Here is a 97,517-nt window from a genome sequence, read left to right on the forward strand (position 1 = left end):
GCCAGTCCGGGGTATAAATCAAATTGGCACTGGCTTATCAAGCACCCTGTTGAGTTCTCAAAGAACAACCACACACCGCCCGGAAACCCCACACCGTGGAGCCCCCGACCCGGGGCATTTCGTTCGCATCCCCAGCGCTTTCGCGCCGGGCACTTCTACTACGTTACCTCACCGTCTCCACCGTGTCAAACCGTTTGTCCCGGTCTGTCATGGTTCGTGCGGGTTGGCCCCGACGAACGCGCGCAGCGGTAGCCGCTGCGTGTGATCATCGGATTTGGCAGACCGGCCGCTCCGCGGTCTCCCGCGAGCTCGCCCGGTTCCCTGCCGGCGTCGAACCTTACCCGGTCGGCTCCGCTCCGCCAAATCCGCCTCGCGGCAGATCCGGTGGGCCCCGCCCGGCCCGGCTCGTCCAGGAGCTGACTCCCGTCCGGTCCGGCACCAGTCTGGCTCGGTGCTCCAGGTTCTTGCCCTGTTTGCCCCGTTCCGCGCTGGCAGAGAGAAAGTTACGCGTCTGCGGGTTTGAACGTCAAATCCGGGGGCGGCGTCCCCCGTCACATCATTACCGCCCGACTATCTGGCCTGCTCAGCGGTGATGCGGTGACCCGACGCGCGCTTCTTGTGCGGTCGCGTCACCCGCGGACACGGGTTACAGCGAACCGAGCGCCGCGGATATTCCGGCGACGACCCCGAAGCCTGTCCCTCAGTCGATCGACCGGTCGGCGCGCCGGCCGGCCCGCCAGGCGCGGATGCCGAGCACGCCGACGGTGGTGCCGATGGCCAGCGACGCCGCGATCAGCAGGGCATGGATCCACAGGAAGCCCGTGGCGGGGAACTCGCCGACCGTGCCGGTGGACCAGGACCGTGGGTCCTTCCAGATGGCGACCGCGAACCTCGGCCAGATCACCCAGGTCCAGATCCCCACCCCGGTGAGGAAGAGCGCCCAGCCGCGCGACAGCACCATGGCTGCCGAGTATGCCAGCGCCGCCCTACGTGCTGGTCAGGCGCCGGGGAGTTGCCGGAAGGTGATCGAGTGACGCAGGGCCGGCACCGGCGGGATGCTGTGCTGCCAGCTCGACCGCGCCGCGCCGGCGAGCACGTACGCCGACCGTGGCGCCAGTTCCACCTCGTACACCCTGCGCTCCTCGCCGGTGCCCCGCTGGAAGCGCAACAGGCAGGCGGAGCCCAGCGAGAGCCCGACCACGGTCGGCCCGAAGGCGGGGGCGTCGCGGTGCCAGCCGATGATCGATCCCGGCGGATACCGGGTGACCAGGGCCTGGGCGAGCGAGGTCGGCGGGACACCGGCGAACGCGGCGCAGCGCTCCCGGACTCCCGCCAGTTCCAGCGGCAGCGCGTCGCCGGAGGTGAGCTGGAACGAGCCGTAGTCGTAGTCGAAGCCGAACTGCCGGACGGTCCGGCGGGCGATCTGCCCGTGCATGCGGACCTCCCGGAAGTCGAACGCGGCGAGTGCGGTGAGCAGCGACCGCTCCTCGTCGGGGCCGATCAGGTCCGGCTGGTACGTCAGGCCCGCGGGTCGCTCGTGGATGCCCCGCATTCGTCCCATCAGCCCGACGGTAACGGCAGGATGCCGCCGGCGCGGACGCATCCGGAGTCCGGTTGCCGCATCTTCGGCATCTCGGCCACCGGGACACGCCGCGTTGTTTCCCGCCGGTACGGGTGGGGCACTGCTGTCGGGACCGGCGCAGACCGTCATCGGAGGTGACCCGTGCAGCCGTCGACGTTCAACCCCTGGACCTGGCGCGACCCGTCCGCCCTCGCCGGCGGGTATGCCCCGGCCAGCCCGGACGCCGCACCGCCGGAGAGGCCGGAGGGCACCGGCGACGGACCGGACGCGCCCGGCCCCGGCACCCCCGTCGACCTGGTCGGCTACCGGGTGGAGGCCGTCGACGGGCGGATCGGCTCGATCGACGAGGCCAGCGACGACACCGACGACCGCTGGCTGGTGGTGGACACCGGGCCGTGGATCTTCGGCCGCAAGGTGCTGCTGCCGGTCGGCACGGTGACGCGGGTGGACCACCTCGACCGCACGGTGCACGTGGACCGCACCCGGGAGCAGGTCAAGGAGTCGCCGCCGTTCGACCCGGACGGCTACCGGAAGCCCGACTACCGGGACCGGGTGGGCGACTACTACCGGGAGACCTACCGGCGGGGTTGACCGCCGGCAGGGGTCACCCGCGCACGGACGGACCGGTTACGGTGGGAGACATGGTCCGGCCGATCAGCTACGCGCCGGAGGTCGTCGACCCGGTCGACGGCCTTCCGCTCGGCGTCGTGACCACCTTCCCCACCAGCTCCGGCGACGGCCGCGAGCGGATGACCGACCTCCTTCGTGCCGGCGGACTGCGGTTCCGCGACGGCGGGCGATGGCGGTCGGCTCACTGAGCCGACCCCGACCGATCCCGGGACGACCCTCCCGGTCGGCGCGCGACCGCGCGCACCTTCGTCCGTCACGCACGAAAGGCGTACCACCGTGTCTGTTCCACGAATGCTCACCGGGGACCGCCCCACCGGGCGGCTGCACCTCGGCCACTACGTCGGCAGCATCGCCAACCGGGTGCGGCTGCACCAGCGCTACGAGAGCTTCTTCATCATCGCCGACCTGCACATGCTCACCACGCGCAACACCCGCGAGGACATCGAGCGGGTCGCGGTCAACGCCCGGGAGATGGTCACGGACGTGCTGTCCGCCGGCGTCGATCCGGCGCGGGCGGTCTTCTACCTCCAGTCGGCCATCCCTGAGGTCGGCGACCTGAACACCCTCTTCCAGAACCTGGTCACGGTGCCCCGCCTGGAGCGGGTGCCGTCGCTGAAGGACATGGCCCGCGACGCAGGCAAGGAGGAGATGCCGTACGGCCTGCTCGGCTACCCGGTCCTCCAGGCGGCCGACATCCTCTGCGTCAAGGGGCAGGTCGTCCCGGTGGGGAAGGACAACGCGGCGCACGTCGAGGTGACGCGGGAGATCGCCCGCCGGTTCAACCACCTCTACGGCGAGGTGTTCCCCGTGCCGGAGATGATCGCGTCCGAGACGCCGACCCTGGTCGGCACGGACGGCCGGGCGAAGATGAGCAAGAGCCTGGGCAACGCCATCGCGCTCTCCGACGACGCGGCGACCGTCCGCCGCAAGGTGATGGGGATGTACACCGACCCGAACCGGGTCCGCGCCGACGTGCCGGGCACCGTCGAGGGCAACCCGGTCTTCGCCTACCACGACATCTTCAACCCGGACCGGGGGCAGGTCGACGACCTCAAGGAGCGGTACCGGGCCGGGCGCGTCGGCGACGTGGAGGTCAAGGAGAAGCTGGCCGCCGCGCTCAACCGGTTCCTGGACCCGATCCGCGAGCGGCGGGCGCGGTTCGAGGCCGACCCGGGCCTCGTCGACGAGCTGATCGTCGAGGGCACCGAACGGACCCGGCGCGAGGTGCGGCAGACGCTCGTCGAGGCCCGCCGGGCGATGGGGCTGACGAGCGCGTACACCCAGGTGCGGCGGCGGGCCGAGCGGCGCCGCAAGGCCGCGGCCACGCCGGCCTGATCGGTCGTACGCGCGGCGACCGGCCCGGAACCGGACCCTTTGGTTCCGGGCCGGCGGCCCACCTCGAATTGGGATGAATGGCCGGCCGCCCCTGGGGCATGTGGAGCACCATGGGCGGCGTGCGACATGAGGCGGTGATGCCGGTCGTCGACGGGCTGGACCAGCTCGTCGACCTGCTGCGGAGGGCCGACCCCGGCGAGGAGCTGTACGTGCGGTGGTCCCGGGGCCCCGGCGCGGACCTGGGCGGGGGGCGCGGGTCCGGGCAGTCCAGCAAGGACGCGTTGACCGGCATCGACCTGCCCGGCCTCTCCGCGAACCCGCTCGCGGTCGAGTCGTGGTGGGGCGACCGGCCGCTGCGGCTGTGGGTGGCCCGGCGCCTCTACGACTACTGCCACCTGCGCGAGCTGCGCGGCCCCGGCGTACGGCCCTGGGTGCTGGTCGGGGAACAGTGCGGCCGGGGGCCGGACAACGAGCCGCTGGTGCACTGCCACCGGCCGGTCGCCTGGGTGTCGGAGCGGGCGCTGTGGGAGGCGGACCGGGCGGTCGAGGCGCAGGCGTCGTCGGAGTGGGGGCCGCTGCACCGGGCGGACTGAACCGCCCCGCGCGGGCGAGCGGAAATCGTCCGTTCGGCGGCGCGTGCGTCGATGGTCCCGCGGATAGGCTGCGCGCATCTGTGCGCAGCCCCATCCAGGAGGAACTTCTTTGGGCCGCAGTCTTCCGGCAGGTGCCCTGGCGACCACCCTCGCCCTCGGCCTGCTGACCGTGCCGGCCGCGCCGGCCGCCGCCGACACCGGCACCGCACCTCGCGAGCTCGCCGTCGTCCCGCCGGCGGACGCGACCGTTCCCGCCTACGAGGCGGTGTTCTTCGCCGGCCGCACCGGCTTCCTGCACCGGCACAACAACTCTCCCGACTACCTGTGGACGCGGTACGACACCGGTGCGACCGTCCGGGTCGAGGACCTGGCCGGCGTCCAGCCCTCGGCACTCAAGCCGGCCGGCGGCGACAGCGTCTTCACCACCGCCCAGGTGCCCGCGCGGCCGGCGCCGGGCAAGGTCAGCGTGCTCGACCTCGCCGACCGGAGCTGGCAGCAGTGGGAGATCCCCGCCGACCACATCGTGTGGGGCGTCTACGGCCAGCGGATGCTGCTGCGCAAGCCGCCGCTCACCGGCGTGACGTTGGAGCTGCGAAGCCCCAACGGTGACGGCACGTGGACGACGACGCCGGTGACCGGCATCCCGGCGGACGCCACGCCCAGCGGGCTGCCGCCGGTCGGGGACGAGACCTCGGTGGTGGTCGGCTACCTGGCCGACGGCGGGCAGCGGATGGGGCTGCTCGACCTCGCCACCGCGACCGTGGCGCGGATCCCGAACGGCGTCCCGTCGGCCTTCTGGCGCCTCTCGGGCGACACCGTGGGCTGGATGTCGAGCAGCGGCCGGTACCACCTCTACTCCCGCCGCGGCCTGACCAGCGGCACGGACACCTCGGCCCGGCTGGTGACCGTCCCGCAGGACAGCCTCCTCCGTACCGCCGTCGTGGACGGCGGGCTGGTGATCAGCCAGAGCCAGACCAACGACACGGGCGAGTATTTTCCGGCGACCTACGTGCCGGTGCAGACCACCGCGCCCCGCCCCACGCTGCTGCCGAGGATCTCCTGGGGTCTCCAGGCGCTCGTGCAGGGACCGGACGGCACGGCCCTGGTCGTCGGCGGCTCGGGCCCCTCGGACTGGGCGGTGCGGCGGATCACCGGGCGGCCCGGTGAGACGCCGATCGTCACGCCGGTGCTCCCTGTGCGGGACCCGCTGGCGAACGCCGGGATCAGCTACCGCCAGGGCCTGGTCCGGCACGTCCAGTCCCAGGTGTCGCCGAAGACGGGCGCGACCGAGTACGTCGCCGCCAACCACCCCATCTTCCCCGATCCCCGATACACGTCCGGGGAGCGCGTCATGCTGCGTTCGGCCCCGGCGCCGTGCGCCACGGACGTGACGTGCGTACGCCTGGTCGACGGCACCAACTCCGGTGCCGCGTACCTGGTGTCCGGCACGATGGACACCGTCCTCACGGTGGACACGGCCGCGGGTGGGTACGACCAGACGCCGCTGCCCACCAGGAACGGGCGGCTCATCGACGCCGCGGGCCCGCTCGTCCTCGTGAGCGACGGCGCCTCGAACAACCAGCACGTCGTCAACATCACGTCGAACCAGGTGGTTCGGACCGCGCCGAAGACCGGGGCGGCGCTGTGGTTCGACACGCTGTGGACCGCGACGGCCACGGCCGGCCAGCTCGCGGCGGTCGACCTGTCGACCGGGAAGACCACGCGTACGGTCTCGACCGGCGCGGCGTGCGTGCCGACCGAGGTGCAGACCGGCGCCCGCTGGATCTACTGGGCCTGCGGTGCGACCGGTCCCGCCGGCGTCCACGACCTGGAGAACGACAGGAGCCTCACGGTGCCGTCCGGGCCGGCGCTGCTCGGCGACGGCTTCCTGGTCCGGCACGACACCGGCGCCCTGCGGATGACCGCCTTCCACGACGGCACCCTCCACGCCCCGGTGAAGCTCGCCGACCTGCCCGCCGGCACCCCCGCCGACGGTCGCGGCGTCACCTGGGCGGTGGACCGGCACGGCTCCGGCATCGCGTACGCCGACGCCGACCGGGCGGTGCACGTGGTCGACACCGGGGTGCCGGGCACCGCCCCCCGGTTCGGCAGCGTGATCGCGAACGACTTGGTGTATCCGCGTTCCGCCGGCCTGTCCTGGCAGGCGGACGTGCGACCCAGTCGTCCGCTCTGGAGCTGGGAACTCACGGTCACCCGCAAGTGGACGGGCGAGCTGGTGCACCGCGCCGGCGGTGGCAAGGCACGGACGTACGTCCACCTGCGGTGGGACGGCAGGCTGCCGTCGGGACAGCCGGCGCTCAACGGGGCCTACACCTGGACGTTGAAGGGCACGCCCACCGATACCGCCGCGCCGGTCACGGTGGGCTCGGGCGAGTTGGTCGTCCACTGCGGCAGCTTTCCCTTCCGTGGCTACCAGTGCAGCGGCGGACCGGGCCTGCTCGGCGTCAAGTCCACGGGCGACGGCCACTGGTACGGGACGCGACCCACGTCGCCTCGCGGCCAGCTCTACAGCAACGGGTACACGGAGAACTGGTGTCTCAGCTGCTCAGGGGCCGAGCGGACCTCGGCCCTGGTGCCGTTCGGCGACTACAACGGCGACGCGCATCCCGACCTGCTCGTCCGCGACGGCAACGGGTACCTGAAGGCGCACCTGGGCACCGGTCACCTGGGCTTCGGTGGCGCGCAGACGGTGAGCCTGGGTGGTGGCTGGATGATGTACCGGTCGATCCTCGCGCCGGGTGACGTGAACGGCGACGGCCACCACGACATCCTCGGCGTGGACAGCACCGGCAAGCTCTGGCTCTACACCACCACCGGTCGCGGGGGCATCAACCCTCGCGTCCAGGTGGGCTCGGGTTGGGGGATCTATCCGCGCGTGATCGGAGTCGGTGACGTCAACGGCGACGGCCACGGCGACCTGCTCGGCATCGACTCCACCGGCGTGATGTACCGCTACCACAGCAACGGCAACAAGGGCTGGAACGGCCGGGTCAAGGTCTTCGCCGGCTGGAACATCTACAACTCCGTCGTGGCCATCGGCGACCTCGACGAGGACGGCCGCAACGACCTCGTCGCCCGCGACGCGGGCGGCATCCTCTGGCGCTACTCCGGGCTCGACAACGGCTCCTTCGCCGCCCGCGTCCAGGCCGGCAGCGGCTGGAACATCTTCAAGATCATCGTCTGACGGACCGTCGACACCGACCGCCCCCGGACGCCCACGGCGACCGGGGGCGGTCCCGTCTCTGGGCACAAAGACCCGGTGCAACCCCCCGGGCCGCTCGCGCGTGTGCCTGTGACGGCTGACGCCAGCCGCAGAACGGGGATGAGAGGCGACGTGATGCCATGCTGGTCAAGCCGATGGTCGTGACGCCGGACGACGCCCGTGGCAGCGACTTCGACGAGTTCTACCGGGCCAGGTTCCAGCCGCTCACCCTCCAGTTGTACGCGTACGCCGGCGACCTCGCCGAGGCGCAGGACCTCGTGCAGGAAGCCTTCTGCCGGGCGTACGTCCGCTGGCAGAAGATCCGGGAGTACGACGACCCGGCCCAGTGGGTGCGGCAGGTGGCGTGGAACCTCGCCACGAGCCGCTTCCGGCGCCGCCGGACGGCGGCCAACTTCCTCCGCCGGCAACGCCTGACGGTCGTCGATGGCCCCGACCCCAACCGGGTCGCCCTGGTCAGGGCGCTCTCCACGCTGCCGCCCAAGCACCGCCGAGCCGTCGTGCTGCACCACATGGCCCAGCTCTCCGTCGCCGAGATCGCGGCCCAGGAGGGCGTCGCCGAGGGAACCGTCAAGTCCTGGCTGAGCCGCGGGCGTGCGGCGCTGGCCAGTCAACTCAGAGGAGACGTGTCATGACCGAGCACGACGACGTCCAGTTGATCGACGAGGCCTTCCACCAACTGTCCGCCAGCCTCGGTCCCGCCGTGCGTCCTCCTGGCGGCGTACGCGACCTGGTCGCCCGGCGTCGCCGGACGCGGGTCACCACGGCGACCGTCGCGGCGGGCCTGGTGGCCGTGCTGCCGGTGGCGGCGTTCATGGGCACCGGCCGTGGCCAGCCCGGTCGGGACCCGGCCCCCGTCGCGGCCAGCGTCGGCGCCACCACCGGCACGCCGAGCGCGCCGAGCGCGAGCGCCACGCCGTCGCCGAGCGCGTCCCCGTCGGCGCCGGTTCCGGCACGCGGTGGCGGCCCCGTCACGCTGGCGGAGCTGACCGCCGCGCCCGTCGCCGTACCCGAATGGCCGTGGAGCGGTTCGTCCGGCACCGCATGCGCCGACGGCCTCGTCCGGCTGGCGTCCTCGGCGAAGGTCGGCGGCGCCAGGGTGGGCGTCGTGCAACTGCACCAGGCCGACCTCGACGGGGACGCCGAGCTGGAGACCGCCGCCCTGCTGCGGTGCGGCCACGGCGCGGAGCAGGTGGTCGCGTTCGACCGGGACGCCGACGGCCGCGTCGCCACCCTCGGCCAGGTCGTCGCGACCACCGCCGACATGCCGGCCATCGTCGACATCGACGCCCGTCCGCGGGGCGGCGTCACGGCCACCGTCGCCGACTCCCGCACCGCGACGGACCGGCAGCGGCAGGAGCGGCAGTACGCCTGGGACGGCGAGCGATACGGGCAGGTGGGCGGCGCCACCAGCTTCCCGGTGCGGCAGCGCCCGGTCGACCTGGGCCTGACCGTGGCCGATCCCGTCGCCGGGCCCGTTTCGGGGCCGTGCGAGGATGCGATGCGCGACGTCTCCGTGACGTTCACCGTCAAGAACCACAGCAGGCAGCCCTCGGACCGGTTCCACCTGGAGTGGCGGGGCGGCGCGTTCCTGCCGAACGGCTCGTACGACGGCCCCTACTGGCTGGACACCCCCGGCCATCCCGCCCAGGACGGCGGGCACCGGGGACTGAAGCCCGGCGAGAGCGTGGACCTGACCTTCACGTTCAAGATCGACGCCTGCGTGACCGAGTGGGGATTCACCACGGACATCCACAGCGGCCGGCCGGATCCCGACACGGGCAACAACCACGTGCTGTGGTGGCTCCGGACCGGGTGACCGGTCTGGCGGGCACGGACAGTTGCGGCTAGGTTGCAGCTTCGAGCATCCTTCTGCCTTCGATCGGGGAGTTCGGCGGCGTGTCGCACATCGAGAAGATCACCGGGGACCTCCGTGCGCTGACGGCCGGCGTCGACAGGGCACAGGGGTTGGCGGCCGCCGCCGACAACCAGGCGCAGGAGGTGGCGTTGCGCGCCGCCGGCGCCGGCTTCGCCGCCGTGGCGGCCGGCATGGCACGGGTACGCGACGCCATCGCCGGAATCCGGGGCGGCCTGGGCGGCGTCGCCACCACGATCGGCGAGGCCACCCGGGCGACCGCGGCCGTCCCGCAGGAGGCCACCCCGGACGAGACGATCGCCGGGCTGACTCCCGTGGCGAGCGCGATCGACGGCATGCGCGACGCGACGACCGCCGCCATCGCCCAGCTCGACGAGGCCAAGCGACTCGTCACCACCGTCCTGCAGGGCGGTCAGCCGGGACCGCTGGTGCAGGGGTTGGAGAGCGTCAAGCAGGTGCTCGTGCTGATGGTCCAGCGCACCGGCGCCGCCAGGCAGTCCGTCGACACGGCGGTCGCCGCGGCGCGGCAGCTGGGGTCGTCGGGAAACTGAGCGGGGCCGGCGGCGCCACGCCGACCGGCCCGACGCCCACGGATCACACCTCCACCATGCCCACCGCGGGCGGCGCCACCCCCGCAGGTCCCGCCTCCACCGTCCCCCCGGCGGGCGGCGCCGCCCCTGGCCTCGTGCCGTGGACCAGGCGTCCCACCGGGGTCCCCGGCGGCGCGCCGACCGGCCCACGCACCCGGATCCCTGCGAACGAGCGGCCGCCGGAGCGGCGAGCACTGGAACTGGAGAACGACGGCGCCGACAAGATCGCCGACAAGGGCTATCTGGTCCATCAGAACCCGACGAAGCAGGAGGTCGCGGCGGCTCGACTCCGCACCGGTGACATCGTTGGTCCGGCGAAATCGCCGGATTACCTGATCGAGGGCCACATCTTCGATTGCTACTCTCCCTCTCCCACCACTTCGGCCCGAGCCGTCTGGAGCGCCGTCAAGAGGAAGATCGATGACGCTCAGACCCAACGGGTGGCGGTCAACCTCCAAGACTGGCGGGGCGACCTCACAGCCCTGCAGAAGCAGTTCCACGACTGGCCGGTGCCCGGACTGGAGGAACTGGTGGCGGTCACCCGGAGCGGCACTATCGTCCAGTTCCTGAGGCGAACCTGAGGAAGGCCGAACACATGTCCATCACCTATCGGCTGACGCTCGCCAGTGACATCCCGTTGGAGCAGATGGCCCGATTGGCCGCGCCGGGTGCGACCGAGACACCGACGCCCGCGGGCAACCGCCTGCTGAGCGCCGACCTCAACGACGAATGCGGTTTCGTCGTCAGCATCACGTCCGGCAGACACGGCTACTACGAGGCCGAGGACGACGGCGGCCCATGGGTGTGGGAGCCGGAGAGCTACGTCGACGTCGGCTTCCACATGCGCAAGGACACCCTGACCGACCAGGGAAGGCCCAACATGCTGCGGACCGTGGGTCGGATCCTGGCCGACCGGCCCGAGGACGCGGCGCTGGTCCTCAACGACAACTGGTTGATGCTGACCCGCGTCGGGGGCACCGTCCGCCGGCACAACGAGGCCGACTGGTACGACGAGGCGTACGACAGCTTCCTGCCCCGGTGACCCGGTCACCGGGGCAGGGCCGAGTCGCGCGGCCCGGAGGGACGGGCGTCGCCGTCCTACGATCCGGGGCGTGGCGAACTTCGATACCTCGGTGGCGGTCGAGACGATCTGGCAGCGCCAGGCCGCCTGGTCACGGGCGGCCGTCGAGGCCAAGCGCGCGATCACCCGAGCACGCCTGACCGTCGCCGCGCTCACCGCCGGCGCCGCCGTGTGCGGCACCCTCGCCAACCAGCTCGGGCAGACCCAGCGCGGCGCGGGCCGGGCGCTCGCGATCGTCGCGGCGGCGGCGCTGCTGCTGGTGCCGGTCGCGGCCCGGTGGGCCGGCCGCGACGCGGTACACGCGTGGACCCGTCTCCGCTCGGTCTCCGAGGCGCTGAAGGCCGACGCCTACCGCTACCTGGCCGGGGTCGCCCCGTTCGGCGGCGCGGACCGGGACGCCGTCCTGCTCGGGCGGCTCGACGCCCTCATGGGGGACGCCGGCGACCTGGTCGGCCGCACCCTCGACGCGGCTCCGGCCGCCCGGCCGCTGCCGGCCGTCTCCGACGTGGCGACGTACCTGACGGAGCGGTTGCAGCGACAGGTCGACGGCTACTACCTGCCGCGGGCCCGCCGGATGGGCCGGGTGGCGCAGCGGATCCGGTACGCCGCGACGGCGCTCACGGTCGCCGCCGCCGGAGTCTCCGCGACGGTCGGGGTGCTCGGCGACAACCTCGGGCTCACCGCCTGGATCGGCGTGGCGGCGACCGTCACCACGGCGCTCGTCGGCTACGGGTCCGCGCAGCAGTACGAGCACCACCAGATCGAGTACGCCCGCACCGCCGACCAGCTCACCCGGCTGCGGTTGTGCCGCGAGGCCGGGCAGGGCTGGACCGACGACGACGCGTTCGTCGCGGAGGCGGAACGGATCATCTCGCTGGCCAACGAGGGCTGGATGGCGAGAGTGATCGAGCAGGATGGCGTAGCGCAGCAGTGACATCACACGCTGTGCCATATAGCATCGTCGATAGTCGTCGTTGACCGTCGTTGTGGGCGGCCGTCCGTCCACTCCCGACTCAAATGGGGGAACCGACGTGGATCGCACCGTACTTCAACCCGATCCGACCCCGCCGCCACTGGACGACCTCCGGCGCACCCCGCTCGGCCGGATCTCCCTCGACCGGGCCCGGTCCGTCGCCGCCGCGACCACCCGGAGGGAGGACCGTCCGGCCCGTGTCGATGTCGCGGCCTTCATCTCTGCGATCTGAACCGGTCGGGGCGGGCGGCGAGCCGACCGGGAGCGTCACCCCCCTGACGCAGTACGTGCTCAAGCTGGTCAGCCGCTGTGACCTCGCCTGCGACCACTGCTACGTCTACGAACACCCCGACCAGTCCTGGCGACGCCAGCCGCGGATGATGGCGCCCGCGACGGTGGCTGCCGCCGCGGGGCGGATCGCCGAGCACGCAGCGGCCCACCGGCTCGACGTGGTGCGAGTCGTCCTGCACGGCGGTGAGCCGCTGCTCGCCGGCGCCGCACGACTCGACGCCACCGCCGCCGTCCTGCGAGGCGCCATCGACCCGGTGGCCCGGCTCGACCTGCGCATGCAGTCCAACGGGGTGCTGCTCACCCCGGCGGTCTGCGACGTGCTGCTCGCCCACGACATCAAGGTCGGGATCTCGCTGGACGGGGACCGGGCCGCCAACGACCGGCACCGCCGCCACGCCAACGGGGCGAGCAGCCACCGTCAGGTGCTGCGGGCCCTGTCGCTGCTGCGCAGTCCCGCCTACCGGGCCGCCTACGCCGGCATCCTCTGCACCGTCGACGTCGCCAACGACCCCATCCGGGTGTACGAGGCGCTGCTGGCCGAGGAGCCGCCGCACATCGACTTCCTGCTGCCGCACGCCAACTGGGACAACCCACCCGCCCGTCCCGACGGCCGCGCCACGCCGTACGCCGACTGGCTGCTGGCCGTCCACCGGCGCTGGCTGGCCGACGGGCGTCCCGTACCGATCCGCCTGCTGGAGTCCCTGCTCTCCACGGCGTCCGGGCACGCCAGCCACAGCGAGGCGGTCGGCCTCGGCCCGGCCGACCTGGTGGTCGTCGAGACCGACGGCACCTTCGAACAGGTCGACTCGCTCAAGTCGGCCTTCGACGGCGCGGCGGTCACCGGCCTGGACGTGTTCCGGCACCGGGTGGACGACGCCGCGGCCCATCCCGGCATCGCCGTCCGGCAGACGGGTCTGGCCGGGCTCTGCCCGACCTGCCGCGCGTGCCCGGTGGTCCGGCACTGCGGCGGCGGGCTCTACGCCCACCGTCACCGTGCGGGCAACGGCTTCGACAACCCGTCCGTCTACTGCCCCGACCTGCTGAAGCTCGTCCGGGTGGTGACGGCGGCCCCGCCCGTCGACGAGCCGGTCCGCCCGGCCGACTCGCTCAGCCCGCGCGTGCTCGACGACCTCGCCGCCGGAGCGGGGACGGCAGGCTCGGCGGAACAGCTCGCCGCGATCCACCTGGCGCTGGTGCGCGCCCTGCTGGTCACCCTCGGCGACCGGATCGACGGTGACCCGGTCGCCGCCGCCGGCTGGCGGCTGCTGGTCGACCTGGACGACGCGCACCCGAAGGCCGTCCGCACCGTGCTGACGCATCCGTTCGTGCGGCGCTGGGCCCGGCGGTGCCGGGACGGGGCGGCCGACCTGTCGTATCTGGCCTGCGTGGCGGCCGCCGCCGCGGTGCACGCCCGGATCCGGGCCGACCTGCCCGTGCCGGTGCGCGACGGGCGGGTCAGCCTGCCGACGCTCGGCGCGATCGCGGTGCACGCCGAGCGGGGCGTCGTCCGGCTCGCCACCGACGACGGCGACGTCCGGGTCGGCGGGCGGCGGTTCAATCCCGACACCGACCCGGCGCGGGAGGACGACCCGGACGGCTGGCTGCCGGTGCGTACGGTCCGCGTCGACGGGCACCGACTGCTGCTGGAGGACACCGACCCGCACCGGGACTGCTACGACATCCCGGTCGAGCCCAGGCTGACCGGCGCCGCCGCCGTGGGGTGGGTACGGCAGCTGGAGCGGGCGGTGCGACGCGTCGACGCCGAGGCCGCCGACTACGCGGCCGGGGTCCGCACCCTGTTGCGGGCCGTCGTGCCGCTGCGTCCCGACGGCACCGGCCGGTACCGCAGCGCCGCCGCCGGCGCGGCCTTCGGCGCGGTGGCCGTCACCCCGGTGCCCGACGACGCCACCCTCGCGGTGCTGCTGGTGCACGAGGTGCAGCACCTCAAGCTCAGCGCGACGCTGGACGTCTGCGACCTGTTCGACCGCGACGACACCCGGACGCTGACCGTGCCGTGGCGGGACGATCCCCGCCCGGTCGAGGGCGCGCTGCACGGCGTCTACGCCCATCTGGCGGTCGCCGACATGTGGCGGCGGCGGCCCGGCCCGGTCGCCGAGGGCCACTTCCGCCGCTACCGCGCCTGGACCGACGGGGCGATCGACGCCCTGCTCGGCCTCGGCGCCCTGACCCCCGACGGCGACCGGTTCGTCCGGCGGATGCGAGCGGCGGTGGACGGGTGGCCGTGACCGGCGGCCCCGCGCACCCGCCGAGCCTGCGCCAGGCCGACGCCGCACCGGGCCGGCGCCCCGCGCTCGGGCGCGGGGCGCTGGCCGCGGGCCTGCGCGCGCTGGGACTGCCGCCCGGAGCCACGGTGCTGGTGCACTGCGCCCTGTCCCGGGTCGGCTGGGTCGCGGGCGGCCCCACCACGCTGCTGGCGGCCCTGCGGGACGTGCTGGGGAGCCGGGGCACGGTGGTCGTACCGGCGCAGACGGCCGGCAACTCCGTCACGTCGCGGGTGTTCCGGGCGGCGACCGCCGGGCTGACCGGGGCCGAGGTCGCGGCGGTGGAGGCGGCGATCGCGCCGTTCGACCCGGAAAGCAGCCCGTCGGAGGGCATGGGGATCTTCGCCGAGCACGTACGCCGGCAACCGGGCGCGCTGCGGAGCCGGCACCCGCAGACCTCCTTCGCCGCCCTCGGGCCCGGGGCGGCCCGGCTGACCGCCGTCCACGACCTCGCTTGCCACCTCGGCGAGCGCTCGCCCCTCGGCGCGCTCTACGCCGCCGACGCCGCCGTGCTCCTGCTCGGCGTCGACTGGTCCGCCTGCACCGCGTTCCACCTGGCCGAGTACCGACGGCGCCGGCCGCCGGCCGAGCGCGCGTACCGGTGCTACGTGCGCGCCCCCGACGGGCGGCGGGTCCGGCGGGACTTCCGCGCCGCGGACCTCGACGACGGCGACTTCCCGCTGATCGGCCGGGCGTTGACCGAGGCCGGCGCGGTCCGGACCGGCCGGGTCGGCGGGGCCGAGTGCCGGCTGGTGGGACTCCGGGCGGCCGTCGACTTCGCCCGAGGATGGATGGATGAACACCGACCGTGACGGGCGGGGCAGCCAGGAGTTGGTGGCGGTCGATACTGTGGTCAGCCGGGACTCGCTGCGCCGGTCGGGAGCGGTAGGTGACAGAGGAGAAGTACTGGGAGGACGAGAGCGCCCCCGTGTTCTTCCTCAGCTACGCCCGCACCAAGAACCGGGTGGCGGCGCCGCCGCGGGACACCAACCAGAAGGTTTTCCAGCTCTTCGTCGACCTCTCCGACCACGTCGTGGAGCTGCTCGGGCTCGGCCCCGGCCGGACGGCCGGCTTCATGGACCGGATGCTCGACGGCGGGCAGGTGTGGACCGAGGACCTCGCCTTCGCGGCCGGCCACTGCCAGGTCTTCATCCCGCTGATCTCGCCGCAGTACCTCAACAGCGCCTGGTGCGCCCGGGAGTGGGACGCCTTCACCCGGCGGCCGATCCTCACCCGCCCGGGCGCCGAGCCCTCCGCGGGGGAGACGCCGGTGATCCCGGTCAACTGGTCCGTCGTGGACCGTCGACGCCTGCCGGAGGTCGTGTCGCGGCGGCAGATGTTCACCCCCACCCGGTTACCCTCGGACATCGCCCCGCAATACCACGACGAGGGCATCTACGGCCTGCTGAGCCTCGGCAAGAACGGCAAGGACGCCTACGACGCGGTGGTCTGGCGGCTGGCGCAGCGGATCGCGCGGGCGTACCAGACGCACTGGGTGCGGGCGCAGGTCCCGACCGACGTGCGGCAGTTGCGCGACACGTTCGAGGAGGTCGGGCATGACGTGGTCTGACCTCCCGCCGGCCCGCGCCGTCCCCCGCCGGGAGACCTACTTCTTCCTCAGCTACGCCCACTCGGTGCCGCTGTCGGCCACGCCCCGGCCGGACACCGACTACTGGGTGAGCCGGTTCTTCCAGGACCTGGCCGCGGCCGTGCGGCGCGGCGCCACGAGGACGGGCGACCGCGACGCCGGCTTCTTCGACGGTCTGGTCAGCCCGGGGGCGGACCTCCGGCAGACGCTCACCGAGGCGCTGAGCCTCACGCACGTCTTCGTGCCGCTGCACTCGCCCAACTACTTCCGCAACGCCTGGGCCCTCGGCGAGCGCGAGTCGTTCCGCAGCCGGCTCACCCGGCTGGCCCCGGCGCGCGCCGAGCGGCACCTCCTGCCGGTGCTGTGGCTGCCGCTGCCCTCCTGGGGCGACCGCCCGGAGACCACGCGGGCCCTCGACGTGGTCGCCGACGCCGGCGACCGCGCCGACTACGCCGAGAACGGCCTGCGCGCGCTGTGCAAGCTCAGCGCCTACCGCCGGCAGTACGAGAGCGTCCTCGCGGCGCTGGCGGAGCGGATCGTCGCGGTGACCGAGACCCAGCCGCTGCCGCGCTCCCGGGCCGCGGCGCTGGCCAGTCACCCGGTCACCGACAGCGACGGCCCGGCGCTGGTGGTCACCACCCTCACCGACCACGCGCGGTGGCGGCCCTACGCGGGCCAGCACGAGCTGGCGGTGGCCGACTACGTCGCCGCGACCGCCGAGCGGCTCGGCCTGCCCACCCGGGTCGTCGACCTGACGCAGGCCCGGGCCCTGGCGCCGGAGAACCCCACGGTCGTGCTGGTGGACGCCGCCGCCGGCGCGGCGGCCGCCCGGTCCGCGCTGGAGGGCCTGCCCCGCTGGGTCGTCCCGCTGGTGATCGCCGCCGAGCACGAGCGTGGCGAGCCGGTTCCGGAGTCGATCGCCGGTACGTTGCAGGACGCCGGCTTCCCCCGGGTACTGCCGGCGCGCGCGATCGAGGAGTTCGAGCGCTGCGCCCCGCTGCTGGTGATCGAGGCCCGCAAGCAGTTCCTCCGGCACGGCCCGGTGGACCCGCCGGAGGGTTCGGCCACCCCGAAGCCGAGCCTGCGGGCGGTGCAACCGTCCGACGTGCCGTCCGGATCCACCCCGACCGCCCCGCCGGTGCGGTCGTTCGACGTCACGCGAGGGAAGGACGAACGATGACGCCATCGCGCGAAGGCCAGGTCGTCACCTTCTACTCCTACAAGGGCGGCACGGGCCGCACCATGGCGCTCGCCAACACCGCGTGGATCCTCGCCGCGAACGGACAGCGGGTGCTCGTCGCCGACTGGGACCTGGAGTCCCCAGGCCTGCACCGGTTCTACGCCCCGTTCCTCGACCCGGAACAGGTGGCCACCACCGGCGGCGTGATGGACCTGATCCTGGACTACGAGTGGGAGAACGCCCGACGACGCAAGGAGGACGGCGCCGGGACCGCCCGCCCCGGGGACTGGCACCGCGAGTACGCCCGGGTCCACCGGTACGCGTTCTCGGTGGGTTGGGAGTTCCCCGGCGGCGGCAGCCTCGACCTGCTCCTGGCCGGCCGGCACAACCCCGACTACGCCACCAGCGTGACCGGCCTGAACTGGGACAACTTCTACAACCGGCTCGGTGGCGCGCAGTTCTTCGACGCGCTGCGCGAGGACATGAAGCGGCACTACGACTACGCCCTGATCGACAGCCGCACCGGCATCAGCGACGTCGCCGAGATCTGCACGATCCACCTGCCGGACATCCTCGTGGACTGCTTCACCCTCAGCGACCAGGGCATCGACGGCGCCGCGGCGGTGGCCGCCCGGGTGCGCGACTACGAGGGGCGCCGGGCGCGGCGGGTGCTGCCCGTGCCGATGCGGGTCGACGACGGGGAGAAGGGCAAGCGGGACGCCGGCCGGGCGCTCGCCATGCAGCGGTTCGCCGGCCTGCCCGGTGGCATGACCGACACCGAGCGGCAGCACTACTGGCTCACCGTCGAGGTGCCCTACCGGGCGTACTACGCGTACGAGGAGACGTTGGCGACCTTCGGCGACGAGCCGGGCGGCCGCACCACCCTGCTGTCCGCGTACGAGACGCTGACCAGCCACATCACCAACGGCAGGATCACCGGCCTGCCCCGGATCGACGACCAGTTGCGCCGCCGGACGGTGCAGCGCTTCGAGCGCAAGCCGGCCGTCGTCGACGAGCTGGTCGTGCTGCGGCACGTGCCGGAGGACCAGGTCTGGGCGGAGTGGGCGCAGGCGGTGCTGAACTCCGCCGACCTGCGGGTGGCGACGGCTCCGCTCGACGGCCCGGCGCCGGTGCCGCCGGGCACCGGCTTCCGGGAGGTCCGCCTGGTCTCCCGGGCCTACCAGTCGGCCCGGCGCGCCCTCGGCGAGCCGGACGGCGACCGTGGCGCGCCGACGTGGCTGGCCGTGTACGTCGACGACACCCCGCCCGTCCCGGACGTCCCGGTCGGCAGTTGGACCGCCGTGCACGATCTCACGGCCGAGGACGCCGCCGGGCACCTGCTGAAGCTGGTCGGGCGGACGGTGGGCGCGGCGGGCCTGCGCCCCGTCCGCTTCCCCGGGGTACGCGCCGCGGTGTTCAACGCGCCGGCCCGCAACGCGCGCTTCACCGGGCGCGAGGAGCTGCTGCGCCGGCTCCGGGAGGAGCTGAAGGCGTCCGGCGGGGGCGGCACCCCGGTCGCGCTGCGGGGCGGGCCCGGCCTCGGCAAGACCCAGCTCGCGATCGAGTACGCCCACCGGTTCCGGGGCGCGTACGACATCATCTGGTGGGTCGCCGCCGATCCGCCGCAGTTCGTCGACGTGCGCATGGTGGAGCTCAGCGAGGAGCTGGGCCTGCCGACGCAGACGACGATGCCGGAGACCAACCGCGCGCTGCGGCAGCGGCTGAGCCAGACCGAGCGCCGCGCCGACGGCACCGCGCCGCCGCACTGGCTGCTCATCTTCGACAACGCCGACCAGTACGAGCACGTCCGGCCGTACCTGCCCCAGGGCAACGGCCACGTGCTGGTCACCACCCGTAACCCCGACTGGGGCGACCTGGCGCGGGCGGTCGACGTGGACGCGTTCGAGCGGGCGGAGAGCGTGGCGCACCTGCGCGCCCGTCTGGGCGAACACCTGATGAGCGTCGCCGAGGCCGAGAAGGTCGCCGACGCCGTGGAGAACGTCCCGATCTTCGTCGCCACGGTCGGGGCGTGGCTCGCCGACACCCGCACGCCGGTCGAGGAGTACCTGGCCGGGCTCCGCCGCACCGGCCTGGAGACCGAGGTCTGGGACCTCCCGCTGCAACGGCTCAGGGAGGGCTCGCCGGGGGCGTACCGTCTCCTGCAGCTCGCGTCGGTGCTCGCCCCCGAGATCTCCCTCGACCTGCTCTACGGCGACCAGGTCGCCCGGGTCATCGCCCCGCACGACCCCGTGGTCGCCGCCCGCGTCGCCGACCGGGTGTCCGAACGCGACATCGCCGCGGCGCTGGTGCAGCGGATGAACAAGCTCGCGCTGATCAAGCTCGACCCGCACGCGCACCGGGTGCAGGTGCACCGGCTGTTGCAGGCGGCGCTGCGCGCCCGCATGTCCGACGACGAGCTGGTCACCGCCAAGCACGAGGTGCACCGCATCCTCGCCGGCTCCCGTCCGCCCGGGGAGGTGGAGGACCCGGCGAACCAGCAGCGGTTCCGCATCCTCTGGCCCCACCTCGACGGCTCCGACGCCATCTCCTGCGAGGACGACAACGTCCGGCAGCTGGTCATCGACCGGGTCCGCTACATCTACGTCAACGGCGGCTACGAGCAGGGCGAGCGGTACGCGCGGGAGACCGACGCCGTCTGGTCGGAGCTGTTGTCGAAGCTGCCGCCGGACGGGCCGGAGCACCGCAAGCTGCGCGTCCAGCTGCTGCACCTGCGGTTCAACCTGGCCAACCTGCTGCGCCGGCTCGGGCGGTTCGAGGAGGCCCACCGGCTGGACGAGGACACCCTGCGCCAGCAGGAGGAGCTGATCGGCGACAGCCACCCGTACACCCTGATGACCGCCGGTGGCTACGGCGCCGACCTGCGTACGCTCGGCCGCTACCGGGAGGCCCTGGAGCGTGACCTGCGCACGTACGCCGCGTCGGTCGAGGTCTTCGGCGAGGACCACCGCCGGACGCTGACCGCGGCGAACAACCTGGCCGCCTCCTACCGGCTGATGGGCATGTTCGACAAGGCCCTCGACGGCGACGGGGGCACCCACCGCCGGCTGCGGGTCGTCCTCGGCCCGGAGCACCCGAACACCCTGGCGTCCGCCAACAACCTCGCCCGCGACCTGCGGGAGACCGGCGACTACGAGGGTTCCGTGGCGCTGCTGCGGGAGGTGGTGGCCGGCTACCGAAGCCTCTTCGGCGACCACTCCCGGGACGTGCTCACCGCCCAGGCCAACCTGGCCGTGTCGCTGCGCAGCACCGGGGAGATCGAGGAGGCGGCCCACCTGCTCGACGAGACCTACCACCGGCTGCTGGCCACCCTCGGGCCGACCAGCCCCGACACCCTGTTCAGCTGGCTCAGTCGGACGGCGAACCTGATGCTGCAGGGGCAGAGCGCCCAGGCGCTGGCGGAGCTGGGCGAGGTGGAGCAGATGTTCGCCCGGGTGTTCGGCCCCGAGCACCCGTACTCCCTGGTCTGCCGGGTCAACCTGGGCGTGGCCCTGTGGGACGCCGGCGACACGGGCACCAGCCGGTCGCTGACCGAGGCCACGGCGGAGGCGCTGCTCGCCACGCTCGGCGACCGGCACCCGTTCGCCATGGGCGCGGCCAACAACGTCGCGGTCTTCACCATCCTCGCCGGCAACCCGGAGGAGGGGCGCGAGCGGCTGCGGGACGTGGTGGAGCGGCTGACCGAGGTGCTCGGGCCCGAGCATCCCGACACGCTGCGCAGCCGGGGCAACCTGGAGACCGCCAACCAGGCGGCCTCCGGCGGGCGGGTGAGCATCGGCCGGATGCGGATCGCCGACCGGCTCGCCAACCGGATCGGGCAGCACCACCCCAGCGTCGTGCTGCTGCGCGACGGGCGGTACGTGCGCCGGGTCCTCGACCCGCACCCCTATTGACCGGGCCGCGCGCCGATCAGCAGGTCGCCGCTCAGCGCACCGGCGGGATCGGTGAGCCAGCGCAGGATGCGCGGCAGCTCCTCGACCGCGTCGAAGTGCGCCGCGCCCGGCCGGATCTCCATCTCGGCGCCGGGGATCTGCGCGGCGAGCCAGCGGCCGTGGCTGACCGGGGCGAAGTTGTCGTCGGCGCCGTGCCACAGCCGCACCGGCGTCAGGGTGGTGTCGATCGCCTTGAGGTCGAACGCCCAGTTGCGGCGGAACGCCAGCACGTCGTCGATCCACCCGTACGGGCCGGAGCGGAGGGCCTCCTCGTAGGTGTCCGTGATCAGCCGGCGCAGCGCCGGGTCGTTGACCGCCCGGCGGTCCGCCGCGCTCATCTCCGTCCTCAGGTCCGCCAGCAGGAGCCGGGGGTCCGCGGCGGCCCGCTCGGCGCGCTGGCGGATCTCCGCCACCACGGCGGCGGTGTCGGGGGTGCCCACCCCGAAGCCGCGCACGTTGCCGGTGTTCATGCCCCCGACCCAGTCCAGCTCGATCGCGTTCCACGGGGCGAGGCTCACCAGCACCGCCACCCTGCTCACGCGGCCGCGCAGCTTCGCGTCGGCGGCGCAGGCGAGGGCGTGCGGGCCGCCTCCGGAGCGGCCGACGACGGCGAACCGCTCCACGCCCAGATGGTCGGCGATCGCCTCGACGTCGCGGGCGGCGTCGGCGACGTCCCGGTCCTCGCGGCGGTCGGAGTCGCCGTAGCCGGGGCGGTCGTAGGCGATCAGGCGCACGCCCATGCGGTAGAGGACGATGCTGCGGGGCTTCGGGCCACGGCGGCTGCCGGGTGTGCCGTGGAGCAGGAAGACGGGGAATCCGTCGGGCGCGCCGGTCACCTCGTACGCCACGCGTCTGTTGTCCTCGCGTGTGGCGAAGTCGGCCCCTGGCTCGCCGTCTCGGGTCACCCCATCCTGCCCTTCGGTGCCGCAACCAGCCAATACTCGCTACCCGGCATCGAGTGAAGGCGATATCTGGCGGCCTCACTCAGCAAATGAGCCTAATGGTCGGGCCGGTCGCGCCGCTATGGCGAGCTCCAACAACCGGCCGGATCTGTCGGAAACGACACCTACCGGCCCACGTCGGCTGGAACTTCCGGCTGGTGTCCGGCGGGTCGCCCCCGCCCACCGTCGCCGGCGCCGGCGCGACGGCCGGGACCGAGCCGGCGTGCCGCTCGCCGGCTCGGTACACCACGTGATCGCCGAACTAGCCCCGGTGCGGCTCGACCCGGGACCGGGCGTCGACGGGGGCCGGACGCCATCCGGCCCGGTGCAGCGCCACGCACAGCCCGCGCAGCGAGGCGGCCGTCGGATCCGCGTCGAAGCCGCATCCCCAGACGGCCCGGCCGTCGACCCGGCACCGCACGTACGCCAACGTGCCGGGCTCCCCGTCGAGGGTGAACGCCTGCTCGACGTGGTCGAGGACGACCGGCGCGGCGCCGGTCTGCGCGAGCGCCCGCGCGACGCCCGGCAGCAGCCCGTGGCCGGAGTCGCCGCCGACGACCACCGACCCGCCGCACACGGCCAGTTCCGCCTTTACCGCACCCGGCCCCGACTCAGCCGGCGACACCTCGTACGACACGAGTCGCACGTCGGGGGCGGTCGGCAGGAACTCGGCGCGGAAGGTCGCCCAGAGCTCCTCCGCGGTGACCTCCCGCCCCTCGTCGTCGGACACCGCCTGGGACAGCCCGGACATCTCGATCTGGAGGCTGCGCGGCAGGGTCAGCCCGTAGCGGGACCGCAGCAGGTACTCCACGCCGCCCTTGCCGGACTGGCTGTTCACCCTGATGATCGCCTCGTAGGAGCGCCCGATGTCCTTGGGGTCGATCGGCAGGTACGGCACGTCCCACCGGTGCTGGGACAACGCCGTGCCCCGCGCCGCCGCCTCCGCGGACAACGCCCGCAGGCCCTTGCTGATGGCGTCCTGGTGGGATCCGGAGAACGAGGTGTGGACGAGGTCGCCGGCGTACGGGTACCGCTCCGGCACCCGCATCCCGGTGCACTGCTCGACCTCGTGCCGGACGGCGTCGATGTCGGACAGGTCGATCTGCGGGTCGACGCCCTGGCTCATCAGGTTGAGGCCCAGCACGACCAGGCAGACGTTGCCGGTCCGTTCGCCGTTGCCGAACAGGCAGCCCTCGATCCGCTGGCCGCCGGCCAGCAGGCCCAGCTCGGCCGCGGCGACCCCGGTGCCGCGGTCGTTGTGCGGGTGCAGCGAGAGGCAGACGTGCTCCCGCCGGGGCAGGTTGCGGCTCATCCACTCCACCTGGTCGGCGAAGACGTGCGGTCCCGCGCACTCGACGGTCGCCGGCAGGTTGATGATGATCTCGCGGTCGTCACCGGGGTCCCAGACGTCCGTGACCTGCGCGCAGACGTCGAGCGCGAAGTCGAGCTCGGTCTGCGAGAACGACTCGGGCGAGTACTCGAACCCGATGCGGCCGGGATGCGCGTCGGCGAGTTCCCGGCACAGCCGCGCGTGGTCGACCGCCAGCCGCAGGACGCCCTCGCGGTCCGCCCGGAAGACGACCCGACGCTGCGTCGGCGACGTCGAGTTGTAGAGGTGCACGATGGCCTGCGGCGCGCCGGCGAGCGCGTCGAACGTACGCCGGATCAGCTCCGGCCGGGCCGGCACGATCGCCTGGATGAGGACGTCGTCCGGGATCTCGTCGTTCTCGATGATCGTGCGGGCGAACTCGAACTCGGTCCGGCTGGCCGCCGGGAACCCGATCTCGATCTCCTTGTAGCCCAGCGCGACGAGGAGCCGGAACAGTCGGGTCTTGCGCTCGACGTCCATCGGCTGCGGCAGCGCCTGGTTGCCGTCCCGCAGGTCCGTCGACAACCAGCGCGGCGCCGTGGTGATCCGCCTCGCCGGCCAGGACCGGTCGGCCAGATCCACGACGGCCGCGGGCGCGTACCGCCGGTACGGCATCCGGCTCGCCCGTTGTCTCACCTGTCCTACCGGAAAAGTCGCCTTTGCCATGGAGCCTCCCCCGTCCTAGCGAAAAGGTCTTCGGATCAGCGCGAAGCGGTCAGTCGAAGATGGGCCCCTGGGTGCGGGAGCGCTTCAGCTCGGAGAAGCCGGGTGTACCGGCGAGGAGGAGCAGCCCGTCCCACAGGCGGCCGGCGGCCTCGCCGCGCGGGGCGGGCGACACCACCGGGCCGAAGAACGCGACCCGGCCGTCCGCCCCGTCCACCTCGATGACCGGGGTCCCCGCGTCGGGGCCGGCCCGGCTCACCGCCTCCTCGTGCGACCGGCGGATCCGCCCGTCGAACTCGGTGCTCTCCATCGCCGCCGTGAGTGCGGGGTCGAGGCCGGCCGCCCGCAGCGCGTCGCCCACCGTCTCCGGCAGGACGTCCAGGCGGTGGCGCAGCCCCCGGTCGTGGAACCGGACGCCCAGCGCGGCGTACAACAGCGGCACCGCCTCGTCGTCGTACCGCTGCTCGGCGGCGGCCAACACCCGGAGCGGCTTGATCATCTCCCGCACCGTGTCCCGCTGCTCCGGCGTCAGGTCCTGGTCCTCGTAGAGGATCGCCTGGCTCATCAGGTCCCAGCACGGCTCGATCCCACGGACCTGCTGCACCTGCACCAGCCAGTGCGAGGAGATCCACGCCCAGGGGCAGAGCGGGTCGAACCAGAAGCCCACCTTCATGCCGATCCCCCTGCGCCGGTCCGACGGATGGTGCGCAGCGCGCCGGGCAGGCAGGCGAGGACGCCGACCAGGATGGCCGCCACCGGCAGCACCATCCCCAGCCGCAGCGCCTCCGCGTACCGGTCCGCCGGCGCGGCGCCCTCCGCCCAGGCGGACAACCGCTGTGCGAGCAGCAGGCCGACCAGCGTGACCGCCAGTACCGGCCCGAGCTGGCGGACGGTGTTCAGCAGGCCCGACGCGGCGCCGGCCAGGGCCGGCTGCACCTCGCGCATCGCCACCGAGGCCATCGGCGCGATCAGCAGCCCGTTGCCCAGCCCGATCACCATCATCGGGCCGAGGAACGTCAGCCAGGCCGCGTCGAGCCGCATCACCGCCGCCGCCCAGCCCATCCCGACGACGGTGAGCAGCAACCCGCCGAGCAGGACCACCCGGCCGTCGAGCCGGTCGGTGACCTTCCCGGCGAACGGCGCGAGCAGGGTGGAGACCAGCGCCGGGGGCGCCAGCGCCAGCCCCGCGGCCAGGGCGGAGAAGCCCAGCACCGACTGGAAGAACAGGGTCATCAGCAGCATGAAGCCGATGATCCCGAAGGAGACCGCCGCCGCCACGACGACCATCGCGGCGTACGAGCGGATGCCGAGCAGCACGAACGGCACCAGGGGTTCCCGGTCCTGCCGGCCGCGTTGCTGCCAGACGAACGCCACCCCGAGCACGACCGCCGCCGCGAGCATGAGCAGCGTCCACGGCGCCCAGTCGAACCGCTCGCCCTCCATCAGCGGGAAGGCCAGGCAGAACAGGGCCGCGGAGGCCAGCAGGATGCCGCCGACGTCGAGCCGGTGCCGGCGGTCGAAGCGCAGGTCCGGCACGGCCACGAGGGCCAGGGCCACCGCCGCGACGCCGATCGGCACGTTGACCAGGAAGATCCACCGCCAGTCCAGCGTGGTGACCAGCAGGCCGCCGACGGACGGGCCGGCGACGGCCGCCACCCCGCCGACCGCACCCCAGATCCCCATCGCGAGCCCCCGCCGGGCGGGCGGGAACAGGCTCACGATCATGGCCATCGTCTGCGGCAGCAGGAGCGCGGCGCCCAGACCCTGCAGGGCGCGCGCGGCGATCAGCTGGCCCGGGTCCTGGGCCAGCCCGCACAGCAGGCTGAACACCGTGAAGACGGTGATGCCCACGACGAACAGCCGACGCGGGCCGAACAGGTCGCCGAGCCGGCCGGCGGTGATCAGCAGCACGGCCACCACCAGCACGTACGCGTTGACCGACCACAGCACCGTCGGCAGCGACGCGCCGAAGTCCGCGCGGATGTCGGGGATGGCGATGTTGACGATCGACACGTCGAGCATCGTCAGGAAGAACCCGAGGGCCAGCACCACGAGGCTGACCCACGGATTCTCCCGCCATCCCCCACGGGCGGCGGTCTCCTGCTGCAGGGCTTCCGACGTCACTCACTGCCTCCAGATTGCGGGTGGCACCTTGTTGGTGCGTTCGACGCGACTCACCTTGTCGACCCGGCGTGCGGTGATCGCTCCCGGAACCTGCCTGTGCACCGCCGCCAGGTGGTAGAACTGCGCGGTCAGGTGAGCCCGCACGTCCTCGGCGTCGGCGCCCCCGGAATACTCCAGCGTCAGCGCCGTGGCCGCCCTCGGCGACTCGGTGTCGCGCGTCAGGACGAGCTGGGCCTCCTCGACGCCGGGCAGGGTCCGCGCGAACGACACCACCTCACCGACGCTGAACAGGGCACTGCGCAGGCTCACCGCGTCGTCCGCTCGTCCCAGGACCTGAAGTCCGTCGGGACGGCCGCATCGGCACTCGGCGGACGCCAGCCGGTCCCCGAGACGGTAACGCACCGCCGGCATCGTCCAGCCCGTGCCACGCCGGGTCAACAGCGCCCCCTCCTCCTCCAGTTCGAGCGTCTGGTCGGGCATGAGGTGGAGGGTCTGCAGGTCGCAGGCCGGGGTGTTGGTGGCGATGATGTACGTCTCCACCGAGCCGTAGTTGGCCCAGTACTCGGCCTCCGGGAACGCCTTCTGCACGACCCGGAGCTTGGCGTCGGTCCACGGCTCCGCCAGCCAGATGATGGTCCTGATCGGCAGCGTCTCGTTCGCCGCGATCAGGCCCTCGGCGAAGTCGGCCAGGGCGCTCGGGGTGCCGGTGAGCGCGTCGAGGCCGATCTCGCGGAACATCGGCACCCAGTTGCCCACGTCCTCGGGCGGGTAGGCGCCGGACGGCAGCACCGTGCACCGCGACCGCTCGGCGAGGGTGTGGATGTAGTAGTGCGACGCCCACAGCCGGCCGGGGTTGAAGAGGTTGAGCAGCACGTTGCCGGGCGCCAGCGGCCGCCACTCCCGCAGTACCCGCTCCACGGCCTGGTGATAGGGCACGTAGGTGAGCTTCGGCTTGCCGGTGGTGCCGCCGCTGGACATCAGCGCGCTGCCCGTCTCCCGGGCCAACTCCCGGGTGACCGCCACGATCTCCGCCGGGCCGCTCACCGCCAGGTCGGACAGGGCGGCGGCGTCCGGTGGCACCGGCGCGCCGCCGCGCCCGTCAAGGAAGCGCGCCTGGGCCAGCACGTCCTCCCAGGGCAGTTCGCCGATCGTCACGGTCATGCCGCACCTCCCTCGCCGGCGATCCACGCGGCGTGTGCCGCGACGTACGCGCGGAACCGGGACTCGATGACCGGCCGCTGGATCTTGGCGATCTCCTCGGTCGTGGCGTAGCCGACCGCGCCGTCCGGCTCCACCTCGGACAGCCAGAACTGCTTGCCGTCCCAGAGGAAGTCGGCCGCGAAGTACGGCATCCGCAGCTTCTCCGCGATGTAGTCGATCGAGCTCTCCAGCTCCTCCGGCAGTGGTGGGTACTCCAGCCGCCCGCCGTTGACCAGGTTCGCGGTCAGCGACTCGCCCTGCGGGATCCGGCGCAGCACGGTGTGCGCCCTGCCGTTGATGACGTACACCCGGAAGTCGTTGACGCCGGTGCCGAGGTAGGGCTGGACGACCAGGGCCGTGTCGGCGCCGCCGGCGAGGCCGATCAGCCCGCGCAGCTCGTGCTCGTTGTTGGCCAGGCAGACGCCCTGGCCCATGCCCCAGTACGCGGGCTTGACCAGCATGGGGAAGTCGAGCTTCTCCAGCACCGGCTCGTAGTGGCGGCTGATCGAGTCGCGGCCGGTGCCGATGCGCACGGTGGGCACCCGCGGGACGGGACAGTCCCGCAGGTAGAGCATCGTGGCCATCTTGTCCGTCGTGATGTACGACATGCGCGGCTGGATGGGCAGGTAGAAGCCGGCCTGCTCGAGGATCGAGTACGCGAAGAGCTGGTTGCAGACCTCCTGCACCTGGTGCGGCAGCGACCACAGCGAGGTCACCAGGATGGTGTCCTCCGGGGTGATCCGCTCGCCGTCGAGGAACACCCGGTGCTCGTCGCCGACGGCCTCGACCGCCAGCGCCTCCGCCTTGTGCAGGGACATGGCCAGGCCGCAGTCCTTGGCGATCTCCGTGTAGGTCGTCCAGATGGCAGCCGCCTCCGCCGCCCGCTGGCGCACCGTGCCGCGGTCGGGGTAGATCCAGCAGAGCCGGCGGGCCAGTTGGGTGGGGGCGGGCGTATCGGTGCTGGACGTCATGGTTGCTTCTCCTCACTGGTCAGGAAGCCGCGGACAGCGGCGGCGAACGCCGCCGGCTCCTCGAGGAAACACAGGTGGCCGGAGTGGTCGAGGAACTCCACGCGGGCGTCCGGGATGGTCTTGGCCAGCCAACTGCCGACCTCCGGCGGGTAGACCGCGCTGCGGCGCCCGTGGACGAGCAGGGTGGGCAGTCGCAGGGCGGCGACCCGGTCCCGCCAGTCCTGCGCGAGCACGTCGGAGAGGAGCCCGCCGACCGCGTCGGGGTGGGCGCGGCGGGCCTGCCGCACGAGGTCCGCGACGAGGGCCTCGTCCGGGGCGGGGCCGTCGACGGCGAAGGAACTGCGGACCAGGGTCTCGGCGAAGGCCCCGCAGTCGCTGCGCACGTCGCCGAGCAGCGCCGCGGCCCCCGCCTCGTCGAGGGAGCCGAACGCGGCGTACGGCCAGCCCTCCTCGGCGAGCAGCCAGGGCGTCTGCTCGACGCTGATCAACCGGCGGACCCGCCGGGTGCCGTACTCCGCCAGGTAGGTCCAGGCGACGGTCGCGCCCAGCGACCAGCCCAGCAGCGTCACGTCGTCGGAGCCGAGGCTCTCGATCACCTCGTGCAGCGCGACGGCGCAGTCGGACAGGGTGGGTGGCCGCGTCGGAGCGGGGGCGTCGCCGTGCCCCGGCAGGTCGACGGTCACCACCCGGTGGTCGCGGCCGAGCTCCGCCACCGTGGTGTCGAAGAAGTGCCGGCTGGCGGCGAGGCCCGGAACGAGGACGAGGTCCGGCCCGGCGCCGTGGAACTCGGCGCGCATCATCGGCTCACCAGGGCGAACCGGCGGCGCAGGGCCGGTTTGTCGATCTTGCCCACCGGCGTGTGCGGGATCTCGTCCACCAGGCGCACCGTCGCTGCCAGCCGATGCCCGGCCAGGACGGCGCTGACCTGCCCGACGGCGTCGTCCGGGTCGACGCCGTCTCCCGGGCGGACCACCACGAGCACCCGGTCGGTGAGCTCACCCGGATCGAGCGGCAGGCTCACCACCTGCGCGCCGGGGCTGGCCGCGCGGCACTCGGCGTCGAGCACGGGGGCCAGCACCGGCCCGTCCGGCGTGGACAGCACCTCGGAGACCCGGCCGACGATCCGGTACGCGCCGTCGCCGACCTCCTGCGCGACGTCGCCGGTCCAGAACTCCCCGTCGCGGAAGGTGCGCGCGTTCGCGGCGTCGGCGAAGAGGTAGCCCTCGCTCGTGCAGTCGGAGCGCAGCACCAGCTCGCCGATGTCGGCGTGCCCGTCCACCAGCGGCGCGAGCCGGGCGCCGACACCGCGTACGGGCGGCATGGCCCCGCTCGTCTGCAACTCGTCGGCCATGTTGCCCAGGGCGAGACCGAACTCGGTCGAGCCGTAGATCTGCCGGATGTGGATGCCCAGCGTGTCCGCGGCGGCGCGCACCACGTCGGGGCTGAGGTAGGCCCCGCCGCAGAGCGGACGCCGCAGCGCGGACAGGTCCACCTGCGCGTCGGCACCGGCCCGGACGAGCATCTCGTAGTGCGCGGGCAGTGCGCTCATCACGGTGGCCCGCTCCCGCTGGAGCCGGTCGAGGTACGCCCGCGGCGAGTCGTCCGGGTCGGCCAGCACCAGTCGGGCGCCGCTGAGCAGCGCGGCGAACACGTGCAGGTCGGTGGCGTGCGCGACGTCCAGTGGGTGCCGGCAGTAGTAGACGTCGTCGGCGGTCATGCCGGTGTCGGCCAGCCAGCGCCGACGCTCGGCGACGAACTTGTCCTGCCGCCACACCATCATCTTCGGGAAGCCGGTGGAGCCGGAGGTCCACAGCTGGCGGAACAGGCCGGCGTACGGCTCGTCCGGTGCCGGCGGCGCGTCGACGTCGAGGTCGTGCAGCGACACGACCGGCACGGTCCCCGGCGCGACGTGGTGCTCCCGGCCGGCGACGAGCAGCACCGGACGCGCCTGCCCGACGGCCCGTTCGGTGTCCGCGGCGGTGAAGTTGCGCATCAGCGGCACGTACCGGGCGCCGACCCGGGCGACGGCCAGGATCAGCGCGACGTAGCGGACGCTGTTGGGCAGCGCGGTCGCGACCGTGTCGCCGGCCCGGACTCCCCTGCCGTGCAGCCCGGCGGCGAGCCGCTCGACGAGCACGACCAGTTCCCGGTAGCGGAACTCGCTGCCGTCGACGTCGACGACGGCCACGCGCTCCGGCCGGCGCGCCGCGACGTCGGCCACCGCCTGGCAGAGCACCGCGGTCATGCCGCCACCCACGCCGCGTAGGTGCCGAAGCGCCAGTCCTTGGCCAGGCAGTCCACCTGCCCGAAACCGGCCTTGCGCAGCCACTCCAGCTGGTCCTCCAGGGTGGCGCAGATGTCCAGCTTCATCCGCTCGCGGCCCGCGGCCCACTCGTCGGGCGGGCACTCCGCGCGCTGCACGTGCGCCTCGTGCTGGAAGTCGTACATCGCCTCGACCTGCGGGTTGGGACCGGCCAGTTGCTCGACGTTGACGAACACGCCCCGCGGGGTGAGCACCTCGTGGATGCGATGGAAGAGGTCCTGCTTGTCCTCGTGGGTGAGGTGGTGGATCGCCAGGCCGGACACCACCGCGTCGAAGGGACCGGCCGGCAGCGGGTCCTTCATGTCGCACACCAGCACGGAGACCCGCGGGTTGCCGGCGAACCGCTCCCGCGCCTTGACGAGCATCGCGTCCGAGTGGTCGACCAGGGTCAGCTCGGCCTGCGGGAGCTGCTCCAGGATGGCGCCGCCCAGCAGCCCGGTGCCGGCGCCGAGGTCGAGGATGCGCGCCGTCGCCGGAACGGTCTCGACGACCGCGTGCACCGCGCTGGAGTAGATGAGGTCGAAGGAGGGGATGAGCTTGCGTCGCATCACGTCGAACGTGCCGGAGTTCCAGATCTCGTTCTTGTTGGCTGTCCTGGTCATCGCGTGGTCCCTCCGCTTCGTGAGCTGAACAGTTGGTCAAGGTCGGCCAGGTGGTGTCCGGCCACCCTGCGTCCGGGCGCCGCGCCTACCCCGTCGGTGTTCCGGTAGTGCACGCCGCCCCCGGTCCCGGGCGTCGATGTCGTCCCGCGCAGCCCGGCCCACGCCCGGAGGCCGCACTGGGCCGGGTCAGCACCAGAGCTTTCCGCGCAGGTAGTACGGCTCGGCGTCGGGTTCGGACGGCTCCGGCTCCTCCGCCGCGGCGATGTGCGACGCGATGAGGGCGGCGACGTCGGCGACCCGGCCGGGGCGCATGACTGAGTAGTGGGTGCCGTCGATCGGGTACGGGCAGGCGGCGCCCGGCAGGATCTCGTCGAGCGGCACCAGGCCGGGGAAGGCGTCGCGCCGGGTCTCCCGCGCCCGCAGCAGCAGGAGCCGCTCGTGCGGCGCACCGGGCCGGTGTCCCTCCAGGATCTCCGAGTTGCGGCGGTAGACGTCGAACAGCCGCCCCAGGTCCCCGACGTCGAGCGGCGCGGCGAGCAGGCCCGCCTGGACCAGGGCGTCCTGGAGGGCGGGCAGGGCCGCCGGCAGCTCGTCGACGGATACGTCCCCCGGCAGGTGGCCGCTGACGTCCTCGCCCTGCGCCAGGTCGGTGAAGAAGCCGGCGAGCCGCTGCCGGAGGGTCACGGCGGGGCCCTCCGGCCGGCCGGTGAACGAGTCGATCGCGGTCACCGACCGCACCGGCCGGCCCCGCTCCGCCAGCAACCCGGCGACGCGCGCCGACACGGTGCCGCCCATCGACCAGCCGACGAGGTGCACGTCCGCGCCCTCCGGCAGGACCTCGCGGAGCGCCTCGCCGTAGCGGGCGGCCAGCTCCGTCATGTCGGACGGCGGCTCCTCACCGGGTTGCAGGCCGACTGCCCGCAACCCGTACACGGTGGCGCCGGCGGTGACCGCCTGCCGGTCGAGCGCCTCGACCAACGGCTCGTAGCAGAGCACGTCGCCGCCCACCGGGTGCACCAGCACCAGGGTGCGGGCGTGATCGCCGTCCTTGATGCGCACGAGCGGCGTACCGCCGTGCGGGTGCTGCCCGGCCGCCCGCAGCTGGCTCGCCTGGTCGGCGACCGTGCGGCTGCGCATCAGCGACGCCAGGGGCAGGGTCCGGCCGAAGCTCGCCCTGATCCGGTGGAACAACCGGACCGCCAGCAGGGAGTTGCCGCCGAGGGCGAAGAAGTCGTCCGTGACACCGCGGACCTCCGGGCCGAGCAGTTCCTGCCACAGGCCGAGCAGCCGGGCCTCGTCCGCCGTGCGCGGCGCGACGACCGCCGGGCCCGTCCCGCGTACGACGGGACCGGCGGCAAGCCGCGCGACGAGTGCCTTGCGGTCGACCTTGCCGTTCGCCGTCAGCGGCACCTCGTCGACCACGGTGACCACGGCGGGCACCATGTACGACGGCAGCCCGGCGGCGAGGTGCGCCCGCAGCGCGGCCGGGTCCGCGGCGGCGCAGCCCGGGGCCGGGATGACGAACGCGGCCAGGTACGACTCGCCCCGCCCCGCGGCCACCACGGCGACCGCCTTGCGCACGTCCGGGTGCTCGGACAGCCGGACCTCGATCTCGCCGAGCTCGATGCGGTGCCCGCCGACCTTCACCTGGTCGTCCTGGCGGCCCAGGAACTCGAGGATGCCGCCGGGCCAGTACCGCGCCCGGTCCCCGGTGCGGTACCGCCGCTCGCCCGTCACCGGGTCGGTGGAGAAGGACGCCCGGGTCAGCTCGGGCGCGTTCCGGTAGCCGTCGGCCACCCCGGCTCCACCGATGTAGAGGTCGCCGGGCACCCATGCCGGCGCGTCGGCCAGCTGCCGGTCCAGCACGTGCATGGTCTGGTTGGCCAGCGGATAGCCGTACGGGACGCTGGACCAGCCCGGCGTCAGGTCCTCGGTCCAGAAGTAGTTGGACCAGATGGACGCCTCGGTCGCGCCGCCGGCGGCCATGACCCGCGCACCGGGGCACGCCTGCGCGATCCGGTCGAGCAGCGGCAACGGGACCCAGTCGCCGCTGAGCATGACGAGCCGCAGCGCGCGGAGCATCTCCGGCGCCCGGTCGGCCAGATATTCCAGCGTGACGGAGAACAGGGCGGGCACCGAGTTCCAGAGCGTGATGCCGTGCCGTCGGCACAGCTCGCCCCACCGCTCCGGATCGGGCACGTCGCTGTGGGCGGGCACGACCACCGTGCCGCCGGCGCCCAGGACGGCGAAGATGTCGAAGACCGACAGGTCGAACGCGAGCGAGGAGACGGCGAGCACCCGGTCGGCCGACGTCAGGGCCAGCCGCCTCGTCAGGTCCCGCAGCGTGTTCGTCGCCGCCCCGTGGGAGATCACCACGCCCTTCGGGGCTCCGGTGGAGCCGGAGGTGTAGATGACGTAGGCCGTCCGCCGCAGGTCGCCGCCCAGACCGTCCGGGTCGCCGCCGTCCGGACCGCGGCCGTCCGGGCCGGGGCCGTCGGAGGCGGCCGAGCCGTGCGTCGGCACCACGACGACGGGCAGCTCGGGGAGTCCGTCGAGGGGTGCGGCGTCGGTGCCGACGACGGCGGTCGCGCCGCTCTGTCGCAGCACCTCGCGGACCCGCGCCTCGGGCCAGGTCGGACCGACCGGGAGGTACGCGCCGCCCGCCCGGAGGACGCCCAGCACGGCCACGGGCTGCTGCCACGACTTGGGTACCCGCACGGCGACCAGGTCGGCGCGCCCCGGGTCCACGCCCACGCCCGCGTCCCGCAGCCGGGCCGCCAGGGCCGCCGACAGCCGGTCGAGTTCGCCGTAGGTCAGGCTCCGCTCGGCGTCGACGACCGCGACGGCGTCCGGCCGGCAGCGCATCTGGTCCACGACGGCCCCGTGCAGCTCGCCCTCCAGGCCCGGCGCCTCGGTGCGGTTGGCCCGCCGGCGGTCGGCGAGCTGCCGCACGGGCAGCGGCTGCGGGCCCGTCCCGGTCCAGGCGTCGGCGTTCGCGGCCAGCTGCCGCAACCGGTGCCGGTGGTACTCGGCGAGGTCGTCGACGAGGCCCGGCGGGTACGAGGACCGGTCGTGGTCGAAGTTGCAGACCAGCGCGCCGTCGAACTCGAAGACCTGGTGGTCGAGGAGCACCTCGGGGGTCGCGATGGCACTGTGCGCCAGCGTGGCGGCCGGCAGCGCGAGCCGGAAACCGTCGGAGACGCCGGGCACCAGGTCGAGGCCGCTGCTGAACACCACCGGCACGGGGTTGCCCACGCTGCCGTCGCGCCGGTTGAGCTCCCGGCCGACCGCGACCCCGGAGAACTCACCGGCGTCGAGGTCGTCGTACAGCTGTTTCTGCAGCGCCTGGCACCGCTCGACGAACGGGCCGGGCGTGTCGTCGTACGCCACCAGCAGGGTGGTGGCGGCGTTGCCCCACATTCGTTCCCGGCCCGGCGCGCCGGTCACCCGGTCCGAGGAGAGCACCGACACCGTGCCGGGCTGACCGCCGGACCAGCGCAGCAGGCACTCGACGTAGAGCGCGAAGAGCGCCAGGCCCGCCGACACCCCCTGCTCCGCGGCGTGGTGCCGGAACCGCTTCCAGTCGTCCCCGTCGAGCCGGTGCGCCACGCGGTGCAGCGGCACGTCGCGGTCGCGCTCGGCGGCCTGCGTGTCCAGGGCGCGCGGCAGATCGGGGGCGGGTGGCAGGCTCTCCAGACGGGACCGCCAGTACCGCTCGGCCGTCCGTCGCGCGGGAAGCGACCTGCGCTCCTCCTGCTCGACGAGGTAATCCGCGAAACTCTCCGTCTCGGGTGCGGGCCGGTAGGAGGGATCGGCGTAACAACGGGTCAGCTCGCCGAAGAACAGTTGGATCGTCGCCCCGTCGAAGACCGTCAGTCGTAGCGCCAGCTGCAGGTGCGTCCCGCCGCCGGGCAGTCGGAGGAATCGAAAGAGAAATGGTTGTCCCGCATCGTGCGGCGGCATGTCGGCGACTATTTCACGCCGCAATCGCTCCAGTTTCCCGGGCAGCTCGCCGGCCTCACACGCCGACAGGTCCAGCACGTCCACCAGCAATTCGGGCCGATCTTCCCCCACCGGCGCGAAATGTTGCGTGGCCTCCGGCGTGACGCGCGTACGAAGCACAGGGCGCACCCGACGCAACCGCGCGAGGGCATCCGCGAAACGGTCCGGATCCGGCGCCGCCGCCGCCGGGAACGCGTACTCCTGGATGTACAGCGCGGGGGAGGCGTGGCCGGCCACCCCCTGCTCGCCGATGAGATACGCCTGCTGGAGGTCGGTGAGGGGCAGACAGGTCGGGCGGTCGGTGATCGACTCTCCGAAACCGGGCCCACCCGCGACTCCGTCCTCGCCGAGCAGCGCGGCGAGTTCCGCGATACAAGCCTTGATTACCGCTTTCGAATGCTCATCGAGCGATCGCGAATGTGACTGCCCGCTCCGAATGTTTGACATATAAGCCGCTTCCCCCCGCGGGAACACAGGCATTCGGCAATCCCCCAATGATTTACATCCGACGCCACGTCCGGACAACAGCTCATCAGAACCGGATTTGCAATTCCCGACTGTAGATGACCAAGTCGACCCGAACAGTAAGGATGATCAGTGATGTGGATCACATCGAGATTCTCGGGCGCTACCGAGCGTCATGAAGTGAGCGATCAGTCAGCGATTCCGCAGGCCGGAGGGTAATTCCCCGTAATCTCTCCGTCACTGACGTACGCCGATGTCGTCGAAATGTCACCCACCCGGCAGGGACGTCGGCGGACCGGGGTGGCGGTGGAAGTTGCAGGTCATCCATAATGCGCGACCACGCCGCCGCGGTGCCCGAAGAGTGCTGACAGGGGAGGCATCGGGCCACATCATCGGATTAGAGGGCTTCGACGGCTTGCGTGCCGTTTCCCGCATCGGGTTGTGCGGCCGATTTCCTTTCCGCAACACCGTTGTGGCCAAGATCCTGAGAGCATGGATCGTCTGTGATGCCGGGTCGCGCCGTGACGACGTGCTCAGCTCGGCACCGGGACCGGGGCGGTGGTCGGAACCGGCCGATCCATCAGCCGCCAGGTGCGCCTGCGAACCAGGGGGTCGAGGGTGACCAGCAGGTACGCCGTACCTACGACGAGGATGCCGCCGGTGGCGCCGAGCGTGGATGCGAGCACGCCGCCGACGAGCCCGCCCAGCGGGATACCGGCCCAAGCCAGGCCGCCGACCGCGCCGAGGACACGCGCCCGCAGTCCGGCCGGGATGCGTTCGAACTCCGCGGCGGACAGCAGGGGGTTGATGGCCCCGATCAGAACCCCGCCGGCGAGCGCGACGCCCGCGATCACGGGCAGTCCGACCGGCAGCGCCAGGACGAAGATCCGCGGGACGGCGCCGAGCAGGAAGGCCACGGCGTACGTGCGCCACCGTGGCAGTCGTGCCCCGTACACCGACACGAGCAGCGACCCGACGAAGGCACCGGCGCTGAACGCGCCGAACACGAGCCCGACGGGTGCGGCGTCGTCAAAACGCTCGGCCGCCCACACCGGGATCAGCACCGCCGTCATCGCCTGGTCGAGCAGGTTAGTCAGCAGCACCATCGCGACGATCGCCCGGAGCAGCGGGTCACGCCGGACGAAGCGCAGCCCGGCCCCGAGGTCGGCGAGGTAGCCGCGGACACCGGTGCGCCGGCCCGCCTCGGCCGGGTCGGGTTCGGCCCGCCGGACCCGGACCAGTGCCGCCACCAGGGCGGCGGCGAGCAGGAAGCTGGCCGCGTCCAGCGCGATGACCACGGGAGCGCCGACCAGAGCGATCAGCACCGCGCCCAACGGCGCCCCGATCAGCGATCCGAGGCGATGAACGCTGTCAGCCAGCCCGGCGGCACGCTCGTTACTCCAGCCGGCGGCGGCCGCGACGTCGGGCACCATCGCGTACTTCGCGTTGTCCGACGGCCCGCGGAACAGCCCGACCATCCCGACCAGCACGAGCAGGACCGGAAAGGCGAGCAGGCCGGCGGCGTACAGCAGGGGCACCACGCCGAGCACGAGCCCGGCGGTCAGGTCACCGCCAACACTGGCCACCCGCGCCCCCAGGCGGTCGATCAGCGGTCCGCCGAGTACGCGCGCCGCGACGAGGGCGCCCATCTCCACGAACGCGGTGACGCCGGTCAGCAGGGCGTCGCCGGTGGTCTGCAACACGAACCAGGGCACCGCCACGACTGACATCCGGGTGCCGGCGACCGAGACCGCCTGGGCGACGAGCAACCCGTACGCGGACCGCTGACTCATGGTCGGTCCCCGTCCACGGCACCGGAGGGTTCGTCGGCCGCGGTACCGGACGATTCAGTACCCGCGGTGACGGGCCCGCTGTCGGACGCGGATCGCGCGGCCAACAGCGCGTCCAGTTGGCCGCGCCGGGGGAAGATCTGGAACTGCGTGGTCATCGCGACGCGTTCGGACCCGTCACCGGCCCGGTCCGCCGCCCGGTCCCGATACCGCACCAGCAGGGCCATCACGTCGTCGGCGAGCTGCTTGGCCTCGGCGGCGCTCAGACTGACCGTGAGGTCGCTCATGCTGGCCGCCCGTACCCACTCCTGCGGCCAGTCGGCCAGCTCGGTGATGGACCGCTCGACGTTCTCCGCGTACATCCGCGCGACCGTCCGCAGGTACGCCTCGCCGAGTTCACGCTCCGGCGCGTCCCGGTCGGGAGCGTCGAACCAGGTCGAGCGATGCACGGCGCGCCAGAAGCGTTCCCGGCCGCGGCCCAGTTCGGGTGCGTCGGTGACGAAGCCGTGAGCGGCCAGCGTGCGGAGGTGGTAGCTGGTAGCCGCGCTGGACTCGCCGAGTCGGGTGGCCAGCTGGGTGGCGGTCTGCGGCCCGTCATGGCGCAGCGAGCCGAGCAACCGCAGGCGCAGTGGGTGGGCTACCCCACGCAGCGTTCGTGCGTCGAGGACCACGTCCTGCGTGGAGTCGTAACCAGGCTTGTGTGGATCTCCGGTCATGATGCCAAGATAGCTATGCAAAGAATCCTTTGCAACGAGGCGCCCCAGTCACGATCAGGATGGGTCGTGGCGTCAACGGGTCACAGCCGCATTGGCGGGGCGGCCCGGGCGACGGCGGTCCGAACCTTCCTACAGGACCCCAGGAGGTTCGATAGGTACGTGGCGGCCCGCTATGACCGCTCGCCGAAGACCATGCGATGCCCGCGAGCCGTGTCCATGTACTCGCGGACCCGGTGGACCAATCCGTCCCGTAGCTCGAAGACGAAACAGTAGTCGTTGGCATAGTGGTTGCCGTTGGCCAATGTCGCCGTCATGGTTTCCTCCACGATCACGCGATCACCGTCGGCGTGGATCTCGTGGAAGGTGACGTTGACGTCGCGCACGAAGAAGCGGGGGAAGTCCTCGGCGAGGAAGTGCACGATCGCCTCCCTGCCGATCATGTGGCTGGGGGCCTCCAGCGCGACGGCGGTCGCGTTCCCCGCAGGGGCCAGCCACTCGGCGTCCTCGGTGAAAACCGCGGCGATCCGGTCCGCGTCGTGGGTGGCGAACGCCTTCCAGGCGTTCCGGACGATGTTGCGGCTGTCGTGCGGCATCCGGGTCATACGGGTGAGCGGGGACGTCATCGTTGAACGCGGCCGTGTGCCGCGAGGGTGGCGAGTGCGCGCAGTGTCACGGCGCCGCGCCACTCCACGCGCTGCCCCGGGGACCAGTCGAGCCAGTCGAACATCCAACCGCCGTCCTCGAGCTGCTCCTCCTCCAGCCGGTCCAGCTCTGCCTGGATGTGCTCCTCGGTGAACAGGGCCCGGCTGCGCAGGCTCGGGCGCGGTGAGAGCACGAGAGCGGTGAGGCGCTCGTCCTCGGTGCCACCAGGAACGGCAATCGTGCCATCGGCGCCGATCTTGGGCCGGAGCGACTCGATCGCCGCGCGGGCGCGGTGCTCGTCCGGTTCGTGATCGAGGAAGTCGAGGGCGAACTTGACCCAGTACGCGTCGAGCTCGTCGGGACGATCGATCCGGGACCAGCACCAGGACCTCGCGGCATCGAGCCAGGGGGTCCGCACGCCGGCCCGGGTCAGCACGGACACGAACCCGAACGTGATGAACGAACCCTCTGAGTTGGGCGTCATCCACGGTGCGTGCGGATGGCCGGCCGCACTGGGCAGGACGAAGGGCAGGGCCCCGTCGGCGCGGGCGTTGCGGGCCGCCCAACTCGCAGCCTGAGTGACCATGGGATCGTCCAGAGCGCCGACTTCGGCGAGCACCTCCAGGGCGTGCAGCGTGGCAGTCGGCTGGCTCGCGGGATCCCGGACGTCGGGTTCCAGGGCATGACCGAAGCCGTGGTCGGGGTTCTGATAGGCGCGCAACGCCGTGAGGACCGGTCCCACCGCAGCGTCGTGGAGCAGTACCGCGAGCCGGTGCCTGTCCAGAAGGCGAGCGGTGTTGTGGATGAACTGTTCTGCAGCAGTGATGTCGACGGGCACGGCGCCCACGCTAGGCGGACGCGCCGCCGAGTGCTTCCAGAAATCGGACGGGTGTCATGCCTGTGAGCCGCCTCACCTCGTCGTTCATGTGCGCCTGACTGGCATAGCCCGCCAAGAGCGCTCTGCCCGACAGGTCAGGCGCGTGCAGGCGCACGAACCGGCGGAGGCAGCTCGCCGCCGACCGTCAACCCATCGGTTGCGGCCGGGTCGGCATCGATGACCACAGCGGGCAGCCACGTCGTCGGTAGCGGCAGGTTCGGGCTCGGTGGTGGCGTCAGCGGGCCCAGAGGTGATCGGTGGCGTGATCCACCAGCCGCCGTGCCGCCGTGCGCGTTGCCTGACCGACGGCGACCTGGACGGTGATGCCGTCGGCCAGAGCGTGCAGCGCGTTGGCCGCCTCTGCTGGCTCGAGGTCGCCGCGGATCTCCCCGGTTCGCTGGCCGAACTGGATCAGCCAGGTGAGCAGCTCCAGGCTCTTGGCCTGGTGCTCGCGAAGCACGGCGGCCAGGTCGTCGCGCACGCTGGCCTGCGCGGCGAAGGTGAGCCACACCCGGGCGAGCACGCCGTCGTCGGTCTCGGCGAGCGTCATCTCCTGCAGGGTGGTGACGAGCAGGGTGCGCGCCGACTCCCGCGAGTCCGACGCGTCCAGGCGCTGCTGACCCTGCTCCGCCACGTGGGCGAGGACGTGCTCGAGCGCGAAGAGCAGCATCCCGTCCTTGGGGAAGCTGCGCTGGACGGCACCCATCGAGACACCGGCGCGGGCGGCCACCTCCCGGAGGGTGACGGCCTCGATCCCCCGCTCGGCGATCAGGTCGCAGACCGCCGTGGCGATCCGGCGGCGGCGAGCGTCGTGGTCGACGTGCCGGGGCATGGGCCTCCATGTCGGGTCAGCGCCGGTACGCCAGACCAGCGACGATCTTCGCGAGTGGCCGCGGGTCCTCCGGCCCCACGTGTGGCGCCGGCAGGCTGTGCACGTCGAACCGGTTCCCGGGTGTCGCCGCGTCGGCCTCCCGGATCATGCGGTCCTGGAGGGCGAGCGGCAGCGCCCGGTCGCGGGTGAACCGAATGTAGCTGCGCGGGACGCGCCCCCAGGTGTGCGCTTCGCCCCGCGCGTCGTCGGCGGGCACCGCCGCCGACTCGTCGGGTTCCATGCCGTTGAGCAGGGCGCGGAACGCGCCGTCATCGTACTCGGCGGCCAGCGCCGCTTTGGCCCCGGAGAGGAACGCCGGGTCGGCGGACCGCCAGTTCGTCCGCGTCACGCCGAGCCGTTGTGGATCGCCGACGCTGGGGATCAGGGGGATGAGTGTGGTCGCCCCCTCGGGGCTCAGGTAGCAGTCCACCACGCTGCGGAACCGGACGCAGCAGAAGGCCGAGAGGTAGACGAGCCGGCTGACCAGGTGGGGCACCTCGTTGGCGGCCCTGGTGATGGTGGCGCCGCCCATGCTCTGCCCGACGAGCATCACCGGCCCGTGGGCCGCGACGCGGCGCACCACGCCCACGACGTGCCGTACGTTGTCCGCCAGGGTGATACGGGCCAGTACCGGCGACCGCTCGACGGCGAACGTGGGGAGATCCTGCGGCGCCTGGTAGGAGGCCGGGAAGTGGCCTGACGCCCCGTGGCCGGGCAGGTCGACGGCGAGCGTTCGGAGGCCGGCAGCGGCCAGCTCGGCGGTCAGCGGGGCGTACGAGGCGCCGTTGCCGTTCGCGCCGTGTACGAGAACGACCGTCGGTGCCGCCCGCCGGTCCCAGGAGGCCGCCCCGGTGGTGGCTGCGACGGCGCCCAGGCCGCCGGTACGCAGCACCGTTCGGCGACTCCACGCGCCGCGCCTCAACGGGCCACCCGCCAGCGGAGGGCCGCCCAGACCAGCAGGACGGCACCAGCCGCGCCGACCAGGTAATCGGTCCATTCCGGTAGTCCGGCAGCTCGCAGCAGGCCGGCTACGCCGAAGCTGGTGCCGCGCAGGGCCTCGGTCAGCGCGGACCCGAAACCCTGCACGAGGAGCAGCACGCCAAGCAGCCAGCGCGCTTGCTGCGCTGCGCCGCCGTCCTTCTGTGATGGCGTCACGGTGGTTCCTTCCGGCTACTGATGCAATCGCATCGGAACGGTACCACGTACTGATGCACCTGCATCAGAACGACGGGCACGTGCCCGCACCGGACGGGCTTACGCTCGTTCATCGAGCGCGAGCGGTGCACTGTCGGCTGGAGCGGGCATTGCCGGCACCCGCGTACGGAGGCGGCGGCGACCGAGCCCGAGGCCATCGGGTTCGTGAAAACTCCTGATCGAGACCGCAGCGAGGGTGATGAGGCGGACGGCTCACCCAAGGCGCGGCCGCGAGGTGCCGACGATGGTCGGCGCTTGTCCCACACTTGCTGCGGCTGCTTGTGCGGCCCACATTCAGGACAGGGTTGCTGTCGGGACGCGACGACCGGGGCATTGGCTCCTGGGCAAGACGCGGTGGTGATGTCTACTGCTTCGCCTGTGTGAAGGTTGCGTCCCTCCGGGTGGTATCCCTGGTGACCTGCTTCGGCGTGCCTCGGGCACAGAGGTGGGTCATCGCGTGAGCCTCGGGTGGTAGGGCCCGCCCTACCACGAAGCATGGTTCGCCGTGTGTTGCCGACGCTGGTGATCCAGAACGCTGATGACCATGCACAACACGGTGGTCGTCGAACTGCTCGACGTGACGAAGACGTATCCGGGCGCCGGGGCGCGCGCCCTCGACGGGGTGTCGGTGGCGTTCGGCGCCGGCACGTTCAACGCGGTGATGGGGCCGTCCGGCTCCGGCAAGTCCACGCTGTTGCAGTGCGCCGCCGGCCTGGACCGGCCGGACAGCGGTCAGATCCGGCTGGCCGGCCAGGAGATCGGCCGGCTGCGCGAGCCGAAGCTGACCGAGGTCCGCCGCCAGGTCGTCGGTTTCGTGTTCCAGTCGTACAACCTGCTGGACTCGCTGTCGCTGTGGCACAACGTGCTGCTGCCGCAGCAACTGGCCGGGGTGCGGCCGGATCGGGCGTGGTCGCGTGAGGTCATGCGCCGGGTCGGGCTCGCCGGGCGGGAGAACGACCGGCCGGCGCAGCTGTCCGGCGGGCAGCGGCAGCGGGTCGCGCTGGCCCGGGCGCTCGCCGCCCGACCTGAGGTGATCTTCGCGGACGAGCCAACCGGCGCGCTGGACCTGGCGGCCGGCCGTGAGGTGCTCGGTCTGCTGCGGGAGGCGGTCGACGACCTCGGGACCACGATCGTCATGGTCACGCACGACCCGGCGGCAGCGGCGTGGGGCGACCGGGTGGTGTTCCTCGCGGACGGTCGCATCGTCACCGAGTTGGCCAGTCCGTCGGCCGAGAAGGTCGCGGCGCAGATGACGGCGGTGAGCGCCCGATGATGCGACTGGCGATCGGCAGCCTGCGCCGCCACCTCGGCGCCTACACCGGTACGTTCGTCGCGGCGTTCCTCGCCGTGGCCCTGCTGGCCGGGGGCGGGCTGTTGCTGTTCTCGGTGCTCACCGCGACGCCTCCGGCCGACCGGTTCGCCGCCACCACGCTCGTGGTCTCCGGCGAGCGCGCGATCAGCCTGGAGACCGCGACGGTCAAAAAGAAGAAGGAGGGCAAGTCCAAGACCAAGCGCAAGGTCAAGAGCGAGCGGCTGACCGGGGCCGGCACGGTGCCGGTCGACCTGACCGGCAAGATCGCGTCCGTGCCGGGAGTGGCCCGGGTCGTCGCGGACACCGCCTTCCCGGTGCAGGTCGCCGGTCGCGACGGCCGGCCGCTGCGGGGAACCGATGACGCGCCGGTGATCGGGCACGGTTGGGCGTCGGCGGTGCTCACCCCGTACGCGATGAAGAGCGGCCGGGCACCCGGCCGGGGTGAGGTGGTCATCGATGCCGATTTGGCCGCAACCGATGGGTTGACGGTCGGCGGCGAGCTGCGGCTCACGACCCGGACCGGCGCCCGGACGGTACGGGTCAGCGGCATCGCCGCACCGGAAGGCCGCGACGGCCTGCCCGCTCAGGGTGCGCTGTTCCTGCACGACTCCGACGTCGCCGCCGTCTCCGGACTGGCCGGGCCGACCGCAATCGGGGTCTTCGGGGCGCCGGGCGCGGACCTGGCCGCGCTGCGACGACAGGTGCGGGCCGCCGCCGGTGACGCGGACGTGTACACGGGCGCCGATCGTGTTCGCGCGGACCTGCCCGGAGCGTTGCCGGACTACATCGGCCCGATCTCCATCTTCGGATTCGTCATCGGCATCACCGCCTTCGCCGCGGTGTTCGTGCTCACCGGCACGGTCACCCTCAGCGTCCGTCAGCGGCTGCGTGAGCTGGCGTTGCTGCGCACGGTCGGTGCGACGCCGAAACAGCTGCGCCGGATGCTGGGCCTGGAGAGCGTCGTTCTCGCCGCGGTCGCGGCGGTGCCGGGCGCACCGCTGGGTGTGCTGTTCGCCCAGGCCGTCGCCGCCCGGTTCCAGACGCTCGGCGCGGTGCCCGCACAGTTCACCGTACGGATCAACGTACCGGTGCTGTTACTGGCGGCCCTGGCCGGTGTGCTGGTCACGTTCGTCGGTGCCCGCACCGCCGCGCGTCGGGCGGTGCGCATCGCCCCGACCCAGGCTCTCACAGAGACCGCCACCGCACCGACCGGTGGCGTCGTGATCCGTACGCTCGCCGCGCTGACCGCGGCCGCCGGCGCCGTCGCGGTGCTCACCTTCGTGCCGCTGGACGGCCCGCTCGGCATGGGCATGAGCTTCGTGTCGTCGGTCCTGTTGCTGTGCGCGGTCGCCGCGCTCGGTCCGATCCTGGTGCGCCTGGTCACGCTGGTCGTGTCCCGCCTGTTCGGGTTGGCCGGGCTGATCGCCCGGGTCGAGCACCGGCGGGTGGCCGCGGTCGCCGTGCCGCTCGTGCTCATGTTCGCGATCAACGCCACGATGCTGCTCAACAGCGACCTGCTGGGCCGGCTGACCGCGCAGGAGCAGGTGGCCCGCAACGCGCCGGCGACGGCGCAGCTCACCGTGGCCGGTGGCCTGCCGCTGGCGACGGCGCAGCGGCTGGCGACGGTGCCGGGCGTGACCGGTGCGGCGGCGGTGCTGCCGACACGGGTCATCGTCGAGCAGGGCGGCAAACCGGAGGACTACGCGGCGCAGGGTCTGCTGGTCACCGGCAGCGACCCGGCTCTGGACCTGGACGTACGCGCCGGTGCGCCGGCTGCCGACGGGCTCGCCGCCAGCGAGCTGCTGGCCCGGCAGTACGGCTGGCGGGTCGGGGACGTCGTCCCCCTGTGGTTGCCGGACGGTCACCGGACCGAGCTGCGCCTGTCCATGGTGTACGCGAGGGCGCGCGGCTTCGGCGACCTGGTGCTTCCGGCCGGCCTGGTGGCGGCACACGATCCGCGGGGCCTGGTGAGCTCGATCGGCATGCGCTATTCCGCCGGCACCGACGAGCGGCTCCGCGCCGAGGTGTCGGGGCTGCGGATCACCCCGACCGCCGCGGCGGCGGCGCCCGGTGATGCCGCCAACCAGCAGGGCGCCTGGGAACTCATGGTGCTCATCTCGCTCGGCTTCACCGCGATCGCCGTGATCAACACGTTCGCGATCGCCGCCACCGCACGCCGCCGCGAGTACTCCGACCTGCGTCTGGTCGGCGCGACGGCCCGGCAGCTGCACCGCCTCGCCACCGCGGAGGCAGCGTTGACCGTGCTCGTGGGGCTGCTCCTCGGCGCCACGGTGACCGGCATCGTCGTCGGCGCGTTCAGCACCGCCCAGGACGGCGTGCTGCGGTTGATCGTCGACCCGGGGACGTACGCGGCGATGGCCGGCGGTGTCGCTCTGCTCGGCCTGCTCGCCGGTGCCCTGCCGACCCGGCTGATGGTGCGCCGCCGTGGCCTGGCGCTGGACATCTGAGATGCCGGCGTGCGGATACGATCAGCGGCGATGCGGAAGTCGATCATGAGTACCGGAGCAGCGCTGGGCTACCTCGTCACGGGCCCGTTCGCCGGCGTACTGGGCTTCGCGTGGACCCTCGCCGCCGCGATCGTCGTCACGCTGGTGTCGATCACGCACCTCGGCGGCCCCGCTTTCCTCGGGGCCGCCCGGGTGACCCGGATCCTCGCCGGGTTCGAGCGGCGGCGGGCCGGCTGGGTGCTCGGCGCACCGGTCCCGACGCCGTACGTCCCGGCCGCCGGCGACACCATGGGCCGGAAGGTCGGCGCGGTCGCCGCGCAGCCGGCCACCTGGTGCGATCTGGCCTGGCTGACCCTGCTGCTGCCGATCGGCCTCGCCACCGGGATCGCCGGGCTGGTCGTGGCGGTCGTCGATCTCGCCGCGGTCGTCGCGCCGGCATGGGCCTGGGCGGTGCCGAACCCGCACGCCCCGTTCCCGATGAAGTGGCTCATGACGACCACCCCAGGCCGGTTCACGCTCACCGTGATCGGGTTGGCGCTGATGCCCGTCGCCGTCTGGCTGATCCGCGTCCTCGCCGCCGGCCCGGCCCGGCTGGCCGGCATGCTGCTCGCCCCGGGCGAATACCGCCGCCTGGTCGAGCAGACGCAGCACCTGGCCCAGACGCGGCAGCGCGTCGTCGACGCCCAAGCTGCCGAGCTGCGCCGCATCGAGCGGGACCTGCACGACGGCGCTCAGGCCCGCATGGTCGCGGCCGGCATGACCCTGGCCCTGGCCTCCCGGAAGCTGCGCACCAACGGCGATGCCGGAGCGGACGTCGACCTCGCCCGCCGACAGCTCGACGACGCGCTGACCGAGCTGCGCCGCCTGGTCCGCGGCATCCATCCCCCCATCCTCACCGACCGCGGCCTGCACGCGGCGCTCGCCGCGCTCGCCGGGGACAGCCCGTTCGTCGTGGAACTGCACGGCGACCCAGACCAGCGGTATCCGGCGGCGGTCGAGTCGGCCGCGTACTTCGTCGTCGCCGAAGGGCTGACCAACGCCGCCAAACACGCCGAGGCCACCGCCGGCGTCATCGACATCGTCCGCCGTGACCACACCGTCCACGTCACCGTGACCGACAACGGCCGCGGCGGCGCCGACCCGGCCGGTGCCGGAATCGACGGCCTGCGCCGCCGGGTCGAGGCACTCGACGGCACCCTCACCCTGGCCAGCCCGCTCGGCGGGCCGACCGTCCTGCACGCGGAGCTGCCATGCGCATCGTGATCGCCGAAGACCTGCTGCTGTTGCGCGAAGGCATGATCCGGCTGTTGACCGACACCGGCCACACCGTCGTGGCCGCGGTCGACACCGCCGACGCCCTCCTGCACGCGGTGGAGGAGCACCGGCCGGACCTCTCCATCGTCGACGTGCGGCTGCCGCCCGGGTTCCGCGACGAGGGCATCAAGGCCGCCCTGCGACTGCGCGCCGCCGACCCGCAGGCCAGAATCCTCATCGTCTCGCAGTACGTGGAACGCGCCTACGCCGCGGACCTGCTCGCCGACGGCCGCGGCGGCGTCGGATACCTGCTCAAGGACCGCGTCACCGCGCTCGACGACTTCCTCGACGCAGTCGAGCGCGTCGCCGCCGGCGGCACTGCCATGGACCCCGAAGTCGTCCGGCAGCTGTTCACCCGCAGCAACCGCCACCATGGCCTCGACGCGCTCACTGCACGCGAGCGGGAGGTCCTCGGCCTCATGGCGCAGGGCCTGTCCAACTCCGCCATCTGCGCGACGCTCGTGCTGGCGGCGGTGTCGGTCGAGAAGCACATCACCAACATCCTCGCCAAACTCGACCTGCCGCCGGCCGACGACGCCCACCGCCGCGTCCGAGCGGTCCTGGCGTACCTCAACAGCTGAGCCTGCGTACGCTGATCCAGCCCACACCTCTGTCACGCCCAGCGGGTCACCCGGACGGTGGACCCGTACGGGCTGGTCCTCAGGGCGGGCCACTGGCATCTCGTGGCCCGCAGCGCGTGGTCGTCGCCGCACGGGGCGATCCTGCGCCGGTTGCTCGCCTGCCGAGCAGGGTGAGTCCTGGACCGGTTCTCGTCGTCTGAGAAGACGGATGCGGTCGGCCGGAGAGTCAACTACGGTTGTCGGCGTGTGAGATTCGGCATTGCCCTTCTGTGACGCGGCGTTGGGCGCGACGCCCTTAGCGGCCCTTGGCTGAGCCTTCCGGCGAGACGCACCGTCGGGCACGGCTCGCTTGCTGTGCTGCTCACATGCCGGCCCGATGTCGCCGACGGTGCTCGCCTCTTGCCTTTTCCTGCCCTGTCAGTCCCGTCGACGGGTCCGACAGGTTTCCATGCATCCCGGACGCCCCGGCGGAGCCCGCGCGGAGGCCCGGGCAAACGACTACGCGACCGGTGGGAACCGTCACCCCAGAGGTGCCCGCGCAACACGCCTGTGCCGGGCTCCACCAGCGGTCCCCGCCCGAGAAAGGACTCATATGCCGCACTCCGAAGGTCCCGCCGCACGTCAGCAGCGGGCGGACGCCCTGATGGACGAACACCTCGTGCCGGCCCCCGACAGCTTTGACGGTGAGCAGTACGACCGCGAGGAGCGGGCCGCGCTGCGCCGGGTCGCCGGACTGTCCACCGAACTCGCCGACGTCACCGAGGTCGAATACCGCAAGCTGCGCCTGGAGCGCGTCGTACTCGTCGGAGTCTGGACGTCCGGCAGCGTCGACGACGCCGAGGCCTCACTCGCCGAACTGGCCGCGCTGGCGGAAACGGCGGGCGCTCTGGTGTGCGACGGGGTCATCCAGAGACGGCAGAAGCCCGACCCGGCGACCTACATCGGATCGGGCAAGGCCAAAGAGCTGCGGGAGATCGTCGAGGAGGCCGGCGCCGACACGGTCGTCTGCGACGGCGAACTCAGCCCGAGCCAGCTGGTCCACCTGGAGGACGTCGTACGCGTCAAGGTCGTGGACCGCACCGCGCTGATCCTGGACATCTTCGCGCAGCACGCGAAGTCCCGCGAGGGCAAGGCCCAGGTGGCGCTGGCCCAGATGCAGTACATGCTGCCCAGGCTGCGCGGCTGGGGTCAGTCGATGTCCCGGCAGATGGGCGGCGGCGGTGGGGGCGGCATGGCGACCCGCGGACCCGGCGAGACGAAGATCGAGACCGACCGGCGGCAGATCCACGAACGGATGGCCAAACTCCGCCGCGAGATCGCCCAGTTGAAGATCGGACGGGATGTCAAGCGCGAGGAACGGCGGCGCAACAGGGTGCTGTCGGTCGCGCTCGCGGGATACACCAACGCCGGCAAGTCCTCCCTGTTGAACCGGCTCACCGGCGCCGGAGTGCTGGTGCAGAACGCGCTGTTCGCCACCCTGGACACGACCGTGCGCCGCGCGGAGACCCCGAGCGGCCGTCCCTACACCATCGCCGACACCGTCGGCTTCGTACGGCACCTTCCGCACCACCTCGTCGAGGCGTTCCGCTCGACCATCGACGAGGTGGCGGACGCGCACCTGGTGCTGCACGTGGTGGACGGCTCGCACCCGGAACCAGAGGCGCAACTCGCCTCCGTCCGGGAGGTCCTGGCGGAGGTCGGCGCGGGCGAGATCAGGGAGGTCGTGGTCGTCAACAAGGCGGACGCCGCCGACCCGGACGTGCTGTCCCGGCTGCTGGCCGCGGAACCGGGCTCGATCGCGGTCTCCGCGCGCACCGGAGACGGCATCGAGGCACTGCGGGACCTCATCGACGTCCTGCTGCCGCGTCCCGAGGTGGAGATCGAGGCCATGGTGCCCTACACCCAGGGCGGCCTGGTTTCCCGGGCCCACAGAGAGGGCGAAGTGCTGTCCGCCGAGCACACCGAGCAGGGCATTCTGCTCAAGGCGAGGGTGGGGCCGGAGCTGGCGGCCGCTCTGCGGGCCTATCCCCAGCCGTGAACGAGGCGGGAGGGCCGCAAGACGGATCGGCCCTCCCGCCCGGCTCCGGCCGGACCGGTTGCCGGTGCGGCTTCCTACTATCTACGATGGCCCTATGGGTTCCCTGTGATCGGTACGTGTGGTCCTCGAGGGTGTGGGACGTCGAGCGTGGCTCCGTCACCGCACCCGACCGCGCACGCCTGAGAAACGGACGCGCTGCGATTTCTTCGTCATGCGCTAGTTCCGCCGGACGGGACCGCTCCTGACGGTGCGGGTTCTCGATCTGCCTTCTCCAACGGTCTGCTGTGCGCGGCGACATCGGTCAACCCAGATCAGGAGGACTCCTGCGTGTCGACAGCGCAACTCGCTCTGCATGACATCACCAAGCGTTACCAGGACCACGTCGTACTCGACCGGATCGGCTTCACCATCAAGCCGGGTGAAAAGGTAGGTGTCATCGGGGACAACGGATCCGGCAAGTCCACGCTGATCAAGCTCCTCGCCGGACGGGAACAGCCGGACAACGGTGCGCTGACGGTGGTCGCGCCCGGTGGCGTCGGCTATCTGGCCCAGACACTGGAGCTGCCGCTGGACGCCACGGTCCAGGACGCCGTCGATCTGGCCCTGGCCGACCTGCGGGAGCTGGAGGAGGGCATGCGCCGGACCGAGGCCGAACTGGCCGAACGGCCCTACCAGGCGGGCCAGGACGCCGAACTCACCGGCCTCCTGAAGAGCTACGCCGCGCTCGTGGACCGGTACCAGGCCCGTGGCGGCTACGAGGCCGACTCCCGCGTGGAGATCGCGCTGCACGGGCTCGGGCTGCCCGGGCTGGAGCGCGGCCGACGGCTGGGCACCCTCTCCGGCGGCGAGCGGTCGCGCCTCGCTCTGGCCGCCACGCTGGCCGCGGAACCCGAGCTGCTGCTGCTGGACGAGCCGACCAACGACCTGGACGACCGGGCGGTGGACTGGCTGGAGGAACACCTGCGCAAGCACCGCGGCACGGTGGTGGCGGTCACCCACGACCGGCTCTTCCTCGACCGGATCACCACCACGATCCTGGAGATCGACTCCGGCAAGGTGATGCGCTACGGCAACGGCTACGAGGGCTACCTGGCGGCCAAGGCGGCGGAACGGCAGCGCAGGCTGCTGGAGTACGAGCAGTGGCGCGCCGAACTAGACCGCAGCCGCGAACTGATCGCGTCCAACGCGGCGCGCCTGGACGCCATCCCGCGCAAGCTGCCCTTCGCCGTCTTCGGCGCCGGACAGTTCCGGATGCGTGGGCGGGGCCACGGGGCGATGGTGCGGATCCGCAACGCCAAGGAACGGGTCGCGCGGCTGACCGAGAACCCGGTCGCGCCGCCGCCCGAGCCGCTCACCTTCACAGCGGAGATCACCACCGAGGCCACGCAGCCACAGGAGACGGTGGCCGAACTCACCGGCGTCCGGGTCGGCGACCGGCTCAGCATCGACTCCCTGCGCCTCGGGCCCGGTGAACGGCTGCTGATCACCGGTCCCAACGGGGCGGGCAAGACGACGCTGCTGCGGGTGCTCTCCGGGGAGCTGGCACCCGACAGCGGATCGGTGCGGGTGTCGGGCCGGGTGGGACACCTGCGGCAGGAACAGACACCGTGGCAGAAGGGAATGACGGTGCTTCAGGCGTTCAGCAGCGGACGGGTCGGCGACATCGGCGAGCACACCGAGGCGCTGCTCTCCCTCGGGCTGTTCAGCCCGGACGACCTTCGGCAGCGTGTGCAGGACCTGTCGTACGGGCAGCGGCGCCGCATCGAACTCGCCCGGCTGGTGACCGAGCCGGTCGACCTGCTGCTGCTGGACGAACCCACCAACCATCTCTCGCCCGCGCTCGTCGAGGAACTGGAGGAGGCGCTGACCGGCTATCAGGGCACGGTCGTCGTCGTCACCCACGACCGGCGCATGCGGTCCCGCTTCAACGGCGCCCATCTGACGCTGCGGGACGGGCACGTCGCCGAGTTCACCACCGCCTGATCGCCGAAGCGGTTCTGGGAGGGACGGCACACCAGGGCCGTCCCTCCGGACGGTCAGAGGCGGACCGGCAGGCTCTTCAGAGGGCGCCCGGAAAGGGCTGCCGTTCCAAGGCTGGCCGTGGGTACCAGGGAGGGCTCGGCCGGACGCGGTTCAACGCTTCGGCCAGCTTGAAGATGTTCTCCTTGCCCGACACCCTCTTGAACGCGTTGACCAACTGCTCGGTGGCACTCGTCGACCGTCCGGGCGGCGGGTGACGTGGCTGACCGAAGGCGCTGTCAGGGGGCGGGGACGGTCGGGCGGTGGACGGCCGCCACAGCGCCGAGGCCCACCACCGCGGTGAGCCCCACTGCCGCCAGGAGGGTCGGACGGTCCGGTTGCAGGAGTGCCTGGCCCCGCAGTGCCTGCCAGACCAACAGCACGACCAGCCCGCCGTAGCCGATCGCGCCTACGGTGATCAACCGGATCCGCGCCGCCGATGGGACGAGTCGCGGGTACCGGCGGGCGAGAATCATCAGCAGCCAGGCCAGCAGCGGCAGAGCCTGGAGCGCGTGGATACCGACGAAGTGGGCGACGCGCAGGTCGCCGCCGGTTGCCGCCCAGCCGGTGAGCGGCATCGACGGGCCGCCGTCCGGCACGCCGACGGCATGGGCGCCGCTGACCGTGAGCACGCCACCGGTATCGGCGATGTGCTGCTGCTCAGCGGTGGGCTGCGCCATCATGACGCCCACGAGCATGCCGGCCAGGGACACGAACAGGCCGAACCGCATCGCCCATATCGCGGCTCGGTCGACGTGCGACTGGGCGGACACCACCACGGCGACCACGAACGTCGACAGCCAGATCACCAGGGCCAGCTGACCCATCAGGTCGTACGCCGCCGTGTCGTACGGTGTCGCGACGTTGAAGTGGCTGGCCCGACCGCGCGCGGCCTGCGACACGATGACGCCCATCTCGGCGGCCGTGGCGACGGCGGCGACGGCCGCGATCCACCACGCAACCCAGCGTCCCCGCCGGACGAAGCGGAGCATCCAGGCGAGCGTTGCGCCGTACATCGCGAACGACACCGCGAACTTGAGCGGCTTCAACCAGGTCGGACTGCCATTCACGCTCCGGCTGTCGACGACGAGCCCGACGAGGGAGACCAGCGCGAGGACCGTCATGAACCCGGTGAGCAATATCAGGGGACGGTGCCACCGCACCGAGGTCGTGGGACGCGCGAGCAGCGCCTGGTTCGTCATGGGTCCAAGGTCGCAGTGCGGGGCGCCGGAAACGACACGGTCAACCATGCATTCGCGGTAGGGCTGTCCCTACCCGGGCAGCCAAGCGCCGCATCAACCATCGTCGCTACCTCGATCGGTGGGCGGCAATTCGGCTGGAAGCGTGGATACCGGGTGCAAGCTTCGGGCGGGCCAGATCTATCTGGCCCGCAGCATCAGTCCGATGAGCACGATCGCCGCGCCGGCCAGGGCGATCGCCGGAGCCGGGCCCAACGCCTCGGCGCCGAGGCCCATGACCAGCGGGCCGATGCCCTGGAGCGTCATCATGCCGGTGGACAGCAGCGTGAACGCCTGGCCGCGGGCGTCGGGCGGCACCGCGTCGAGGAACGGACGCTGGAGGCCCACCAGGTAGGCGAGGCCGGAACCGGAGATCGCCAGCAGCACCAGCGCGACCGGCAGCGGGGGCCGGGCAACGAGGACCGGGAGCGGCGCGCCGAGCAGCGCGATCAGTAGAGGCACGGTCCGCTCGCGGACCGCGGGGCGGACCAGCCGACTCATCACGGCGTCGCCGATCAGCATGCCGAGCGGCATGGCGGCCAGGAGCACCCCCGCCGCACCGGGCGGCCAGCCGCGCGTGGACGCATACGGGACCAGGAGCGCCTCGCTTCCGGTGGAGAAGGCGGGCGGCAGCCACTGCGCCAGCAGCAGCCGGCGCACGGCCCGGTCAGCGATCAGCCGGCTGGCGCCCGCCCAGCCGTCCCGGATCGGCCGGCTCGGCGGTGCCGGGGACGCCGCCCGAGCGGGGCGCAGCCGGAACACGAGCGCGGCGAGCAGGTGTCCGGCGCACGCGGCCAGGAACGCCCGCTGCGGTCCGAGCGCGCCCACCACCAGGCCGCCGGCCGCCAGCCCGACCAGTTGGGCGCCCGACGACGACATGCTGACCGCGGCGCGGCCCAGCACGTAAGCGTCGCCGGTCAGCGTGTCGGCGATCAGCCGGCCGGTCGCGCCGTTGCAGAGCGGCGCCGCGACGCCGACGGCGGCGACAAGGGCCAGCGCCCATCCCACCGGCGGGTGCACCAGGGCGAGCGTCGCGGCGATCACCGCCTCAAGCAGGTATCCCCCGAGGATCAGCCGGTGCGGCCGGACCCGGTCGGCGACCGCCCCGAGGAAGATGCCGCCGAGTGCCTGTGGCAGGAAGCCCGCGCCGAACGCAAGCGCGCCGAGCAGCGACGAGCCCGTGTCGCGATAGACCATCACCGACAGCGTCGCGATCTGGACCGTGGAGGCGGCCATCCACACCGTCCGCGCGAGGAACACCGCGCGGAAGCGCGGCTCGGCGAACACCTCGCGGAAGGTGGCGGGCTGGGTCGTGATCATGTGTCGAGCCTGGGACGCCCGCCAGCGGTATCCGAATGTTTCGCGCAGGAGTGTAACGTCGGGTGGGTGATCCGGTTCCTCGCCGGAGCGGACGACCTGCTGCGAAGCCGGTTCGCGCTGTCGCCGATCTTCGAGCTGAACAACCTGCTTCAGGACCTCGCCGGACAACACCTGAGCCGCCGGCTGCCCGCGGCCTGGTACACCCGGTTACGGCCCCGCTTCGAGCGACTGCGTGCCGAAACCGCCATCGACGCTGTCCTCGCGCTGTCGACGCCACGGCACGGCGCCAACTTCGTGGTCCAGCCACCGACCCGGGGGCTGGCGCAGACCATCGACGACGATCTGGCCGCGCTGCGCGCCACCCCACCGGCCGACGCCCGCCGGGAGATCAGCTACTGCCTGGACATGCGGCCGGCCACCGAAAGCCGGACGCGGGAGATGCTCGCCGGCCGCGGCGTGGTCGCCCGCATCGCCGACACGCTGGAGCGGGCGTGGCACGACCTACTCGCCGCCGACTGGCTCCAGCTGCGGATGCTCTGCGAGCGAGACGTCGTGCACCGGGCCGGCGAGCTGGGCCGGCACGGCTGGGCGGCCGCGCTCAGCGGCCTGCACCCGTCGGTGCGCTGGCGTGACGGGGCCATTGAGGTCCTGCGCCACGAGGAGCACAACGTGCCGCTCGGCGGCGCCGGACTGCTGCTCGTGCCAGCCGCGTTCGTCTGGCCGCGGATCGCCGCGCACGTCGACGACCCGTGGCCGCGCACGCTGATCTACCCGGCCCGGGGCATCGCCGCGCTGCTCGATCCGGACGTGCACCGCACGCCGCCAGCGGCGCTGACCCGGCTGCTCGGCCGGTCCCGCGCCCGGCTGCTGCTGGCGCTCGCCGAGCCGGCCAGTACCAGCCAGCTGGCGCACACGCTCGGCATGACGCTCGGTGCCGTCGGCAACCACCTCACGGTGCTCCGCGAGGCGGGCCTACTCGACCGGGCGCGCTCCGGCCGCTCCGTCCTCTACCGACGCACGCCCCTCGGCGACGCGCTGGCCACCGACTGAGAGGTCACCGCCACAGGTCGACGGCGTTCGACAGCCAGCCCAGCTTGCGGGTCGCGGATCGCGTAGATACGGCTAACGGGGCCTCCTCGACCCGCAGATCACGTGGCGACGGCGCCGGGCTGATCACCTGGGAAGTCAGCGTCGATTCCACCAGCGCTCGCGCCCATCAGCACGCCGCTGGCGCCCGCTCTCGGCCGGAGTCGCACCTCGAGTCGCCTGGTGGGTCGAGGACGAGCCGGCCGAGCACGCGTTGGGCCGGTCGCTGGATGGGTCGACCGCGAAGCTGCACCTGGCCTGTGAACAGGGCCGCAAGCCGTTGTCGACGGTGCTGACCGCCGGACAGCGTTGGACAGCCCCAGTTCGTGCCGGCCCTGCAAGGGATCCGGGTTCCCCGCCCGGGCGGCGGCCGGCCCAGGACCCGGCCGGACCGGGTCCTGGCCGACATGACGTACAGCTCCAGGGGCGACCGGCAGCACCTGGCCCGGCGGGGCATCGCCGCGACCATCCCGATCAAGGCCGACCAAGCTGTGAATCGCTTCGCGACGAAGCCTGCCCTGGCCCGGCAGATGATCGCCGCCGCGGTGGATGCCGGTGCCCGCCGGGTGGGTGGCCGGCGACGATGGTCACCTCGGCCGGTGCCGCTGCACACCCTCGTGCGTGTCGCCGGGTCCCGCTGGAGCATCGAGGAGCTGTTCCAGACCGGCAAGGGCCAGGTCGGACTGGCCCACTACCAGGTCCGTGGCTGGACCGGCTGGCACCGTTTCATCACCCTGGCCATGCTCGCCCTGGCCGTCCTCGCCGCTGAGCAGCCTGACACCTGCCCGGAGATCATCGCGCTGACCGTCGCCGAGATCCGCCGACTCCTCAACGCCTTCGTCCTCGCCGTGGCGCTACCACCCGCACACACCCTGCACTGGTCAACCTGGCGACGATCATCCCAAGCCCGAGCCCGACGATCCCACTACCAGCGCAGACAGGCCAAGTGACGTTGGGAGTACCACCACAGATGACGAGCGGTTCTCCGGAGAGTTGATGCCCGGCAGCTTTGTGTGCAGCCGGGCATCAGGCATGAGCGATGGGCTACTGGCTCGTGTCTCGTGCTGCTCGAGAAGCGGCGGACATGAGCGGCTCCGCGCTCGACTGGCTTCCTGCCTTTCGTGTTTCGCCGGGGATGAGGAGTGCGACGGCGAAACCGATGGCGATGACGACGGTGATGCCGGTCATCGCGGTCGTCAATGTCGCTCCGCTAAGCGCCGAGGTGAAATTGATGAGGACGGCGAGGCCGATCGCTCCGCCGAGTTGCTGACCAGCGGTGGCCATGCCACTGGCCGTTCCCTGCTCGGCCTCGGGGGTGCCGGTGGTGGCGGTGGCGAACATCGTGGTGAACACGATGCCCTGCCCAAGGCTGAAGAACGCCGCGGGGACGAACACGGTGATCCAGCTTGTGTTTTCGCCGACGAGGAGCCCGAAGGCGCCAACCCCAACAAGACCGATGACCTGTCCCGTGGCCATCGCCGTACGGAGGCCGGCCTTGGTGGCGAGGCGTCCGCCGATGTTGGTGCCGATGAGCACGCCCACGCATGGGATGACGAAGGCGAGTCCGGTGATGAGCGGGCTCAGGCCGCGGGTCTGCTGGAAGTACAGCGTCAGGAAGTAGGCGGTGGCACCGAACCCGGCCATGAACAGGAATGTCGATCCGGTACCGGTGGCCAGATGCCGGTTGGTGAAGCGGCGGATGTCAAGCAGCGGGTCGCGAGTGCGGCCCTCGACGATCAGCAATGCAACGGCAGCGACGATGCCGGCGGCAAGGGCGCTCAGCGTCGCGGGCGCACCCCACCCGTTTTCTGCGGCGAAGGTGAAGCCCATCACGACCAGGATCGCCGCCGCTGTGGTGAGGATCGCGCCGGGGATGTCGAGGCGACGGAGTGCGGGGCGTGCCTCATCGAGCGGCACCGCGCGCAGCGCGAGGACGAGGACGACCAAGACGAGGGGGATGTTGATCGCGAAGACCGACCGCCACCCGAGCGCGTCGGTGAGTACCCCGCCGAGGATGGAGCCGAGCACCATGCCGGAGGAACCGGCAGCGCCCCAGATACCCAGAGCTCTGTTGCGGGCCGCGCCCTCTGCGAACCCGACGCTCAGCAGTGCCAGCGTCGACGGTGCCAGTGCCGCACCGCCGAGCCCTTGGATGCCGCGGCCGAGGATGAGCATCCACTCCCAGACAGCGACCGCTCCCAGGACCGAGCCGATGGCGAACAGGGCGAGGCCGGCGAAGAACATGCGTCGTCTGCCGATCGCGTCGGTGAGTCTGCCGCACAGCAGCAGGAACCCGCCGAAGGCGATCGCGTAGGCGCTGACGACCCACTGCAGCGTCTCGGGTGAGAACCCGAGGCCGGCGATCTCGGGCAGCGCGACGAAGACGATGTTGTAATCCAGGCCGATCAGCAGTTGTGCTGTGGCCAGCGCGGCCAGAAGCAGCGCCCCGGTGGCGCTGCGCTGTCGTGGAGTAGTCATGGACATCCCTCAAGTAGTCCGAATTATGATATTCCGAGCTGAGACTATATGCACTGAACTAGAACTATCACAACTCGGAACACTTGAGGTACCCTGGTGTCATGAGTGCTTCGGTGGGTGGCGTGGAGTTGTGCGGGCTTGTTGCGCGCCTGAACCAGCGCCTGGACGCGCACATCCGAGGTGTCGCAGACGCGCTGGGGATCACGGCATCGCAGGCGATCGCGCTGCGCGAGATGTCGGAGCCGATCACGCTGACCGAGCTCGCCGATCGCATGAGCTGCGAGGCGTCGAACGCCGGCTACGTGATCGATCGCATGGAGAAACAAGGGCTGGTGCGGCGGCAGCCTCACCCCACGGATCGCCGAGCGAAGATCCTCACCCTCACCGAGGACGGGCAAGGATGCCGCAGCAACGTGCTCGACGCCCTCTCACGCAAAGCGCCGATCGATGCCCTCTCCCATGACGAGCAGCGCGCTCTCGCGGAGCTCCTGCGCAAGGCCACGTCCTGACGAGAAGCCGAAAGACGCAGGAGGGCTTGACCCCTGATCCTGGAGGGTTCATGCGGCCGGGGCCAACGTAGCTGGCGTTGGTCGGGTGCGTTTTGTAGGTGATCGGTGAATGCTGCCCGAGCCGGGAGTGGCGGCGAACGGTGTTGTAGCGGTGCATCCAGCGGAACGCGGTCGGCCGCCGCCTGCGCGGTGTTCATGCGGCGGGCGGCGAATTCGCCGCCCGCCGCATGTCTCAACGACCCCGCGATTGAGGGCGGCGATCTCGCGGAACGCGCCTACCGCCCCGCAACGAGGGTCAATTGCCGGTGCACTGCTGCGCGCAGGTCGTCAGCCGACAGTCGATCAGGGTAGGTGACGGCCTGCAGCGTCAGCCCGTCCACGAATACGTGCAGGTGCTGAGCCCACTGCTCGAGACCGGTATCGGGTAGTTCGTCTCCGATCGTCTCCGGCACCGGGAGGCCTCGGCACAAGGCGACCGCGAGGCGGCATATCTGCCGCGTTCCGGTCCACCCCACGCTTCGCAGTTCTTCGAACGTTTCGTCGACACGCGACCGTGCGAGGCAGGCCAGCCACACGTCCGCCTCCACCCTGCGTTCATCATCCATCGGCAGCATGGCCTCCAGCAGCAGCCGAGCGCGGTCCGCGGCGTCGCCATCGGATCGAAGATTCGCGCGAACGCGGGCGCTGACGTTGCTGCCGACGGCAAGGGCAGCGAAACGCAGCAGCCCCTGCTGGTTGTCGAAGTAGTGCCGGAGCCCACCCATGGACAAGCCGGCCTGCTCAGCGACCCGCCGCACCGTGGCACCCTCGATCCCGTGGCGACCGATGACCGCCCACACCGCGCGGGCAAGTTCCGCGCGGCGTTGGTCATGGTCGACAATCTTGGGCACCCTGTCGTTATAGCACGCTTGTGCGGTACTGTTACCGTACAGATGTGCGGAATAAAACTCGGTGTCTCGGCACCGTCGTTCTCGTCGCCGGATTGACAACGATCGCCACCTGCGCGGTGGCGCTCCTGCTGACCGGTGACGGGGAGGTGCGGTACTCGGCCGACCACGGTGACACCATCCCCGTCTGGCACCGGTGGGTGCCGGCCCTCGTCGGTATCGCCCTCATCCGGCTCATGCCCCCACGACCCAGCCGCCTCACCGCCCCTGAGACGGCACTCCGCCAGGCCGGCATCCTGTGGATCGAGGCGCTGGTCTTGCTGGCAACAGCCATGCTGTTCGTGGTAGGGCTGCGACTCGCGGGTGGCGGCGAACCGACCCACACCCTGCTCAAGCTGTCGCTACTCCTCGGGGTACCCGCGGTCCTGTTTCTGACGGTGCGGCGCCGCAGTCCAGGCCGAGAGAACGGCGCTCGCGGTAGCGTCATCGGACCGTGGCGCCGCTGGGAGCCGGCTGTTCCCGTGGCGGCGTGGCTCGTCTTGGCGTACGCCAGCCCACTCGCCGTTCCGGCCAGAGGCCTTCCCGGCGGCTCCGACGCCGTGACGCTGATAGCGACCGTAGTCATCGTCTTCGCCGTCAACAGCCTGCTGGAGGAGGTCTTCTACCGGCGCTGGCTACAGACCCGCTGGGAGGCTCTGCTCGGCGCATGGCCCGGCATCGTCGTCGCGTCCCTGCTGTGGGCGGTCTGGCACATCGGAATTCAAGGCGGCGGCTCCCTACCCATCGACCTCGCATCGATCGTGGCCAGCCACAGCGTTCAAGGTGTGTTCCTCGGCTACCTATGGAGCCGGTACCGCGTGATGTGGCCCATTCTGAGCGTCCACGGCGCCATGAACGCAGCGCCGATAGCCATCGCTCTGCTGTAGCTGCAGGCGACCATCCTGGCGGCCTGATCGTCCGGAACGACATCACGCCGCAGACAATCCCGGGGACAGAGGTGACAACTACGGCTGAAGCTCGCAGCAGGCGCTGTTCCCTCGGGCCATAGCGCTCGCTCACCGCACCCTCACGTTGCGCACGGCGGGGGCCCGATCCCGGCCCGCAAGATTGCCCAGCAGCGCGATCCATCGAAGCTGTCGACTGACTCAGTTGTCGTCATCCTCGTCGCCGGCTAGACCGGACCGGACGCCCCCGGAACCCCAGGAACCGGGCGGGACAGCGGGATGCTCGTCGGACGAGCAGCCACCGAGCAGCCACAGGTCCACAGGGGATATACAAGCGAAGGGCCTGACCCGCGTTCCCGCAGGTCAGGCCCTTCCGATCTTGCGCGCCCGAAGGGACTCGAACCCCTAACCTTCTGATCCGTAGTCAGATGCTCTATCCGTTGAGCTACGGGCGCTTGGTGCTCAGCCAGTCTACACACCCGGCTTTCGCGCGGAGACTCCGGGATTCGAACCCGGGAGGGGCTTTAAGACCCCAACCGCATTAGCAGTGCGGCGCCATAGACCAGACTAGGCGAAGTCTCCCCGGTGACCTCTGCAGACCACCGCGCCCGAGGATACATGGCCGCACCGATCGGGAGCAAAGCGACTTCCCCCGGCACGCCCGACCGTCCGGCGAGCCGAGGTTCCCGGAGCGCGGCCGGCGCCCTCCCCGGCCTCGCACTTCCCGGCTGTGCCCGCACGTGATCGGGACTACGCTCCATCGATATGCAGGAGCAGCCGCCGCGCGAGCCGACCCGTCGAGAGCCTGCTGAGGGGGCGCGGCGACGCTCCCCGAAGCCGACCTTCACGCCGCCTCCCGCACCCCCGGAGCCGCCTCGGCGGACGGAGGATCCGGAGGAGCGCCCCCGACGCGCGAAGCCGGCCCCGGCGGTGCTCTTCCAGCCGCCCGCGGCCGACCCGCCGCTGCCCCGCCAACCCGGCCGGGCGGCTTCGCCGACACCGGGCGGCCGGGCCGGCCAGGCGGACGGGAAGGATCAGCGTGATGTCCCGCACAGGCACGACGCGGACCCTGTGACCACCGGGGGCAGCGCGCCGGGGGCGCGGGCCGACGCCCCGCCGGCCGGGACGACCGGCCCTGGAAGCCGGAGCGCGGCGGCACCGACGACGGCGCAGGTCCCGGACGGGGCGGCACCGACGACGGCGCAGGCTCCGGGCGCGGCGGACGAAGAGCCCCCCGCGCCCGCCACTGAGCCGCCGCGCCGCAGCACCCCCGCGAAGCGAGCCCCGACGAAGAAGGGCACGGCGGCGAAGAAGACCGCCGCGAAGAAAGCCACCGTCGGCACCGCTGTCCCCGACGGGGAGGCCGGCGCAGCGCAGGCCACGCCCGCGCGGAAGACGACGGTCACCCGGCCCCAACAGGTCACCCCGCACGGCACCGCCGCTGACCAGGCCGCCCCCGGGGAGGGCGCTCCCACGAAGAAGACCACGGCGAGGAAGACGTCGGCGGGAAAGAGTGCGCCGGCCGGGCAACCGACGAAGGCGGTGGCCCCGGCAGCGTCCGAGACGAAGGCCACACCTGCCGCGACCAGGGCGGCACCCGCCCGGAAGGCGGCGACGGCCGGAAAGGCCGCCACTCCCACAGCCACCACCACCCCCGCGGCCGACACAGCGAGCCCGGTCCCGGAGACCGAGGCGAGCACCGCCGACGTGAGCGCGAACGCCGCGGAGCCGGGCACCCCGGCCGTGGGCGCGAGCAGCACAGCGCCGAGCATCGCGCCCCCCGCCACCGGCGCCCGGGTCGTGAGCGCGGGCGCCGGAGCGCCGAGCACCCGAGCGGGTACCGAGGGGCCGAGCACTTCGCAGCAGTCCGTCGAGCGCGGCGGGCGTGAGTTGGCCGGTACGCCAGGGTTGTCCCTGCGGGAGGTCGCCCAGCGGGTGCTCGATCATCCCGGGTTCGCTCCGGAACTGCTGGCCCTGGCCGCCGTGCAGGCGATCGGGCCGCGCGCCCGTGACTGGGCGCAGCGGCTGCGCGACGCGTACCCCGATGCGGGTGCCGACGGGCTGGCTCGGCTCGCGACCCGGCGGTTCGTCCGGCAGGCCGGGGCGGGCGGGGCGACGGCCGCGCTGGCGGGGCTGTTCGCGCCGCTGGCCGAGCTGGCGGCGGTGCTGTGGACGCAGGCCAGCCTGGTGCTGCACCTGGCGGCGGCGTACGGCCGGGACCCGCTGCACCCGGACCGGGCGGTGGAGCTGCTGGTGCTGACCCGGGTGCACCCGGATGCCGAGAGCGCACGGGCGGCGCTGGCTGCGGCCCGGGCGGCGGACGGGCCGGGCGAGGCGCCGTGGCCACGGGCGGCGGAGGCCGCGTGGCGGTTGGCCGCGCCGCTGGCCGCCCAGGCGGGTGGCTGGCTGGCGCTGCGGGCGGCGTCCCGGCTGCTGCCGGGTGCGGCGGCGCTCGCGGCGGCGGCGGGCAACGCGGCGGCGGCCGAGCGGCTCGCCGCGCGCGCGATCTCCGCCTACCGGCGGCCCACGCTTGGCCGGACGAAGCACCCGGGGTGAGGAACGCAGGGCGTCGATAGATCTTGGTAGGAAACCGCCCCTGGAGGGGCCACTTCTCACCAAGATCTATCGCCGGAGGAGAGGAAGAGGCAGCGCGGGGAAGCAGGGCGGCGGCGGAGAGGCGGCGAAGCAGGGGCCGGGCTCACAGCCAGTCGAACCACTCCCTCGGCAGCAGGGCGTAGCCGACGAAGGCGAACACGTCGAGCAGCGTGTGCGCGACGACCAGCGGCATGACCCGGCGGGTGCGCAGGTAGAACAGGCTGAACACGACGCCCATCACCACGTTGCCGACGAACGCGCCGAAGCCCTGGTAGAGGTGGTAGGAACCGCGCAGCACGGCGCTCGTCGCGACGATCGCGACGAGCCGCCACCGGAGCTGCCGCAGCCGGGTGACCAGGTAGCCGACCACGATCACCTCCTCCAGCACCGAGTTCTGCACGGCGGCCAGGATCAGCACCGGCACCGTCCACCAGAGCTCGGGCAGCGCGGCCGGCACCAGCGTGGCGTTGACGCCGAGCTGGGCCGCCGCCCAGAACAGCGCCAGGCCGGGCAGGCCGATCAGCGCGGCCAGGCCGGCGCCCCGGGCCAGGTCCTGACCGGGCCGCCGGGCGTCCAGGCCGAGCGTCCGCGCCGGGTCGCCGGGGTCCCGTGCGAGCAGGTGTACGGCGAGCAGCACCGGCAGCAGCGCGAAGCCGATCCCGAGCAGCTGGTACGTGAGGTCCAGCCACGGCCGGGGCGACACGGAGGTGTTGAGCGAGGCGGTCTGCTTCGACAGCGGCCCGTCGGCGGTCAGCTTCGCGACGATCGACACCGTCGCGTAGACGGCGGACTGGCCGAGGGAGAGGCCGAGCACCAGCAGCGTCTCGGTGCCGAGCATCCGGCGGGTCGCCGGGCGGTCCAGCTCAACGGTCACCGCACCACTGTGCCCGACGCCGACGGTCGGCGGCAGCGCCCGAGCGGGCCTCACGAGCCGATCGCACATTCTGTGCGACCGCCGCGCACGCTCCGTGGACATTCTATGGGCGCCCGATCCGCCGTCAGGAGAAGGAGCGCGCCCGTGGACGACTTCGCACGGCTGCTGAAGGAGAGCTGGACCCTGGTCGAGGAGCACCGGGAGCGGCTGAGCGGTCACTTCTACGCCCGGCTCTTCCTGCTCGACCCCGAGCTGCGCAAGCTCTTCCCGGTGCAGATGGCCGGGCAGGGCGACCGGATCCTGGAGGCGATCGTCACCGCCAGCCAGACGGTCGGCGACCCGGAGAGCTTCGACGAGTACCTGCGCTCGCTGGGTCGGGACCACCGGAAGTACCACGTCGAGGCGACGCACTACGAGACCATGGGCGTCGCGCTGCTGGACGCGCTGCGCAGCACCGCCGGCGACGGCTGGAACCTGGAGTACGACCAGGCGTGGCGGGACGCGTACGCGGCGATCTCGGAGAAGATGCTGGCCGGCGCGGCGGCCGACGACAACCCGCCGTTCTGGCACGCGGAGGTGCTGACCCACGAGCGGTACGGCACGGACACGGCGGTGCTGACCTGCCGCGCGTTGCAGCATCCGCTGCCCTGGAAGGCCGGCCAGTACGTCAGCGTCGAGGTGCCCCGCCACCACCCCCGGGTGTGGCGCACCTACTCGGTGGCGAACGCCCCGAACGACGACAACCTGCTGGAGTTCCACGTCCGTACGCCCCCGGGGGCCGGCTGGGTGTCGGGGGCGCTGGTCCGCCGGGTGAAGCCGGGTGACCTGCTCCGGGTCGCGGCACCGATGGGGTCGATGACGCTGGACCGCTCCTCGGAGCGCGACGTCCTCTGCGTGGCGGGCGGGGTCGGGCTCGCCCCGATCAAGGCGCTGGTGGAGGAGTTGGCGAGCTACAACCGGACCCGGTGGGTGCACGTCTTCTACGGCGCCCGTACGGAGGCGGACCTGTACGGCCTGGCCGGGCTCCGGGAGCTGGTGGCGGCGCACCCGTGGCTGTCGGTCACCGCGGCGTGCAGCGAGGACCCGGACTTCGACGGCGAACTGGGCGACATCTCCGACGTGGTCAGCCGCTACGGGCCGTGGACGGCGCACGACTGCTACGTCTCGGGTTCGGCCCGGATGGTCCGGGCCACGCTGCGCGTCCTCGCCGAGGACGACGTGCCGCCGCAGAACACCCGCTACGACACCTTCGGCAACCTCTAGAAGCGTTCCTCCCCCCAAACCGGGGCGCGTGCCCCTGCCCCCTGGGGCACGCGCCCCGGTCCCCGACGGGCGGACCGGCACCGCCCTGCCCGACCACGTCCGCCCGGCCGTCCCTCCCACCCGGGCGGACGTGGTCGCGCCCCGGAGGCCGCCGGCGCAGGGGGCGCCCGTCCGGCGAGGCGGGTCGTGCATCCGCACCAGCGCGGAGGGTCAGTAGCGCCAGGGGTGGCCGGTCTCGCGGTACTCCTCGACCGGCACCAGCGGCACGCCGGGCGCCATCCGGTCCACGTAGAGCCGGCCCTCCAGGTGATCGATCTCGTGCGCGACGAGCCGGGCCATGCCGAACTCGAACGAGGTGATGATGCGGCTGCCGTCGTACTGTGCGTGCTCCACGTCGATCCGGAGCGGCCGGGGCACCAGCCCACGGTGGTCGAAGAAGGAGAGGCAGCCCTCGTACTGCTCGTCCGTGTCGGGGGAGGCGTCGACCACCCGGGGGTTGAGCAGCACGACCGGCTCGGCAGACCGGTCGGGAGGCCGGACCACCGCCGCGGCCCGGCCGAGGCCGAGCTGCGGGGCGGCGATGCCCACGCCCTTGCTGAACGGGTGCAGCTCGTCGAGGCGGACCAGGGCGGCCGAGAGGCGGTCGACCACCTCCCGGGCCACCTGCTCCTCGCGGGGCAGGTCGAACGGGCGCGCCGGCTGGCGGAGCAGGTCGGTGCCGCGCTGCACGATGCCGATGCCGCGCATCCGGTCGCTGGGCCGGACCCGCCCGGCCTCCTCCGGTTCGGCGTCCGGCCGGGCGCGGAACCGCCACTGCAACCGGTAGCGCGCGTTGAGCGGCGGGTCGTCGGTGGCCCAGTCGAAGATCACCCGGTCGCCGTCGTCGCGGCGGGTCACCGGGGTGCGCAGCGGGCCCTCCTCCGCCGAGAGCGAGGTCTCCGCGCCCCAGACCTGCGGGTCGAGGGCCACCGGGAGGTCCAGGCGTACGGCCATCTGCCGGGTGGGCAGCCGGACGGCCCGCTGGAACCAGGGGCCCCACTTGTCGTGTCCGACGCAGTACGCGTACTCGATGGTGGCCCGGTCCCCGGGGTAGAGCGGGAAGCGCCGGTCGGCGTTCTCGAAGAGCAGCCAGATCTCCTTGAAGGCGTCCCGGTCGTGCTTGGCCCGCCAGTGCATCGCCTCCCGCTCGCCCCCGTCCTCCCGGTATGCCTGCAGCCGCAGCTCGGCGAAGGTGAGCGGGTGCTCCCGGTGGTGCCGGTTGGACCGCCCGGGGTCGTTGGGGTACCGGTCGACGGCGACCCGCACGAGGTAGCGGGTGACGGGCTCGGTGCCGGCGTTGTAGAGCTCCCGCCGGATGACGCACCGGTACGCGTCGTCGAGGTGGGTGAGGGTGGCGAGTTCCCGCTCGACGATGAGCCCGGTGCCGGGCGGCATCCACTGCCCGGGCAGGGGCGGATCGCGGTGGGCCCGTTCGGCGCGGGCGTGGCGCAGCTCGTCGTACTCCTTGAAGCGCTGCCAGATCGCGCCGCTGGCCTCGAGTACGGCCTCCGCTCGGCGCGCGAAGTCCTCGGTGGGCCGGTGCCGCCGCCCTTCGACGTGGCTCACGTACGAGGGGTCGAATCCCATCAGGGTGGCGAGTTGCTTCTTGGACAGCCCCCGCCCCGTGCGGTGCCGGGCTAGTTCGGCAGCGAAGGAGTCGGCAGCCCGATCGAGCGGTGAGGTCGTCATCAGCTTCCTCGTGGCCGGGAGTATCAAGTTTCACGTTCTGTGGCCGCGCGCACACAACAAGTGCCGCCTTGCCGACACGAACCTTGACAGAAAGCGACGCCTGTCGATACTGCGCCGCGTTTCCCGTCCCGACCCCCGGGTAGTCACCCGTACTGCCGGAGTGACCCTCGCCTCGGGTATCCGACACAGGTGAGGCTTCCCTCAGCCGCCGGACTGTGGTTAGGCTAGCCTTAGCTCAGTAGGGGCGCTTCGGACGGGGGATGAGTCGGATGACAGCGGTGATGCCGGGGCGCGAGATCGCCACCGCGCCGCTGGCCCCGGTCAGGACCGCCCTGCGGGCCATGTTCGGCACCGACGACGTGCCCGGCCTCGCACCCGGCCTGCTGGTGACCGACGAGTTCGGCTGGAGCCCGGCCAGCACGCTGGTCGACGGCACCCGGCTGCCGGAGTTCCTGCACTCGGCCACCCTGCGCTGGGGCGGCACCCCGCACGCCTGCGCCGCGCTGGCCTGGAAGTCGTACAGCTACTGGACGGCGCTGCCCGTGGTGCTCGGCTGGGCCTCCGCGCGGCGGGTGCCGCTGCTCGACCCGGCCGACGTCCTGATCCACTTCGAGGACCACCGCCCGCTGCTCACCATGGGCCTGCGCCGCTCGACCACGGTCGCGGTGCTGCCCAGCGATCCGCTGGCGCTCTCCGGGCTGCCCGAGGTGCGGGTCGTCGCCGACGAGGCGGAGCTGCTCCGGGCGCTGCGCGCCTCGCTGCTCGACGCCCACCTGGCGCCGATGATCGCGGCGATCCAGGCCGAGGTCCGGATCGGCGCACGGACCCTGCTCGGGTCGGTCGCCTCCGGCATCGCCCACGGCATCCTTCGGGCCGCCGACGGCCTGCCCGGCTCGTCGGTCGAGACGATCGAGACCCTGCTCGGCGCGCTCGACCTCGCCGACCTGGTCGAGCTGGTGCCCGGCCCGACGGGCGAGCCGACCGTGCAGCGCCGCACCTGCTGCCTCGCCTTCACCCTCCCCAAGCCCAAGATCTGCCAGGGCTGCTGCGTCCGCCAGCCCTGACGCACCGGTCGCGCTAGTCGGTGAGCGGGCGCACGTCCCAGAGCCAGACCCCGCCGGTGTACGTGGGGCGGACGCCCGTCAGCTCGGTCATGCCCCGGCGCAGCGCGTCGGCCTGCCGGTGCGACCCGAGGACCACCGCGCCCGCCCGCCAGTACCGCAGATCCCCGACCGCGTCGACCCGCGCCTGCGGGGTGATCGGCGGCACCGCACCGGTCCGCCGGATCTCGGCGAAGAACTCGCTCGTCGGCCGGGGCGGGGCGGAGAACAGGGCGACCCGGTCCCGCCCGGGGCGGGTGTCCGGGCCGAGGAAGTAGCCGCGGGCGATGGGCATGTCCAGGCCGGTCCGCGCCGACCAGCGCAACGGCTCGGCGTAGTGCGTGTCGGGCAGCGGGAGGGTCACGATGCTCCGCCCGCCGGCCACGTACGGCCGCCAGGCGCCGGAGGTGACGAAGGCGGGGACGGGGTCGAGGCGGGTGGTGGGCAGCGGGGTGGGCAGGATCGGCAGCAGCGCCATGGCGAGCACGGTGGCGGTGGCGAAGCGGATCTGCGGGCGGGCCCGCGGGTGTCGGGCGGCCAGGACGCGCACGTGTTCCGCCCCGTAGGCGAGCAGCACCCCGACGATCGGGGTGATCGCCAGCGCCCACCGAGTGGGCACCACCGAGTGCAGGATCGGCAGGCCCTCCAGCGCCGCCCAGGGGCCGGGCACCCCGGTCCCCCTGCCATTGAGCTGGACCTCCCGCCCGAGGGAGAGCAGGCCGAAGAGCAGCGCGAGCACGGCCAGCCCGCGCACCACGACGTGCCGGCGCAGCCACCAGAGCAGGGCGACGACGAGCACCACCAGCGGCCAGCCGAAGAAGGCGTTCTCCTCGGTCGGGTTCTTCGCCAGCCCTTGGGCGGTGCGCGCGTCGCCGGCCAGGGACTCCCGGGAGAACGCCACGAACGACGCCAGGTCCGTGGAGTAGCCGCGGATCAGCCAGGACAGACCGTGGTACGCCCCCGGCCCGAAGAACTGGACGTAGAGCGGGTACGCCAACAGGATCAACGCCACCACGGCCGCCGTGCCGAGGCCGGCGAGGAACGGCCGCGCCCGGCGGCGCAGTTCGGGCCGCCCGAGGGCGAGCGCCCCGACGACCACGCCCAGCCCGATCGCGGTCATCAGCAGCACTTCGAGGTTGATGAAGGCCTGCCAGACGATCACCAGCGCGAGCAGCACCCCGTTGCGCGGCCAGCGCCCCGGCTCGGCGAGCCGCAGGGTCCGCCAGATGATCAGGGGCACCACGAACTGCGAGACGATGTTGGGGTGCGCGTTCGCGTGCGACACCATCGCCGGGGCGTACGCGCAGAACGCCGCGCCGAGCCAGGCCGGTCCCCGGGAGCCGACGACCACCCGGGAGAGCAGGAAGTACCAGGCCGTCGCCGTGGCGATCATGCCCAACGTGAGGAAGAGCAGAAATGACGCCCGGGTACCGAGCAGCAGCGTCACGGGCGTCATTGGCAGAGATACGGATAGAACGGACGTATTGGCCATCAGATTGACGCCGTCCGGGACGTTCATCCGGTCCGACGTGAAGGGATAAGCAAAATCGGTCACCACGCGCGCGCCGTGCGCCATCATCCACTCGAACTGGGACTGGTCCGTACGGTTGTCCCGGATGCCGTGCGACGGGCGCAGCCAGAGCCGGGCGGTCACCCAGAAGCCGAGCGCGGCGAAGCTCGCCACGGCGGCGAGGTCCGCCCGCCACCCCCGCCACGGCCATAACCCCCGGTCGGACCCGCCCTCCGACGCCCCGGGTGCGGGCGCGCCGGCGGGGAGGTCCGATTCAGGAGTAGTCATAACGATTCGTAGAGTAGTCAGGCTATGGCGCCACCGTGACATGTTTCGGGGTACTGCCGTACCATGTGCCGGGTTCGCCGACCGCCGATCACGTGCCCACCCCCGACCGCAATTCGGCCACCAAGGTGCCCCGATTCTTCTGCCCTCAGCGCGGATGATTCACTCTGTCGGTCCAGGCGCGGGTCGAGTTTCATATCGTGAGGAATCGACGCATGGCAGAAATCACTGGGGATCAGCGCGTGCAGTCCGAGGTCCTGGAAGGCCTCGCGACCGCTGTCAACCACCGGCGCTGGTTCGTCGAGCTGGCCGTGCCGTACCTCGGTGACAACCCGATCGAGATCGGCAGCGGGCTCGGCGACTACGCGCTGGAGTGGGCGGAGCGGCTGCCCCGCTTCACCGCCACCGAGGCGGACCCGGACCGGCTCGTCTCGTTGAAGGAGCGACTGGCCGACCAGCCCCGCATCGAGGTCCGGCAGATGCTGCTGCCGCACTCGGAGCGGGGCGACTACAGCGCCGCGGTGTCGTACAACGTGCTGGAGCACATCGAGGACCACGTGGGCGCGCTGCGCAGCATGCGCGACCTGGTCCGGCCGGGCGGCAACGTCATCATCATCGTGCCGGCGTTCCAGTTCGCGATGAGCCCGGCGGACATCGCCACCGGCCACGTGCGCCGCTACACCAAGAAGACCCTGGCCGACGCGATGACCGCGGCCGGCCTGACCGTGGAGAAGATCCACTACGCGAACGCGCTCGGCCTGATCGGCTACTTCATGGCGACCAAGGTCTTCCGGCTGATGCCGAAGGAGGGCCCGATGGTCAAGGTCTACGACACCCTCGTGCTCCCCGCCACCAAGGCGGCCGAGCAGCGCGTCCGCCCGCCGTTCGGCCAGTCCGTCTTCGCCGTGGCCCGCGTCCCCTCCTGACCCGTCCCCGCCCCGCGATCTCGCACTGCCGGCCCTCGTGCCGCGGCTTTCGCCCCCTGTGCCGGGGCAGCGCGTGCGAGATCGCGGGGCGGGAGAGCGGGGTCAGTCCTTGAGTTGGTAGGTGGGGCGGATCACGGCGCGGGCCAGGGTGTGGAAGGCCAGGTTGAAGCCGACGTAGGCGGGGGTGGCCTCGGGGGTGACGTCGAGGCGCTCCACGTCGAGGGCGTGCACGGCGAAGACGTAGCGGTGCGGGCGGTCGCCGGGCGGCGGGGCGGCGCCGCCGTAGCCCTGATCGCCGTAGTCGTTGCGGACCGTGAAGCCGCCGCCGAGATCCTCCGCCCCCGCTCCCCGCGGCAGTCGCGTCACGCTCGCCGGCAGGTTGACCACGACCCAGTGCCAGAACCCGCTGCCCGTCGGCGCGTCCGGGTCGAAGCACGTCACCACGAAGCCCTTGGTCTCGGCCGGGAAGCCGGACCAGGCCAGCTGCGGCGAGATGTTGTCGCCCCCGACGCTGCCATGGGCGTACGCGGCGTCCATCGGCTCGCCGTTCTGCACGTCGTCACTGGTCAGGGTGAACGACGACACGGTCGGCAGCAGCTCGTACGGGTCCGGGGCGATCGGTCGTTCCAGGGTCATCGGGACGGGTCCTTCCGGTGAGCGGGATTGTCCTCCGCCCTTCATACCCCGCGAACGCCCGTGCTCGAACCGGAAGGGCCCGGCGGCCCGACGACTTCGGACGGGGTCGAGACGTGGCGTGCCGGTGCGCCAGAATGCCTCCCCATGGGCCTTGATCTCTACGTCGGACCGCTGACCCGCTACCACCTCGGTGACTGGCTGACCATCACCCAGCAGATCGGCGCGCGCGAGGGGTACGACGTGCGCGTCCTCCGGGCGCACGAGGAGGAGGACGGGGAGACCGACCCGGACATGGTCCAGAGCGCCGTACGAGAGTGGCAACAGTGGCTCGGGGAGGCGCTCGGCGGCCCCGTGGACTGGCCGGAGGACCCGTCCCAGCCGTACTGGACCGACAAGCCCGACTGGGACGGGTTCGGCGCCGTCCTGCTGCTCGCCGCGTACGACGAGCGTCCGGACCTGTGTCCGAGCCCCCGGGACAAGCAGGACAGCGCGCGCGAGTTCGCCGACGCTCCCGCGTACCAGGCGGCCTCGGCACAGCCCGAGCGCTACCTCAGTCTGCTGTCCGGGGTGGAGTGGTGGTTGCCGCTCGCCGAGGATCCGCTCGTGTTCGAGGCATCCCGACCGACGGGGCAGCCGACCCGGATGGGTTCGACCGATCGGCTGGTCGCGGAGCTGCGCCTGCTGGACGAACGAGCCGGTGTCCTCGCCGGGTACGACCCGGCCGAGCTGCGGCGAGGGCTGTTCACCGACGACCCGACACTGGTGGAGGTCGCACGGTTCGGCCTCGCGGTGATGCTCGATCTCGCCGAGACCGCGACCAAGCACCGTCAGCCCCTTCTCCTGGACTACTGACCGCACCACCCAACCGCCACACCACGACGCCCCTTGGCCAGCGTTCAGGAAGGTCAGGGGCGTTGTGGTGGTCGGCGGCGGATGTGGGGGTCGAACCCATCAGGGACGTGGCTGCCCCTACCCCCGGCGGAATCCGAGGGTCACGGCCCGAGGACGACGTTCGCGAGCGGCTCGCCCGCCGCGTACCGCCGGACCTGGTCGACCAGCAGCCGGCGGGCCCGGGGCGCCAACGCGGCGGTCAGGCCGCCGACGTGCGGGCTGATCAGGACGTTCGGCGCCGACCACAGCGGGTGGTCGGCGGGCAGCGGCTCGGGTTCGGTGACGTCCAGGGCGGCGTGCAGCCGGCCCGCGCCGAGCTCGGCGAGCAGCGCCTCGGTGTCCACCACCCGCCCCCGTGACACGTTCACCAGCAGGGCGCCGTCGGCCATCCCGGCGAGGAAGTCCTTGTCCACCAGGCCCTCGGTCTCCGGGGTCAGCGGCGTGGCCAGGATGACCACATCCGCTCGTGGCAGCATCTCCGGAAGCTCGGAGACCGGCCGTACGCCGGGGCGGGCGCTCCGTGCCACCCGGCTGATCTCCACCTCGAACCCGGCGAGCCGGCGCTCGATCGCGGCGCCGATCGAGCCGTAACCGACGATCAGCACGTGGGCGTCAGCCAGCCCGGTCGACCAACCCGAGACCCAGCGGCCCTCGCTCCCCGCCCGGACGAAGTCCGGCAGCCGGCGCCGGGCGGCGAGGGTGAGCGCCACGGCCAGCTCGGCGGTGGCCGCGTCGTGCACGCCCCGGCCGTTGGCCAGAGTCACGCCGGGCCGCAGGTACGGCAGGACATGGTCGTAACCGGCGGTCACCGTCTGCACCACCCTGAGCCGGGGCATCCGGGCGATCGGCTCGCAGAAGCGCGGATCGATGATCCCGTACGGGACCGCGTAGAACTCGACGTCGTCCAGGTCTTCGGGCAGGGGTTGAGTGCCGTCGTACAGCGCGACGTCCAGATCGCCAAGCTCGGCCACTGCGTCGGGGTGAGGGATCAAATAGCGCACGGCGACAATCATGCTGGATCGGGCCGAGCCGGCCACGCCGCGTGCCAACCTTGATCGGGGGCGAGGGCCGGGGTCAGCGATCAGGCGCTGCGCGGTAGCGGCACACCGGCCCACGGAACGGGCAGCGGGTGCCGCCGCAGCAGCGTGTCGAGCACGTCGCCGATCGTGTGCCGGGACAACTCGCCGGCGACGGCCCGGGCCACGCGGTCGTAGATGTCGTCCAGGACCGGCGCGATGCCGTACCCCACCGGACAGTCCTGGCGGGGCTGATGCGGGTGCAGCGCGAACACCGCCCCCGGCTCGACGACGGCGTACACGTCGGCAAGGGTGATGCCGGCGGCTGGCGCCCCCAGCGACCACCCGCCACCGGGACCGACGTCGGTGGTGACCAGCCCTGCATCGCGCAGTGGGCCGAGGGCGCGGCGGACGGCGGCCGGATTGCTGTCCAGGCTGGCGGCGATCTGGTCACTGGTCAGCCCGGTGTGTCCGTGCCGTTCTGCCAGCGCGAGCCAGCACAGGGCATGAACGGCCACGGTGAGACGACTGTTGCCGGCCATGGCGTCTCCGTCCGGGGTTGCGCTTCTGGTCCCCATCACGATAATACGTAACACTTCCTGTTACAGATAAGGGGCTGACGTGCGATCCTCCGACTTCGCGAGCTGTGCCGTGGTGGAGATGCGGCGCTACGCGCTGCGACCCGGCCACTTCGACGAGCTGCAACGGGTCTTCCAGCCATGGTTCGTCGCGGGCCAGGAGCAGGCCGGGATGCGGCTGGGCGGGCAGTTCCGGGATCGGGACGACCCCGACCGGTTCGTCTGGTTCCGCGGCTTCGCCTCGATGGACCAGCGCCGCGAGGCGCTGGAGTCCTTCTACTTCGGGCCGGTGTGGCAGGCGCACCGCGACGCGGCCAACGCCACAATGATCGACAGCGATGACGTGCTCCTGCTGCGCTCGACCGAGCCGGCGCACCGTCCGGGGAGGCCGGTGGCCCCCGGGCAGCCGGGACCGACGGCTGACCCGACCTGGGCGGTCGCCCAGGTGTGGTCGCTGCCGGCCGACGCCGGCCCGGAGGCGTGGCTGGCCACCGCCGGGCACGCGGTTCTCCAGCGGGTTCTCGGCGTACCGGTGGCCATGTGGCGCACCGAGCCGGCGCAGAACACGTTCCCGCGACTACCGGTGCGCGACGGCCGCTTCGTGGTGTCGCTGGCGGTGTTCGAAGACGGGGAGCAGTGGTCCCGGGCCGCGGCCCGGCTCGACGACGACCCCGACTGGCGCCGGATCACCGACCGCCTGTCGGCTGCCGGGGTGACGAGCGAGGTGAATCACCTGCAGCCGACGGCCACCTCCAGCCACCCGGCGCCGGTGGCTGCACCGGCCGAGCAGGCGTAGTCCGGCCGGGCGGGCGCACGGCACGACCAGTGAGCCGGAGCGGGAGCCACTGAGAGCGGACAAACCACCCGAGCAGACGCCACACCGTCCCTTGGCCAGCGCAAGCGCCGGCCAAGGGACGGTGCTGCCGCCCAGGGAGCGGAGGGTGTGGGATTCGAACCCACGAAGGACATCGCTGCCCTTACCGGTTTTCAAGACCAGCGCCATCGGCCACTAGGCGAACCCTCCCGGACCGCGCCCCGCAGGGGTACGCGACCGTCCCTAGTCTGCCACGAGGGCGCACCGGGCGAGCGGGCACGGCAGCCGCGCTGACATGATCGACGGCATGTGGGAGACCCCGTCTGTCGTGCTGATCACCGGCATCATGGCCGCCGGCAAGTCCACTGTGGCCGAGGCGCTGGCCCGGCGGCTGCCCCGTTCCGTGCACCTGCGCGGGGACGTCTTCCGGCGGATGGTGGTGAGCGGCCGGGAGGAGATGAGCGCCGAGCCGTCGGAGGAGGCGTGGCGGCAGTTGCGGCTGCGCTACGACCTCGCCGCGGCGGCGGCGGACGGCTACGCGACCGCCGGCTTCACCGTGGTGCTCCAGGACGTGATCCTCGGCGCGGACCTGCCGGCCATGGTCGACCGGATCCGGCACCGGCCGCTGGCGGTGGTCGTGCTCGCCCCGAACGCCGAGGCCGTCGCCGCCCGCGAGGAGGCCCGGGACAAGACCGGCTACGGCGGCTGGCCGGTGGCCGACCTCGACGCACGGTTCCGCGCGGAGACGCCCCGGATCGGGCTGTGGCTGGACACCTCCGCGCAGACCCCGGCGCGGACGGTGGACGAGATCCTGGCCCGGGCGTGGACCGACGGGCGGGTGGGGTAGACACAGGGCATGCGCGCGATGACGATCCCGGAGCCCGGCGGACCCGACGCACTGGTCTGGAGCGAGGTGCCCGACCCCGAGCCCGGCCCCGGCGAGGTGGTCGTCGACGTGCGGGCCACCGCGGTGAACCGCGCGGACCTGCTGCAACGGCAGGGGCACTACCCGCCGCCGCCGGGCGCGCCCGCGTACCCCGGGTTGGAGTGCTCCGGCGTGATCAGCGCGATCGGGCCCGACGTGACCGGCTGGAAGGTCGGCCAGGAGGTCTGCGCGCTGCTGGCCGGCGGGGGTTACGCGGAGCGCGTGGCCGTGCCGGGCGGGCAGTTGCTGCCGGTGCCGGCCGGGGTCGACCTGGTCGACGCGGCGGCGCTGCCCGAGGTGGCCTGCACGGTCTGGTCGAACGTGGTGCAGCTCGCCCGGCTCGCGAAGGGCGAGACGCTGTTGCTGCACGGCGGGGGCAGCGGGATCGGCACCTTCGCGGTCCAGCTCGGGGTAGCACTCGGCGCCACGGTGGTCGTGACCGCCCGGGCGGCGAAGCACGAGCGCCTGCGCGAGCTGGGCGCGGCGCACACGATCGACTACCGCGAACAGGACTTCGTCGAGGAGGTCCGGCGGGTCACCGACGGCCGGGGCGCCGACGTCATCCTCGACATCATGGGCGCCGCCTACCTGTCCCGGAACGTGGCGGCGCTGGCCGCCGACGGGCGGCTGGTGGTGATCGGCATGCAGGGCGGCCGCAGGGGCGAGCTGGACCTCGGCGCGCTGCTGGCCAAGCGGGGCACGGTCGCGGCCACCGCGCTGCGGTCCCGGCCGCTGGACCAGAAGGCCGAGATCGTCCGCGGCGTCCGCCAGCAGGTCTGGCCGCTGGTCGAGGCCGGGGCGGTCCGGCCGATCGTGGACCGCCGGCTACCGCTCGCCGAGGCGGCGCAGGCGCACCGCCTGGTCGAGACCAGCGACCACGTCGGCAAGGTGCTGCTCACCCTCGGCTGACCCGCGATCCGGCCGGCGCCGGAGCCCGGCACCCGCCCGGACCCGCCCCGCCGGCACGGTCGCCCCGGCGCGCCGGGGCGACGGGCGCGTCAGGCGGTCGGCGCCGCGTCCGTGGCCAGGCGGGGGAGCATCAGCCGGGCGCCGGGGCCCTCCCCGGAGAGCGAGTCCTCCGGGTTGTAGAGGGTGCAGCGCCGCAGGGACAGGCAGCCGCAGCCGATGCAGCCGTCGAGGTCGTCGCGCAGCTTCGTCATCAGCCGGATCTTCTCGTTGAGTCGCTCCCGCCAGGCCGCGGAGAGCCGCGCCCAGTCCTCCGCGCTGGGGGTACGGGAGGCCGGCAGCGACTCCAGCGCCTCCCGGATCTCCTCGAGCGAGATGCCGACCTGCTGGGAGATCCGGATGAACGCGACCCGGCGCAGCTCGGTGCGGGCGTACCGGCGCTGGTTGCCGCCCGTGCGCTCGGCCTGGATCAGCCCGAGCCGCTCGTAGTAGCGCAGCGCCGAGGGGGCCACGCCGCTGCGGGTGGAGAGTTGGCCGATGGTCAGTGACTCGTGCATCACGTCGCCTTGAGTTGAAGCCGACTTTAACTTGCAGGCTAGCGGCATGACCACGACGACCGCCAAGGCGGGTCGGCTGGCGACCGCCCCGCCGCCCCGCGACCCGACCACGCCGCCCCTGCCGGGTCCCGTCGCGCCGCTGTACGAGCGGGTCCGCGCGGGCCGGGACTTCGGTGCCAACGTCCGCTCCACGGTCGACGTGCTCTGGGTGCTCTACGACCGGATCCTGCGGATCACCCCGGAGACCGTCGAGGCCCCCGAGCGGGACCGCTTCCTGCTCTCCAAGGGGCACGCCGTCGCCGGCTACTACGCCGTGCTCGCCGCCAAGGGCTTCGTCCCCGCCGACTGGCTGGACGACCAGGGCGGGCCCGACAGCCGGCTCGGCGACCACCCCGACCGGACGCTGGTGCCGGGGGTCGAGATCGGTTCCGGCTCGCTCGGGCACGGGCTCGGGCTCGGCGTGGGCACCGCGCTCGGGCTGCGCGCCCAGGGCCTGCTCACGCCCCGGGTCTTCGTGCTGCTCGGCGACGCGGAGCTGGACGAGGGCTCCAACCACGAGGCGATCGCGTACGCGGGGACGACCGGCCTGGGCAACCTGACCGCCATCGTGATCGACAACGGCTCCGCCACGCACGGCTGGCCGGGTGGCGCGGCGGCCCGGTTCACCGTCAACGGCTGGACCGCCGCCACCGTCGACGGGCGCGACCACGACGCCCTGCACACCGCCCTGACCGGGCAGGACAACCATCGGCCGCACGTCGTCGTCGCGGTCGTCGACCAGGGGGAATGACCGTGCGGGACCGCTTCATCGACACCACCACCGCCCTGCTGGCGGAGGATCCGCGTACGGCGCTGGTGCTGGCCGACATCTCCGCCGCCGCGTTCGCGCCGGCCGCGCGGCGGCACCCGGACCGGGTGCTCAACGTCGGCATCCGGGAGCAGCTGATGGTGGGCGTGGCCGGTGGGCTCGCCCTGACCGGGCTGCGGCCGATCGTGCACACCTACGCCCCGTTCCTGGTGGAGCGCGCGTACGAGCAGCTCAAGCTGGACCTGGACCACCAGGGCGCGAGCGCGGTGCTGGTCAGCGTCGGCGCGTCGTACGACCGGGCGGCCGCCGGGCGCACCCACCTGTCGCCGGCCGACGTGTCGCTGGTCGACGCCCTGCACGGCTGGACCGTGCACGTACCCGGCCACCCCGACGAGGTGCCGGCGCTGCTGCGCGACGCGGTGGCCGCCGGCGGGTCGGCGTACCTGCGACTCTCCACGCTGCACAACGACCGGCCGTACGGCGGCGACGGCGCGCTGCGGGTGCTTCGGGACGCGGGGCCGGGCGCGCCGCTGCTGGTCGCGGTCGGCCCCGTGCTGGACGCGGCGCTGGCGGCGGTGGCCGACCTTGGCGTCACGGTGGCGTACACCCACCGGCCCCGGCCGTTCGACATCGCGGGCCTGCGGTCGCTGGCGGGCACGGCGGTGATCCTGGTCGAGCCCTACCTGGCCGGCACGTCCGCGCGGGTGGTGTCGGCGGCCCTGGCCGACCGGCCGCACCGGCTGCTGGCGCTCGGCGTGGGACGCGAGGATCTGCGCCGCTACGGGTCGGCCGAGGACCACACCCGCTGGCACGGCCTGGACGCCGCCGGGCTGCGCCGCTCGGTCAGCGGGTTCCTGGAGCCGGCGCTGGCGCGCGGCTGACGAGCCCCGGGGTCAGCGGGTCGGGGCGCCCAGGGGGCGGCGGCGGGTGCGCTCGCGGCCGAGGATCCAGAGCGCCTCGACGCCGTCCTTCCAGGTGATCTTCTTGCCCTCCTCGCGGCCCCGCGCGCGGTAGCTGATCGGCACCTCGTAGGGGCGGATCCGGCGGCGCAGCAGCTTGCCGGTCACCTCCGCCTCCATGCCGAAGCCGCGCGAGCGGACGTCGAGCGAGCGGTAGAGCTCGATCGGCATCAGCTTGAAGCAGGTCTCCAGGTCGCCGATGTAGGAGTTGAACAGCACGTTCGCCGCCATCGTGACGCCCTTGTTGCCCATCACGTACCAGAAGCTGTAGGCGCTGTGGCTGCCGAAGGTGCGGTTGCCGTAGACCACCGTGGCCCGCCCGTCGAGCACCGGGTCGAGCAGCTTGGGGATGTCCTGCGGGTCGTATTCCAGGTCGGCGTCGAGGATGACCATGTAGTCGCCCTCGGCGTTGTCGACCGCCGTCTTGATGGCCGCGCCCTTGCCGGCGTTGCGCTGGTGGGTGATGACCCGCAGGCGCGCGTCGTCGGCCCGGCCGAGGATCTCACCGGTGCCGTCCCGGCTGCCGTCGTCGACCACGACCAGCTCGATCTCGCACGGGTAGTCGACCGCCAATGCCTGCTTGAGAGCATCCGCGATGCGTTCTTCCTCGTTGTAGACCGGCATGAGGATCGAGAGCTTCACGGGAATCTCCACGGTGGCGACAATACGTCGGCCCTAGCCTAGCCTGGCTGGTCAGCGACGCGGCGACCAGCACCGCGGGCATCGACCGTGGCGGCCCCAGGAAGATGGTGTTTACTTCCGCCATGTCGGCAGCCGGCTACCCGCTCGCCCTGGCCCCCGTCGCCACGATCGGACTGCTCACCGTCGCCCTGCGGCCCACCACGGAGACCGTGGCGCCGCTGCGCCTCGCGCTGGTCCGGGCCGCCCTGGTCACGGGCGCGTTCGCGGTGCTCACGGTGGAGGTGCTCGGCGCGCTGCGGCTGCTCACCCTGCCGGCGTTCGCCGTCGCCTGGCTGCTCTTCCTCGCCGCCTCGGTGGCGGCCGCCGGGCGGCGTCGCCGCCGGGACGCCGCCCGGCGGGCGAGCGCCGCCGGTGCGGCGCGGGGCTCGTCGCCGCCGGCGCAGGCCGTCGCCGCGCCGCGCCGCGCCCTGGTCGGCGCGACCACCGGCCCGGCCCCCGGCGCCCCGGAGCCGCCGCCGGCATCCGGCGCGCCGGGTGCCGCCGCGGCCCGCCGTCCCCGCTGGTCGGCCCGTCCGGCCGACGCCTGGCGTACGGCGGGGCGGGGCGAGCGGCTGCTCGCCGGCACGGTCGGCGGGCTGCTCCTGGTCGAGCTGCTGATCGCCCTGCTGGCCGAGCCGAACAACTTCGACTCGCAGACGTACCACCTGCCGAAGGTGGAGCACTGGGTGGCCCAGGGCGACCTCGACTTCTGGCCCACCGCCATCCACCGCCAGGTGACCATCCCGCCCGGTGCCGAGTACCTGCTGCTGCACCTGCGCCTCTTCACCGGCGGGGACGCGCTGCACCACCTCGTGCAGTGGGCCGCCGGGATCGGCGTCCTGCTGGCGGCGACCCGGATCACCGCCCAGCTCGGCGGGGGCCGCCGCGCCCAGCTGTTGACGGCGTTCGTGCTGGCCACCACGCCGATGGTGACGCTCCAGGCGACCAGCACCCAGACCGACCTGGTCTGCGCCGCCTGGGTGGCCTGCGCGGCCACGCTGGCGCTGGACGGGCTGGGTCGGCGCACCGGGGTCGGGACGATGCTCGGGTTGGGGGCGGCCACAGGGCTGACCGCGGTGACCAAGACCAACGGCCTGATGGCGGTCGGGCCGCTGCTGGTGCTCTGGGGGCTCGCCCAGCTCCGGCTGGCGCGGGCCGGCGCGGCACCAGCCGGGGCGACGCCGCAGGGTGCCGGGTCAGCTCCGGAGCGGGGCGGCGCGGCGGGCGGCCCGGCTGCCGGTGGCGTCCGTGGGGTCGCCGCACCCGGCGGCCTCCGGCCGGGCCGCCAGGTGGCCCGGACGGTGACCGGGTCGGTGCTGATCCTGCTGGTCGCGGCGGTGGTGGTCGGGCCGTTCCTGGCCCGGGTGACCGCCGAGTTCGGGCACCCGCTCGGCCCGCCCCGGCTGCGCGAGTCCGTCCCCATGGAACGGCACGACCCGCCCTCGGTGCTGGTCAACGCGCTGCGCATCGCGCACACGGCGTTCGACACCCCACTCGCGCCGCTGCGCCGGGCGGGCGCCGGGGCGATCGTCGCCGGCGCCGAGCTGATCGGCGTCGACCCCCAGGACCGGGCCATCACCTTCGGGCAGGAGCGGTTCCCGGTGCCGTCCTGGTATCCGGACGAGGACCGGGTGGCCTTCCCGCTGGCCGGGGCGCTGGCGCTGGTCGGGGCGGCGTTCGCGCTGGCCCGACCGGGCCGGGTCAGCCCGGCGCAGGCAGGGCCGCTGCGCGCGTACGCGGTGGTCGTGGTGGTGGCCGTGCTGCTGCACACCGCCATGGTCAAGTGGCAGCCGTGGGGCAACCGCCTGCTGCTCTACGCGCTGGCGCTGGCCGTACCGCTGGCGGGGCTCTGGCTCGACGCGCTGTTCCGCCGCCGGGCGGCCGTGCGGGACGGTGGCGCGGCGGGCCGCCGACCGGTGGCGGCCGGGCTCGCGGTGACCGTGCTGGCCACGTCCGCGCTGGCCGGGGTGCTCGCGGTGTCGTACGGCTTCCCGCGCCGGCTGGTCGGCGCGGGCTCGGTCTTCACCACCTCCGAGTGGGAGACCCGGTTCCTGCGGCGTCCCCAGTGGGCGGAGGAGTTCCGCTGGGCGGCGGACGCGGTCCGCGCGACGGGCGCCCGCCGGATCGGCCTGGTGCAGCAGAACGACAACTGGGAGTACCCCTGGTGGCTGCTGCTGCGCGACGCGGACGGCCGCCCGCCGGAGCTGGTGGCGCTGCAGTCCGTGCTGCCCGACCGCCCGCCGGCCGACCCGGCCTCGGTGGACGCGATCGTCTGCACCGGCAACCGGCCGGCGTGCGTGAAGCTGGTGCCGGCGGGCTGGCGCGTCGAGTTCCGGGGCTACGCGGGCTACGCCCTGCCGCCCGGGCGCTGACCCGCCTGCCGCGGCACCGCCCGGCTTGCCTGGATCGCCCGGTTCTGCACTCCGCGCGCAAGGATTCCGAGACGCATTCACATCTCTCGAAGTCGGGGCTACCTTCTGGTAACTCGATCGACGTCCCGCGATCGAGCCGAAAGGAGTGCGTCGATGCGTGGTTCCCCTGCCAGGCGCGAACGCGCGACCCGACGACGGGTGCTCACCGCCGTCGCCGCCGCGGCTCTCGTCCTGCCGATGCTCGCCGGAACGGCCTCCCCCGCCACCGCGGCCGACCGTCCGGCCATCCAGCCACTCCCCAGCAACCTGGAGGCGATCCGCGCCGCCGAGGCCACCGCGCTCTACGGCGCGCCCGCCGTCCGCCCCATCGAGCAGCGCCGCACCGCGCTGATCACCATGGGCGACAGCGAGATCTCGGGCGAGGGGGTGGGCAACTACGTCCCCGGCACCCACGAACCCGGCAACTGGTGCGACCGCTCGTACGACCAGGCGGTCTTCCGCACCGGCATCCCCGCCGACGAGAAGTACAACATCGCCTGCTCCGGGGCGACGCCGTGGAACCTGATCCGGGGCGGGCCCACCCAGCACAACGAGCTGAACCAGGGCGACCACCTCGCGATCAAGGCGCGCAACACGCACATCAAGCTGATCTGGGTGGTGGTCGGCGCGAACGGCGACGGCACGATCCAGTTCGGCCCGGTCGCCACCGACTGCACCATCCGCCGGGTCTTCTTCCAGGGCCCCTGCTACCCCACCTACACCGACCAGTGGACGGTCCGCACCGACGGCAGCCGGCAGGCGGTCGAGGACGCGCTCACCGACATCCGGCAGACCATGACCGACGCCGGCTACCTGCGGTCGGACTACGAGCTGGTGCTCATGTCGTACCCGAGCCCCGGCAGCCCGGACGTCGAGGACAACCCGAACTTCCCCGGCTGGTACGCCGGCGGCTGCCTGCTCTACCTGGCCGACGCGGCGTTCGCCCGGAACAAGGCGGTGCCGCTGTTCGAGTCGGCGCTGCGGGCGGCGGCGACCAACACCGGCACCCGCTACCTCGACGCCAGCCGGCTGTTCCACGGGCACGAGGTGTGCACCGACAACCCCGCCGTGCGCGGCCTCTACATCGAGATCGGCGTCTGGGACGAGAACGCGGCGCGGCAGTCGTTCCACCCGAACAAGCGGGGGCACGGCATGTTCGCCCAGTGCGTCACCCAGTTCTGGAACGCCGGGCAGCAGCGCGCCACCTGCGTCGACCCGGCCAGCACCGGCAACGGCGTGCTCTACCCGGGGCTGTTCGAGTTCAAGCAGCTGCGCAACGCCGCCACCGGCACCTGCGTGGACGGCAAGGGGTACGACTCGCGCAACGGCACACCGCAACAGTCGTACGGCTGCCACGGCGGGCGCAACCAGGGCTTCTGGTACGACCCGGCCCGGCAGTCGCTGCACTCGGAGCTGTCCCACGACCGCTGCCTGGACGTCTCGGGCGGCACGCTGAGCTCCGGTACGGCCGTCAACATCCACGACTGCCACGGCGGCGCCAACCAGCAGTTCGTGCTGGCCGGCAACCAGATCAAGGCGGCCGGCAACACCAACCTCTGCCTGGCGTTCGACAACCCGTGGCTGGGCACCCCGCGGTTGCGGCTGGCGACCTGCTCCACCAGCACCCGCCAGCAGTGGTCGTTCGAGTCCCGCAACTTCGCCAACCCGGTCGGCTACGGCCACGACGACTTCATCGGCTCCCGGGTGTACTGAGCCGGGTGTGGCCCGCCGTTCCCGGCTCGGGCGGTCGGGGTCGATCCCCCCGCCGGGGACGGCGGGCCGCACCCGCCGTACACCGCACTCTCCGCGAGCGGAGCGGCCGTCTCCCCCGCGGGGACGGCCGCTCCGGGCGTCCGACCCGGATGAGCGCGACGGTTACCGCTGCCCGACGGGGACGACGATCAGTCGTGCGATGCCGTTGTCGCCGTCCTTGGCGCCAGCCACCCCGACCGTGGTGCCGACCTTGATGTCGGTCGACCGGATCGTGGTGCGCCGCTCGACGACGCGCAGCTTGTCGCCGAAGGTCCAGGTCATGGTGAAGCCGTCGGTGGACTTGACGGTCATCGAGTCGTCGTCGACCGCGGTCACCTGGCCGCGCTGCACGGCGATCGTCTTCGTGCCGCCGTCCCTGGTCTTCACCACGGCCTCGCCGTGCAGGGTGTCGCGCCGCAGCAGCACCCGGGCCTTCCGGCGCTCGCGCCCCTCCTCCGCCCGCTCGCGCCGCGGCTTCTCCCCGGTCGCGGCCGGCGGCGCCGGCGAGGCGGGGGCGGCCACGGTGTCGACGTCCAGGTCGCCGGCGTCGAAGCCCAGCGCGGCGAGCGCCTGACCCTCCGCGCCGAGCGCCGCGACGACCTCGACGCCGGTGTCGCGGGCCGGCTGACCCGCCACCTCGGCCGCGCCACACCCGCCGAGCCCCAGCGCGACCGCCGTGAGCAGCGTGCCGGTGGCGATTCCCCAACGTGCCATGAGTCTCCCTCTCGTCCGTGCGTGGAGCCCAGCCTCGCGCCCTTCGGCGAGCGGAGGGTCAGGCCGATGTTCGGGTCCGGTAAGGATCCGGAGGCAGCCGGACGGTGAACGCGGCCCCGCCCTCCGGGGCGTGCCCGGCCGTGATCTCCCCACCGAGCCGGCGGACCAGGCCGGCGGCGAGCGCCAGCCCCAACCCGCTGCCCACCTTGCGCACCCCCCGGTAGCGCTGGTGCAGGGCGCCGCGCTCGAACGCCACCGCAAGGTCGTCGTCGGTGAAGCCGGGCCCGCCGTCGCGGACCTCGACGACGCCGCCCGCCGCCGGGTCCGCGCCGGCCGCCCGGACCGTGAGCACGACGGGCGCCCCGGGCGGTACGACGCGCAGCGCGTTCTCCAGCAGCCCGTCCACCACCTGCCGGATCCGCCCCGGGTCGGTGTACGCCGGCACCGGCAGCTCGGGAACCTCGGCGCGGAACGGCACCCCCACCGCCGCGCACCGGCCGGCCCAGGTGCGGCCGGCGTCGGCGGCCAGCCGGGCCAGATCCACCGGGACCGGTTCCAGCGGGAAGTCGGCGGCCTCCAGCCGGGCCAGCGCCAGCAGGTCGCTGACCAGCCGGTCCAGGTGCTCCGCCTCGGCGAGCACGGTGCGGCCGGTCTCCGCCGCGTCCGCCGCCACGATCACCCCGTCCGCCAGCGCCTCGGCGTAGCCCCGGATCGCGGTCAGCGGGGTGCGCAGCTCGTGCGAGACGGAGAGCAGGAACTCCCGTTGTCGGCCCTCGCTCGTGGCCAGCGCGGCGGCCAGCCCGTTCAGCGCGTACGCCAGGTCGGCCACCTCGTCGGGCGGCTCCACCGGCACGCGTACCGTCCGGTCCCCCGCGCGCAGCCGCGCGGCGGCGTCGGCGGCGCGCCGGATCGGCCGGGCCAGCCGGCGGGCCAACAACAGCCCGGCGACCACCCCGGCGGCCAGCCCGGCCAGCAGCGGCAGCCAGAGGCTGGGCAGCACCTGCCGCCACGGGGCGGTGGTCCGGTACCGGGTCAGCACCACCCCGTCGCCGCCGGGCAGGGCGCGCCCCTCGATCAGGGTCCGCCGCCCGTCGAGGGGCCGGCGGGTCGAGACGTTGCGCCCCTCGGCGACGCGCCGCACCACCCGCGACGGCAGACCGGGCCGGTCGGGCACCCCGCTCCGGATGAGGTACGCGTCGACGCCCTGGGCACGCAACTGGCGGACGAGGCGCTCCTCGTCGCCGGTCCGCCCGGTCTCCAGCCGGGGCCGCAGCACCTCGGCGGCGAGCCGGGCCTGGGCGGCCAGCGCCTCCTGGTCGCGCCGCTCCACGCCGCGCACCGCCAGGGGTACCGCGACGATCGCGGTGACCAGCACCGACACCAGGGCGACCGCGCAGGTGACCAGCACCGCGCGGGAGGTCAGCGTACGGCCGGGGCGGGGCGGTGCCGGCGGGCCGACCACCGGCGGCGCGACGGTGGGCTCAGCCATCGGCGGCGTACCCGACGCCCCGGTGCGTGCGGATGACGCTGGCCGCGCCGAGCTTCGCGCGGACCTGCGCGACATGCACGTCGACGGTGCGGGTGCCGGCGTGCGCCGCGTACCCCCACACCCCGGCGAGCAGCTCCTCCCGGGTGAAGACCCGGCCCGGCCGGGCCATCAGGTGTGCCAGCAGGTCGAACTCGGTGGAGGTGAGCTGCACCGGGGCGCCCGCGACGGTCACGGTGCGCCGGCCCGGGTCGAGCGTCACCGCGCCGACGACCCGGGGGCGGCCCGTCGCCTCGGACGCTCCGGCGGTGCGCCGCAGCACCGCCCGCACCCGGGCGACCAGCTCGCGAGGGCTGAACGGCTTGGTGACGTAGTCGTCCGCGCCCAGTTCCAGCCCGACGACGCGGTCCACCTCGTCGTCGCGGGCGGTGAGGAAGATGACCGGGGTCCAGTCGCCGGCCGCCCGCAGCCGCCGGCAGACCTCGGTGCCGGCCAGGCCAGGCAGCGCGATGTCGAGGACGCAGGCCACCGGGCGCAGCCGGCGCGCGGCGGCCAGGCCGGCGGCGCCGTCCCGTTCCAGGTGTACGCCGAACCCGTCCCGGGTCAGGTAGAGCCGGACCAGGTCGGCGATGGCCGGCTCGTCCTCCACCACGAGGACGAGCCCGCGGGCCGGGGCGTCGACGGTCACCGACCCATGATTGCCGACGCCGCGGCGCGGGGCGGGTCAGCGGATGTTCGGGTTCGGTAAGAAGGCGGTCAGCGCACCACGGCGGGACGGAACGCGGCGGGGCGCGCGACCGCCGGCACCTCGCCGATGGTGGCGACGATCCGCTCCCGCGGCGTCCGCAGCCGGGTTCGGAAGGCGTGGTTGAGCAGCGCGTCGAGCTGCCACACCTGCTTCGGGTGCCGGGTGCGGATGAGGAACCGCTCGCGGATCCCGTCGATCGCGGTGGCGGCCAGTTCGACCGAGTGCAGGCGCGGGTCGGGACTCCAGGTGACGTTGCTGAGTTCCCGCAGCTCGGTGTTGAGGTGCAGGCGCAGCCGGTGCAGGACCCGGGTCTGCTGGGTGACGACCAGCCGCCGGTGGGTCAGCAGGAGGAGGTACTCGCCGGCCACCGGGCGGTCGGGCCGGCTGCACCGGGTGACCAGGATGGTGGCGTCGCCGGAACCGACGCAGCGGCGGAAGACCGGCATGTGCCGACTGGCGGTCTGCACCGCGAGCCCGGCCTCGGCGGCGGCGGGGAGGAACGTTCGGGAGAAGACGTCCATGCCCTGCCCAACGAGGGGCGACCTGGAGTGACGTGGGCCACGTGCAAATTGCAGAACTTCCACGCACGCGCGTCGCACCGCCTGTCCGACTTCCGGGCCCGCCCCGCGCGACGGGCCCGGTCGGGCGGCTCAGAGCAGCGGCTGCATCGCCCCGAACCCGCTGCCCAGCCGGGCGGGGGTGAGCCATCCGCCGCCGTTCCACCGGTACCGCAGCACGTTGCCGGTCGACTGCTGCACCGCGATCAGCTCGGGCCGGCCGTTCCGGTCGAAGTCGCCGAGCTGGACCAGGTCCCGCATCCCGCCCCAGCCGGCACCCGCGTCGAGCCGGGTGCCGAGGAGCCCGTCCGGGCCACCCGGGTGGACGTGGAGGCGGCCCGTGGCCTTGTCCCGGGCGAGCAGGTCGAGGCGTCCGTCGCCGGTGAAGTCGGCGCCGCCGTTCAGCTCGTCCAGTGCGTTCCAGCCGGCGCCGCCGAGCGCGACCCGGCTGCCGAAGCCGGTGCCCCTGCCCGGATAGAGCCAGAGCACGCCGGTGGAGGTCTGCACCGCCGCGAGGTCCTGGTAGCCGTCGCGATTCCAGTCCCCGACGGGCGTGATCTCGCGCATGCCGTTCCACCCGCTGCCGACCTTCACCCGGGTGGTCACGCCGGAGCCGTTGGCCGGGTAGAACCACAGGTAGCCGGTCGACTTCTCCCGGGCCAGCAGGTCCTCGCCGCCCGCCCGGTCGAAGTTGCCCGCGCGGACGATCGCGTCCATCCCGTTCCAGCCCGCGCCGAGCGAGAGTCGACCGCTCAGGGTGACGCCGTTGCCGCCGTAGACGTACAGCCGGCCGGTGGCCGGCTCGCGGTAGCCCAGGTCCGCCCAGCCGTTGCCGGTGAAGTCGCCGAACCCGGCGGCGGGCAGCGGGGCGACGTCGAGGTGGTTGCTGTCGACGTTGATGGTCACCCCGCCCCACGTCTCGTGGTGGTCGCCCCGGTACTGCTTCATCCGCTGCTTCGGCATCCAGTACGACTCGGGCAGCGCCTCGTCCGTCACGGTCTGCACGCCGTCCCACCGGGCGAAGTCCAGGTAGTCCGGCCTGCCGTGGCCGACCCGCTCGTACGCGGAGACCTGGTCCGCCAGGCCACCGGAGGCCACGTCGGTGTAGAAGCCGGAGAAGTAGCCGTGGTCGTGCAGCCGGATCGTCCAGGCGTGGGTGAAGGTCTGCACCGCCGCCGTGCAGGTTGCGTCTCCGGCCGGGTACTTCTCCATGTTGTAGAAGACCGTGCTCTCCCGGGGCAGCCCCAGGTCGCGCGCCCGCGCCGCGGCGTCGTCGGCGGCGGCCCGGCCCTGCGCGGCGGCCTGCGCCGGGTCGATGCGCGGCTTGCTGGTGCTGCGGCAGGGCGCCTGCGGCCCGACGTAGAGGGGGAAGAAGCGCCAGCCCGCCGCCGCCTGGGTGGCCACCCACTCCCGGGTCAGGTTCGGCTGTGCGCAGGCCCGGCCGTTCCCACCGATGTAGATGCCCACCGCCCGGTACGGCGAGGCCAGCCACGCCTTCATCGCGGCGCTCGACGGTGCCGTGCAGGTGTCGAAGCCCAGGCCGGTGAAGGCGCCGGGGTGCGGCCCGGTGTAGCCGGCGGCCTGCGCGGGGCCGGCGGCGCCGGTCAGGGCGGCACCGGCGGCGAGCACCGCGGCCGCCGTCGCGGCGAGGGCCCGCCGGGCGGTACGGCGCAGCCCGGCGGGCGGAGCGGAATGGCGCGTCACGAGTCCCCGATCCCCGTTTCGTGGATGGCCGGCGGGCGGGCGCGGACGCGTCTCCGACTCGACACCGGCGCGCCGATTCTGCCGGGACGTCCGTCCGTTGTCGATACCCCCACCCGGGCCGGCCGGCGACCACCCGACCCCACGGCGACGACGGCCGGGTCCGCCCCACGGCGGGCGGGCCCGGCCAGGGCCGCTCAGAGCAGCGGCGTCATGGCGCCGAACCCGGTGCCGATGCGGAGGGGCGACGCCCAGCCGGCGCCGAGCCAGCGGTACAGGTAGACGTAGCCGCTGGACTGCTGCACGGCGACCATGTCGGGCCGGCCGTCCCGGTCGAAGTCGCCGAGCTGGACGAGGTCGCGCATGGTGTTCCAACCGGAGCCGACCTGGGTACGGGTGTTGGGCGCGCCGGCCCGGCCCGGGTAGAGGAACAGGTAGCCGGTGCTCTTCTCCCGCGCGACCACGTCCGGGTAGCCGTCGTTGTTGAAGTCACCGCCGGCGTTCAGCTCGTCCACCGAGTTCCAGCCGGAGCCGAGCAGCACGCGGCTGGGGAACGCCCCGCCACCCGTGCCGGGGTAGAGGTAGAGCGCGCCGGTGGAGCTCTGCACCGCCAGCAGGTCCTGGTAGCCGTCGCGGTTGTAGTCGCCGATCGGGGTGATCTCCCGGACGCTGTTCCAGCCCGCGCCCAGCCTGATCCGGCCGCTGATTCCCGACCCCGTGCCCGGGTAGAGCCACAGGTAGCCCGTCGCCTTCTCGCGGGCGATGACGTCCTCGCCGCCGGCCCGGTCGAAGTTGCCGGCCCGGACGATCACGTCCATGCCGTTCCAGCCGGCGCCGAGCGTCACCCGGCCGCTGAGGGCGGTGCCGTTGCCGCCGTAGACGTGCACCTGGCCGGTGGCCGGGTCGCGGTAGCCGAGGTCCGACCAGCCGTTGCCGGTGAAGTCGCCGAACCGGGTGGCCGGCAGCGGGGCGACGTCGAGGTAGTCGCCGTCGATGTTGATGGTGACCCCGCCCCACGTCTCGTCGTGCGGGCCCACGTGCTGCTTGATCCGCCGCTTCGGCGCCCAGTGGCCGGCGGGGATGCCCGGGTCGGAGACCGTCGCCACGTCGTCCCAGCGGGCGAAGTCGAGGTAGTCCGGGCGGACGTAGCCGGGCGTGTCGTAGGCGGCGACCTGATCGGCGACGCCGCGCGCCATGCTGCTGTAGAAGCCGGAGAGGTAGCCCTGGTCGTGCAGCCGGGCGGTCCACGCGCTCATGAACGTGAGGACCGCGCTGGTGCAGGCCGCGTCGCCGCCGTCGTAGTCCTCCATGTCGTAGAAGAGGACGCTCTCCCGGGGCAGGCCGAGTTCCACCGCCCGCGCCACGGCGTCATCGGCCTCGGCGCGACCCTGCGCCGCCGCCTGGGCCGGGTCGATGCGCGGCCGGCTGGTCGCCAGGCAGGGGGCCTGGAGGCCGACGTACATCGGAACGAGGTGCCAGCCCGCCGCCGTCTGGGCGGCCACCCACTCGGCGGTGAGCGCGGGCTGCTCGCAGCCGCGGCTGACGCCACCGAAGTAGATGACGACCGCCCGGTATGGCGAGTGGGCCCGCCACGCCTGCATCTGCGCGCTGGTCGGCGCGGTGCAGGCGTCGAAGCCCAGGCCGGTGTAGGTGCCGGGCTGCGGCGCGACGGCGGCGTGGGCCGGGCCGGTGACGGCCGTCAGCGCGAGGCCGGCGCCGAGGATGGTGGCGGCGGTGCCGGCCAGGGTCCGGCGCGCGGCACGGCGCAGCCCCGCCGACGAGAGTGTGGATTTCACGTTTCCCCGATCTGTCCCGTGGGTCGGACCGCCGGCGGGCGGACGCTGCCCGTCCCTCGCGCTGCGCCGGCCCGCTGATTCTGACCACAGTCGACGGCTCCTGTCGAGGTCGTGGCCGGTTCCGGGCGGGCCGGGAGTGTCGCGGACGGCCCTCGGGGCGGGCGCCGACGCGCTCCGACCGGGGGCTCAGACCGGGTCGGGCTCGAAGAGTTCCGTCAGCCAGCCGGGCACCGCGGACGCGTACCGCGCCCGGGCCGGGTCCGGCGTGGTCAGGGCCCGGCGCCAGGAGAGCGACCGGCTCACCCGGGTGACGCGGACCGCCAGCCGGGCCGCCTCCCGCAGCGTCGCCCGGTCGTGCCGGTCCGACCACGGCTCCAGGTACGCGTCGCGCAGCCGCGCCAGCGCCGGATCTCCGGCGGGCAGGTCGAAGGCGTGCGCGACCGAGTTCAGCGTCACCAGCAGGGTGCCGAACGGGTGGGCGACCGAGGCGTCGCCCCAGTCGAAGAACCGGTGCCCGTCGTCGCCGACGAAGACGTTGCCGTCGTGCAGGTCGTCGTGCTGGACGCTGGGCGCGACGCCCGAGTCGGCCAGCCGCCGGCACTGCTCGGCGAACTCGGTCCGATGCGCGCGCAACCGCCCGTACGCCTCGACGTCGAGCCCGTCCTCCGTCCCCAGCAGCAGCGACTCCTCGTCATCCAGCAGCGCCTCGAACAGCTCCGGCAGCGCCTCCGGCCGGTGGTCGGGCACGCCGATCGCGAGTAGTTCGCCGACGCGGGGCGTGACCGTGCGCTGGAGGTCGGCGTACTCCGGCAGGACCCGCTCCCAGCGGACCAGCAGGCCGCGGTCGCCGCCCACCGCGTCGCGCAGCGAGCGGCCCCCGTCGGGCAGCAGCGACCAGCCGCGCCCGGCGTCGACCGCGATCGGGTCGAGCACCCGCCCCGGGGCGAGCCGGGCCAGCGCGTCCAGCAGCGCCGCCTCGTGTCGGGTGCCCGGGTTGTTCGCCTTGAACCAGGCGTCCCCGGCGTCGGTGGGCACCCGCCAGACCAGGGACCACGGCCGGACCCGGGGCTCGACCGGCCCGACGACCCGCCGGCCGTGCCGGCCGAGCCGGTCGCCGACCCAGCTGAGGGCGGTGTCCCGCCAGTGCGGGTCGGTCCAGTCGGCGGAAGGCGTGGCGGCAGTGGTCACGCCGCGGAATGTAGCCCCGCCGCCGGCGCCGGGGCGACACCTTATCGCCCGGCGCACCCCGTGGCCGGCGGCGATCGACGCGCCCCGGCCGGTCCGGGCGATGCTCGTCGCCGCCGTCGGCGGGAACGGCTAGCCTTCACCGCCATGCCGGACGCCTCGTTCCTCGCCGCCACCCGCGACTCCTACGACACCATGGCCGCCGACTACACCGAGTGGCTCCGTACGGACATGGACGGCAGGCCCCTCGACCGGGCGCTGCTGGCCGCCTTCGCCGAGGCGGTGCAGGCCGGCGGCAACGGTCCCGTCGCCGACGTCGGCTGCGGGCCCGGCCGGATCACGATCCTGCTGCACCGACTGGGGCTGGACGCGTTTGGCGTCGACCTGTCGCCCGGGATGGTCGCGCTGGCCCGGGAGACGTACCCGCAGCTGCGGTTCGAGGTGGGCTCGATGCTCGCGCTGGACCTGCCGGACGCCTCCCTCGGCGGGCTGCTCGCCTACTACTCGATCATCCACGTGCCGTGGGACCGGCGGCCGGAGGTCCTCGCCGAGTTCCACCGGGTGCTCGCGCCGGGCGGGCAGCTCATGCTCGCCTTCCAGGTCGGCGACGATCGCCTGCACCTCGACGAGGCCTTCGGCAAACCGATCTGCGCCGACTGGTACCGGCAGCGGCCGGACGAGGTGGCCGCGCTGCTGCGCGAGGCCGGGTTCGACCTGTGGGCCACGGTCGTGAAGGAGCCCGAGGGCACGGAGAAGACCCCGCAGGGCTTCGTGTTGGCGCGCAGGCCCGCCGGGGAGTAGCTCCCGCCTCCCGGTCGGCGGGGGGTCAGAGCAGCTCGACGATGGTGGCGTTGGCCATGCCGCCGCCCTCGCACATGGTCTGGAGGCCGTAGCGGATGTTGTTGTCCCGCATGTGGGCGAGCATGGTGGTCATGATCCGGGCGCCGGACGCGCCGAGCGGGTGACCGAGGGCGATCGCCCCGCCGCGCGGGTTGAGTCGCTCCGCGTCCGCCTCGGTCTCCGCGAGCCAGGCCAGCGGGACCGGGGCGAACGCCTCGTTCACCTCGTACACCCCGATCTCCTCGATGCCCAGCCCCGCGCGGCGCAGCGCCTTCGCGGTGGCCGGGATGGGCGCGGTGAGCATGGTGACGGGGTCGTCCGCGGCGACCACGGCGGTGTGGACGCGGGCCAGCGGGCGCAGGCCGTGTCGGCTGGCCCACTCGCTCGTGGTGACGGCGAGCGCCGCCGCGCCGTCGGAGATCTGCGAGGCGGAACCGGCGGTGACGACGCCGTCGGGACGGAACGGGGTGGCCAGCTCGCCGAGCTTCTCCAGCGAGGTGTCCCGCCGGATGCCCTCGTCGGCGGCGAACTTGCCGCCGTCGGCCAGGGCGACCGGGGCGATCTCGGCGTCGAAGGCGCCGGCGTCCTGCGCCACGGCGGCCTTCTCGTGGCTGGCGAGGGCGAACTCGTCGAGCTGGGCGCGGGAGAAGCGCCAGCGCGCGGCGATCAGCTCGGCCCCGACGCCCTGGTTGAACGGCAGCGGCGCGTCCTCGGCGAAGCCCTCGACGCCCCGGTAGCGGTCGCGCAACTGGTCGCTGAAGGGCGATCCGCCGCCCACGCTGGAGCCCATCGCGACCCGGGTCATCGACTCGACGCCGCCGGCGACGACCAGGTCGGCCTGGCCGGAGAGCACGGTCGCGGCGGCGAAGTGCAGGGCCTGCTGGCTGGAGCCGCACTGCCGGTCGAGCGTGGTGCCCGGCACCGACTCGGGCCAGCCGGCAGCCAGCACGCCGTTGCGGGCGACGTTCCACGACTGGTCGCCCACCTGGGAGACGCAGCCCCAGACCACGTCGTCGACCTGGGCGGGGTCGATCCCGGTGCGCTCGGCGAGGGCGCGCAGCACGTGCGCCGAGAGGTCGACCGGGTGCACGGCGGCCAGGCTGCCCTTGCGCCGCCCGACCGGGGTGCGTACCGCGCCGACGATGACTGCGTCACTCATGACTACTCCCCGGTAACTTCGGCTGCCACCGATACTACGTCCTCGGCGGGCCGCCGTCCTCCTCCGGGTGCGCTGGCATGCTGGACGGATGCGCCCACACCCGTCCCCCACCGCCCGGCAGTGGCGGGTGCCGACCGGCCTGCCGGCGCTCAAGCTGGCCGGCGCGGTCGCGCTCCTCGCGCTCGCGCTGCTCCTCGACGAGGGCGACCCGATCCAGTTGGGGCTGGCGGTGGTCGCCGCCGCCACGCTGGCCGGCTGGGCCGCGCGCGACCTGGTGGCGCCGGTCCGGTTGGCGGTCGACCCGGAGGGGATCACCGTCGTCCGGGGCTTCGCGGGGTACCGCCGGCTGCCCTGGTCGGTCGTCGAGCGGGTCGCCGTGGACCGCCGCGCCCGGCTGGGTCTGACCAGCGAGGTGCTGGAGATCGACGCGGGGGAGTCGCTGCACCTGTTCGGCCGCCTCGACCTCGGCGCGGACCCCGCCGACGTGGCCGAGGTTGTGCGCGAGGCCCGCCCGCACTGAGCGGGCGGTCAGCCGCCGAGGATCGCCGCGGTGCGGACCAGGGCCAGGCCGAGCAGCGCCGCCAGGATCACCGCGCCGCCGGCGAGCTGCACCAGCGTCCGCCGGGACCGCGGGGCGTACGCGAACACCAGCGCCATCAGCCCGCCGACCACCAGCCCGCCGAGGTGGCCGGGGATCGAGATGCCGGGCACGGTGAACGTGAAGACCAGGTTGATCACCAGGACGGGGAGCACCTGGGAGATGTCCCGCCCCAGCTTGCGTTCGATGACCACCAGCGCGGCGAAGAGGCCGAAGATCGACGTGGACGCGCCGGCGGTGAGCTGGTTCTGCGCGCTGAACAGGTAGGCGGCGACGTTCCCGCCCAGCCCGGCGACGAGGTAGAGCGCCGCGAAACGCAGCGGCCCGAGGCTGGCCTCCAGCGACCGGCCCAGCACCCACAGCGCCCACATGTTCAGCAGCAGGTGGACCACGCCGTAGTGCAGGAACATCGCGGTGACCAGGCGGTACCACTCGCCCTCGGCGATGCCGCCGACCGTGCCGTCGGGGAAGAGCGCGCCGCCGAGCACCGCGCCCCAGTCGGTCAGCGGGGTGCTGCCGCCCATCAGGCCGCCGAAGCCGGAGCCGCCGACCGCCGCGTCCCCGCCCCGGTCGGACGCGATGGAGAGCAGCATCAGCAGCACGTTCAGCGCGATCAGCGCCTTGGTGACGTAGCCGTGCCGGCCGGCGGCACCGCCACCGAAGGCGGTGCGCGCCGGCCGTACGCTACGACGTCCCTCCGCCACGCACTCCGGGCACTGGAACCCGACCGACGCCTCCCGCATGCAGTCCGGGCAGATCGGCCGGTCGCAGCGGGTGCACCGGACGTACGTCTCCCGGCCGGGGTGCCGGAAGCAGACCGGCGCGGTGGGCGGCGACTCGCTCACCGCGCCCGCCCGCCGACGCGGGCCACGCGGCCCATCCACCGGTCCCGGCCCTCGGAGCGCTCAGTCATGTGGGCAAAGGTACCTCGCGGGCGCCTCAGGCAGCGGTGCGCTCGATCTCGACCCGCTCGATCACCACGTCCTGCAGCGGCCGGTCGTTCGGGCCGGTCGGGGTGTTGGCGATCGAGTCCACCACCTTCGCGGACTGCTCGTCGGCCACCTGACCGAAGATGGTGTGCCGGTTGTTCAGGTGCGGCGTCGGCGAGACGGTGATGAAGAACTGCGAGCCGTTGGTGCCCGGCCCGGCGTTCGCCATCGCCAGCAGGTACGGCCGGTCGAAGCGCAGCTCCGGGTGGAACTCGTCGGCGAACTTGTAACCCGGGCCGCCGCGGCCGGTGCCCGTCGGGTCACCCATCTGGATCATGAAGCCGCTGATCACCCGGTGCGAGATGGTGCCGTCGTAGTACGGCCCGCTGCCCGGCTGACCCGTGCGCGGGTCGGTGTATTCGCGGTTGCCCTCGGCCAGGTCGACGAAGTTCTTGACGGTCTTCGGCGCGTGGTTGGGGAAGAGCTCCAGCCGGATCGGGCCAGCGTTGGTGTGCAAGGTGGCGTAGACAGCCTCGGCCACGGGTACTCCTCACTCGTTGGTCAGTTCCATGCGGATCCTCCCATGTGCCCGATCTGGCAGTGCGGAGGCATCCGAAGGTGGAGGATGACGAAGGAACAACTCCCAGGAGGTGGGACCGTGTTTGGAATCGGGCGGCGTAAGACCCAGGGGCAGCTGGCCAAGGTGGAGCTGAACCAGGGCCTCGGTCACCTGAGGCAGGCCGCGACGTACGCCGCGAAGGGTGCCGGCGCCACCGTCGCCCCGCGGGTCCAGGCGGCCCGGGGCGCCGTCGCGCCGACGGCCGTCCTGGTGCGCGACCGCGCGTCCAGCGGCTTCGCGTCCACGGTCGCCGCGCTCGCGCCGCTGGCCCTGGCCGTCCGCAAGGCCCAGGCCGAGGCGGCGGGCAAGGCGGTCACCAACAAGAAGGCCGCCGCAGCCAAGCGGGCCGCGGTCACCAGGAAGGTCAAGGCGAAGAACATGAAGGCTTCCCGGAAGAAGAACTCCCGGCGCGGCGGGTCCGTGATGACCGGTCTCCTCGCGGCCGGCGCGGTGGCCGGCGTCGCCGCGATGGCGATGCGTCGCCGCCGCGAGCAGCAGGAGTGGGCCGAGTACGACCCGACCCGGACGCTGGAGCCGATGCGCGACGAGGTGGAGACCATGGAGATCCGGACCCCGGTGACCGACGCCTCGACGCTGTCGAGCGGCTCGGGCGTGGCCGGCGGGCCGACCGGCGCCGGCAGCTCGGCGGTGGCCGGCGGCGACAGCGCCTCCACCACCACCCCCGGCAAGCAGCCGACGATCCACGCGACGGACAAGGTCCCGTCGGTGGCCGAGGGCGCGAAGGACGTGTCGGGCCGCCCGGCGGACGACCTCACCGAGGCACTGGGCAAGGGCGCCAAGACCAACGGGCGTCGCTGACGCCCGAGGTCCCCGGAAAGCGCCGGCGAAGCGGGTCACCCGCGCCGCCGGCGCTTCCGCGTGCCCGGGGGCGGCGGTCAGAGCCAGCCGTTGCGGCGGAACCAGCGGTAGAGGGCGAGCGAGATCGCGAGCATGAGGGCGAGCACGACCGGATAGCCGTACGTCATCCGCAGCTCCGGCATGACGTCGAAGTTCATCCCGTAGATGCCCGCGATGGCGGTCCAGACGGCGGCGATGGCCGCCCACGCGGCGATCTTGCGCATGTCGTTGTTCTGGTCGACCGTGACCTGGGCCAGCCGCGCCTGGAGGATGGAGTTGAGCAGGTCGTCGTAGGAGTTGACCTGCTCGACCGTGCGGCTGAGGTGGTCCTGCACGTCCCGGAAGTAGCGGCGGATCTCCTTGGGCACGTCGCGGTTCATCTGCGCGGTGAGCGTCATCAGTGGCCGCTGCAGCGGCGCCACCGCCCGCTTGAACTCCACCAGCTCCCGCTTCATCTGGTAGATCCGCTGGATGCGGCCGCTGGACTGGCGGTCGAACACCTCGGTCTCCAGCGTGTCCAGGTCGTCCTCCAGCCGGTCGGCGACCTCCAGGTAGATGTCCACCACCCGGTCGGTGACCGCGTACGCCACCGCCCACGGCCCGTGGAGCAGCAGGTCCTGCTTCGTCTCCAGGTCGGCCCGGACCGGGGCCAGCCGGCAGGCGTCCCCGTGCCGCACGCTGATCAGGAAGTTCGGGCCGATGAAGAGCATCACCTGGCCGGTCTCGACGACCTCGGAGTTCTCGGTCAGCTCGTCGTGCTCGCAGTAGCGCGCGGTGCGCAGCACCAGGAAGCTGACCTCGCCGAACTGCTCCAGCTTGGGGCGCTGCTGCGCCTTGACCGCGTCCTCGACCGCCAGCTCGTGCAGGCCGTAGGTGGCGGCGATGGCGGTCATCTCGTCCAGTTCCGGCTCGTGCAGGCCGAGCCAGACGAAGCCGTTCTCCTCGCGGCGGGCGGCGTCGAGCGCCTCGGCGTACC

At 73.0% G+C, this 97,517-nt stretch carries 84 protein-coding genes, 3 tRNA genes and 1 pseudogene; 42 read left to right on the plus strand and 46 right to left on the minus strand.

What is annotated here, in order from left to right; all coding sequences use genetic code 11:
- Positions 1-700: 700 nt before the first annotated feature.
- Both ACSNOB_RS05615 and ACSNOB_RS05620 read right to left on the minus strand, forming a co-directional pair.
- Complete coding sequence (locus tag ACSNOB_RS05615; protein WP_436685540.1) at positions 701-961, minus strand: SCO4848 family membrane protein; 261 nt, start codon at positions 959-961, stop codon at positions 701-703.
- A 36-nt stretch (positions 962-997) separates the two neighbouring features.
- Positions 998-1,561, minus strand: coding sequence for an alpha-ketoglutarate-dependent dioxygenase AlkB (locus tag ACSNOB_RS05620; RefSeq protein WP_436685542.1), 564 nt, complete (start codon positions 1,559-1,561; stop codon positions 998-1,000).
- Positions 1,562-1,723: 162 nt separating this feature from the next.
- Between ACSNOB_RS05620 and ACSNOB_RS05625 the strand changes: the two genes are divergently transcribed.
- The 16 genes from ACSNOB_RS05625 (at position 1,724) to fxsT (ending at position 21,153) form a co-directional block, all read left to right on the plus strand.
- Positions 1,724-2,173 (plus strand): PRC-barrel domain-containing protein, encoded by a 450-nt coding sequence (locus tag ACSNOB_RS05625; RefSeq protein ID WP_436685544.1) that lies wholly within the window; start codon positions 1,724-1,726, stop codon positions 2,171-2,173.
- Between the two features lie 50 nt (positions 2,174-2,223).
- Complete coding sequence (locus ACSNOB_RS05630) at positions 2,224-2,400, plus strand: hypothetical protein (protein WP_436685546.1); 177 nt, start codon at positions 2,224-2,226, stop codon at positions 2,398-2,400.
- Positions 2,401-2,488: 88 nt separating this feature from the next.
- The gene (trpS, locus tag ACSNOB_RS05635; protein WP_436685547.1) at positions 2,489-3,547 is read left to right on the plus strand and encodes a tryptophan--tRNA ligase; all 1,059 of its coding nucleotides are present in this window, start codon (positions 2,489-2,491) and stop codon (positions 3,545-3,547) included.
- A gap of 119 nt (positions 3,548-3,666) precedes the next feature.
- Entirely contained in the window at positions 3,667-4,140 is a 474-nt protein-coding gene (locus ACSNOB_RS05640; RefSeq protein ID WP_436685549.1) for a DUF6098 family protein, read from the plus strand.
- A 109-nt stretch (positions 4,141-4,249) separates the two neighbouring features.
- On the plus strand, positions 4,250-7,345 hold the full coding sequence (locus tag ACSNOB_RS05645; RefSeq protein ID WP_436685551.1) for an FG-GAP-like repeat-containing protein: 3,096 nt from the start codon (positions 4,250-4,252) through the stop codon (positions 7,343-7,345).
- Between the two features lie 158 nt (positions 7,346-7,503).
- Positions 7,504-8,016 carry a SigE family RNA polymerase sigma factor gene (locus ACSNOB_RS05650; RefSeq protein WP_436685553.1) on the plus strand — a complete coding sequence of 171 codons (513 nt, stop codon included), beginning with the start codon at positions 7,504-7,506 and terminating at the stop codon, positions 8,014-8,016.
- Positions 8,013-9,200 (plus strand): hypothetical protein, encoded by a 1,188-nt coding sequence (locus ACSNOB_RS05655; RefSeq protein WP_436685555.1) that lies wholly within the window; start codon positions 8,013-8,015, stop codon positions 9,198-9,200. Before ACSNOB_RS05650 ends, ACSNOB_RS05655 begins: the two co-directional genes overlap by 4 nt.
- 80 nt (positions 9,201-9,280) lie before the next feature.
- Positions 9,281-9,808, plus strand: a complete 528-nt coding sequence (locus ACSNOB_RS05660; protein ID WP_436685557.1) for a DUF6244 family protein — start codon at positions 9,281-9,283, stop codon at positions 9,806-9,808.
- Positions 9,809-10,041: 233 nt separating this feature from the next.
- Entirely contained in the window at positions 10,042-10,428 is a 387-nt protein-coding gene (locus ACSNOB_RS05665; protein ID WP_436685631.1) for a hypothetical protein, read from the plus strand.
- A 14-nt stretch (positions 10,429-10,442) separates the two neighbouring features.
- Entirely contained in the window at positions 10,443-10,889 is a 447-nt protein-coding gene (locus tag ACSNOB_RS05670) for a SitI3 family protein (RefSeq protein ID WP_436685559.1), read from the plus strand.
- A 70-nt stretch (positions 10,890-10,959) separates the two neighbouring features.
- Positions 10,960-11,862 (plus strand): DUF4231 domain-containing protein, encoded by a 903-nt coding sequence (locus ACSNOB_RS05675; RefSeq protein WP_436685561.1) that lies wholly within the window; start codon positions 10,960-10,962, stop codon positions 11,860-11,862.
- Between the two features lie 242 nt (positions 11,863-12,104).
- The gene (locus ACSNOB_RS05680; RefSeq protein WP_436685563.1) at positions 12,105-14,438 is read left to right on the plus strand and encodes an FxsB family cyclophane-forming radical SAM/SPASM peptide maturase; all 2,334 of its coding nucleotides are present in this window, start codon (positions 12,105-12,107) and stop codon (positions 14,436-14,438) included.
- A gap of 26 nt (positions 14,439-14,464) precedes the next feature.
- Positions 14,465-15,286, plus strand: a complete 822-nt coding sequence (locus ACSNOB_RS05685; protein WP_436685632.1) for an aminoglycoside N(3)-acetyltransferase — start codon at positions 14,465-14,467, stop codon at positions 15,284-15,286.
- A 77-nt stretch (positions 15,287-15,363) separates the two neighbouring features.
- Entirely contained in the window at positions 15,364-16,044 is a 681-nt protein-coding gene (locus tag ACSNOB_RS05690; RefSeq protein ID WP_393108604.1) for a TIR-like protein FxsC, read from the plus strand.
- Positions 16,031-17,242, plus strand: coding sequence for a TIR-like protein FxsC (locus ACSNOB_RS05695; protein WP_436685565.1), 1,212 nt, complete (start codon positions 16,031-16,033; stop codon positions 17,240-17,242). Before ACSNOB_RS05690 ends, ACSNOB_RS05695 begins: the two co-directional genes overlap by 14 nt.
- Positions 17,239-21,153 carry an FxSxx-COOH system tetratricopeptide repeat protein gene (fxsT, locus tag ACSNOB_RS05700; protein ID WP_436685567.1) on the plus strand — a complete coding sequence of 1,305 codons (3,915 nt, stop codon included), beginning with the start codon at positions 17,239-17,241 and terminating at the stop codon, positions 21,151-21,153. The genes ACSNOB_RS05695 and fxsT overlap by 4 nt, the downstream gene beginning before the upstream one ends.
- Here fxsT and ACSNOB_RS05705 read toward each other — a convergent pair.
- From ACSNOB_RS05705 to ACSNOB_RS05785, 17 genes are all read right to left on the minus strand, one after another.
- Positions 21,147-22,097 (minus strand): alpha/beta fold hydrolase, encoded by a 951-nt coding sequence (locus ACSNOB_RS05705; protein ID WP_436685569.1) that lies wholly within the window; start codon positions 22,095-22,097, stop codon positions 21,147-21,149. The two genes, fxsT and ACSNOB_RS05705, sit on opposite strands and share 7 nt — an antisense overlap.
- 298 nt (positions 22,098-22,395) lie before the next feature.
- Positions 22,396-24,168, minus strand: coding sequence for a 2-isopropylmalate synthase (locus tag ACSNOB_RS05710; RefSeq protein WP_436685571.1), 1,773 nt, complete (start codon positions 24,166-24,168; stop codon positions 22,396-22,398).
- 49 nt (positions 24,169-24,217) lie between these two features.
- Positions 24,218-24,838 carry a mycothiol-dependent nitroreductase Rv2466c family protein gene (locus ACSNOB_RS05715; RefSeq protein ID WP_436685572.1) on the minus strand — a complete coding sequence of 207 codons (621 nt, stop codon included), beginning with the start codon at positions 24,836-24,838 and terminating at the stop codon, positions 24,218-24,220.
- Positions 24,835-26,289, minus strand: coding sequence for a DHA2 family efflux MFS transporter permease subunit (locus ACSNOB_RS05720; RefSeq protein WP_436685573.1), 1,455 nt, complete (start codon positions 26,287-26,289; stop codon positions 24,835-24,837). The genes ACSNOB_RS05715 and ACSNOB_RS05720 overlap by 4 nt, the downstream gene beginning before the upstream one ends.
- Positions 26,290-27,450, minus strand: a complete 1,161-nt coding sequence (locus ACSNOB_RS05725; protein ID WP_436685574.1) for an AMP-binding protein — start codon at positions 27,448-27,450, stop codon at positions 26,290-26,292.
- Positions 27,447-28,460: an ATP-grasp domain-containing protein gene (locus ACSNOB_RS05730; protein ID WP_436685575.1), complete on the minus strand. Its 1,014-nt coding sequence runs from the start codon at positions 28,458-28,460 to the stop codon at positions 27,447-27,449. The genes ACSNOB_RS05725 and ACSNOB_RS05730 overlap by 4 nt, the downstream gene beginning before the upstream one ends.
- A complete protein-coding gene (locus tag ACSNOB_RS05735) occupies positions 28,457-29,257 on the minus strand; it encodes an alpha/beta fold hydrolase (protein ID WP_436685576.1) in 801 nt (266 codons plus the stop codon). The genes ACSNOB_RS05730 and ACSNOB_RS05735 overlap by 4 nt, the downstream gene beginning before the upstream one ends.
- On the minus strand, positions 29,257-30,705 hold the full coding sequence (locus ACSNOB_RS05740) for a class I adenylate-forming enzyme family protein (protein WP_436685577.1): 1,449 nt from the start codon (positions 30,703-30,705) through the stop codon (positions 29,257-29,259). Before ACSNOB_RS05740 ends, ACSNOB_RS05735 begins: the two co-directional genes overlap by 1 nt.
- A complete protein-coding gene (locus ACSNOB_RS05745) occupies positions 30,702-31,385 on the minus strand; it encodes a class I SAM-dependent methyltransferase (RefSeq protein ID WP_436685578.1) in 684 nt (227 codons plus the stop codon). The genes ACSNOB_RS05740 and ACSNOB_RS05745 overlap by 4 nt, the downstream gene beginning before the upstream one ends.
- Before the next feature lie 186 nt (positions 31,386-31,571).
- A complete protein-coding gene (locus ACSNOB_RS05750; protein WP_436685579.1) occupies positions 31,572-35,867 on the minus strand; it encodes a non-ribosomal peptide synthetase in 4,296 nt (1,431 codons plus the stop codon).
- A gap of 518 nt (positions 35,868-36,385) precedes the next feature.
- On the minus strand, positions 36,386-37,645 hold the full coding sequence (locus tag ACSNOB_RS05755) for an MFS transporter (protein ID WP_436685580.1): 1,260 nt from the start codon (positions 37,643-37,645) through the stop codon (positions 36,386-36,388).
- Positions 37,642-38,358: a helix-turn-helix domain-containing protein gene (locus ACSNOB_RS05760; RefSeq protein WP_436685581.1), complete on the minus strand. Its 717-nt coding sequence runs from the start codon at positions 38,356-38,358 to the stop codon at positions 37,642-37,644. Before ACSNOB_RS05760 ends, ACSNOB_RS05755 begins: the two co-directional genes overlap by 4 nt.
- Before the next feature lie 170 nt (positions 38,359-38,528).
- Complete coding sequence (locus ACSNOB_RS05765; RefSeq protein WP_436685582.1) at positions 38,529-38,981, minus strand: nuclear transport factor 2 family protein; 453 nt, start codon at positions 38,979-38,981, stop codon at positions 38,529-38,531.
- Positions 38,978-39,838 carry a hypothetical protein gene (locus ACSNOB_RS05770; protein ID WP_436685583.1) on the minus strand — a complete coding sequence of 287 codons (861 nt, stop codon included), beginning with the start codon at positions 39,836-39,838 and terminating at the stop codon, positions 38,978-38,980. The genes ACSNOB_RS05765 and ACSNOB_RS05770 overlap by 4 nt, the downstream gene beginning before the upstream one ends.
- Positions 39,839-40,112: 274 nt before the next feature.
- Positions 40,113-40,709, minus strand: a complete 597-nt coding sequence (locus tag ACSNOB_RS05775; protein ID WP_436685584.1) for a TetR/AcrR family transcriptional regulator — start codon at positions 40,707-40,709, stop codon at positions 40,113-40,115.
- Between the two features lie 16 nt (positions 40,710-40,725).
- The gene (locus ACSNOB_RS05780; RefSeq protein WP_436685585.1) at positions 40,726-41,640 is read right to left on the minus strand and encodes an alpha/beta hydrolase; all 915 of its coding nucleotides are present in this window, start codon (positions 41,638-41,640) and stop codon (positions 40,726-40,728) included.
- A gap of 26 nt (positions 41,641-41,666) precedes the next feature.
- A complete protein-coding gene (locus ACSNOB_RS05785; protein WP_436685586.1) occupies positions 41,667-41,903 on the minus strand; it encodes a hypothetical protein in 237 nt (78 codons plus the stop codon).
- Between the two features lie 583 nt (positions 41,904-42,486).
- On the opposite strand from ACSNOB_RS05785, the gene ACSNOB_RS05790 reads away from it, so the two are divergent.
- The 7 genes and pseudogenes from ACSNOB_RS05790 to car(A) all read left to right on the plus strand — a co-directional run bounded on the left by ACSNOB_RS05790 (position 42,487) and on the right by car(A) (position 51,638).
- Entirely contained in the window at positions 42,487-43,215 is a 729-nt protein-coding gene (locus tag ACSNOB_RS05790) for an ABC transporter ATP-binding protein (RefSeq protein WP_436685633.1), read from the plus strand.
- Complete coding sequence (locus ACSNOB_RS05795; RefSeq protein WP_436685587.1) at positions 43,212-45,722, plus strand: FtsX-like permease family protein; 2,511 nt, start codon at positions 43,212-43,214, stop codon at positions 45,720-45,722. The genes ACSNOB_RS05790 and ACSNOB_RS05795 overlap by 4 nt, the downstream gene beginning before the upstream one ends.
- Before the next feature lie 30 nt (positions 45,723-45,752).
- A complete protein-coding gene (locus tag ACSNOB_RS05800) occupies positions 45,753-46,985 on the plus strand; it encodes a sensor histidine kinase (protein ID WP_436685588.1) in 1,233 nt (410 codons plus the stop codon).
- Positions 46,973-47,617 (plus strand): response regulator transcription factor, encoded by a 645-nt coding sequence (locus ACSNOB_RS05805; protein ID WP_436685589.1) that lies wholly within the window; start codon positions 46,973-46,975, stop codon positions 47,615-47,617. The genes ACSNOB_RS05800 and ACSNOB_RS05805 overlap by 13 nt, the downstream gene beginning before the upstream one ends.
- Before the next feature lie 48 nt (positions 47,618-47,665).
- Positions 47,666-47,791: pseudogene (locus tag ACSNOB_RS05810) on the plus strand (hypothetical protein); the annotation flags it as partial.
- Between the two features lie 469 nt (positions 47,792-48,260).
- Positions 48,261-49,655: a GTPase HflX gene (hflX, locus tag ACSNOB_RS05815; protein WP_436685634.1), complete on the plus strand. Its 1,395-nt coding sequence runs from the start codon at positions 48,261-48,263 to the stop codon at positions 49,653-49,655.
- 327 nt (positions 49,656-49,982) lie between these two features.
- Positions 49,983-51,638: an ABC-F type ribosomal protection protein Car(A) gene (car(A), locus tag ACSNOB_RS05820; protein WP_436685590.1), complete on the plus strand. Its 1,656-nt coding sequence runs from the start codon at positions 49,983-49,985 to the stop codon at positions 51,636-51,638.
- A gap of 275 nt (positions 51,639-51,913) precedes the next feature.
- Here car(A) and ACSNOB_RS05825 read toward each other — a convergent pair whose 3' ends face one another.
- Both ACSNOB_RS05825 and ACSNOB_RS05830 read right to left on the minus strand, forming a co-directional pair.
- Positions 51,914-52,876 (minus strand): hypothetical protein, encoded by a 963-nt coding sequence (locus ACSNOB_RS05825; RefSeq protein WP_436685591.1) that lies wholly within the window; start codon positions 52,874-52,876, stop codon positions 51,914-51,916.
- A gap of 177 nt (positions 52,877-53,053) precedes the next feature.
- On the minus strand, positions 53,054-54,232 hold the full coding sequence (locus tag ACSNOB_RS05830) for an MFS transporter (protein ID WP_436685592.1): 1,179 nt from the start codon (positions 54,230-54,232) through the stop codon (positions 53,054-53,056).
- A gap of 66 nt (positions 54,233-54,298) precedes the next feature.
- Between ACSNOB_RS05830 and ACSNOB_RS05835 the strand changes: the two genes are divergently transcribed.
- Positions 54,299-55,282, plus strand: a complete 984-nt coding sequence (locus tag ACSNOB_RS05835; RefSeq protein ID WP_436685593.1) for a DUF5937 family protein — start codon at positions 54,299-54,301, stop codon at positions 55,280-55,282.
- Positions 55,283-55,644: 362 nt separating this feature from the next.
- The gene (locus ACSNOB_RS05840; RefSeq protein ID WP_436685594.1) at positions 55,645-56,268 is read left to right on the plus strand and encodes a transposase; all 624 of its coding nucleotides are present in this window, start codon (positions 55,645-55,647) and stop codon (positions 56,266-56,268) included.
- A gap of 94 nt (positions 56,269-56,362) precedes the next feature.
- Here ACSNOB_RS05840 and ACSNOB_RS05845 read toward each other — a convergent pair whose 3' ends face one another.
- Positions 56,363-57,796 carry an MFS transporter gene (locus ACSNOB_RS05845; RefSeq protein WP_436685595.1) on the minus strand — a complete coding sequence of 478 codons (1,434 nt, stop codon included), beginning with the start codon at positions 57,794-57,796 and terminating at the stop codon, positions 56,363-56,365.
- 101 nt (positions 57,797-57,897) lie between these two features.
- Here ACSNOB_RS05845 and ACSNOB_RS05850 point away from each other — a divergent pair, with 101 nt between their 5' ends.
- Positions 57,898-58,305, plus strand: coding sequence for a MarR family winged helix-turn-helix transcriptional regulator (locus ACSNOB_RS05850; protein WP_436685596.1), 408 nt, complete (start codon positions 57,898-57,900; stop codon positions 58,303-58,305).
- A 275-nt stretch (positions 58,306-58,580) separates the two neighbouring features.
- Here ACSNOB_RS05850 and ACSNOB_RS05855 read toward each other — a convergent pair whose 3' ends face one another.
- Positions 58,581-59,195 (minus strand): TetR/AcrR family transcriptional regulator, encoded by a 615-nt coding sequence (locus ACSNOB_RS05855; protein ID WP_436685597.1) that lies wholly within the window; start codon positions 59,193-59,195, stop codon positions 58,581-58,583.
- A 44-nt stretch (positions 59,196-59,239) separates the two neighbouring features.
- On the opposite strand from ACSNOB_RS05855, the gene ACSNOB_RS05860 reads away from it, so the two are divergent.
- Positions 59,240-60,118 carry a CPBP family intramembrane glutamic endopeptidase gene (locus tag ACSNOB_RS05860; protein WP_436685598.1) on the plus strand — a complete coding sequence of 293 codons (879 nt, stop codon included), beginning with the start codon at positions 59,240-59,242 and terminating at the stop codon, positions 60,116-60,118.
- Between the two features lie 400 nt (positions 60,119-60,518).
- Here the strand turns inward: ACSNOB_RS05860 and ACSNOB_RS05865 are convergent.
- The 3 genes from ACSNOB_RS05865 to ACSNOB_RS05875 form a co-directional block, all read right to left on the minus strand.
- Positions 60,519-60,591: transfer RNA gene (locus ACSNOB_RS05865), tRNA-Arg, on the minus strand.
- A gap of 36 nt (positions 60,592-60,627) precedes the next feature.
- Positions 60,628-60,718: transfer RNA gene (locus tag ACSNOB_RS05870), tRNA-Ser, on the minus strand.
- A gap of 452 nt (positions 60,719-61,170) precedes the next feature.
- Positions 61,171-61,908, minus strand: a complete 738-nt coding sequence (locus ACSNOB_RS05875) for a hypothetical protein (RefSeq protein WP_436685599.1) — start codon at positions 61,906-61,908, stop codon at positions 61,171-61,173.
- Between the two features lie 136 nt (positions 61,909-62,044).
- Between ACSNOB_RS05875 and ACSNOB_RS05880 the strand changes: the two genes are divergently transcribed.
- Entirely contained in the window at positions 62,045-62,692 is a 648-nt protein-coding gene (locus ACSNOB_RS05880) for a hypothetical protein (protein WP_436685600.1), read from the plus strand.
- 142 nt (positions 62,693-62,834) lie between these two features.
- Here ACSNOB_RS05880 and ACSNOB_RS05885 read toward each other — a convergent pair whose 3' ends face one another.
- The gene (locus ACSNOB_RS05885) at positions 62,835-63,605 is read right to left on the minus strand and encodes a CPBP family intramembrane glutamic endopeptidase (RefSeq protein WP_436685601.1); all 771 of its coding nucleotides are present in this window, start codon (positions 63,603-63,605) and stop codon (positions 62,835-62,837) included.
- A 144-nt stretch (positions 63,606-63,749) separates the two neighbouring features.
- Here ACSNOB_RS05885 and ACSNOB_RS05890 point away from each other — a divergent pair, with 144 nt between their 5' ends.
- Complete coding sequence (locus ACSNOB_RS05890; RefSeq protein WP_436685602.1) at positions 63,750-64,868, plus strand: globin domain-containing protein; 1,119 nt, start codon at positions 63,750-63,752, stop codon at positions 64,866-64,868.
- 210 nt (positions 64,869-65,078) lie between these two features.
- Here the strand turns inward: ACSNOB_RS05890 and ACSNOB_RS05895 are convergent, their stop codons facing one another.
- Positions 65,079-66,596 (minus strand): peptide deformylase, encoded by a 1,518-nt coding sequence (locus ACSNOB_RS05895; protein WP_436685603.1) that lies wholly within the window; start codon positions 66,594-66,596, stop codon positions 65,079-65,081.
- 281 nt (positions 66,597-66,877) lie between these two features.
- On the opposite strand from ACSNOB_RS05895, the gene ACSNOB_RS05900 reads away from it, so the two are divergent.
- On the plus strand, positions 66,878-67,660 hold the full coding sequence (locus ACSNOB_RS05900; protein WP_436685635.1) for an IucA/IucC family C-terminal-domain containing protein: 783 nt from the start codon (positions 66,878-66,880) through the stop codon (positions 67,658-67,660).
- 13 nt (positions 67,661-67,673) lie between these two features.
- Here the strand turns inward: ACSNOB_RS05900 and ACSNOB_RS05905 are convergent, their stop codons facing one another.
- Complete coding sequence (locus ACSNOB_RS05905) at positions 67,674-69,494, minus strand: hypothetical protein (protein ID WP_436685604.1); 1,821 nt, start codon at positions 69,492-69,494, stop codon at positions 67,674-67,676.
- 212 nt (positions 69,495-69,706) lie between these two features.
- Here ACSNOB_RS05905 and ACSNOB_RS05910 point away from each other — a divergent pair, with 212 nt between their 5' ends.
- Positions 69,707-70,417: a class I SAM-dependent methyltransferase gene (locus ACSNOB_RS05910; protein WP_436685605.1), complete on the plus strand. Its 711-nt coding sequence runs from the start codon at positions 69,707-69,709 to the stop codon at positions 70,415-70,417.
- Between the two features lie 102 nt (positions 70,418-70,519).
- Here ACSNOB_RS05910 and ACSNOB_RS05915 read toward each other — a convergent pair whose 3' ends face one another.
- Entirely contained in the window at positions 70,520-71,053 is a 534-nt protein-coding gene (locus ACSNOB_RS05915) for a YbhB/YbcL family Raf kinase inhibitor-like protein (protein ID WP_436685606.1), read from the minus strand.
- Between the two features lie 144 nt (positions 71,054-71,197).
- On the opposite strand from ACSNOB_RS05915, the gene ACSNOB_RS05920 reads away from it, so the two are divergent.
- Positions 71,198-71,905 carry a hypothetical protein gene (locus ACSNOB_RS05920; protein ID WP_436685607.1) on the plus strand — a complete coding sequence of 236 codons (708 nt, stop codon included), beginning with the start codon at positions 71,198-71,200 and terminating at the stop codon, positions 71,903-71,905.
- A gap of 140 nt (positions 71,906-72,045) precedes the next feature.
- On the opposite strand, the gene ACSNOB_RS05925 is transcribed toward ACSNOB_RS05920, so the two are convergent.
- Together ACSNOB_RS05925 and ACSNOB_RS05930 are read right to left on the minus strand one after the other, a co-directional pair.
- Positions 72,046-72,945: a 2-hydroxyacid dehydrogenase gene (locus tag ACSNOB_RS05925; RefSeq protein ID WP_436685608.1), complete on the minus strand. Its 900-nt coding sequence runs from the start codon at positions 72,943-72,945 to the stop codon at positions 72,046-72,048.
- 80 nt (positions 72,946-73,025) lie between these two features.
- The gene (locus ACSNOB_RS05930; protein WP_436685609.1) at positions 73,026-73,502 is read right to left on the minus strand and encodes an Rrf2 family transcriptional regulator; all 477 of its coding nucleotides are present in this window, start codon (positions 73,500-73,502) and stop codon (positions 73,026-73,028) included.
- Between the two features lie 79 nt (positions 73,503-73,581).
- Here ACSNOB_RS05930 and ACSNOB_RS05935 point away from each other — a divergent pair, with 79 nt between their 5' ends.
- Positions 73,582-74,334: a hypothetical protein gene (locus tag ACSNOB_RS05935; protein WP_436685610.1), complete on the plus strand. Its 753-nt coding sequence runs from the start codon at positions 73,582-73,584 to the stop codon at positions 74,332-74,334.
- Positions 74,335-74,473: 139 nt separating this feature from the next.
- On the opposite strand, the gene ACSNOB_RS05940 is transcribed toward ACSNOB_RS05935, so the two are convergent.
- A tRNA-Ser gene (locus ACSNOB_RS05940) sits at positions 74,474-74,562 on the minus strand.
- A 97-nt stretch (positions 74,563-74,659) separates the two neighbouring features.
- Between ACSNOB_RS05940 and ACSNOB_RS05945 the strand changes: the two genes are divergently transcribed.
- Entirely contained in the window at positions 74,660-75,199 is a 540-nt protein-coding gene (locus ACSNOB_RS05945; protein ID WP_436685611.1) for an AAA family ATPase, read from the plus strand.
- Positions 75,200-75,208: 9 nt separating this feature from the next.
- Positions 75,209-76,186 (plus strand): NAD(P)H-quinone oxidoreductase, encoded by a 978-nt coding sequence (locus ACSNOB_RS05950; protein WP_436685612.1) that lies wholly within the window; start codon positions 75,209-75,211, stop codon positions 76,184-76,186.
- A gap of 89 nt (positions 76,187-76,275) precedes the next feature.
- Here the strand turns inward: ACSNOB_RS05950 and soxR are convergent, their stop codons facing one another.
- On the minus strand, positions 76,276-76,740 hold the full coding sequence (soxR, locus tag ACSNOB_RS05955; RefSeq protein WP_436685613.1) for a redox-sensitive transcriptional activator SoxR: 465 nt from the start codon (positions 76,738-76,740) through the stop codon (positions 76,276-76,278).
- A gap of 46 nt (positions 76,741-76,786) precedes the next feature.
- Here soxR and ACSNOB_RS05960 point away from each other — a divergent pair, with 46 nt between their 5' ends.
- Positions 76,787-77,530, plus strand: coding sequence for a transketolase (locus tag ACSNOB_RS05960; RefSeq protein ID WP_436685614.1), 744 nt, complete (start codon positions 76,787-76,789; stop codon positions 77,528-77,530).
- A 2-nt stretch (positions 77,531-77,532) separates the two neighbouring features.
- Complete coding sequence (locus tag ACSNOB_RS05965) at positions 77,533-78,429, plus strand: transketolase family protein (protein WP_436685615.1); 897 nt, start codon at positions 77,533-77,535, stop codon at positions 78,427-78,429.
- Between the two features lie 12 nt (positions 78,430-78,441).
- Here the strand turns inward: ACSNOB_RS05965 and ACSNOB_RS05970 are convergent, their stop codons facing one another.
- Positions 78,442-79,149 carry a glycosyltransferase family 2 protein gene (locus tag ACSNOB_RS05970; protein WP_393108666.1) on the minus strand — a complete coding sequence of 236 codons (708 nt, stop codon included), beginning with the start codon at positions 79,147-79,149 and terminating at the stop codon, positions 78,442-78,444.
- Between the two features lie 122 nt (positions 79,150-79,271).
- Between ACSNOB_RS05970 and ACSNOB_RS05975 the strand changes: the two genes are divergently transcribed.
- Positions 79,272-81,560 carry a hypothetical protein gene (locus tag ACSNOB_RS05975; RefSeq protein WP_436685616.1) on the plus strand — a complete coding sequence of 763 codons (2,289 nt, stop codon included), beginning with the start codon at positions 79,272-79,274 and terminating at the stop codon, positions 81,558-81,560.
- 153 nt (positions 81,561-81,713) lie between these two features.
- Positions 81,714-83,312: a ricin-type beta-trefoil lectin domain protein gene (locus ACSNOB_RS05980; RefSeq protein WP_436685617.1), complete on the plus strand. Its 1,599-nt coding sequence runs from the start codon at positions 81,714-81,716 to the stop codon at positions 83,310-83,312.
- A gap of 162 nt (positions 83,313-83,474) precedes the next feature.
- Here the strand turns inward: ACSNOB_RS05980 and ACSNOB_RS05985 are convergent, their stop codons facing one another.
- The 7 genes from ACSNOB_RS05985 to ACSNOB_RS06015 form a co-directional block, all read right to left on the minus strand.
- Entirely contained in the window at positions 83,475-84,065 is a 591-nt protein-coding gene (locus ACSNOB_RS05985) for a hypothetical protein (RefSeq protein ID WP_436685618.1), read from the minus strand.
- Positions 84,066-84,123: 58 nt separating this feature from the next.
- Positions 84,124-85,554 (minus strand): sensor histidine kinase, encoded by a 1,431-nt coding sequence (locus tag ACSNOB_RS05990; protein ID WP_436685619.1) that lies wholly within the window; start codon positions 85,552-85,554, stop codon positions 84,124-84,126.
- On the minus strand, positions 85,547-86,239 hold the full coding sequence (locus tag ACSNOB_RS05995; protein WP_436685620.1) for a response regulator: 693 nt from the start codon (positions 86,237-86,239) through the stop codon (positions 85,547-85,549). Before ACSNOB_RS05995 ends, ACSNOB_RS05990 begins: the two co-directional genes overlap by 8 nt.
- Before the next feature lie 68 nt (positions 86,240-86,307).
- The gene (locus ACSNOB_RS06000) at positions 86,308-86,820 is read right to left on the minus strand and encodes a hypothetical protein (protein WP_393108543.1); all 513 of its coding nucleotides are present in this window, start codon (positions 86,818-86,820) and stop codon (positions 86,308-86,310) included.
- A gap of 129 nt (positions 86,821-86,949) precedes the next feature.
- A complete protein-coding gene (locus ACSNOB_RS06005; protein ID WP_436685621.1) occupies positions 86,950-88,560 on the minus strand; it encodes a glycoside hydrolase domain-containing protein in 1,611 nt (536 codons plus the stop codon).
- Between the two features lie 194 nt (positions 88,561-88,754).
- Positions 88,755-90,353 (minus strand): glycoside hydrolase domain-containing protein, encoded by a 1,599-nt coding sequence (locus ACSNOB_RS06010; protein ID WP_436685622.1) that lies wholly within the window; start codon positions 90,351-90,353, stop codon positions 88,755-88,757.
- Between the two features lie 186 nt (positions 90,354-90,539).
- Entirely contained in the window at positions 90,540-91,541 is a 1,002-nt protein-coding gene (locus ACSNOB_RS06015; protein ID WP_436685623.1) for a phosphotransferase, read from the minus strand.
- A gap of 144 nt (positions 91,542-91,685) precedes the next feature.
- Here ACSNOB_RS06015 and ACSNOB_RS06020 point away from each other — a divergent pair, with 144 nt between their 5' ends.
- Entirely contained in the window at positions 91,686-92,339 is a 654-nt protein-coding gene (locus tag ACSNOB_RS06020; protein WP_436685624.1) for a class I SAM-dependent methyltransferase, read from the plus strand.
- Positions 92,340-92,364: 25 nt separating this feature from the next.
- On the opposite strand, the gene ACSNOB_RS06025 is transcribed toward ACSNOB_RS06020, so the two are convergent.
- On the minus strand, positions 92,365-93,537 hold the full coding sequence (locus tag ACSNOB_RS06025) for a thiolase family protein (protein ID WP_436685625.1): 1,173 nt from the start codon (positions 93,535-93,537) through the stop codon (positions 92,365-92,367).
- Positions 93,538-93,625: 88 nt separating this feature from the next.
- Between ACSNOB_RS06025 and ACSNOB_RS06030 the strand changes: the two genes are divergently transcribed.
- Complete coding sequence (locus ACSNOB_RS06030; RefSeq protein ID WP_436685626.1) at positions 93,626-94,057, plus strand: PH domain-containing protein; 432 nt, start codon at positions 93,626-93,628, stop codon at positions 94,055-94,057.
- Between the two features lie 8 nt (positions 94,058-94,065).
- Here ACSNOB_RS06030 and ACSNOB_RS06035 read toward each other — a convergent pair whose 3' ends face one another.
- Both ACSNOB_RS06035 and ACSNOB_RS06040 read right to left on the minus strand, forming a co-directional pair.
- Positions 94,066-94,980, minus strand: a complete 915-nt coding sequence (locus ACSNOB_RS06035; RefSeq protein ID WP_436685627.1) for a rhomboid family intramembrane serine protease — start codon at positions 94,978-94,980, stop codon at positions 94,066-94,068.
- Positions 94,981-95,074: 94 nt separating this feature from the next.
- Positions 95,075-95,605: a peptidylprolyl isomerase gene (locus tag ACSNOB_RS06040; protein ID WP_436685628.1), complete on the minus strand. Its 531-nt coding sequence runs from the start codon at positions 95,603-95,605 to the stop codon at positions 95,075-95,077.
- A gap of 84 nt (positions 95,606-95,689) precedes the next feature.
- On the opposite strand from ACSNOB_RS06040, the gene ACSNOB_RS06045 reads away from it, so the two are divergent.
- Positions 95,690-96,502 carry a hypothetical protein gene (locus ACSNOB_RS06045; RefSeq protein WP_436685629.1) on the plus strand — a complete coding sequence of 271 codons (813 nt, stop codon included), beginning with the start codon at positions 95,690-95,692 and terminating at the stop codon, positions 96,500-96,502.
- 77 nt (positions 96,503-96,579) lie between these two features.
- On the opposite strand, the gene corA is transcribed toward ACSNOB_RS06045, so the two are convergent.
- Positions 96,580-97,517 (minus strand): magnesium/cobalt transporter CorA (corA, locus tag ACSNOB_RS06050; protein ID WP_436685630.1); only part of this gene is annotated, 938 nt, incomplete at its 5' end.

Origin of the sequence: Micromonospora sp. URMC 106, assembly GCF_051386395.1 — a bacterium.
Classification (GTDB): Bacteria; Actinomycetota; Actinomycetes; order Mycobacteriales; family Micromonosporaceae; genus Micromonospora.

Coding starts and splice junctions, on each gene's coding strand:
- soxR (WP_436685613.1), bottom strand. CDS start 76,740: ATGCACGAGTCACTGACCATCGGCCAACTCTCCACCCGCAGCGGCGTG.
- ACSNOB_RS05805 (WP_436685589.1), top strand. CDS start 46,973: ATGCGCATCGTGATCGCCGAAGACCTGCTGCTGTTGCGCGAAGGCATG.
- ACSNOB_RS05620 (WP_436685542.1), bottom strand. CDS start 1,561: ATGGGACGAATGCGGGGCATCCACGAGCGACCCGCGGGCCTGACGTAC.
- ACSNOB_RS05735 (WP_436685576.1), bottom strand. CDS start 29,257: ATGCGCGCCGAGTTCCACGGCGCCGGGCCGGACCTCGTCCTCGTTCCG.
- ACSNOB_RS06030 (WP_436685626.1), top strand. CDS start 93,626: ATGCGCCCACACCCGTCCCCCACCGCCCGGCAGTGGCGGGTGCCGACC.
- ACSNOB_RS05650 (WP_436685553.1), top strand. CDS start 7,504: ATGCTGGTCAAGCCGATGGTCGTGACGCCGGACGACGCCCGTGGCAGC.
- ACSNOB_RS05990 (WP_436685619.1), bottom strand. CDS start 85,554: ATGGCTGAGCCCACCGTCGCGCCGCCGGTGGTCGGCCCGCCGGCACCG.
- ACSNOB_RS05930 (WP_436685609.1), bottom strand. CDS start 73,502: ATGGCCGGCAACAGTCGTCTCACCGTGGCCGTTCATGCCCTGTGCTGG.
- ACSNOB_RS05655 (WP_436685555.1), top strand. CDS start 8,013: ATGACCGAGCACGACGACGTCCAGTTGATCGACGAGGCCTTCCACCAA.
- ACSNOB_RS05900 (WP_436685635.1), top strand. CDS start 66,878: ATGCCGGGGCGCGAGATCGCCACCGCGCCGCTGGCCCCGGTCAGGACC.
- ACSNOB_RS05765 (WP_436685582.1), bottom strand. CDS start 38,981: ATGACGTCCCCGCTCACCCGTATGACCCGGATGCCGCACGACAGCCGC.
- hflX (WP_436685634.1), top strand. CDS start 48,261: ATGGACGAACACCTCGTGCCGGCCCCCGACAGCTTTGACGGTGAGCAG.
- ACSNOB_RS05630 (WP_436685546.1), top strand. CDS start 2,224: ATGGTCCGGCCGATCAGCTACGCGCCGGAGGTCGTCGACCCGGTCGAC.
- ACSNOB_RS05975 (WP_436685616.1), top strand. CDS start 79,272: ATGTCGGCAGCCGGCTACCCGCTCGCCCTGGCCCCCGTCGCCACGATC.
- ACSNOB_RS05980 (WP_436685617.1), top strand. CDS start 81,714: ATGCGTGGTTCCCCTGCCAGGCGCGAACGCGCGACCCGACGACGGGTG.
- ACSNOB_RS05905 (WP_436685604.1), bottom strand. CDS start 69,494: ATGACTACTCCTGAATCGGACCTCCCCGCCGGCGCGCCCGCACCCGGG.
- ACSNOB_RS06045 (WP_436685629.1), top strand. CDS start 95,690: ATGACGAAGGAACAACTCCCAGGAGGTGGGACCGTGTTTGGAATCGGG.
- ACSNOB_RS05950 (WP_436685612.1), top strand. CDS start 75,209: ATGCGCGCGATGACGATCCCGGAGCCCGGCGGACCCGACGCACTGGTC.
- ACSNOB_RS05745 (WP_436685578.1), bottom strand. CDS start 31,385: ATGACCAGGACAGCCAACAAGAACGAGATCTGGAACTCCGGCACGTTC.
- ACSNOB_RS05730 (WP_436685575.1), bottom strand. CDS start 28,460: ATGACGTCCAGCACCGATACGCCCGCCCCCACCCAACTGGCCCGCCGG.
- ACSNOB_RS05715 (WP_436685572.1), bottom strand. CDS start 24,838: ATGAAGGTGGGCTTCTGGTTCGACCCGCTCTGCCCCTGGGCGTGGATC.
- ACSNOB_RS05825 (WP_436685591.1), bottom strand. CDS start 52,876: ATGACGAACCAGGCGCTGCTCGCGCGTCCCACGACCTCGGTGCGGTGG.
- ACSNOB_RS05710 (WP_436685571.1), bottom strand. CDS start 24,168: ATGGCAAAGGCGACTTTTCCGGTAGGACAGGTGAGACAACGGGCGAGC.
- ACSNOB_RS05755 (WP_436685580.1), bottom strand. CDS start 37,645: ATGAGTCAGCGGTCCGCGTACGGGTTGCTCGTCGCCCAGGCGGTCTCG.
- ACSNOB_RS05960 (WP_436685614.1), top strand. CDS start 76,787: ATGACCACGACGACCGCCAAGGCGGGTCGGCTGGCGACCGCCCCGCCG.
- ACSNOB_RS05680 (WP_436685563.1), top strand. CDS start 12,105: ATGTCGCGGCCTTCATCTCTGCGATCTGAACCGGTCGGGGCGGGCGGC.
- ACSNOB_RS05845 (WP_436685595.1), bottom strand. CDS start 57,796: ATGACTACTCCACGACAGCGCAGCGCCACCGGGGCGCTGCTTCTGGCC.
- ACSNOB_RS05750 (WP_436685579.1), bottom strand. CDS start 35,867: ATGCCTGTGTTCCCGCGGGGGGAAGCGGCTTATATGTCAAACATTCGG.
- ACSNOB_RS05915 (WP_436685606.1), bottom strand. CDS start 71,053: ATGACCCTGGAACGACCGATCGCCCCGGACCCGTACGAGCTGCTGCCG.
- ACSNOB_RS05760 (WP_436685581.1), bottom strand. CDS start 38,358: ATGACCGGAGATCCACACAAGCCTGGTTACGACTCCACGCAGGACGTG.
- ACSNOB_RS06025 (WP_436685625.1), bottom strand. CDS start 93,537: ATGAGTGACGCAGTCATCGTCGGCGCGGTACGCACCCCGGTCGGGCGG.
- ACSNOB_RS05830 (WP_436685592.1), bottom strand. CDS start 54,232: ATGATCACGACCCAGCCCGCCACCTTCCGCGAGGTGTTCGCCGAGCCG.
- ACSNOB_RS05875 (WP_436685599.1), bottom strand. CDS start 61,908: ATGCTCGGCGCTGTGCTGCTCGCGCCCACGGCCGGGGTGCCCGGCTCC.
- ACSNOB_RS05795 (WP_436685587.1), top strand. CDS start 43,212: ATGATGCGACTGGCGATCGGCAGCCTGCGCCGCCACCTCGGCGCCTAC.
- ACSNOB_RS05670 (WP_436685559.1), top strand. CDS start 10,443: ATGTCCATCACCTATCGGCTGACGCTCGCCAGTGACATCCCGTTGGAG.
- ACSNOB_RS05740 (WP_436685577.1), bottom strand. CDS start 30,705: ATGACCGCGGTGCTCTGCCAGGCGGTGGCCGACGTCGCGGCGCGCCGG.
- ACSNOB_RS05800 (WP_436685588.1), top strand. CDS start 45,753: ATGCGGAAGTCGATCATGAGTACCGGAGCAGCGCTGGGCTACCTCGTC.
- ACSNOB_RS05615 (WP_436685540.1), bottom strand. CDS start 961: ATGGTGCTGTCGCGCGGCTGGGCGCTCTTCCTCACCGGGGTGGGGATC.
- ACSNOB_RS05790 (WP_436685633.1), top strand. CDS start 42,487: ATGCACAACACGGTGGTCGTCGAACTGCTCGACGTGACGAAGACGTAT.
- ACSNOB_RS05985 (WP_436685618.1), bottom strand. CDS start 84,065: ATGGCACGTTGGGGAATCGCCACCGGCACGCTGCTCACGGCGGTCGCG.
- ACSNOB_RS05775 (WP_436685584.1), bottom strand. CDS start 40,709: ATGCCCCGGCACGTCGACCACGACGCTCGCCGCCGCCGGATCGCCACG.
- ACSNOB_RS06000 (WP_393108543.1), bottom strand. CDS start 86,820: ATGGACGTCTTCTCCCGAACGTTCCTCCCCGCCGCCGCCGAGGCCGGG.
- ACSNOB_RS05910 (WP_436685605.1), top strand. CDS start 69,707: ATGGCAGAAATCACTGGGGATCAGCGCGTGCAGTCCGAGGTCCTGGAA.
- ACSNOB_RS05920 (WP_436685607.1), top strand. CDS start 71,198: ATGGGCCTTGATCTCTACGTCGGACCGCTGACCCGCTACCACCTCGGT.
- fxsT (WP_436685567.1), top strand. CDS start 17,239: ATGACGCCATCGCGCGAAGGCCAGGTCGTCACCTTCTACTCCTACAAG.
- ACSNOB_RS05945 (WP_436685611.1), top strand. CDS start 74,660: ATGTGGGAGACCCCGTCTGTCGTGCTGATCACCGGCATCATGGCCGCC.
- ACSNOB_RS05695 (WP_436685565.1), top strand. CDS start 16,031: ATGACGTGGTCTGACCTCCCGCCGGCCCGCGCCGTCCCCCGCCGGGAG.
- ACSNOB_RS06020 (WP_436685624.1), top strand. CDS start 91,686: ATGCCGGACGCCTCGTTCCTCGCCGCCACCCGCGACTCCTACGACACC.
- ACSNOB_RS05895 (WP_436685603.1), bottom strand. CDS start 66,596: ATGACGACCTCACCGCTCGATCGGGCTGCCGACTCCTTCGCTGCCGAA.
- ACSNOB_RS05850 (WP_436685596.1), top strand. CDS start 57,898: ATGAGTGCTTCGGTGGGTGGCGTGGAGTTGTGCGGGCTTGTTGCGCGC.
- ACSNOB_RS05725 (WP_436685574.1), bottom strand. CDS start 27,450: ATGACCGTGACGATCGGCGAACTGCCCTGGGAGGACGTGCTGGCCCAG.